The organism is Microbacterium sp. NPDC055903 (assembly GCF_053615555.1).
Genome location: NZ_JBSHCA010000003.1, coordinates 389103 through 504445 on the forward strand (window position 1 = coordinate 389103; position 115343 = coordinate 504445).

Sequence of the window (115343 nt, forward strand, 5' to 3'; positions counted from 1 at the left end):
CGTCCCGGTGCCGTTCGACAGCGCGGATGTGGTGCTCGATCCGTTCACCCGTCCGCAGGGGCATCCGAACACGCTCGCGCTCCGTGCGTACACCGATGCGCGGAGCGCTCCGGTGGCGGAAGACACCTACTTGTCGATCGGCGGCGGGTTCATCCAGCGGGTCGGTGAGGACACCACCGCGACGGACGCGCCCTCCAGCCCCGCCGCGTTCGGGTCGGCGGCCGAACTGCTGGACCTGTGCACCGACGGACGCTCGATCGCGGACGTCGCGTGGGAGGCCGAGACCACCAGGCGTCCGGCTGATGATGTCGTCGCCGGCCTCGACGCGATCTGGCATGCGATGCACGCCTGCGTGGAGTCGGGGCTGACCGCCACGGGGACCCTCCCCGGCGGTCTCGGCGTTCCCCGGCGCGCGAACACGATGCGCGAGAGCATCATCCAGGCCGAACGCAGCGGGCGCCCCGTCGCGGCCGACTGGTTGCAGGCCTTCGCCCTCGCGGTCAACGAGGAGAACGCCGGCGGCGGGCGGGTCGTCACCGCGCCCACCAACGGCGCAGCGGGGATCCTGCCTGCCGTGCTCAGCCACTACTGGCGGTTCGAGCCCGGCGCGCACATCGAGGGCGTCCGAACGTTCCTACTCACCGCGACGGCGATCGGATCTCTGATCAAGGCCAACGCCTCGATCTCCGGCGCCGAAGGCGGATGCCAAGCCGAGGTCGGGTCGGCCTGCGCCATGGCAGCGGCAGGCCTCACCGCAGTCCTCGGCGGAACCCCGGCCCAGGTCGAGAACGCCGCCGAGATCGCCATGGAGCACCACCTCGGCCTGACCTGCGACCCCATCGCCGGTCTCGTGCAGATCCCGTGCATCGAACGCAACGCGATCGCCGCGACCACCGCGGTGACCGCCACCCGCCTCGCACTCCACGGCGACGGCAGCCACATCGTCTCCCTCGACGCCGTCATCGAGACCATGCGTCAGACCGGAGCCGACATGAGCGAGAAGTACAAGGAGACCAGCCGCGGCGGCCTCGCCGTCAACGTCGTCGAATGCTGAGCCGACCCGACGCACACCGCGCTGGCCTGCTCACGCCTCCGCGAGCCTCTGGAAGACCTTGGACGCCGTCCGGATCTCCTCGGCAGACAGGTCTCCGATCGCGCCGCGCACGCGCGCAGCGTTGTCCTGCCGCAGCTCGGCGAGCGCCGCGTGCGCCTTCGGCGTCGCCGTCAGCACACGCAGGCGCCCGTCTCGCTCATCGGGGCGGGATTCCAGCAGTCCGACCTCCTCGAGCATCCGGACCTGCCGGCTGATGACCGACTTGTCCATCTCGAAGCGCTCAGCCAGCAGATGCGCGTTCGCGCTGCCCGCTCGATCGATGAAGGTCAGCAGCTTGTAGCCTGCGACCTGGAGCTCGGGATGGATCCGGGCTGCGGACTCCTTCCAGAGTGCGCGCGCTCGCACGAAGATCAGGTTCATATGACTCTGGAAATCGGCGAGCGCGCTCTCCGCCTCTGCGTCGAGCACCGCCTCTGCGGAGGGCATGTCAGCTCTCCCGCTTCCGATCCTCGCGCTCCAGAACGGCCGTGGAGCCGGTCGTGGGCGATGCGGCGGCATCCGCCTCCGCGATGCGGATCGCGCCCGTCGACGCACCGACCTCGGCCTGCGAGACCTCGATGACCGATTCCTCGGCCTGCTCGCGCAGCTGCTCGGCGGCGTTCTTGGTCGACAGGGGCTTGTTGTTGATGAACGCGATGGCCACGATGGCGATGACGGCGAGCGGGATGGCGATGATGAAGGCATCCGCGATGCCATGGCCGTATGCGCCCTCGACGATCGCGCGGATCGTGTCCGGCAGCTCCGCCACCTTCGGCACGTCGCCGGAGCCCAGCTTCTGCAGCGCGTCGATCTCGCTCTGCGTCGTGGGCGTGAAGCCGTCGAGGCCGTCGGTGATGTAGCTCGCGACGCTCGTGGACAGCATCGACCCCATGATCGTGACGCCGATGGTGCCTGCGATCGTGCGGAAGAAGTTGACATTCGAGGATGCCGCACCGAGCTGCTGCGGGGCGGTGTCGTTCTGCACGATGAGGGTGAGGTTCTGCATGACCATGCCGAGGCCGGCGCCGAGGACGAACATGTAGATCGCCACGAGCGTGAACGGGGTGTCGTACCGCAGCGTCGCCATCAGGCTGACGCCGATGGTCGTGAGGACGGAGCCTGCGAGCATCCAGCCCTTCCACTTGCCGAAGCGGCTGACGAGCTGGCCGATGATGATCGACGCGCCCATCTGGCCGATGATCATCGGGATCGTCATGAGACCCGACTCGGTCGGCGTCGCGCCACGGGCGAGCTGGAAGTACTGCGCGAGGAAGACCGAGGTGGCGAACATCGAGACGCCGATCGCGACGGATGCGATCACGGAGAGGGTGAAGGTGCGGTTGCGGAACAACGACATCGGGACGATCGGCTCAGAGACGAAGAACTCCGCCACGATGAAGGCGATGATCGTCACGGCGGCCACGGCGGCGAGGACGATGCTGGTGACCGAGTCCCACTCGAACTGGCTGCCGCCCATGGACACCCAGATGAGCAGCGTCGAGACGCCCACGGCCAGCAGCACGATGCCGAGGTAGTCGATCGTCACCTTGACGTTCTGGGGCTTGGGCAGGTGCAGCGTGAACTGCAGCAGCACGAGGGCGACGATCGCGAAGGGAACGCCGATGAAGAAGTTCGCGCGCCAGCCCCAGGCATCGGTGATGAGGCCGCCGAGCAGCGGCCCGCCGATCGTGCCGAGCGCCATGATGCCACCGACGACACCCATGTACTTGCCGCGTTCGCGCGGGGAGATGATGAGGGCGACCGCGATCATCACGAGCGACATCAGACCGCCGACGCCGATGCCCTGGATCACCCTGACGGCGATGAGCATGTTGGTGTCGGTCGAGAAGCCGGCGATCACCGTGCCGACGGTGAAGAGGATGAGCGAGACCTGGATGAGGACCTTGCGGTCGACGAGGTCGGCGAGCTTGCCCCAGATCGGCGTGGAGACGGCCGTCGCGAGAAGGCTCGCGGTGATGACCCAGGTGTACTGGGACTGCGTACCGCCGAGGTCGGCGATGATGACGGGCATCGAGGTCGACACCACGGTGCCCGAGAGCACGGCGACGAACATGCCGACGATGAGGCCGGAGATCGCGGTGAAGACCTCGCGTGCCGAGCGTGCCTCGGATGCGGGGGCGGGGGTTCTTGACAAGGTGAATGACTCCTAGAAAGTTGATCTGCGTCAACGATACGCCTTTGGTTGCCTTATTGCAACTATCGACGGGGATCAACAAAAGAAAGACACAAATTAGTGTCGTCAGTTAATTACTTCGTGATACCGTCGCCACACACAAGCCGTGCACTGCCGCACATGCCGCGTTCGAAGGAGAGCCCGTGTCACCGCTCGACAAGCACCGCGAGGCCATCGCCCACCCGCCGATCGAGTACCGCCCCGAACTGCGATGGTGGCTGGCGGAAGGGCTGCACACCGACGCCACCCTCCGGCGCGAGATCGACACCGCCCACCGGCTCGGCTTCGGCGGGATGGAGTTCCTGGCTATGGACGAGGGCGATATCGACCACGCTCGCTACGGCTGGGGATCCGAGGAGTGGGTGCACGACTCGGGGATCGTCGTCGCTGAGACGACCGCGCGGAACATGTCGGTGAGCTTCACCTCCGGCACCAACTGGTCGAACGCCAACCTGCCCACGATCGATCCCGATCACCCCGCAGCCGCGCAGGAGCTGAACGTCGAGGTCGAAGACGTCGCCGAGAGACGCGGCGGAGCGCTCCCCCGCATCGACCTCACCGCCGAGCGCGGCGGAAGCATGGTGCCAGGGCACCGCATCCCGCCGACGCGGCAGCACCTCGTCGCGGTGATCGCAGCGCCGACGAGCGACGGCACGGCCTTCGACGTCGCCGACACCGTCGACCTCACGGCGCAGGTCATCGACGAGGCCCTCGAGTGGACGGCCCCGGATGCTCGCCGCTGGCGCCTGTTCGTCTTCTGGTCGCACGGCACCGGTCAGACGGCATCCCCCTCGGCATCCGTGAACTACACCGTGAACTATCTCGACCGCGCCGGCGTCGACGCGGTCATCGACTACTGGCGGGACGTCGTGCTCACGGCGGAGCTCCGCGCCGAGATCGACAAGAACCCGCGCGCGCAGATGTACATGGACTCTCTCGAGCTGAACACCTGGGGCGCGGGTGGAATGTTCTGGGGACGCAGTGCGGCCGACGAGTTCCGCGCGCGCCGCGGCTACGACATCGCGCCGTGGCTGCCGTTCCTCGTGCGCCGGACCGGGATGTTCGCGGCCACGACGGTGTACACCTACGAGCCGGACGAGGCGCATCGGATCGAGGTGGAAAAGGTGCGCTTCGACTACGTGCGCACGCTGACTGACCTCTACATCGAGAACATGCTGCGCCCCTTCGCGGCATTCCTCCATGAGAACGGCCTGCTCCTGCGCGCGGAGATCAGCTACGGTCTGCCCTTCGAGCTGACCAGGCCGGGGCCCGAGGTCGACGGCATCGAGACGGAATCGCTGGAGTTCGCCTCGCAGATCGACGCGTACCGGATGCTGGCGGGGCCGGCGCATCTGTTCGGCAAGCAGTACTCCTCCGAGACCGGCGCCACCACGCGCAACCACATGCTCGATCACCGCTTCTACGACCAGATCATCAACACGCAGCTGGCCGCCGGCATCACGAAGACCGTGCTGCACGGCTGGGCGAGCCGTGCAGGCGGCGAGCATGTCACCGAGTGGCCCGGCCATGAGGGCATGTGGCCGCTGTTCTCCGAGCGGTTCGACAGCCGCCAGCCGGGGAGCGAGTTCTACCCGCAGTGGAACGAGGCCATCGGCCGCTATCAGTACCTGCTGCGACAGGGCCGTCCGCGCGTCGATGTCGGCATCCTGCGCACCGACCATTTCATCGACAACCTCCTCGGCGTCTCGCCGTTCGACGCCGATGGCGCTCGGATCCCCGATGAGGACGCCTACGGGCGGCTCTGGATGCGCAATCGCGAGAACCAATGGTGGCAGGACCTCGGCATGCAGGATGCCGGCTGGACCTACGAGTTCTTCGACGGCAGCCTGCTCCTGCGTTCGGAGGTGAACTTCGACGGAACCCTCGTGCAGCCGGATGGGCCGGGGTACCAGGCGCTCATCGTCTATCAAGAGGCGCTCGACGCGGATGTCGCAGCGCTCCTGCTGGACTGGGCGAGGAAGGGCCTGAGGCTGCTCATCGTCAACGGCACGCGAGAGCTGAAGGTGCAGCTGGAGGGGTCGACGACGTTCACCGAACGTGCGGCCGTCCGCACACCCGGCCTCGATGGCCGCGACGCCGAGCTCGCTGACACACTCGCGGCGCTGCGCGCCCTGCCGAACGTCGGCGAGGTCGCGGAACCCGCCGGCACGATCGCGGCGCTGCGCGAGCTGGGGGTGATCGGCCGCGCAGAGTTCGGCGCACCCGATCCGAACATCCTCACCCATCTCCGTGAAGACGGCGACCTGCTGCACCTGTACGCGTACCACTTCCTCTACGAGAGCGGTGAGCAGACGACGGTCGAGCTGCGCACCCCCGGGGAAGGCGCCGTGCATCGCATCGATGTGTGGTCGGGGAGCATCCATCCGCACCCCGGCGTCTCGTACGCAGGCGGGCGCACACGGATCGGCGTGACGCTCGCGCCGGGCGAGACGGCGCTCTTCACGATCGACCGCTCTGTCGCGGCGGCGGCGAGCGCACCGGCAGCGCCGGTCGAGATCACCGCCCTCGCCGACTGGGCCGTCACCGTGGAGAGCTGGGACGCCGGCGAGAAGGAGCTCATCGTCGAGGATCGCGGTCTCGGCTACGAGACCCGCGAGGTGCTGCCGCACACGGCGGTGACGAGGATCCCTGTCCCGGGCGGAGACCTGCGCCCGTGGACCGAGCTCGAGGGTGTCGGAGCAGAGATCTCCGGGATCGCCGAGTACGTCACGACGTTCGCAGTGGATGCCGTCGACAACGCCTCGTCGCGCTATCTCCTCGATCTCGGATCGACCAGCGGCGGTCTCGGCTCGGTCGTCGTCAACGGCGGTCCCGCACGGGGATTCGACACGTCGCGCCCGCTCGTCGACATCACCGAGGACATCGTGGTCGGCGAGAACACGGTGAAGGTGCGCGTCTCGAGTTCGCTGAACAACCGGCTCATCGCGCGCGGCTACTATGCACAGCTCCCGGATGTCGCCCTCGATGCGGTCGGCCTGGAGGGATATCAGACCACCAGGGTGCGCGAGCACGGCCTCGTCGGCCCGGTCCGCCTGATCGCCGTGGACCGGTAGAGGCGACCCGGCTGCGGGGCCGGATCGCGCCGGCCCCGCTGCCCTGCGAAGATGAGGTCGGAGGAGAACCGATGGAACAGACGCCCCCACGCGATGTCGACCTCGCGTCACTCCTGCCGCCGGATCCGCTCGATCTGCGCCGTTCGCTCACCTCGCTCGTGCATTGGGCAGACAGTCGCGAGGTCCGAGTGCAGGTCATGCACGCCGTGAGCTTCCCGTTCGAGGACATCCCGATGTTCCTCATCGTCAATCAGCTGGCGTATCGGGGCGCCCTCCGTCCCACCGACCTCGCTTCTGTGCTGGGCACGACGAAGGCGAACATCAGCAAGATCGTCCGCCGGCTCGAGGACGCAGACCTGGTGGCGAGGATCAGCTCTCCCTATGACGAGCGCAGCGTGCTGGTCGCCCTGACCGCCGCCGGCCGAGCGATCGGCGAGCGCATCGTCGAACGCGCTGCCGAGAAGTTCGAGGAGTCCTTCGCGACCTGGGCATCGGAGGACGTGGAGACGTTCCGCCGGCTCCTCGCGCAGTTCTCGCGCAGCGCACTGCTCCAACTGCCGCAGCCCGTCCCGGTGGCCTGGAACGATCTCGAGCGCATAGAGAAGGCATAGCATCCTCAACGATCGTTCCGAACTCCTGTTCGTACGGTCATCTCATGCTCCTCTCGAAGAACACCACCACGACCCTCCGCTCGCACTGGACGCGCAAGACGGCAGCGACAGCCACCGCACTCCTGCTCGCGACCGGCCTCACCCTGGCCGGTTGCGCCGGCACCCAGACGTCCACCGGGTCGACGGGTTCGTCCTCGTCGACGTCCACTGCGGATGCGGCGATCGAGACCGCCACGAGCGGCAGCTCGGACGCCACGACCACATCGCAGACGATCGAGGAGACGAGCGCCGCGATCGAGACGTTCCTCGCCACCCTCTCCGACGAGCAGGTGGATGCGGTGACCTACGACTACGACGACGAGACCAAGACGACGTCCTGGTCCAACTTCCCCGTCACCTTCGTCGAGCGGGCTGGTCTCAATCTCGCCGATCTCACCGCCGAGCAGCAGCAGGCCGCGATGGCCGTTCTCGAGGCGCTGCTGAGCGATGAGGCATACGCGACCGTCGCCGGGATCATGGGCGGCGACCAGTATCTGCTGGAGAACAGCAGCAGCACCGAGACATCCCTCGGGCAGTACTACATCGCCTTCTTCGGCGACGCATCCACGACGAGCGCTTACGCCGTCCAGTTCGGCGGACACCACCTCGGCATTAATGCCGATCTCGATGCCGAAGAGGACGCCATCACGTTCGCCCCGACGCACCTCGGCGTTCAGCCGGCCGTCTACACGACGGAGGACGGTGAGGAAGTGCAGCCGTTCGACGGCATCTACTCCGACGCATTCGCCTTCTTCGACTCCCTGACCGCCGAGCAGCAGGCCACCCTCACCTCGGGCGACGTCACGATGTGCGCCCCTGGCGACACCTGCGACTACGCCTCCGGCGCGGGGCTCACCGGCGCCGATCTCACGGACGACCAGAAGGCCCTTCTGCTCGAGCTGATCGCCAACTGGGCCGGCATGGCGGATGAGCAGACGACGGCCGACGCGCTCGCAGAGATCGAGACCACGCTGGACGACACCGTGATCGCGTGGTCGGGTGAGACGACGTACGACATGAGCACGGGAGACGGCATCTCCTTCTCGATCTCCGGCCCGAACGTCTACATCGGGTTCCAGGCGCAGAACGGCTCGGCCGGGGCGGACGTCGACGGCGTCTCGACCAGTGGCTGGGGGCACGTGCACACGATCTATCGCGACCCGACGAACGACTACGCGGGCAGCGTCGAGCAGCAGGCCGCGTCCGGTGGCATGGGCGGCGCGCCAGAGGGAGGCGCCCCGGCCGACGGCCGCCCCTGAGCGGATACCGCACACCGGCACGGCGATCAACCCCCTCCTGCTTCTCGTCGGCGGCCCGTAACGTCGGGTCTCGGAGTTGAACAGACGCTCCTCTCGGGCGGGAGCACTTTCGGGTCTGAACCTCCGGGCGCCGGTGGCTCATCCTTCGTGACGAAGGGTGGGCCGCCGGTCACGGACGACCCGAGGAACGGAGCAGCGCATGTCCCTCATCGCCCCGGTGGAGATCTCCGCCGAAACGCGTGTCCAGCCGCGAGGGCCGCTCAGCGCAGAAGTGCTGCGGCATCTGACGGGTTCGGGGCACGCCGATCACCGCGTGCTCGCGCGGAACGCCGTCGAGAGAGCTGCGGACGTGGTGCGCGACGACGACATTCAGCTGACACTGTTCCTGCTCTATGCCTCCGCGTACGGCTCGATCCATGGCCTCGCCGCGGATCTCGAGTGGGATCCGACGCTGATCCGCACCCGGCAGATCCTGGAAGCGCGTTTCGAGGAGGACCTTCGGCGATCCGTCAGGATGCCTGAGCTGCCCGCGCCGACAACCGACGCCGTGGCACGGGCCCTGTTCTCCCTGACCGGGGCTGACAGCGGGCCGAGCCTGTCCCGCTTCGTCGCGAAGAAGTCGACCGCGGCACAGATCCGGGAGTTCCTCATCCAGCGATCCGTGTACACGCTGCACGAGGCCGACCCGCACTCCTGGGCGATCCCTCGCCTTCATGGGCGGGCGAAGGCGGCACTCGTCGAGATCCAGACCGACGAGTATGGGGGCGGGAGGGCGGCGAGGATGCATTCCGCGCTGTTCGCGGCGTCCATGCGCGGTGCGGGGCTGCACGATGCGTACGGCACCTATGTCGACATCGTTCCCGCGATCACGCTCGCGTCCTTGAACCAGATGTCGATGTTCGGCCTGAATCGGCGCCTGCTGGGCGCGATCGTTGGTCATCTCGCGGCCTTCGAGATGACCTCATCGATCCCCAACCGGCTCTACGGCGACGGCATGCGCAGAACCGGCTTCGATGAGACCGTCACGGACTACTTCGACGAGCATGTCGAGGCGGATGCCGTGCACGAGCAGATCGCCGGGCGGGATCTCGCCGGAGCCCTGGCGGAGGAGCGCCCCGAGCTGCTGTCGGACATCATGTTCGGTGCGGCGGCCTGCCTGACGGTGGACGGCTGGGCGAGTGCCCACATGCTGGACGCGTGGTCGTCCGGTCGATCGTCTTTGCGCGGGGGCGACGGCGATGCGGGATGAAGAGGTCACCATCACGCCGTATCCCGACGGTCCGCTGCTCGTTCGGGGAGCCGTGGCTCTCGTCCACCCCGACGGACGAGAGATCGCAGCCCATCGACGCACGGTGGCCCTGTGCCGATGCGGGCTCTCGTCGATCAAGCCGTTCTGCGACGGCACGCACAAGGCGGCTGGCTTCCGCACCGACGAGGACTGATCGGTCGAGGCGTCAGGAGACGATCGCCTCTTCGTCCTCGGATGCAGCGCGTGAGCGGACGGCGTCGGCGAAGAACAGGGTGGCGAGCACCGCGGCGAGGACGATCACGATCGCGCCGCGCAGCGTGACGTGCTCTCCCACGAAGCCGAGCAGCGGCGGGCCGACGAGGAAGGCGGCATAGCCGGCGGTCGCGACGAAACTCGCCCGCCGTGCAGCGTGCACGGGATCGTCGCCTGCTGCGGAGAGAGCGACCGGGAAGCCGAGCGAGGCGCCGAGGCCCCAGAGCAGGACGCCGACGGCGGCGAGCCAGAAGGTCGGCGCGAAGGCGACCAGCGCGATTCCGGCCGCGGCGACGACCGCGCACGTCCGCATGACGATGACCCTGCCGACCCGATCGAGCACGTATCCGCCGCCGACCCTCCCGATCGCCATCGCCAGCCCGAAGAAGGCGTAGATGAGCGCGCCGGCCACGGCATCCAATTCGAATCCGTCGACGACGATGAGGGGCAGCCAGTCGCTCGCGGATCCTTCGGCGAGCGCCATGCCGAGGATGATCACTGCGAGCGCGAGCGTGCGGCCGTTCAGCCATGCGGATGCCGTCGACGCCGGGGCCGCCTCGGCGCCGCGCGAGGAGGCGGTTCGCCCGGCGCCCTGGAGGGAGCCGCGATAGATGAACACCATCGAGACGGCGATGAGGAGCGCCATGATCCCCAGGTGGACGACGACGGGGAGGTGGATAGCGTTGGCGAGGATGCCGAGGACGGCGCCGATGACGGTGCCGATGCTGTATCCGCCGTGCAGGAGCGGCACGACACTGCGCCCGAAGGCGATCTCGACTTCGACGCCCTCGACGTTGAGGCCGATCTCCCCGAGCCCCATGCCGAAGCCGAAGAGGGCGAGACCGACGGCGACACCGACGCCGGTGCCTGCCGCGGCGCTCACACCGATGACGGCCACGCCCGTGGCGACGCCGGCCGTGCCGACGAGGATGACGAAGCGCGAGCCGAATCGCGCGACGGAGACGGCGCCGAGCGAGATCCCGATCAGCGAGCCGACCGAGAGCCCGGCGAGGATGAGCCCCATCTCCGCGGTCGAGGCGCCGAGGGCGTCACGGATCGCGGGGGTGCGGGTCACCCAGGTCGCCATGCCGAGGCCGTTGACGAGGAAGGCGATGAGCAGCGCGGCACGACGCGCCTGGACGGAGATGCGCACAGCAGGACTTTCGGATCGGAGGACCGCGGCCCTGGAGAACGACGTCTCCATGCTATCCGTGGCGTGGAGCCGACTGCGGGACTCGAACCCGCGACCGCCTGTTTACAAGACAGGTGCTCTACCAGCTGAGCTAAGTCGGCGGACAGCGCATGCGCGCTGCTGCACGTCAGATTCTAGAGCACGGTCTCCCGCGGCCTAGCACTCAGCCGGCAGGAGTCTCGGTGGGCGCCGGCGTAGCGGTGGACTCGTAGTAGGCGTCGCTGGCGACCGTGAGGACGAACTGCGAGAACTCGGCGGGGTCGTCGAGCGCTCCCACGTAGGCCTGGCCGTTGACGACGACCATCGGCGCCGAGCTCAGCACCAGGTCGTCGGATCCGGGCAGCGGCCCCTCGAGTGCACGGGCCGTGGCGTCCTTCGCCCACGACACGTAGTCCTGATCCTCGATACACGAGCGGACCGTGTCGATCTCCGCGACGCCCACGGCGCCGGCGAGGTCGGCGAGCTGCACATCCGTGCGACCGTCGGTGTCGACGTCCGGCTGGTCGATGAGGAGCTCGTGGTTGAACGCGTAGAACTGCGTCGGTGCGAAGCTGGCGACGCAGGCGGCCGCCGCTGCGGCGCGCAGCGAGTACTTCGTGCCGTTGGAGTTCGCCGTGAGCAGTGAGACGGGGTGGTACGTCACCGTGGCCGCGCCCTCGGTGATCCAGCCGGAGAGCTGACGGGCGTTGGCGCGCTCGAACTCCCCCGCACCGGGCGAGAGGTAGTCGACGTAGATGTGGATGTCGACGGCGCCCGCGGTGGGCTCCGGCGTCGGCGTCGCCTCTTCGCCTGCCTCGGTCGGCTCGGCCGTGGGCGTCGCGGGGATCTCGGCGCTCGATACGGTCGCGCCGGTGATCTCGTTGACGACGATGCCGTCGTCTTCGAGGCCCGCAGGGCTGAGCGTGGGTGCGGAGACGCTGGAGGTCACCGCCCAGGTGACGGCGGTGCCGACCGCACCGACGGCAACGACCGCGACGAGGCCGATGATGACCCTGCGCGCAATCCGAACGCGCGACTGACGCGCCTTGACCTGCTGTGCCTTCTCCCGAACCGCCTCACGGGAATTGCGAGGGGTGGGGACGTTCGGCGTTTCGTCGCTCGACATCGTTCCTCTTGAAAGTCTGGTGGGGACGGGCCTCCCCGCGGGCCGCGGAGAAGCAGCACCGCCTTCGATGTTAACGAGGCATGCTGGGAAATACCCAGATGCGGGCATCCATGGCATACTGATCTCGGCCCAAAGGTGGGCCACGGTGGGTCGTACCCGCCGCTTCCATCACAACGGATCGTCCGGCACGTACCTGCCGGTGAAGGAGAAATGCAATGGCATCTGTAACGTTCGACGACGCCACCCGTCTGTACCCCGGCGGAACCCGCCCGGCCGTTGACAAGCTCAACCTCGAGGTCGGAGACGGCGAGTTCCTCGTCCTGGTCGGCCCCTCGGGTTGCGGTAAGTCCACCTCCCTCCGCATGCTCGCCGGCCTCGAAGAGGTCAACGCCGGCCGCATCCTCATCGGCGACCGCGACGTCACCGACGTGCCGCCGAAGGACCGCGACATCGCGATGGTGTTCCAGAACTACGCGCTCTACCCGCACATGACGGTCGCCGAGAACATGGGCTTCGCGCTCAAGATCGCCGGCGTCGGCAAGGAGGAGCGCGCCGCTCGCGTCCTCGAGGCCGCGAAGCTCCTCGACCTCGAGCAGTACCTGACCCGTAAGCCGAAGGCCCTCTCGGGTGGTCAGCGTCAGCGTGTCGCCATGGGCCGCGCGATCGTCCGTCAGCCCCAGGTGTTCCTCATGGACGAGCCGCTGTCGAACCTCGACGCCAAGCTCCGCGTCCAGACCCGTACGCAGATCGCGTCGCTGCAGCGTCGTCTCGGCGTCACCACCGTCTACGTCACGCACGACCAGACCGAGGCCCTCACCATGGGTGACCGGATCGCCGTGCTGAAGGACGGCCTGCTCCAGCAGGTCGGCTCGCCGCGCGACCTGTACGAGAAGCCGAACAACGTATTCGTCGCCGGCTTCATCGGCTCGCCCGCGATGAACCTGTTCGCCGCAGACCTCGCCGACGGCGGCGTCCAGTTCGGCTCCGAGGTCGTCCCGCTCGACCGCGACACGGTCGGCCGCGCGACGGGCTCGCAGGTCACGGTCGGCGTCCGCCCCGAGGACATCACCGTCGGCCCCGCCGACGGCAAGGGCCTCTCGGTCACGGTCGACCTCGTCGAGGAGCTCGGTGCTGACGGTTACCTCTACGGTCACACCGACATCAACGGCAAGCGCACCGACATCGTCGCGCGCGTCGACGGCCGCAACCACCCGAACGCCGGCGAGACGGTCACCCTGGCCGCCAACCCCGGTCACGTGCACGCCTTCGACCTCGAGTCGGGCGAGCGCCTGAACGACAAGCCGGTCGTCTCGGCCTCGTAAGACCTCTTCACCTCGCGGCGCGGGTCGACCTTCCGGTCAACCCGCGCCGCGTCGTTTTCCGGCCTCCGATCCCCCACGAGGAGCACCATGCAGGACGCCCTGCGCATCACCGCGAGCAGCGTGGACCCCGGCCTGTTCGGCCTTCCGTGGTCCACTCCCCTGGCGAAATGGCCGTCCGAGCACATCGTCTCGCTCCCCAAGGGCCTCTCGCGCCACCTCGTGCGGTTCGCGGACCTCTCCGGCAAGGTGGTCGCGGTCAAGGAGACCACCGGCGAGATGGCGCGCCGTGAGTACGAGATGCTCGGCAACCTCGCACGCCTCGACGTCCCCTGCGTCGACAGGGTCGCCGTCATCGACGGCAGATCGGATGCCGCCGGCGAACCGCTTCCCGCCGTCCTCGTCACCTCGCATCTGCGCTTCTCCATGCCGTACCGAGCCCTGTTCACGCAGGTGCTGCGTCCTGACACCGCCACACGACTGGTCGACGCCCTCGCGCTGCTGCTCGTGCGTCTGCACAACGTCGGCTTCTACTGGGGAGATGTCTCACTCTCGAACACCCTGTTCCGCAGGGACGCCGGCGCCTTCGCCGCGTACCTCGTGGATGCCGAGACCGGCGAGCTCCACGAGGAGGGCCTCACCGACGGTCAGCGCGCCTACGATCTCGACCTGGCGCGCACGAACATCGCGGGCGAGATCATGGATCTCGCCGCAGGCGGGCGGTTGGAGCACGGTGTGGATGCCGTCGCCATCGCCGATGGCATCGTGGAGTCCTACCGTTCGCTCTGGGCCGCCCTGACCGCAGAGGAGTCGTTCGCGGCATCCGAGACCTGGCGCATCACCGAACGAGTAGAACGACTGAACGCACTCGGTTTCGACATCGATGAGATGTCGATGTCGACGACCGCGGACGGCACGATCGTCGAGATCCAGCCGAAGGTTGTGGATGCCGGCCACCACCAGCGCCGCCTCATCCGTCTCACCGGCCTCGACGTCGAGGAGAACCAGGCCAGGCGCCTCCTGAACGATCTCGACGAGTTCCGCGCCCGCTCCAAGAAGCAGTGGGCAGACGAGGAGATGTACGCCCACGAATGGCTCACCCGCGTCTTCGAGCCGGTCGTGCGGGCGATCCCCTACGACCTGCGCGCGAAGCTGGAGCCCGCGGAGGTCTTCCACCAGGTGCTCGAGCACCGCTGGTACCTTTCGCAGGCCCAGGGACGGTCCGTGCCGCTGGCGGAGACGATCACGAGCTACATCAACGAGGTGCTGCGTCACCGCCGGGACGAGGCGACGATCATGGGACCGCCGACCGAGACGGTGAGCCTGCCGATCGTCACCGGCTCCGTCCCGGTCTCGGATGACACCGGCGACATCGACTGGCGCGAGCTGGTCTGATCGTACGAGGCCCTCGCAGGCACACGAAAGGGGCCGGTCTCGAAGCTTCCGCTTCGGGACCGGCCCCTTCGTCTCATCAGCTGAGCGCGTTCTCCTTGCGGCGAGCCCTGACCAGCAGGATGCCGGCGACCAGCGCCAGCGCGCCGAGCGTCACCAGCCCGACCGGCAGGACGGCACCCGTGATGGCCAGCCCACCATCGCCACCGGGAACGGTCGGCGTGGTCGGCTGCTCCTCGACGGTGACCGTCTGCGCAGCATCCTCGATGTCGGTGTGCTCCGCGACTGGCTCGCCCTCGGCGACCGAGCCCTCGAAGATGTACTCGAACGCGACCAGGCTCTCCCCCGCGTATCCGCTGGGAACCGCGAACGCCACGCTCACCGTGCCGTCCGCCTCGGTCGGGGTGAAGGTCACCGTGCCCGTGATGCCCGTGCCGGAGCCGTCCGCCTTGTTCATGAGCTCACCGGTGACGGTGTACTCGGTGCCCGGCGTCAGGTTCTGGTAGGCGATCGTGTCGATGACCGTGCCGCCATCCCAGGCCAGCGTGTGGTCCTGGTCGGCATCGTCGACGAGCGACGTACCGATGGAGGGGACGGTCACGACCGGCTCCTCATCGACGGTCACCGTCTGCGCGGCATCCTCGATGTCGGTGTGCTCGGCCACAGGCTCACCCTCGGCGGACGACCCCTCGTAGAGGTGCTCGTACGCCACGAGAGCATCGCCGGCGAAGCCGGTCGGAACGATGAATGTGACATCCACCGTGCCGTTCGCCTCGGTCGGGGTGAAGGTCGTCGACCCGGTGATGCCGGTCGCAGAGCCGTCCGCCTGCAGCATCAGCTCACCGGAGACGGTGTACTCGGTGCCGGGCGTCAGGTTCTGGTACGCGACCGTGTCGATGACCGTGCCACCGTTCCAGACCAGGTTGTGGTCATCATCGGCGCTGTCGACCAGCGAGGTTCCGATGGACGGAACAACGACAACGGGCTCCTCGTCGACGGTGACCGTCTGCGCGGCATCCTCGATATCGGTGTGCTCGGCCACGGGCTCGCCCTCAGCCGTCGCGCCCTCATAGAGGTACTCGAACGCCACCAGCGCGTCACCCGCGTAACCGGTCGGAACGGTGAACGTCACCTCGACCGTGCCGTCCGCAGCAGTCGGTGTGAACGTCGTCGAGCCCGTGAGGCCGGTCGCGGAGCCGTCCGTCTGCAGCATCAGCTCACCGGTGACGGTGTACTGCTGCCCGGGCGTCAGACCCGTGTACGCGATCGTGTCGATGACCGTGCCACCGTTCCAGACCAGGTTGTGGTCATCATCGGCGCTGTCGACCAGCGTGGTCGCGATCGTCTCGACGGTCGTGACGGGCTGCTCGTTGACCGTGACGGTCTGGGCGGCATCCTCGATGTCCGTGTGCTCCGCGACGGGCTCGCCCTCCGCGGTCGCGCCCTCGTAGAGGTACTCGAACGCCACAAGGATGTCGCCGGCGTGACCGGTCGGGACGATGAACGTCACGTCGACCGTGCCGTTCGCCTCGGTCGGGGTGAACGTCGTCGACCCGGTGATGCCGGTCGCAGAGCCGTCGGCCTGCAGCATGAGCTCACCGGAGACGGTGTACTCGGTGCCGGGCGTCAGGTTCTGGTACGCGACCGTGTCGATGACCGTGCCACCGTTCCAGACCAGGTTGTGGTCATCATCGGCGCTGTCGACCAGCGAGGTTCCGATGGACGGAACAACGACAACGGGCTCCTCGTCGACGGTGACCGTCTGCGCGGCATCCTCGATATCGGTGTGCTCGGCCACGGGCTCGCCCTCAGCCGTCGCGCCCTCATAGAGGTACTCGAACGCCACCAGCGCGTCACCCGCGTAACCGGTCGGAACGGTGAACGTCACCTCGACCGTGCCGTCCGCAGCAGTCGGTGTGAACGTCGTCGAGCCCGTGAGGCCCGTGGCGGAGCCATCCGCCTGCAGCATCAGCTCGCCAGCGACTGTGTACTGCTGACCGACGGTCAGACCCGTGTGCGCGATCGTGTCGATGACGGTGCCACCGTTCCAGACCAGGTTGTGGTCATCGTCGGCACTGTCGACCAGCGTCGTTCCGATCGTCGGAACCACGACAACAGGCTCCTCATCGACGGTCACGGTCTGAGCCTCGTCCTCGATGTCCGTGTGCTCAGCGACAGGCGTACCTGTCGCCGTCGCTCCCTCGTAGAGGTACTCGAACGCGACAAGAGCATCTCCCGCGTAGCCGCTCGGAACAGTGAAGGTGACCTCGACCGAGCCATCGGCGACCGTCGGCGTGAACGTGGTCGAACCTTCGATGCCCGTCGCAGAGCCATCGGACTGCAGCATCAGCTCACCGGCAACGGTGTACTGCTGCCCAGGAGTCAGACCCGTGTACGCGATCGTGTCGATGACGGTGCCACCGTTCCAGACCAGGTTGTGGTCATCGTCGGCGGCGTCGACCAGCGTGGTGCCGATCGTGGGCACAGCAGCGGCGATCCAGTTGCCCTCGGCGGATGCGGTCGTCGTCGCGTCCTCCGCGGCGACGAGGATGAGGGACTGCCGGTGCGACTCCGGCGTCGCTGTCGGGCTGCCGACGACGGGAGTCGAGATGATGAGCCCGGTTCCTGATGCGCCGTTGGCTGTAGCGGCGATCGTGGCCGATCCAGCCGTCGCCTCGCCTGTGAGATCGAGATAGAGTTCCTGCCCATCGATGACGGCATCTGTGTCGACGGGGTCGCCTGCGGCATCCACGATGGCGAAGGCCGGATCAGCCGAGACGCTGACCGTCGGCTGGTTCGTCGTCACGATGAACGGGCCGTAGAGCTCACCGGCGGTGCCGGCGCCGGTCGGTGCCGTGATCGACACCTCAACCTCCGCGGACGTCGGCGGCGCGGTGGCGGTGTCCGCGTTGGCCCCCTCGAGGAGGTGCCAGTAGACATCCTCGGAAGCCTGGGTCTCCCAGTTCCACTCCGCATCCCACGTCAAATCGGTGTAACGCCAGATGGCGTACTGGGTCGCTTCCACCGCGTCGTTGGCGGAGAGGTTCGGCACGCCTGCAGCAGCGCCGAGCTCGGCGAGACTGATCGCCGGATAGGAATGCGTGATGATCCAGTAGACCTTGGCCTGCACAGCCGGGTCCGAGAAGTAGTTGTCACCAAGGTAGCTCGAGTACTCACCGGCCGTTGCACTCGTGTCCTGCCGCATGCTCACATCGTGTTCGATGCAGTAGGCCCAGAGATCAGGAAGACCGGGATTGCCGGTGTCCGCCGGTACCGGTGAATACACCGGCACGACCTTAGTGCCGCCATAGCCGATGTCGTCTCCACCGACCCAGACCGTATCCCCGGCCTCGATCTCATCGGCAGACGCTGCTGTTGCGAATGTCGTAGGAATCACGGCAGCAGCGATGAGCAGCAACGCCGACAGCGCACGCCCCCACTTTCCGCGTCCTCGTTTGATGTCAGTACTCACACAAACTCCCCTTGTGCATACGCCGGCGCGACAGCGCACACGGCAATCCCCTGCAGGGCTCAGGCAACCCTGCGATGTCAGTCTGAGACCAACCCTGCACGCGGGGCAATGACCCCCTCCACCTTGACCCCCGTTCGACGGTCAAGACGCAGGATACACGTAATAGAAAGTCCTGCGCGTCGTCAGTACCCGACGGTGAAGCGCTCCCTGCGGTGATTGCCCTGCTCGATCTCGTCGACGACAGCGACCGCCAGGTCAGCCCCGGAGATGTAGGACTTCCCCTCGGCATCCCGCACGATCACGTCGCCGCCGTCGCGGTAATGCCCCGTGCGCTCACCCTCCGCCCATGGGCCGAAGACCTCAGCGGGATGGATGAAGAACCAGTCGATGGAGGCATCCGAGGACTCCAGCAGCGCGAGGGAGTCGATGCCGACCTGCGCCTCGTGCTTGTACTCCTCCGGGAAGTCGACATCGAACAGGCGCGGCCCTCCCGGCGCGACGAGGCTTCCCCCTGCACCACCGATGACACCGATCCTCGTGGTCGTCCCCGACACCTGCTGCACCATGTTCGCCAGCGCCTCGAGCACCTTGTCGGTCATGTCACCGCGCGGCGAGAGCGCGGAGACGACGGCATCCGCTTCACCGATCAAGCCGGCGAGGGGCGCGAGATCCAGCGCGGACCCCTGCTCGTACAGCGCGCCTTCGACCCGGTTGCTCGGGATCGACCGTGAGACGGCGACCACCGAGTGCCCGCGGCTCACCGCCTCCTGAACGATATGGCGGCCTGCGTAGCCAGTGCCTCCGAAGACGATGATGCGAGCCATGAGGCGTCCTCTCCTACTGTGCGGCGTTGCGGATGGTCGAGACCTGGTAGAGCGCCACCGAGGTCGCGATTCCTGCGTTCAGCGACTCGGTGGCGGCGCTGATCGGGATGGACACGATCTGATCGCACGTCTCTGCGACGAGCCGCGAGAGCCCCTTGCCCTCAGAACCGGTCACGATGACCACCGGACGGTCGGCGAGCTGAAGCGACGGCAGAGAGACATCGCCGTCGCCGTCCAGACCGAGCACGAAGACGCCCTGCTTCTTGAACTCCTTGAGCTGCGTGGTCAGGTTCACGGCGAGCGCCACGGGGATGCGTGCGGCTGCTCCCGCACTCGTCTTCCACGCCGCCGAGTTCACTCCGGCCGAGCGGCGCTGCGGGAGGATGATCCCGTGCCCGCCGAAGGCCGCCGTCGATCGGATGATGGCGCCGAGGTTGCGAGGGTCGGTGATGCCGTCGAGGGCGACGAACAGAGGAACCTCGCCGCGGTCGATGACCTGCTCGAGGACGTCCTGCGGGTGCGCGTACTCATACGGCGGCACCTTGAGCGCAACTCCCTGGTGCACGCCGTCGAAGCCGGCCATCCGATCGAGCTCCTGGCGAGTGACCTCGAGGATCGCGATATCGCGGTTCTTGGCCAGCGACAGCATCTCCTTGACACGGTCGTCCATCTCGACGCGCTGCGCGATGTATAGAGCGGTCGCGGGGATCTTCGTGCGCAGCGCCTCGAGCACCGAGTTGCGCCCGGTCACTGTCTCGGTGTCGCTCGTGTTGTCCTTCGAGCGCGCAGAGCGGTTCGGGTTGCCGCCCGAGGTCTGCCGCTGACCCGGCCGGCCCTTGCCGCCGGCGGCGGCGTAGCGCTCGGCCGCAGCCTTGCGCTTGCCCGCGACGTGCCAGCTGCGGTCCTCCGCCTTCGGGGTCGGACCCTTGCCCTCGAGCGCCTTGCGGCCGAGACCGCCGGTGCCCTTCGTGGCGCCCTTCTTCTTGCTGTTGCCCGCTCCCGGGCGGCCTGGCTTAGCCATCGATGCTCCAATGCGTTCCGTCCGGGCCGTCTTCCAGCGCGATGCCCGCAGACGCGATCGCGTCACGGATGCGGTCGGCTGCCGCCCAGTCCTTGTCTGCGCGCGCCTGAGCGCGCTGGTCGATCATGGTGCGTACGAGCGCGTCCAGAGCGGACGCCTCTGCAGTTCCGCTCTGCGCGGCGGCAGCGGCGCCGTCGAGTCCGAGCACGTCGAGCATCGCCCGAACGGCGGATGCTGCGGCGACGGCCGCTTCCATCTCTCCCGCGTCGAGCGCGGTATTGCCTGCACGCACGGTCTCGTGCAGCACCGCAAGCGCCTGAGGCACTCCGAGGTCGTCGTCCATGGCAGCGGCGAACGCCGCAGGAAGGTCGCGCGCCGCCACGGCATCCGATCCCGTCCGCGCGGCGCGCTGCAGGAACGTGCGGATGCGCGCGAGCGCAGCATCCGCCTCCGCGTACGTGGAATCCGTGAGGTCGAGACTCGAACGATAGTGCGCCGCCGCGAGCGCATAGCGCACGACGAGCGGATCGTTGTCGGTGAGCACGTCGGCTGCGAGAGTGAAGTTGCCCAACGACTTCGACATCTTCTGCCCACCGACGGTGATGAGACCGTTGTGCACCCAGTAGCGCGCGAACGCGTCGCCCGCGGCCGTCGACTGCGCCAGCTCGTTCTCGTGGTGCGGGAACCGAAGATCCAGACCACCGCCGTGGATGTCGAACTCGGCACCGAGGTACCGCTTGGACATCGCAGAGCACTCGATGTGCCAGCCGGGCCGTCCTGCCCCCCACGGCGAATCCCAGGTCGCGTCGGCCGGCTCACCGGGCTTCGCTCCCTTCCAGAGGGCGAAGTCCTGCGGGCTGCGCTTACCGCGCGGCCCTTCGACAAGCTCAGGACGCGTCTCTTCCTGCGCCTCCATCGCGTCGACGGACTGGTTCGTCAGCGCGCCGTACTCGGCCCACGAACGCACGTCGAAATACACATCGCCAGACGCATCGGGGGCCGGATATGCGTGCCCGCGCTCGATGAGTGTCGCGATCAGCTCCTGCATCTGCGGCACCGACGCGGTCGCCCGCGGCTCGTAGGTCGGAGGGAGGATGCCGATCCCGGCGTACGCCGCCGTGAACTCCTGCTCCATCCGGTAAGCCAGCGCCCACCACGGCTCCGCCGCGGTGGCGTTCGAGAGCACCTTGTCGTCGATGTCGGTGACGTTGCGCACGAACGTGACACGACCGAAGCGGTGCGCGAGCCAGCGACGCAGCAGGTCGAAGCTCAATGCGGCGCGGACGTGCCCGATGTGCGGGCCGGACTGCACCGTGGGTCCGCACACGTACATCGTGATGTTCTCGGGATCGAGAGGCACGAAGTCGCGCAGCTGCTGTGCGCGAGTGTCGTAGAGGCGGAGGGTCACCTCCCCAGCGTACCGGGGTCGCCTTCGAGATCGCGCCGGAAGTACACGGATTCCGGGTCATCGGTGTAGTCGCCGAAGGGCGGGCATTCGACGAAGCCCTCCGAGCGGTAGAGCCCGCGCGCCGCGGCGAAAGGCGCACCGGACCCGGTCTCCAGCCAGAGTGTCGTGATCCCCTCCGCCTGCGCTGCGACCACGAGGTGACGAAGAAGCAGCCGCCCGAGGCCCGTTCCGCGCACCGCATCCGTCGTGCGCATGGACTTCAGCTCGGCATCGCCGGCACTCATCCGGCGATACGCACCCATGCCGCCCAGTTCGCCGCCGCGGCGGGCGACGACGAAACGGACGTCGTCCGCGCGCAGCGCGGCGACCCCGACGGCGTGCACGCTCTCCGGCGGCGTCTGGCCGAGCATGTGACTCAGGTGCTCGTCGACGAGGGCCTGAACGTCGGCATCCGTCAGATCGTCATCACGCAGTTCCCACATGAGCCCCATGCTCGCACGTGCGTGTTTCCTGGCTATGACGCAGGCAGGAGCAGCGCGACCGCCGTCACGGCGATCCCCTCACCGCGACCCGTGAACCCGAGCCCGTCGGTGGTCGTGGCGGAGACGGAGACCCGCGCGCCTCCGAGCGCCGCGGACAACGCCGACTCGGCCTCGCGGCGTCGCATGCTGAAGCGCGGCCGGTTGCCCTGGAACTGCACGGACACGTTCCCGATGACGAAGCCCACCTCTGCGACCAGCTCGAGGGTTCGCGCCAGGAAGACCTCGGCGTGGGCGTCTGCGTATTCGGGATGCGCGGTGCCGAAGTGCTCCCCGATGTCGCCGAGGCCCGCAGCGCCCAGCAGAGCATCGACGATCGCATGGGCGACGGCGTCGCCGTCGGAGTGCCCCGACAGCGCGGGTTCCCCCGGCCACTCCAGGCCGGCGAGCCAGAGGTCTCCGGCGCCGCCGAAGGCATGCACATCCGTGCCGACCCCGATCATCGGGACGAGCGACACGGCGGCCTGCAGCGCGGATGCCGTCGTCTCCTCGCCTGTGGCGAGAAGGTGCTTCGCCCGCTCGAGATCTGCCGGGGTCGTGATCTTGAAGGCCAGCTCCGAACCGTCGATGTGGCGGACGGCATGCCCTGCGGCGGCGAAGAGCGCCGCGTCATCCGTGTACTCGGCACCGGACGCGATGGCGGTCGCGTATGCCGCCTCGAGAGGGATGCGCGCGAAGCCCTGCGGCGTCTGGGCGGCGGCGAGCTCGGAGCGGTCGACGGCGGCCACGATCGTCCCGTCAGCCACGCGCTTGAGCGTGTCGATGACGGGAAGCGCCGGGATGACCCCGGCGTCGCCGCTCACCGCATCCGCCACCGCGTCGATCTGCGACGGCGGCGTGAGGGCTCGCGCGGCGTCATGTACGAGGACCGTCGTGACATCGCCCCAGAGGGCCGCCAGACCGGCCGCCACGGAGAGCTGGCGCGTCCGACCGCCGGTGACGACCCTGCCGAGGTCGGCGCGATCGCCGGCAGCGGCGAGGAGCTCGCTCTCGGCCTCGCCCTCGAATCCGGCTGGCGCGACGACGATCACCTGCATCGGCCTCGCAGCGAAGACGCCGTCGAGGGCGAGACGCAGGATCGAACGCGTATCGACGCCCACGAACGCCTTGGGCGCCGTCTCGCCGAGGCGCGTTCCCGCACCTGCCGCCACGACGATCACCGCCGTCGTCGGCACAGGAATCAGAGTCACGCTCTCACCCTAGGCGAGAGCGTGCGACTCATCAGGACGCGAGGACCTCGTCGAGGAGCGAGCCGGCCTTGTCCTCGTCGATCTTCTCGGCGAGGGCGAGCTCGGAGATGAGGATCTGACGGGCCTTGGCGAGCATCCGCTTCTCCCCCGCGGACAGACCGCGGTCCTGATCACGACGCCACAGGTCGCGAACGACCTCGCTGACCTTGATCACATCGCCGGAGGCGAGCTTCTCGAGGTTCGCCTTGTACCGTCGGGACCAGTTCGTCGGCTCCTCCGTGAACGGCGCGCGCAGCACCTCGAACACGTGGTCGAGGCCCTCCTTGCCGATCACATCGCGGACCCCGACGAGGTCGACGTTCTCGGCGGGGACCTCGATGATCAGATCCCCCTGCGTGACGTTGAGCTTCAGATACTTCTTCGTCTCGCCCTTGATGATGCGGTCCTTGACCTCGATGATCGTCGCGGCACCGTGGTGCGGATAGACGACCGTCTCGCCAACCTCAAAAAGCATAAAAGCGTGTCCTTTCGGCAAACTCCAGAATACCACAGGGAACATGCACTAAGGTGTGCCCCGCACTGTCCGTCGGCGCTCCTCGCGTGCGCATAGAATGGATGTGCTCTGCCCGCCGCACTCCTGGAGGACCCGTGAAATCGCGCCTTGCTGCGTCTGTCGTTCTCAGCGCTGTCGTGCTGACTGCAGCGACGGGGTGCACGTTCATCACGCCGCAGGCGAGCACGATCCCCTACTCCGCCTCCGACGGCGTCAACGTCTCCGACGAGGGCGCTCCGCTGGCTGTCCGCAACGTCTTCGTCGTCGCCGACGAGAGCGGCGAGCTGGGCAACTTGATCGCCGGCATCGTCAACCCGACCGATGACGACCAGGTCCTCATCGTCCAGGTCAGCGGACTCGACGCGACGGAGATCGAGGTGCCGGCCGACTCGACCGTCAGCCTCGGCGGCAACGTCGAGCCGCTGCTCATCGAGGGCCTGAACGCCAAGCCGGGCGCCACCGTCGAGATCCACTTCCAGTCCGGAGACGGCAACGGCGTGAAGGCGAACGTCCCCGTGCTCGACGGCGCGCTGCCCTACTACACCGATCTCGTGCCGCAGCCCACCACTCCGGTCATCATCGACGAGGAGACGGCCACGCCCGTCCCGACGGACGCGCCGGACGAGGAGACCACCGAGGAGGAAGAGGGTCACTGACCCTTTCCCCTCGCGAAAGAGGCCGGCACCCGCTCAGGGTGCCGGCCTCTTTCGCGTCAGGCGCTCGGTTCTCGCTCAGCCCTCGAAGCGATAGCCGAGCCCGCGGACCGTGACGAGCATCGCCGGCTCACCGGGGTTCTCCTCGATCCGCGAGCGGATGCGCTTGATGTGCACGTCCAGGGTCTTGGTGTCGCCGAAGTAGTCGCTGCCCCATACCCGATCGATCAGCTGACCACGGGTGAGCACGCGCCCGGCGTTGCGCATGAGCACCTCGAGGAGCTCGAACTCCTTCAGCGGCATGTTGATCTGCTCGCCCGCGACGCTCACCGTGTGGCGATCGATGTCCAGGCTCACCCTGCCGCCGTCGAGCACCCGCTCGTCCAGCTCACTCTCGGCCTGCACCACACGGCGCAGCACGGCACGCATCCGCGCCAGGAGCTCCCTGGACGAGTACGGCTTGGTGATGTAGTCGTCGGCGCCGAGTTCCAGCCCGACGACGATGTCCACTTCGGAGTCCTTCGCGGTGAGCATGATGATCGGCACCGCAGAGGTGGAGCGGATCTGGCGGCAGACCTCCGTGCCCGGCATCCCCGGCAGCATCAGATCCAGCAGCACGATGTCCGCCCCGCGCTCCCTGAACGCCGCGAGCGCGCCTGGGCCGTCCTCGGCGATCTCCACCTCGTACCCCTCCCGACGCAGCAGATAGGCGAGGGGGTCGGCGAGGTCTGGCTCGTCCTCGACGAGAAGGATGCGGGTCATGCGCTCTCTCCAGTCAGGGCGCGGGCGGCCTTCGCCGCCTTCTTCGCGCGCTTCTTCTTGATCTTCGTTGTGGTCGTGTCGGCCTCCGGCGCCGTGCTGCGCGGAAGGCGGATGGTGAAGGTGGAGCCCCTGCCGGGGCGCGACCAGAGTCGGACCTCTCCGCCATGGCGCTGCACCGCGTGCTTGACGATCGACAGCCCGAGCCCGGTTCCTCCCGTGCGGCGCGAACGCGCCTCATCCGCCCGGTAGAAGCGCTCGAAGATGCGCTCGCGGTCGGCCTCCGAGATGCCGATGCCCTGATCGGCCACGGCGACCTCCACGACGTCGTCATCGGCCTTCACGCCGACGCCCACCCTGGAGCCCTTCGGCGAGTAGACGATCGCATTCGCGATGAGGTTGCCGACCGCCTCGATGAGGATCTGCGCGTCGCCGCGCACCCAGATGCCGCGATCGCCGCCCCTGACGAGCTCGACACCGGCGGAATCCGCCTGCACCGCATGGGCCTCGATCGACGCGGTGATCACCTCGTCGATCGCCACGTACGCGACATCCGACAGGCCATCCGCCGCCTGCAGGCGGGACAGGCTCATGATGCGGCCGGTGAGCTGCCCGAGCCGGGATGCCTCAGCGGAGATCCTGGCCGCGAAGACGCGGACCTGCTGCGGGTCGTCGGCTGCCGATTCGATCGCCTCCGCCAACAGGCTCACCGCTCCGACCGGCGTCTTCAGCTCATGACTGGTGTTGGCGACGAAGTCGCGGCGAACCTGATCCAGCCGTTCCTGCTCGGTGACGTCACGGATGATCAACAGCGTGAGCCTGGCGCCGACGATGCTGGCCCGCGCGGAGACCAGACGCGGATCGAGCGTCGATCCGCCACGGCTGATCCGCATCGTCTCGGTGTTCGAGACCCCGCTGGTCCGCACCGACCTCACCAGTTGACGGAGCTCGGAGTTGTCCAGCGTGGCGCCGATCTCGATGCCGAACCACGCAGCGGCGGCCGAATGCGCGAGCACCAGACCTGAGGCGTCGACGATGCAGGCGGCGTCGTCCATGCTCGCCAGAACTTCGGCCGCCCCCTGCGGGACCGTCGTCGACATCTCCTGCTCCGCTTTGGCCCTTGCGCGATACGCGAGCAGCAGGAGCAGCACCAGGCCTGCACCGATCAGCACGCCGAGTGCGAGGGCGAGCAGCGCGATCTGCGGCGTGGTCATAACCTCCAGCGTAGAGTGCGTTCACCGCCGCTTCGGCGGGTTTCCGCGCCGGAATGCGGGGACGAGAACTAGTATTCACGTTCTGGGCACCGTTCGTTAACCTTCAGCGAACACAATCGCTTCGGGCCCGCGCGAAGCGCCGTGCCCGAAGAACGGCACCACCCGCCGACGAGAACCGAAAGGTTGCGCCGCACATGCGCGAAGTCTTCCACCAGTCCCTCGAGGACCTCCAGTCCCGCCTCGTGGAGATCGCCGATCTCGCGACGGTGTCGATCGACAAGGCCACCAGAGCGTTCGCGGAGAGCGACGTGGCCCTGGCCGAGGAGGTCATCGCCGATGACGCCAAGATCGACGAGCTGGCCGTCACCCTCGACGAGCAGGCCATCGAGATCCTCGCCCGTCAGCAGCCGGTCGCGCGCGATCTGCGCATCGTCGTCACGGCGCTGCGGGTCAGCGCGTCGCTCGAGCGCATGGGCGACATGGCCGAGCACATCGCCCAGCTCGCACGCCTGCGCTTCCCCGAGCGCGCGATCCCCAAGGGCCTCAAGAGCACGTTCCGTCGCATGGGCGAGCTGGACGTCGAGATCGCCCGAACCCTGACGGAGCTGCTGCGCACGCAGGATCTGCGCCTGGCGGATGCCATCCGCAACACGGATGACGAGATCGACGAGCTGCACGCCAGCGTCTTCGAGAAGGTGCTCAGCGACAACTGGAAGGGCGAGGCCACCGCGACGGTCGACGCCACGCTCGCCAGCCGGTATCACGAGCGCTTCGCGGACCACGCGGTCGCCGTCGCGAAGAAGGTCGTGTACCTCGCGACCGGCGACTGGCACATCGACGAGGAGGACATCCCCCTCGCGATCGAGGCGCAGGAGGCCGAGCAGGAAGGCTTCGGCCACGCCTGATCGGCGTCTCGAGACCTCTCATTCACGACGAAACCCCGTCGTAGCCGCGTGGCTACGACGGGGTTTCGTCGATGAGGAGAGGTCTCGCGTTACTTCTTGCCCTGGGCGGCGACCGCGGCGGCCCCGGCGGCAGCGGCCTCCGGGTCGAGGTAACGGCCGGGTCCGGTCGGGACGTTGTTCTCGTCGAGCTCGTAGACGAGCGGGATGCCGGTGGGGATGTTCAGCTCGGCGATGTCCTCGTCGCTGATGCCCTCGAGGTGCTTGACGAGGCCGCGCAGCGAGTTGCCGTGCGCCGTGACGAGCACGGTCTTGCCCGCCGCGAGGTCGGGAACGATCGCGCTCTCCCAGTACGGCAGCAGGCGGTCGATGACGAGCTTGAGCGACTCGGTGCGCGGCACCTCGCCGTCGATTCCGGCGTAGCGCGGGTCGTTCACCTGGCTGAACTCGCTGTCGTCGTCGAGCACGGGCGGCGGAACGTCGAAGGAACGGCGCCAGAGCTGGAACTGCTCCGGGCCGAACTGCTCGAGCGTCTGCGCCTTGTCCTTGCCCTGCAGCGCGCCGTAGTGACGCTCGTTGAGGCGCCACGAGCGCGTGACGGGGATCCACAGGCGGTCGGCGGCGTCCAGTGCGATGTTCGCGGTCTGAATGGCACGGCTGAGCAGCGAGGTGTGCAGGACGTCGGGCAGGATGCCTGCCTCGGCGAGCAGCTCACCGCCGCGACGGGCCTCGTTCTTGCCCTGCTCGTTCAGTCGGACGTCCACCCAGCCGGTGAACAGGTTGAGCTCGTTCCATTCGCTCCGGCCGTGGCGGAGCAGGATCAGGGTGCGCGTCGCTGTCATGCCTCCAGTTTATCGAGGGCGGTCGCGGGCACCCAGCGGGACGCGGGAGAATCGACGCATGGCGTCATCTCCCCTCGGTCACCCCACACGGGGCACGACGGGGACGAACCGGCTCCGCCGCAACGACCGGTGGATCGCGGCGAGCACCGCGCTCCGCGCAGCCGAGGATCCCCTCGTCGTCGACCTCGGCTACGGCGCGAGCGGGGTCACGGCCTTCGAGCTCGCCGCCCGACTGAGACGAACGCGGTCGGATGCAGAGGTGCTCGGCCTCGAACTCGACCCTGAGCGCGTGGCGACGGCGCGCACCCAGCTCGAGGACGTCCGCGGAGGGCGCACGCCGTTTCCCTCCGACCTCCGCGTCTCGTTCGCCAGGGGCGGCTTCGAGGTGCCGGTCCAGGGCGGGCGCCGTCCCGCCGTCATCAGGGCGATGAACGTGCTGCGCCAGTACGACGAGGCGGATGTCGCGGATGCCTGGAACAGGGTCGCCTCCCGGCTCGCGCCGGGCGGGCTGTTCGTCGAGGGGACCTGCGACGAGATCGGCCGGATCGCGAGCTGGGTGGATATCGACGAAGATGCGACTCCCCTGCGCTTCACCCTGTCTCTCAGGCTCGCGGAGCTCGAGCATCCCGGCATCGTCGCCGAGCGGCTGCCGAAGGCGCTCATCCATCGGAACGTCCCTGGCGAGCGGATCCACGCGCTGCTCACCGACCTCGACCGGGAGTGGGACCGTGCCGCCGCCCTGTCGACGTTCGGCGCGACCCAGCGCTTCCTCGCCGCCGCGTCCGCGCTCAAGGCGCAGGGATGGCCCGTGCTCGGCGGGAAGGCGCGGTGGCGGCTGGGTGAGCTGACCGTGCCGTGGGAGGCCGTGGCACCCCGCCCGCTTCGACAAGCTCAGCGAGCTTCCACACCCTGAGCCCGAGTTCTCGTTCCCTGAGCTTGTCGAAGGGAACTCCACGGCACGCTTCTACAAGCTCAGCGAGCGGAAGAAACACGCACAACGAACGCACGCTTCGACAAGCTCAGCGAGCTTCCACACCCTGAGCCCGAGTTCTCGTTCCCTGAGCTTGTCGAAGGGAACTCCACGGCACGCTTCTACAGGCTCAGCGAGCGAGAGAATCACGCACAGCGAACGCGAGCTTCGACTAGCTCAGCGAGCTTCCACACCCTGAGCTCGAGTTCTCGTTCCCTGAGCTTGTCGAAGGGAACTCCACGGCACGCTTCTACAGGCTCAGCGAGCGAGAGAATCACGCACAGCGAACGCACGCTTCGACAGGCTCAGCGAGCTTCCACACCTTGAGCCCGAGTTTTCGTTCCCTGAGCTTGTCGAAGGGAACCTCCACGGCACGCTTCGACAGGCTCAGCGAGCTTCCGTTCCCTGAGCTTGTCGCAGGGAACGGCACAGCGGGCGTCGGTCAGCCGTCGCGCGGATCGGGGGCGGATGGGCGCCGCGAGAGGCGGGTCAGCTTCGGGACGTCCGCCGTCGCCCCGGCATCCGCGGGGACGATGACCTGCTGCGACGCGGCGATCTCTGCACCATCGGCGCGGACCACGAGGTCGCCCTCCGGCGCGCGTCGCGACAGGATGGCCAGCGCGATCGGGCCGTCCTCGTGGTGCCTGGCCACCGAAGTGACGTGTCCGATCTCCGCGTCACCGGCGAACACCGGGTCGCCAGGGGCGGGAAGCACGTCATCGCTGCCATCGAGCTGCAGCGCCGCGAGGCGGCGGGGAGGATGACCGAGATTGTGGACCTTGGCGACGGTCTCCTGCCCGCGATAGCACCCCTTGTTCAGGTGCACGGCGGTGCGGATCCAGTCGGCCTCATGCGGGAGCGAGCGCTCGTCCACCTCCGTGGACCAGCGCGGTCGCCATGCCGCGATGCGCAGCGCCTCGGCCGCGAGCGTCCCAGCGGCTTCGACCGCGGCGAGCGCCTGCTCGGCATCCTGGCCAGCGATCGCGACCCTCCAGTCGTAGTCCGCTGCGGGATGCTCGGCCGCCGCCGCGTACTGGTGGCCGCCGGCCTGCACGCGCCGCCATGGGTCGGTCCAGATGAGCGGGACGTCATTCGGCGCAGACACCGCACTCGCGATCGCCGCGTCGGCGGCCCCACCTGAGAAGTATCCGATCAGCTCGGCATCCGGATGCTCGATGATGCGCACGTCGGCGCGGAACACCATGCGCTTCAGCCAGGCGACGAGCGCTTCGGCATCCGCCTCATCGACGATCAGCCATGCCGACGCGCCGTCGTCGACGACTCCCGCGGCATGCTCGACCCTGCCCTGCGGGTCGAGGATCAGCAGCTCGCTGCTGTCGCCGGGGGCGAGCGACGCCGTGGCCTGCGAGGTGAACGAGTCCAGCCAGGTCAGCCGCTGCGGCCCCGCGACCTCGATGACCCGCCGATCGCCCAGCAGGACGACCGCATCGCCGGCGGCCAGCCGGCGCTGCTCGCGCATCGGCTCGCCGTAGTGCTGCACGATCCCGGCGTCTGAGACGGCGCCCGGTCGCTCGGCGAACGAGGTCATACCTTCGCCAGCCGTGCGGATGCGTGCGAGCCGAGCTCGGAGCCGAGCGCTGCGATGTCCCAGGCCCAGAGCAGATGGCCGTCGACGAGACCGTACATGCGCGTGGCTGCGCCGTACTCCTTGCCGCCGGCGCCGCGGACGATCGCATCCGTAGCGATGTCGATGCGCGGTCCCTTGATCTCACCGAGATAGAGCTCGAGCGATCCGTCGGAGTGCGCGAGCGAGACCTCGATCGGGAAGCCGCCGGATTCGGCCCGCAGCAGTTCGACGTCGTCCGCGGTCCTCGCAGGGCCGACCTCGACGGACGGCAGGAGCGCAGGTCCGGGGTCGGTGTCGGTCGCAGGCCGAGCGAGACGCCAGTAGCCGGACTCCGCCACCAGCGGGCGCGCCTCAGGCTGCTCGGTGTCCGTATCGGCGTCCGGATCGACGGGGACGAACCACGCCGTCGCCGAGTAGTTCAGGTACGGGCCGCCGTCATGGCTGAAGCTCACCCGGTGGGTGAACTCGCCGCGATGACGGTGCTCACCGACCGTGTAGTCGATGACGCCGGTTCCCTCCCAGACCCCGATGAGCCAGCTCAGCGGGACGAGGTCTGCAGGCAGATCGGTGGGAAGATCCAGCACGATCAGCGCTGGCCGCGGAACAGGTTCCGCAGCACGACACCGGAGACGAAGACGATCGCCAGGCTCGCGAGTCCGAGCAGACCGATGAAGAAGACCTCGAGCGCGAAGATGTCCATGCTCACACCTTACCCCGCGGGGATGAGCGCGGCGAGGCCGAAGCCGACCGAGACGAGCCCCATGAGCAGCAGAGCGCCCATGATGCTCCCCGAGACGCGGACGATGAAACCGTGCGTGCGGCCATACCCCAGTTGCACGGCGAACGAGAGCAGGACCGCCGCGCCGAAGGCGGCGAGCAGCGCAGGCATCCGCCACGCCTCCGACACGAAGACGCCGATCGCGAGGGCGCCCACGAGGGCCGCGATCCAGACCGCCAGCATGCCGCCGAGCGCGTTGCGCGGGGCCAGTGCGGGTTCCGACATGGCTCCTATTGTTGCGCATCCGTTGCCCCGCATCCCACCCGCGAGCGCAGCCCTGTCGGACGAGTCGGTATCATGGGCGCACGGCGTCGTACCAGATCGCCGTTGAGGGCGCCGGTTCTGACGCCCGGAAGGAAGTCGTGTGGCAATCCTGCTGGTCCTGACATCCGCATCCCCCGCGGAGCCGGTTCTGCCCGCCCTCGAACTGCTCAGCCATCGGGTGCGGCAGATCCCCGCGGAGCCCGCACAGCTGGTGTCGGCACCCGAGAGCGACATCGTGATCGTGGACGGCAGGTACGACCTCGCCGGAGCGAAGTCGCTGTGCAAGCTGCTGCGCACGACAGGACAGGATGCTCCGCTGCTGCTCGTCGTCACCGAGGGCGGCATGAGCGCCGTCTCCGGCGACTGGGGCATCGACGACGTGCTCCTCGCCACGGCCGGCCCCGCCGAGGCCGATGCCCGCATCCGCCTCGCGATCGCGAGGGGCGACGCCACGGCCGAGCCGTCGCGCGTCCAGGCGTCAGGGGTGACGATCGACGAGCAGTCCTACTCGGCCAAGCTGCATGGACGTCCGCTGGATCTCACCTACAAGGAGTTCCAGCTGCTGCACTTCCTCGCCACGCACCCCTCGCGCGTCTTCACCCGCGAGCAGCTGCTCAGCGAGGTGTGGGGCTACGACTACTTCGGCGGGACGAGGACCGTCGACGTGCACGTGCGGCGCCTGCGCGCCAAGCTCGGCGACGCCGAGCAGATCATCGGCACCGTCCGTAACGTCGGCTACCGCTTCAACGTCTACGAGGACGACCAGTACGCCGACGCGCGCTGATCGGCGGCATCCGAGTTCACGCGCTCGTCACCTGGCGGTGCTTAGATGAGACCCATGATCGATTCCGCACTCGCCGACGCCGGTCTCGGCGACGCCGACGACGATGACTTCGACGCGTTCGCGTCCGAGGACTCGCAGCTTCCGGACCACCGGTTCCTCGACAGGGAGCTGAGCTGGCTCGCCTTCAACCAGCGCGTGCTGGAGCTCGCCGAGGATCCGACGCTGCCGGAGCTCGAGCGGGCGAACTTCCTCGCCATCTTCGCCAGCAACCTCGACGAGTTCTTCATGGTCCGCGTCGCCGGCCTCAAGCGCAGAATCCTCACCGGTCTCGCCGTACCGACCAACGTCGGCCGCGCCCCGAGCGACGTGCTGGCGGACATCTCCCGCGAGGCGCACGCCCTGCAGCTGCGGCACGCGGCGGTATGGACGGACGCGGTCAAGCCCGCCCTGGCGGATGCCGGCATCGAGATCTCCGAGTGGAGCGATCTCACCGACGCGGAGCGCGCGGCGCTGGGCGAGTACTTCCAACTCCAGGTCTTCCCCGTGCTCATGCCGCTGGCGGTCGACCCCGCCCACCCTTTCCCCTACATCTCCGGCCTCTCGCTGAATCTCGCCATCCGGATCCGCAACGCGCGCACCGGGCGGCAGGACTTCGCCCGCCTCAAGGTCCCGCCGATGCTGCCCCGCTTCGTCGAGGTTCCAGGGGCGAGCGAGATCAAGCGGTTCCTCCGCCTGGAGGAGCTCATCGCCAACCACCTGGGCGACCTCTTCCCCGGCATGGAGGTGCTCGACCACCACGCCTTCCGCCTCACGCGCAACGAGGACGTGGAGATCGAGGAAGACGAGTCCGAGAACCTCATCCAGGCGCTCGAGGCGGAGCTGCTCCGGCGCCGTTTCGGGCCGCCCATCCGTCTCGAGATCACCGACGACATGGACGATCTCACCCTCGACCTGCTCGTCAAGGAGCTCGACATCACCGATCAGGAGGTCTACCGCCTCCCCGGTCCGCTCGACCTGCGCGGCCTGTTCGACCTCGGCCGTATCGATCGCCCGGACCTGCGGTATCCACCGCACCTGCCGACGACCGCGCTCGCCTTCCAGCCGGGCGACAACAACGAGCGCAGCGACATCTTCGCCGCCATCCGCAAGCGCGATGTCCTCGTGCACCACCCGTACGAATCGTTCGCGACGAGCGTGCAGGCGTTCCTCGAGCAGGCAGCCCGCGACCCGCACGTGCTCGCCATCAAGCAGACGCTGTACCGCACGTCCGGAGACAGCCCCGTCGTGCAGGCGCTCATCGACGCCGCAGAAGCGGGCAAGCAGGTGCTCGCTCTCGTCGAGGTGAAAGCCCGCTTCGACGAGGCGAACAACATCGTCTGGGCGCGCAAGCTCGAGAAGGCCGGCGTCCACGTGGTCTACGGCCTGGTCGGGCTGAAGACACACTGCAAGCTCGCCCTCGTCATCCGCGAGGAGGACGGCCGCCTGCAGCACTACGCCCACGTCGGCACCGGCAACTACAACCCCAAGACGAGCCGTATCTACGAGGACTTCGGGCTCTTCACCGCCGACGCTCAGGTCGGCAAGGACCTCACCCGCCTGTTCAACGAGCTCAGCGGCTACGCGATCGAGAAGAAGTTCAAGCGTCTGCTCGTCGCCCCCCTGCACCTGCGCAAGGGGCTGCTCCGCCAGATCGAGAACGAACGGCGCAACGCCCTCGAGGGCAAGCCGGCGCACGTGCGCATCAAGGTGAACTCGATGGTGGACGAGCAGATCATCGACGGCCTCTACCGCGCCAGCGCTGCAGGAGTGAAGGTCGACGTGTGGGTGCGCGGCATCTGCAGCCTGCGCACCGACCTGCCAGGCGTGAGCGAGAACATCACCGTCCGGAGCATCCTCGGCCGATACCTCGAGCACTCCCGGATCTTCGCCTTCCACAACGACGGCGACCCGCAGGTGCACATCGGCAGCGCCGACATGATGCACCGCAACCTCGACCGCCGTGTCGAGGCGCTCGTCCGCGTCACCGACCCCGCCCATGTGCAGGAGCTGCTCTCGCTGTTCGACCGCGCGATGGACGACGGGACGAACTCCTGGCACCTCGGCGCGGACGGCGTCTGGGAGCGGCACACCGAGGATGCGGACGGCAAGCCGCTCATCGACCTGCAGGACAGGACGATGAGCGAGGTCCGCAAGCGTCGGCGCACCAGGTCGGTGCGATGACCCTGAACGGGGCGCCGCTGGAGGTGGTGAAGGACGACAAGGCCGTGTACGCGGCCGGAGCCGTCGTCTGGCGGCTCGTCGAGGGCAAGCTCCGGATCCTCCTGATCCACCGCACGAAGTACCGCGACGTCACGCTTCCCAAGGGGAAGGTCGACCCCGGCGAGATGCTCGCGGAGACGGCCGTGCGCGAGGTGCGGGAGGAGACCGGCATCCGCGTGAACCTGGGCGCCCCGGTCGGCGTGAGCCGCTACTTCATGCGGCCGAAGCGCCAGAAGGTCGTTCACTACTGGGCCGCCGAGGCGACGGATGCCGCCATCCGGGCCTCGACGTTCGTGCCGAACAGCGAGATCGCCGCCATCGAGTGGGCTGGACTCAAGAAGGCCCGCCGACTGCTCAGCTATCCCGTCGACGAGGAGATCCTCGACGCCTTCGAGACGCTCGTCGACGACGGCGTGCTGCGTACCTTCCCGATCATCGCGCTGCGGCATGCCAAGGCCGTCGGACGTTCCGACTGGGACGGTTCCGACGCCTCGCGACCGCTCACCGAGCGCGGCAGGCAGCAGGCAAAGGCCGTCGTGGCGCCCCTGCGCGCCTTCGGCGTGCGCAGGATCATCACCAGCGACGCCGTGCGCTGCGTGCAGACCGTCGCCCCGCTCGCGAAGGCGCTCGATCGCGTGCCGCGTCAGACGGAGAAGATCAGCCAGGATGCCTGGGAGGACGGTCACTCCGACGTGCGCACCATCGTCGGCAAGCGCGTCCGCGCACGCAAGGCGGCCGTGCTCTGCAGCCACGGCCCCGTGCTGCCGGACGTCCTCGCAGAGATCGCCCTCGCGACAGGTACGCTGCGCGGATCATACGTCTCCAGCGCCTCGGCGCTCGAGGTGGGCGCCTTCTCCGTCGTGCACCTCTCCGTCAGCAACCCCGGTTCGGGGATCATCTCGATCGAGACGCACGTCCCCAAGGTCTGATCGCTTCGACAATCTCAGCGAGGGAGACGCGCTTCGACGGGCTCAGCGAGCGGGAGGGCGCTTCGGCATTGCCCGCTCCCTGAGCTTGTCGAAGGGCGCGGAATCCTGCGGACGCCGCCCCAAGGGGACGCACGCCGTTCACCTTCCGTTTACCTGCGCGGGTGAGTCTCGTAAACCACCACGCCTAGCGTCACTGTGTGCCCTGCACCGGGCCTCAACCAATCCACGATCGAAGGATCCACAGTGAAGATCTCCCGCATCGCACGAATCGGCGCCATCGGCGCCGTCGCCGCCCTCGCCCTCGCCGGCTGCGCCGCGAACGAGGCGCCCGCGGACGGCTCGTCCGAAGCCCCCGTCACTTCCGACCTCGCCGGCCAGATCGAGGCCACCGGCGCCTCCTCGCAGGAGGCCGCCCAGCAGGCCTGGGTCGCCGCCTTCCAGACCGCCAACCCCGAGACCACGGTCAACTACACCGCGACCGGTTCGGGCACGGGCCGCGAGAACTTCCTCGCCGGTTCCTCCAACTTCATCGGCTCCGACCGTGCGTTCAACGCCGACGAGCTCGCCGCCGGCGGCTTCGGCTCCTGCACCACCGACGACATCGTCGAGATCCCGGTCTACATCTCCCCGGTCGCCGTCGCCTTCAACCTCGAGGGCATCGACTCGCTCAACCTCGACGGTGCGACCCTCGCCGGCATCTTCGCCGGCACCATCACCAACTGGAACGACGAGGCCATCGCCTCGCAGAACCCCGATGTCGAGCTGCCCGACCAGGCCATCGTGCCGGTGCACCGCGCAGACGCCTCCGGCACGCAGGAGACCTTCACCTCCTACCTGAGCGCCGTCGCCCCCGACGTGTGGACCTCCGAGCCCAGCGACGAGTGGCCGCTGTCGACCGGTGAGGCCGGAGACGGCACCTCCGGCGTCGTCTCCGCGATCACCGCCGGCGTGGGCTACATCGGCTTCGCCGACGCCTCGCAGGCTTCCGGCCTCGGCCAGGTCGCCGTCGAGGTCGAGGGCGAGTACGTCCCGTACTCCGCCGAGGCCGCCTCCGCGCTCGTCGCCGCGTCCCCGCTCGAGGAGGGCCGTTCGGCTCACGACCTCGCCTTCGCCGTCGACCCGGCTGCGGCTCCGGCCGGCTCTTACCCGATCGCGCTGGTCTCGTACCTCATCGGCTGCGTCGAGTACGACGACGCCGAGACCGCATCGCTCGTCAAGGCGTACTTCGAGTTCGTCGCCTCGGCAGAGGGTCAGGACGCCGCGGCCGAGGCCGCCGGCAGCGCCCCGATCTCGGACGAGCTGCGCGAGCAGGTCAGCGCCGCGATCGACGCCATCGTCACCGAGTGACCCCGGTCTCGGCCAAGGGCTGAGACCTTGCCCCCGCGGCGCTGATCGACCGAATCGGCCGGCGCCGCGGGGGCACCCGCATGAAACAGACCGTCCCACCGAGAACCTGTGGAGCAGCTCAGATGACAACCACCACGACGGAGCAGGGCAACGCGCCGGCGCCCACGTCGACATCGCCTCTGAAGCGCATGGGGGATCGGATCTTCTCCGGCACCGCGCTCGGCGCAGGCATCATCATCCTCGTCACCCTGGCCGCCGTGGCGATCTTCCTGATCGTCCAGTCCATCCCCGCGCTCTCCCCTGACACCTCGGACAATCACATCCTCGAGGGCCAGAACTTCTTCGTGTGGGTATGGCCGTTCGTCTTCGGCACCCTGTGGTCGAGCTTCATCGCGCTCATCATCGCGGCGCCGATCGCGATCGGCATCGCCCTGTTCATCTCGCACTACGCACCCCGCCGCCTCGCCGGCGTGCTCGGCTACGTCATCGACCTACTCGCCGCCGTCCCCTCGGTGGTCTTCGGCCTGTGGGGCGCTCTCACCTTCGCGCCGATGCTCGTGCCGTTCTACAAGTGGCTGAACACCAACCTCGGCTGGATCCCGATCTTCTCCGGCACGCCGTCCGGCAGCGGCAAGACGATCCTCACAGCATCCCTGGTCCTCGCGGTCATGATCCTGCCGATCATGACCGCCATCTGCCGCGAGGTCTTCCTGCAGACGCCCAAGCTGCACGAGGAGGCGGCCCTCGCCCTCGGCGCGACCCGCTGGGAGATGGTGCGCATGGCTGTGCTCCCCTTCGCCCGCAGCGGCATGGTCTCCGGCGCGATGCTGGGTCTCGGTCGAGCGCTCGGCGAGACCATGGCCGTGACCCTCGTGCTCTCGCCGCTGGGAATCGTCACCTTCAACCTGATCAATCCGGAGAACCCGACGACGATCCCCGCGATCATCGCCCTGCGGTTCCCGGAGGCGCACGACGAGGGCGTCAGCACCCTCATCGCGGCCGGCCTCATCCTGTTCATCGTGACCTTCGCGGTCAACTTCGTCGCCCGCTGGATCGTCTCGCGCCGCGCCGAGTTCTCGGGAGCCAACTGACATGACCGCCATCGCCACCGCTCCTGCCACCCGCAGCAACACAGCGGGTCACCTCCCCAAGTGGGCTCCGTGGGCGCTGCTCATCGGATGCTTCGCCATCGCCGCCGTGATCTTCGCCCTGGCGAACACCGGCGGGGACCCGGCCGACTTCAACATCGCGCTGACGCTCGTCGTCGGGATGATCCTCTACATGGTGCTGATCTTCGTGGTCTCCACCGTCGCGGAGAGCCGCCGCCACGCCACCGACCGGCTGATGACGGCACTCGTGTCCACCGCGTTCGTCATCGCCCTGCTGCCGCTGGTCTCCCTGCTCTACACCGTCGTCGTGAACGGCCTCACCCGCTTCGATGCGGAGTTCTTCAGCTCCTCGATGCGCAATGTCGTCGGAGACGGCGGCGGCGCCGTGCACGCCATCTGGGGCACCCTGCTGATCACGCTCGGAGCCACGATCATCTCGGTGCCGATCGGCCTCATGACGTCGATCTACCTCGTCGAGTACGGCCAGGGCAAGAAGCTCGCCCGCGGCATCACGTTCCTCGTGGACGTCATGACCGGCATCCCGTCGATCGTCGCCGGTCTGTTCATCTACTCGGTGTTCGCCCTCATCATCGGCCCCGGAACCCGGATGGGCATCATGGGCTCGCTCGCGCTGTCGGTGCTGATGATCCCGGTCGTCGTCCGAGGCTCCGAGGAGTTGCTGCGCATCGTGCCCAACGAGCTCCGCGAGGCCGCATACGCGCTGGGCGTGCCGAAGTGGCTCACCATCCTCAAGGTCGTGATCCCGACCGCGATCGCCGGCATCACGACGAGCATCATGCTCGCGATCTCCCGCGTCATCGGCGAGACCGCGCCGCTGCTGCTCACGGTCGGCATGGTGCAGGGCATGAACCTCAACATGTTCAGCGGGCAGATGGCGACCTTGCCGGTGTTCTCGTACATGCAGGCCAAGTACCCAGGCATCCCGCCCGAGGCATACATCGATCGCGCCTGGGCATCCGCCCTGACGCTCATCGCCATCGTGATGGTCCTCAACCTCGTGGCGCGCATCGTCGCGAAGGTGTTCGCCCCCAAGACCGCCGGCCGCTGAGCCGATACCCTTTTCCCGACTCACAAAGGAACTCTCAGGTGTCCAAGAGCATCGAAGTCAACGACCTCAACGTCTACTACGGCGACTTCCTCGCCGTCGAGGGCGTGAGCATCGACATCAAGCCGAACACGGTGACCGCCTTCATCGGCCCGTCCGGCTGCGGCAAGTCCACGTTCCTGCGCACGCTGAACCGCATGCACGAGGTGATCCCCGGCGCGCGCGTCGAGGGTGAGGTGCTCATCGACGGGCAGAACCTCTACGGCGCGAACGTCGACCCCGTGCTCGTGCGCCGGCAGGTCGGCATGGTGTTCCAGCGTCCGAACCCGTTCCCCACGATGTCCATCAAGGAGAACGTGCTGGCCGGCGTCAAGCTGAACAACTCCAAGATGCCCAAGAGCGACCAGGACGCGCTCGTCGAGCAGTCGCTGCGCGGCGCGAACCTCTGGAACGAGGTCAAGGACCGCCTCGACAAGCCGGGCTCCGGCCTCTCGGGCGGCCAGCAGCAGCGTCTGTGCATCGCCAGGGCCATCGCGGTCTCCCCCGATGTCATCCTCATGGACGAGCCCTGCTCGGCCCTCGACCCGATCTCGACCTTCGCGATCGAGGAGCTCATCGGCGAGATCAAGAACCAGTACACGGTCGTGATCGTGACGCACAACATGCAGCAGGCCAGCCGCGTCTCCGACCGCACGGCCTTCTTCAACATCGCCGGCACCGGCCAGCCGGGCAAGCTCATCGAGTACGACGACACCTCGACGATCTTCACCACGCCGAACGTGCAGGCCACCGAGGACTACGTCTCCGGCCGCTTCGGGTGAGTCCCGGCCGCCTATTCAGCTGATCCTGGGCCGATTCCCGGGAGCCTCGTCGCGTATGCGGCGTGTCGTTCATCGACACGCCGCATACGCGTTCCTGTTCCGGGTACCCGGTACACCCGCGGATGAGCCGGCTTTCCCTGCACAGCCGCCCATCCCCCTCGGTTCTCCCCAGCATTCGTAGATCGTGCGGCTGCCGCCGCACGGTTGCGAACGGTCTCGAGCATGCTCGATCGATGTCATCCGCCGCGACCGTCCTACGCCGACTCGGCTCCGTCGCCCGCACCAGGCGCCTCCGTGCCTCCGGGGTGTCCCGGCGAGCGATCGCACGTGCCGTCGCCACGGGAGCGATCATCAGGATCCGCCAGGGCGTCTATGCCCTTCCGGATGCTCCCGATGCGCTCGCGCATGCGGCGATGCACGGCGGAACGCCTGCCTGCCTGACCGCAGGACGGCTCCTGGGCCTGTGGATCCTTCCCGGCTCTGATCCGTACCCGCTGCATGTATGGCTCGGAGCGGGCGGAGAGCCGCACGGCTGTCGGCGCTCCGGATGCTCCGACATGCGGATCCACTGGGACGAGGGATGCGCCAATCTCGGCTCTCCCCCACCGGTCAAGAACGTCCTTCTGCAGATCGCGATCTGCGCGGATGAGGACACCTTCTTCGCGGCGCTGGAGTCCGCGCTGCGCATGAACCTTCTCGAACCGGGTGCACTGATCTGGCTGGGGTGGCGTCTGCCTCCGGAGCGGCGCTGGTTGCTGGCGTTCGCCCGGTCGGATGCGGACAGCGGCCTGGAATCACTCATCCGGATCCGGCTGCACCGGCTCGGGCTCGCGGTGCGGTGCCAGGTGGTGATCAACGGCGTCGGCGAGGTCGATCTCGTCCTCGGCGAACGGCTCATCATCGAGGCCGATGGCAAAGAGAACCACGAGGGCGCGGCACAGCGCCACAAAGACCTCCTTCGGGATGCCAGGGCCGCAGCTCTGGGCTACGAGACGCTGCGCTTCGACTACGCCATGATCGTCCACGACTGGGCGACCGTGGAGGCGGCGATCCTGGCGAAGGTCGCCGAGGGCGCTCATCTGCGCCCATAGCCCACCCAGCATCAGCCTCGCAGGCCCCGCATCCGTACACCCGTTGCCGCCGCTCACCCGTGCCGTTTCCCGGGTGAGACGGCGCCGCCGCGGCGAGCCGCCCGGGTGACACGCCGGTGAGAGCGAGAGGCGCCCGGGATCCGGCACGCGCGGGCACGGCGCAGACGCCGGCCGACGCCGGACCGTCGCCCCGCACTCGGGTCGGCCGTACCGACTACCGGGTGCGACGGCCCCGCTGCGGCGAGCCGCCCGGGCGACACGCCGTCCAGAGCGAGAGCCGCCCGGGATCCGGCACGCGCGGGCCGCCGCCGGGCCGGGGCACCCGCCGCGGTCAGTCGCGAGGCGACAGGAGGTATCGGTTCAAGGCCGCGGTGAACGCGGCATCCACCGGCACGGCGACGTCGTCGATCGCGGTGATGGACACGGCGAGGCGCACGCTCGAGACGAGCCACGCGGCGTCCGCCGTCGCCAGATCGGATGCCGGGACCTGCGCGTAGTCCGTCTGGAACCCCTGAGCGGCGAGGTGGTCGTAGACGCTCAGCTGCGTCGTACCGTGCAGGATTCCGCCGCTCGGCGCCGGGGTCACGAAACGGTCGCCGAAGCGGAGGATCAGCGACGCGGTCGGCGCCTCCAGCACGAAGCCGTCGCTGGAGAGGAAGATCGCATCATCCGCGCCCCGCCGCGCGGCCTCGCGCAGCGCCGCCATGTTCACCGCGTAGGAGAGCGTCTTGGCGCCCAGCAGCAGCCAGGGGGCGCGCTCCGCCGCGTCGAGGTCGTATCCGCGGTCCAGCGTGACGACCCGCACGCCCTCGCCACGCACCCAGGAGAAATCGGCGGCCGGTGCCGCGGTCACCCACGCCGTCGGCGTCGGGCCGTGCTCGACACCTCGGCTGAGGATCAGCTTGATGACCCACTCCCCCGATCCGCACTGCGCCGCGGCGACGTCCACAGCCTGCCGCCACTGCTCCACGTTCGGTGCGGGGAGCTCGCACAGCTGCGCGGAATGGGCGAGCCGATGCAGATGAGGGACGAGTTCCTGGGCATGTCCGTCCACGACGCCGATCGACTCGAAGACGCCGTCGCCGCGCTGCGTGCTCAGCTCGCCCACGCTCAGCGCGGGGGCCGCAGCATCCACCTCGGTGAACGTTGCGGAGTAGTCCGCACGCTCCTCGGATGCGGGCACAGGATCGATGATCAGAGCGAAGCGGCGGGTCATGGCTCGACTCTACGACCGATCCCGACCGGGGGAATACCCCGCGTCGCCGGACGTTACACTGGTATGGCCGGGCCGCATAACCCCGGGCTCCAATTTTCGCCGCTGCGAGCGGCCTTCCGCCGAGAGGCGTTCTTGCGGCCCGGTCTTTCTCTGTCCGGATCAGGTCACCGCGCCGAACGCATCAGCGCCCGACACATCAGCGCCGGATCACGTCAGGATGCCGCGCCGCCAGTCGCCTGCTGCGGAGGCCAGATCGTCGGCGTAGCTGCTGAGGCGCAGCGCGCGACCGGTGAGCTCGCTCGCACGCTCGGGCTCGGTCTGCTCGTAGTCGTCGGCCGTGTGCGTCGCCCCCGAGGCCTGGACCCGGCAGTATGCCGCGGCCCTGTCCAGCGCGACGGCGAAGTCGCCCCGGAACGCACCCCGCAGGATCGTGTCGACGAGCGCCACCAGCTCATCGGGGCTGGCGGGCACCGGTGCACCGGCCACGGCAGCATCCACGGTCGGCAGCTCGACGCGCCCGCGCTCGTACAGCAGCGCCGAGGTCGCAGGGTCCGCCCGGACCGCCAGTTGCAGAAGGTACAGCCGCCAGAGCACCCCCGGCAGCGACCGCGCCGGCGACGTGGACCACAGCTCGGCGATCTCGTCGATCCCGTTCTCAGTGGCGAACGCGATCAGCCGCTCCGCGCTCAGTTCGTCCTCGCGCGCGCGAGCGAGGAGCGCGGATGCCGTGGCGTGGGCAACCCTCGTCACCTCGGCGGGATCGAAGGAGCCGACGAGATTGTCGAAGCTGCCGTTCGGGCGCCGGACGGGACGATGGAACTCGGTCATCCCTCCAGGCTAGCGGCGCTCAGGCGGTCGGGATGACGACGATCGGATCCGTCGTCGGTGCCCCGTCCGGCGATCCACCGGCGGCCTCGATCGTGACGGCGATGACGTCGCCGGCATGCATCTCGCCGTCCAGCAGAGCGGTGGTCGTACCGTCCACCGCATCGAAGACGCCCGCAGAGACGGGGGTGTCGCCGCGCACGTACCAGAGCTCGTACGTGCGGTTCTCGTCGAGCACGTCGAGGCCGTCCGTCACGAGCACGGCATCGCCGAGGGATGCCGACCAGTGCGCGGTCGCCGTGGCACCGGAAGCCAGTTCGACCGTCGCCTGCTGGGCGTCGGGAGCGTTCTCGATCTCCTCCAGCGCGACGACGGATGCGGGGCGCTGGAGCTGCCCCACGAGCACGGTCGCTCCCACACCGATGCCGACGAGGAGTGCGAGACAGGCGGCGAGCGCGAAGAGGATGCGCAGCGGGCGCCGCCCGCCTAGCGGAGTCTCGTCGAAGGACGCCTCGACCGATGGCGCCTCCTTCGGAGCATCCGCCGCTGCCGCATGCTGCGGGGTCGTGGCGATGGCGTCCAGCAGCGACGCGCGCAGAGCGGGCGGAGGCGCGACCGTGGGCGCAGCGTCGGCGAGCGCAGCCGCCGTCGCTGCGTCATCCTCGACGATCGCCGTCCACTCGGGGTGCGCACGCAGCGCCTGGGCGAAGCGCGCCTCCTCGGCGGCGCTCAGCGCGTGCAGGGCGTGGCCTGCGGAGAGCTCGTCGAACTCGTCCCTGTTCATGCGATCACCCCCATCTCGCTTCGAAGACGCGAGAGCCCATCTCGCATCCTGGTCTTGACCGTCCCCAACGGCGATCCGATCAGCGCTGCGATCTCGCTCTGACTGTAACCCCCGTAGTACGACAGGACGAGCGCCTCGCGCTGCGGCTCCGGCAGCGTCGCCAGGGCGGCGACGACCCGTTCCGCTTCGAGCCCGAGCTCCGCCTGCTCGGCGACGCTGTCATGTGCGACGTCGAGGTCTCGGAACCCGGCCCGCACGTCGCGGTCGGTGCTCGACTGCGACGCTCGAACCCTGTCGACCGCCCTGCGGTGCGCGATCGTGAGGACCCATGTCCTGCCCTGCCCCTTGTTCGGAGCGAATCGCGCAGCGGATTGCCAGATCTCCAGGAAGACCTCCTGGAGCACCTCCTCGCTCTGCGAGCGGTTCACGAGAACGCGGAGGATGAGGCCGAAGACGCGTGCGGAGAGCATGTCGTACAGCTCGGCGAAAGCGGACTGGTCGCCGTCGGCGACGGCGAGGAGGAGGTCGGCGACGAGATCTCCCGCCGAGCCGTCCTCCGGCACATCCACGCCGTCGATGACCATCTCCCCCAGCATGCCGCATCCTTCCGCCTGCGCCGAATCCCCCGCCGGTGGTCACCCGAACGTGAACGAGTAGACCTGGACGCCCTCCGGCACGTCGACCGAGAGGACGCCCTCGGTGCCGGCATCCTCGTCGATCAGGGCGTACGAGCGGGGCGTGCCGTCGACAGTGATGCGCTCCTCTCTGTCGGCGGTCCGCACGACGATGTCGCCGGCCCCTGCGAGGACCATGCGCACCTCCGAGGCCCGGTACGACAGCTGCACGGTGGCCGTCGGCTCCGCAGGCGTGGCGTACTGGGTCTCGACCTGCCAGCGGCCGTCGAGTGCGAAGGTGTCCGCCGGCTGGTCGTCAGGGATGCGGTAGTCGTCCGTGCCGGAGCCGTATCGACCGGCACCGCCGTAGTTCACGTCCTTCGACGAGCCGAGGAACGTCTCCCTCGTGGTCGCGCCGATCTCGGGCGTCTCGTCCGCGGTTTCCGTCGCGTCGGGGAGGGCGATGTTCGGATCGGCATCCTGCAGGAGCTCCCGGATGAGCTTCTCGGTCGCCGCGTAGTTCCCCTCACCGAAGGAGATGTGCCGGACGACGCCCTGCGCATCGATGAGGTAGTGAGCCGGCCAGTAGCGGTTGCGGTAGTTCGTCCACGTGGACAGCGTGTTGTCGAGGGCGACCGGGTACTCGATGCCGAAGTCGTCGATACCCGCTGCGACGTTCGCCGCCTCCTTCTCGAAGGCGTACTCCGGTGAGTGGATGCCGATCACCTGAAGCCCTGCGTCACGATACGTCTCATCCCATGCGACGACGTGCGGGATGGAGCGCTGGCAGTTGATGCACGAATAGGCCCAGAAATCGATGAGCACGACCTCGCCGCGGAGGTCTTCGAGATCGACCGCCGCGCCGTCCTGCGTGTTCAGCCACCGCTCGATGCCGCGGATGGACGGCGCGGTCCCGCAGGACTCCAGCATCTCGGCCCCGTTGGTGCAGTTGTCCAGATCGCGGTTCTCGTCTGTGACCAGCCCGCCGAGGTCGAGCGCATCGCCCTGCTGCTCGGCGAGGTTCTCCTGGATCCCGGCGGTGTAGTCCGGCAGCAATTGCTGCAGGGCCTGCGGGACATTGAACACGAGCCCGACGGCGAGCGCGATCATCGCGATCCCCGCGGCGATCCTCAGGCCCCGCTCCCTGCGGCGGAAGGCGCGGATGCGTTCGACGAGACCGCGCCCGGCGAGTGCGAAGACCAACAGGGGGATCGCCACGCCGACCGCGAAGGCGACGGTGAGCATCACCGTGCCGACGCCGACGCGGCCCGTCGCGCCCGCCACGATGATCGCGGCGAGCACGGGCCCCGCGCACGGGACGAACACCGTGCCGAGCGCCAGGCCCACGCCGAAGCCGCTTCCCCGGTTCTCGACATTCTTTCGAGGAATCCACTGGAACGGCTTCTCGAGCAGTTGCTCGAACCGGGGGATCAGCAGCCCGATGCCGATGACGAGGAGGACGACGATCCCGACCCACCGGATGATGTCCTGCGGCAGGTTCAGCAGACCGAGGATCAGCGAGCCGACGAGTGTCACCAGGCTGAAGCTCAGGACGAGTCCCGCGATCACGAGGTAGGGACGGCTGCGGCGCGCGGGCACCGTCTCGCCGTCGTAGCGCGCCGATTGCGCGCCGCCGGTGAGGAAGATGACCGGCAGGACCGGCAGGATGCACGGCGAGATGCCGGTGATGAGGCCGCCGAGCAGCCCGATGATGATGAGGTCCATGTCCTCGCCTTCCGTCGCCTCCTCTTCGGCTCCGACGGCGGAATCGGATTGCCCGGAGAAAAAACCTCGCCGAGCTCCCATCCGATCCTCATGGGGCTCCGAAGAGACCTCGACGCCACGGGAGGTCCGTGGTTCCGAATCCCCGGAGGTAGAGATGTTCAGCACCAAGAAGAAGATGACCGCAGCACTGTCGCTCGGATTCGCCAGCGTGCTCGTGCTCGCCGGATGCTCGATGAGCTCCGACACCGCGGACGAGACGTCGGAGGAGCCCACGGCTCCCGAGACCTCGGAGGAGACGCCGATGATGGACCCGGCGGCGAACCTCGTCGGTCCCGGTTGCGAGGCGTACGCCGAGGAGGTTCCTGACGGTGCGGGCTCCATTCAGGGCATGTCGCAGGATCCTGTCGCGGTCGCGGCATCCAACAATCCGCTCCTGACCACCCTCGTGGCGGCCGTGAGCGGTCAGCTCAACCCCGACGTGAACCTCGTCGACACCCTCAACGGCAGCGAGTTCACCGTGTTCGCCCCGGTCGACGACGCCTTCGCGAAGATCGATGCCGCCACCATCGAAGGTCTCAAGACCGACTCCGCGACGCTGTCGTCGATCCTCACCTACCACGTGGTCCCCGGGCAGATCGAGCCCGCCGACATCGCCGGCATGCACACCACGGTGCAGGGCGCCGACCTCGAGGTCACCGGAGAGGGTGACATGTGGATGGTCAACGACGCCAACGTCATCTGCGGCGGCGTCCAGACCGCGAACGCGACCGTGTACCTGATCGACACGGTCCTGATGCCCCCGGCCGAGTGAGGTCGGGCCGTGCCGCTCTCAGGGGAGAGCGGCACGGGAACACTCGGTGACTCGTGGCTTGCCGACCTGGGGAGGATCGGCTCACCGAGACGCGATGGCTCCCGGCGATGCTGTGTCGCCGGGAGCCATCGCTGTGCGTCTAGACTTGGAGCGCGGGCCTCTAGCTCAGTTGGCAGAGCATCGGACTTCAACTAAATAGGAGCGCCTCGAGGGAAACCTCGGGGATGACACCACTCAAAGTCGGGGAACCCTTCCTGGGTAACCAGTTGGCAATCCCGAGCCAAGCCGGACGCGAGTCCGGAAGGTGTAGAGACTGGACGGGTGGCACCTACAGCGCAAGCCAGGGTGAAGGGACAGTCCAGACCACGAACGCCTCTGGGCGGCGGCGAAAGCCGAAGTGGCAGGTTAATCCGCGGGTCGAGGGTTCGAGCCCCTCGGGGCCCACCGCATCATGATGTCGGAGCCTGGCGATACCGTCAGACCCATGAAGGTCTGCGGGAGCTGTCGCCGGGCCAAGGAGCCGTCGGAGTTCAATCGGAAATCGTCGAGTCGCGACGGTAGCTGCGTGATGCTGCGCGATTGCATTCGCGGCAGAGCTCATGCAACTCGTCCGCGACGGCTTCGGCTTCGCCACCATCGCCGCAGAAATCGCGCAGTGCGATATTCGGTGTCGCAACTGCCATGCGATCGTGACGTACGCCTGGATGGGGCCGATCTGGCGGACGACTGCGATGCAGAGTCGAGGTCTGAGCCAAGACTGCGCTTGATCGCCATCATCGACGGCCACGGGATCACGGCAGCGGCGCCGGATGCCGCCCACCGGCCGCACACGGGGGTCACCCCTGCACCGTGTGAAAGGATTTCCTGGGCTCACCGTACGAGGCTTCAGGAGGAACCGTGACCGACCCCGCTCTTGAGAACGCCCTCGGGCCGATGGGCTCCTGGCCCGTCGACAACGCCGCCGCAGCCGTCGTGGCCGCGGATGGGACGATCCTCGCCAGCCGCGGCGACATCGCCCGCCCGTACCGCCTCGCCTCCGTCACGAAGCTGCTCACCGCCTACGCGGCCCTCATCGCCATCGAGGAGGGCGTCTTCGATCTCGATGACCCCGCAGGGCCCGAAGGCTCGACGGTGCGGCATCTGCTCGCGCACGCCTCCGGGCTCGACTTCGCCGATGACCGGGTTCGCGCCGAACCAGGCACGCGGCGGATCTATTCGAACCGTGGATTCGACGTGCTGGCCGCGACGCTGGCGGAGCACGCCGAGATCCCCTTCCCGACCTACCTCGACGAGGCGGTGTTCACCCCTCTGGGCATGACCGCGAGCACGCTCGACGGTTCCGCGGGGGCCGGCGCCGTCTCGACGGTGGCCGATCTGAGCCGCTTCGCCGCGGAGCTCCAGCGACCGACGCTGCTCGCCGCTCAGACCCTCGCCTCGGCGACGACGGTGGCGTTCCCCGGCCTCGACGGCGTGCTTCCCGGCTTCGGTGCTCAGCGCCCCAACGACTGGGGCCTCGGGATCGAGATCCGGGCGCGGAAGAGCCCGCACTGGACGGGTGCGCGAAACGCCGAATCGACCTTCGGGCACTTCGGGCAGAGCGGGACGTTCCTCTGGGTCGACCCGCGCGCAGGCGTCGCATGCGTGGCACTCGCCGACCGCGATTTCGGCCCGTGGGCCATCGAGGCGTGGCCGCCGCTCTCGGATGCCGTCATCGAGGCGCTCGGACACTGAGCCCTACGCGCGGGCGCGGTGCCGCCTGACGGCCGCACGATTCGCGCAGCGCACGGAGCAGAAGCGCTGTCGACCGTTCCGGGTGACGTCCGCGACGACGTTGGTGCACGGGGATGCTTGGCAGCGGCCGAGCCGGCTCATCCCTCGCGTGACGAGGTGGAGCGCCGTACCGAGGTTGATGATCGCCCTGAGCACGAAGGGCAGCGACGGCACATCGTCCCGGTAGTGCAGGTGCCAGCCCTCGCCGTCGTGGTTGGTCAGCCGCGGATAGGCTGCCGCCTCTGCGAGGCGCGTGTTCAGCAGGGCCGCCCTGGCATCGGAGTCGCGTTCGTCGACGATCTCGAGCCATTCGTCGAGCACGGCTCGCACCGCGGCATGGTCGTCGGATGCCGGGGGGAAGACCATCGTCATGCCCATCTCGAGCGTGCGTTCCTCGATGCCCTCCCTGTCTTCTGGCCAGTCGTTGACGAGGGATGCGGCCAGGAGGATCGCGTACTCTCCGTAAGGGTTGAGATGCATAAGGGCATTACATCACGCTGGATGCATGACCGCGCTCCACACCCGCCCCATCCCCCGCCCCGTCCACATCCACGAACACGGCTGGATCGTCGAATCCCGGCATGCGACGAGCGAGGGACGCATCCTCTACGTGCGCTGCGCGGACTGCGGCGCACGTCGCATCGACCTCGAGGCGCATCCGGCAGCCCCGCCCCTTGCCCTCAGCCGACCCCTCGCGCCCTCGGAACGTCCATGAGCCGCTCCACGCCCGTCACGACCGGCACGACACCGCCGGCCGATGCTGCAGCCATCTCCTCCGCCAACGCCGCGAGCGCATCGGGAGGGCTCCATACCTCGAAGACGGCATCTGCCCCGTAGACCGGGACGCCGAACACGGCATCCGCCCCTTCCGCCCAGTCGCGGAGCAGGTTGTCGACGCGTCCGGCATCCGCATGCGCTATCGCGATGGTGACCTGTGCCAGCCGACGACGGTCGACGAGGTCGGCCAGATCGAGCGCCTCAGAGACGGCCGAGGAGTATGCCCGCACGAGGCCACCCGCACCGAGCTTGACGCCGCCGAAGTACCGGGTGACGACGGCGACCACATCGGTGAGACCCCGGCGCCGGAGCACCTCGAGCATCGGCACGCCCGCCGTGCCGGACGGCTCGCCGTCATCGGACGATCGCGCACGATCACCTGTCGCCCCGGTGACCTGGGCCGAGCAGTTGTGCCGCGCATCCCAGAAGCGCTTCCGGATGCCGGCGATGACGGCATCCGCGTCCTCCGGCGAGGCGACCGGCGCGACGTGAGCGATGAACCGCGACTTCTTGATGACCAGCTCGTGCTCGACGGTCGCGGCGATCGTCGCGGGGAAGTCGCCTGTCATGCTGTCAGCTCGGCGAGCGTCCGAACGGTTCGGAGGTTGCGCGCCGTCCCCGCGACGCCGAGTGCGCGATCGAGCACAGCCTTCGTCAGCTTCGTGTTCTGCACGCCGGCGGCGTAGTCGATCCACAGGTCTTGCCCGACGAGGGCGATGCGCTCACCGGGAACGAGCCGGTCCTGCAACGACTCCACGGCGCCGCTCTTCGCTGGTGCCTCCAAGAACATGGCGTGGACGAACTTCTCCTCGCCGTCGGCGAAGGGCCGCGCCGCCATCGACGCCGTCAGCTGCTCGTGCGTGCGGGCGATGACGGGGGTGTCGACATCGAACTCCGTCGCGATCGCCAGACGGACGAAGGCGCACACGGCGGCGAGGTCGGCCGGTGTCTCGCAGATGACGTTCCCGCTCGCGATATAGGTGCGCACCTCGCCGAGTTCCGGCGCGAGGATCTCGCGCAAGCGCGCCATCGGCACACGGTTCCTGCCCGAGACGTTGACCGCCCTCAGCAGCAGCGCGGTACCGGTCACGGGACGAGATCTGCGCCGGAATGCGCGAGCTCGGCGAGCGCCGCTTCGCTGGATTCCGCCCCCACCCCGGCGATGAGCCCCGTGAGGATGCGGACGTGCACGCCGTGCGCGATGGCATCCAGGGCCGATGCCCGCACGCAGTGGTCCGTGGCGATCCCGACGACGTCCGCGGTGAGCACCCCGTGCGCGGAGAGGACATCGGCAACCGTGCGGCCGTCCTCCGTCACGCCCTCGAACATCGAATAGGCGGGGACGCCCTGCCCCTTGCGGATGTGATGCGTGACAGCATCCGTGGCGAGCAGGGGGTCGTAGTCGGCGCCGGACGTTCCGGCGACGCAGTGCACGGGCCAGGTGTCGACGTAGTCCGGCTCGGTGGCGAAATGGCCGCCGTTGTCGCCGTCCGCGTCATGCCAGTCGCGGGATGCGACGATCACGTCGTAGTCCCCCACATGATCGGCGAGATGCGCCGAGATCGCTCTGGCGACGGCATCCCCGCCTTTGACGGCGAGCGCGCCGCCCTCGGTGAAATCGTTCTGCACGTCGACGATGAGAAGCGCCCTGGTCATGTCTTGAGCCTACGCCGGACGACGAAGGCCCCGTGATGTTCTTCGCATCACGGGGCCGGTCCGTTTGGAGCCGCCTGTCAGAATCGAACTGACGACCTTTTCATTACGAGTGAAATGCTCTGCCGACTGAGCTAAGGCGGCGTGCGCTGCGAGAGCGGCACGATCAGCAATACTACCGGTCGAGCGGCTCAACACGAAATCACTCGCAGCGCAGGCCATCCTCCGGCACGATGTCGTCGAGGAAGTAGGCCTCGACCGCGTCGTCGACGCAGCTGTTGCCCTTGTTGTATCCCGTGTGGCCCTCGCCGACACGCGTGATCAGCACGCCCTCTTCGAGCTGATCTGCCAGCGCCTCCGACCACTCGTAGGGCGTCGCGGGGTCGTTCGTCGTCCCCACGACGAGGATCGGCCCCGCCCCCTCGGCGTGGATCTCTCCCCGGGTACCGGTGGGCGGATACGGCCAGACCGCGCACGAGTCGGGCCCCGACCAGTACGGCGCCACGGTCGGCGCGCCCTCGGCGATCTCGGCGTCGGCTGCTGCCTCGGCCTCGGGATCGTTCTCGACGGGGTAGTCCATGCAGTTGTAGGCGCGGAACGCCTCGCTCGAGTTGTCGAGGTACGAGCCGTCGGTGTCTCTGCCGTTGTAGAAGTCGGCGAGGAAGAACATCGTGTACGGATCGCCCTCCAGGATCTCCGCGAGACCCTGGGTGAGGTACGGCCAGCTGTCGACGGAGTAGAGCGCGGAGATGATGCCGGTCATGAGCGAGTCCGCCCCCATCCGCCGCCCGTCGCTGTTGTCGAAGGGCTCGCGGTCGGCGGTCGCGAGGAGAGCTGCCAGATCGGCCATCGCATCATCGACCGTGCCGCTGAACGGGCACTCGCCGCTGTCGAGGCAGTTCTGCATGTAGGCGCGCAGCGCGGACTCGAAGCCGAGCGCCTGCGTGGCACTCACCTCGAAACCGCTCGTCGCAGGGTCGATGGCGCCGTCGAGCACCAGTCGCCCCGCCTTCTCGGGGTACAGCTCGGCATAGGTGGCGCCGAGGAAGGTGCCGTAGGAGTAGCCGAGATAGTTCAGGGAGGTGTCACCGAGCACCGCGCGCAGCAGATCGAGGTCGCGAGCCGCGTTGATGGTCGTGATGTACGGCAGGATGCCTGCGCTGTTCGCCTCGCAGGCGTCGGCGAACTCCTGGTGGGCGTCGAGGAGCTCCTGCTCCCATTCCGCGCTGCCGCGCTCACCCACGGGCACGTCGTAGAGATAGGCGTCCATGCCCGCAGGGTCGAAGCAGGTGACCGCCGTGGACTCGCCGACGCCGCGGGGATCGAACCCGATCACGTCGTAGTTGTCGATGAGGTCCTCCCCCACCGCGAAGTCGAGGCTGTCCCGGATGAGCTCGACCCCGCTCGCGCCGGGGCCGCCGGGGTTGGTCAGCAACGAGCCGAGCGCCTCATCGGTGGCCTGGTGGCGGACGACGGAGAGCTCCATCACCTCGCCGGAGGACGGGTTCTCCCAGTCGAGCGGGGCGGTGACCGTCGTGCAGTCGAAGCCCGTGCCGCAAGCGGTCCAGGAGAGCTCCTGGCCGTAGAACGGCAGCAGCTCCTCGGAGACGCCGGCCGTGTCGGGAGCCTTGGTCGTGGAGGGCCTGGGCGCCGCCTGCTCGGGGATGGCCGCGTACAGGCATCCGGAGAGCATGACGGCCGCGCCGACCGCTGCTGCGGCGGAGACGACGATGCGGCGGAGGCGAGAAGCCTTGCGAGATGTCACGGTTTCCTCCCGCTCGCGATGGTCACGAGCAAACTCTCCAGGGCGAGCAGCGGGGCGACGTTGCGCTCCAGCGCCTCCCTGGTCTCAGCGAGATGATCCAGCACGACCAGGGTACGTGCCACCGGCCAATCGGCGGCGATGGCGTGCAGCTCTGTGCTCAGCTCGCGATTGATCAGATCGGTCTCGCGGCCGAACTGCAGCATGATCACGTCGCGGTACAGCGACTGCAGATCGGTGAGCACGCGGTCGATGCCGTCGCGCAGGCTTCGTGTCGCGCGTTTGCGCTGGTCGTCCTCCAGGGCCGAGACCTGCGCGCGCAGCGCGGGCGGCACGGCCTGCCCTTCGGCCACGCCGACCGTGCGCAGGAGCGCGGACCGCTCCGCGGCATCCCGCTCGGCCGTGAGCGCCTTGGCGTCGTCCGTCGCGGCCTGGATGATGCTCCCCGCCGCCTCGACGGCGCCGTTGACGCCCCGTACGCCCAGCACCGAGCGCAGGGTCTCGTCTCTGCGCCGCCGCGCGGAGTCGTCGGTGGCCAGCCGCTGGGCCATCCCGATGTGCCGCTGGGCGAGGCGTGCGGCCTGCTCGGCGACCGCGCCGTCGACTCCCGTGCGCAGCGTGATCAGCCGTGCGACGTCGTCGACGTCCGGCTCGCGCAGGCGGAGCGAACGCACTCTGGAGCGGATGGTCGGCAGCAGATCGGCCTCGCTCGGCGCGCACAGCACCCACACGGTGCGCTCGGGGGGCTCCTCGAGCGCCTTCAGCAGCACGTTGGAGGTGCGCTCGACCATGCGGTCGGCGTCCTCGACGACGATGACCCGGTAACGGCCGCTGGACGGAGCGAAGTACGACCGCTCGACGAGGGCGCGCGCCTCGGCGATGGTGATGATCACCTTGTCGGTACGCAGGGCCGTGACATCGGGATGCGTGCCGGCGAGCACCTGGCGCATGGCGTGCTCGTCGTCGGGTCCGTCTGCGATGAGCGCGGCGGCGAAGGCGTAGGCGAGCGTGGAGCGGCCAGAACCCGGAGGGCCCGTGATCAGCCAGGCGTGCGACAGGGCCGCCGGATCGGATGCTGCGGCGCGCAGCGTCTCGACGGCGGCATCCTGGCCCCACACGTCCGTCCATGGGAACGACGCGGTGACGGCTGGCATGCCTTCAGCCTAACCGGAGGCGCCGACACCGACTGATCCGCCCGCGTGGGTCCGCGAGGCGGGCGCCATGTCGGTGGAGTCAGCCGAGCAGGGGCTCGACGCGTGCGCGCACGGCGGCGGCGACGTCGGATGCCGGAGCCGATGCGTCGAGCACGAGGAAGCGCTCCGGCTCGGCGGCGGCCAGCGCGAGAAAGGCCTCTCGCACGCGGGTGTGGAACTCTGCCTTCTCGGCCTCCAGCCGGTCGAAGGGCTTGTCGTCGGCATCGAGTCGCGCTCTCGCCACATCGGGGTCGAGGTCGAGCAGCACCGTGAGGTCGGGCAGCGCGCCCTCGGTGGCCCAGAGCGAGAGGTCACGCACCTCGTCGGCGTCGAGCACGCGACCGGCGCCCTGATAGGCGACAGAGGAGTCCAGATAGCGGTCCTGGATGACGACCTCACCGCGGGCCAGCGCCGGACGGACGACCGTGGCGATGTGATGCGCCCGGTCTGCGGCGTACAGCAGCGCCTCGGCGCGAGGGGCGATGTCGCCGCGGTGGTGCAGGACGATATCCCGGATGAGCCTGCCCACCTCGCTCCCCCCTGGCTCCCGCGTGCGGAGCACGGAGCGCCCCGACTTGGCGAGCCAGGACTCGAGGAGGTTCGACTGGGTGGTCTTGCCCGCGCCGTCGCCGCCCTCGAGAGTGATCCAGAGGCCGGGGCCGACGGTCACGCCTTCGCTTTCTTCGCCGCGTTGGCCGCACGCGTCGCGGCGGCCTTCTTCGCCGCCGCCGAGCGGGCGGCGGCCTTCTCCGCATCCGTCTTGGCCGGGGCCTTGGCGGCGCTCTTCTTCGCAGGCGCCTTCTTGGCCGCGGTCTTCGCGGGCGCCTTCTTCGCGGGGGCCTTCTTCGCCGCACCGCGCTTGGGCGCCGGGCCCTTCGCGCGCTTGTCGGCGAGCATCTGCACGGCGATCTCGAAGGTGATGTCGGCGACCTGCTGGCCGCGCGGGATCGTCACGTTCGTCTCGCCGTCGGTGACGTAGGCGCCGAAGCGTCCGTCGCGGATGCGGATCGGCTTCCCGCTCACGGGGTCGGCCTCGAACTCGGCGAGCGCGCTGGATGCCCGTCGCGACCCTGCACCGTACTTCGGCTGCGCGTAGATCGCGAGGGCCTGGTCGAGCGTCACATCGAAGATCTGCGACTCGCTCTCGAGCGAGCGGGAATCGGTGCCCTTCTTCAGATACGGCCCGAACCTGCCGTTCTGCGCCGTGATCTCGTCGCCGCTCTCGGGGTCGGTGCCGACCACCCGCGGAAGGCTGAGCAGCATCAAGGCGGTGTCGAGATCGATCGTGTCGACCGACATCGACCGGAACAGCGACGCGGTGCGGGGCTTGGGCGCCGCCTCCTTCTTCGCGCCGCGCTTCGGCTTGGTCTCGACGACCTCGCCGGTGGCCTCGTCGACGGAATCAGGGTCGACGGGGTCGTTCTCCTGGACGTACGGCCCGAAGCGGCCGTCCTTGACGACGATGACCTTGCCGTTCTCCGGGTTCTCGCCGAGGACGCGATCGCCGGCGACGGGGGCGTCGATGAGCTCCTGCGCCTTGGCGGCGGTGAGCTCGTCGGGGGCGAGGTCCTCCGGCACGTTGACGATGCGCGGCTTCTCGTCCGGGGCATCCGGGTTCGCCACCTCGAGGTAGGGGCCGTACTTGCCGAAGCGCAGCGTCGCCGTGTCGGTGATCCTCGTCGAGTTCAGCGCACGCGCGTCGATCTCGCCGAGATTGTCGACGACCTGACGCAGACCGACCTGCGCCTCGGAGCCGTAGTAGAACTCCTTGAGCCACTCCACGCGGTTCTGCTCGCCTCGCGCGATGGCGTCCAGGTCGTCCTCGAGGGCGGCCGTGAAGTCGTAGTCGATGAGGTCTGCGAAGTGCTCTTCGAGGAGGCGGACCACGCTGAAGGCGAGCCAGGTCGGAACGAGGGCCTGGCCGCGCTTGGTGGCGTAGCCGCGGTCGATGACCGTGCCGATGATGCTGGCGAAGGTGGACGGACGGCCGATGCCGTGCTCCTCGAGGGCTTTCACGAGCGATGCCTCGGTGTAGCGCGGCTTCGGCGAGGTCTTGTGCCCCTTCGCCTCGGACTCGGTCATCGACAGCTCGTCACCGACGGCAACGATCGGAAGCGACTGGGAGGCCTCGGAGTCCTGCGCATTGCGCTTCTCGTCCCTGCCCTCCTCGTAGGCCTCGAGGAAGCCCTTGAAGGTGTAGACGGTTCCGGATGCGGTGAACTCCGCCAGCTGCGATCCCGCTTGGACGGCGATGGTGACCGTGGTGGTCTCGTACTTGGCATCCGCCATCTGGCTGGCGACGGTGCGCTTCCAGATGAGGTCGTAGAGCCGCTGCTCCTCGCGGTCGAGCTCGGCCGACACGGATGCCGGCGTGCGGAAGGTCTCACCGGATGGGCGGATGGCCTCGTGAGCCTCCTGCGCGTTCTTGCTCTTGGACTTGTAGACGCGCGGCTTCAGCGGCACGGCGCTGTCGCCGTAGAGGGACACCGCCTGGCTCCTGGCCGCCTGCACCGCCTGGGTGCTGAGCGCCGTGGAGTCGGTGCGCATATAGGTGATGAAACCCTTCTCGTACAGACGCTGCGCGACGCTCATCGCCTGCTTCGCGCTCATCGAGAGCTTGCGCCCAGCCTCCTGCTGCAGCGTGGAGGTGGTGAAGGGCGCATAGGGGCTGCGGGTGCCCGGCTTGGCCTCGACCTTGGTGACCGAGCCGGTTCCGGCCGCATCGACCGCCTGCGCGAGAGCGTGCGCTGCGGCCTCGTCGAGCACGACGACGGCCTTCTTCAGCTTTCCGGTGTCGTCGAAGTCGGTGCCCCGGGCGAGCTGCCCGCCGTCGACGCGGGCGAGCCGGACCCGGAAGGCGCTCGCGGACGACGCCGTGGCCTCGACGTCCCAGTAGTCCGCGGACACGAAGGCCATGCGCTCGCGCTCACGGTCGACGATCATGCGAGTGGCAGCCGACTGCACGCGCCCGGCGGAGAGGCCGGTCTTGACTTTGTACCAGAGCACGGGCGAGACATCCCAGCCGTACAGACGGTCGAGGATGCGGCGCGTCTCCTGGGCGTCGACGAGCGCGAGGTCGAGCTCACGCGTGTTGCCGACGGCGGCCTGGATGGCGTCCTTGGTGATCTCGTGGAAGACCATCCGCTTGACGGGGACCTTCGGCTTGAGCGTCTCCAGCAGGTGCCAGGCGATCGCCTCGCCCTCGCGGTCCTCATCAGTGGCGAGCAGGAGCTCGTCCGCCGACTTCAGCGCCCGCTTGAGCTCTGCGACCGTCTTCGTCTTGCGGTCGGAGACGACGTAGTACGGATCGAAGCCGTTCTCGACGTCGATGGAGTACTTCCCGTAGGCCTGCTTGTCGGCAGCGGGGATGTCCTTCTTGTCCGCAAGGTCGCGGATGTGGCCGACCGAGCTGAGCACCTCGTATCCATCGCCGAGGTACCCCTGGATCGACCGCATCTTCGTCGGAGACTCGACGATGACGAGCTTCTTGCCTTCAGCCAAGGGTGCATCCTTTCTTCGAAGCACACCATACACACCGCTGTCTTGGAGTGGGTTGCAGCGGTGCCGTACGCGCCGCCGTCACGATCCCTCGGGTTGCCCTGCACGGGCGCGGGAGACAGCAGCCATCCCAGCGTACTTCGCCTGCACCTCGACGGTCGCTGTCAGCCCGCTCAGCTCGCAGCGGACCAGACTCGCTCCCGCGGCTGCGGCCACCCGCGCCGCCACCGCACAGGGTTCCTCCACGGAAGGCACGGCTCCGGATGAGACATCCGCCGCGGCGAGGGCTGCCGCATCCGCAGCGCCCGCCGCGCGCTGCGCCGTGACGGCCGCGCCTCCTACTCCCGCCAGCCCTGCGGTCAGCGTCGCCGCGACGAGCAGGACGCCGCAGGCCAGCGATGTGCCGGCCATCAGAGCCCTCCGGCAAGTGCGCAACTCGCCGCCCGCAGCGGGATGCGCAGGACGCCGCCGACCGGCATGCTCGCGCTCGCTGTGACGCAGACGAGGTCGCCGCGTTGCGCCGTATCGATCCCCGCGCCGGCGACCGCCTCGGCGACGACGGATGCGGCCGCCGCCGAGGGCTCGCCACGGCCGATCAGCCGCGCGGCATCGGCTGCGGCATCCTGCAGCGCCACTTGCGTGGCCGCCGCCCCGAGCGCGGAGACGCCCAGCAGCAGGGCGAGGAGCACGGCCGGCGTCGCGATGGCGAGCTCGGCAGCCGCCGAGCCCTCGTCTCCGCGACACCGGCCGCGGTAGCGGTGCAGCGGCATCACGACACCGTCAGCGCCCTGCGGACGAGATCGGTCAGGATGCCGCGAACCTCGTCGGAGCGCATGATGACGACGAGCAGCCCGGCGAACGCCACGGCCGCCATCGTCGTGATCGCATACTCCGCCGTGGCGGCGCCGGATTCATCGGCGAAGAGCCTCGCCGCCCGAGACCGTGTCAGCGCCGGCAGCGCCTCGTGTCCGTTCATGATGTTCCTTTCTCTCTGTGCATCCGCGCCGCGGTCGCGAGCGGAGGTCTGCGTGCGCGTTCATCCGAACGGCAGCGGCGTCGTGGCGAGCACGCTGAGCAGAAGCGGCGCGACGCCCAGCAGGAGGAATGCGGGCAGCGTGCACACTCCGAGCGGAATGAGCAGCCGGGAGGACAGCCGCGCCGCACGCAGCCGTCCCGCGACCCGCGCGGAGTGCCTCTCCCTGGCGGCCTCCGCGCGGAGCAGCTCCACCGCGGGCACGCCGGCCGCCCGCGAGAGATCGAGCACCTCCGCTGTGCGAGCGCTGCCGTCTTCACCGGCGACGGCGCTGTCGGCGACGAGCCCCAGCGCCCGATCGACGGATACGCCGCCAGACAGCGCGACCGCCACGAGTTCCGTGTGCATGCCCGGCGTCCGCTCGTCCGGCTGCGCGCCGCGCACGAGCCGCCCCGTCCAGAATCGGGCCACGAGGACGAGGGCGAGGCCCGCCGCTACACAGAGCATCCCGATGGGCTGCGTGGTCACGACGGAGAGCGTGTCGAAGCCCAGGGCGAAGCCGAGGAGGAGGCCCGCCAACGGCATCCACAGCAGAAGCTTCGCTGTGCCTGCCGGCTCCGCGAGCGCGACTCGGACGTCGTCGACGGCGGTCGCCGCATCCTGCATGGCCTCGGCGACCGCGCGCAGCACCTCGGCGAGAGGTGCTCCGACGGCCGTGGCCACCTGCCACGCCGCGGCGACATCCGTCCAGGCCCCGCCCTCGACCTCGATGGCCTCGGCGATTCCCCCACCGCGCTCGTGCCTCTCGATGACGCGCGCTGCGACGTCGTCACCGATGCCCGCGAGGTGCCGCCACGCCGAGTCGGGGCGCGCCCCTGCCTGGAGCAGCACGGCGAGAGTGCGAACGGTCGCCGAGGCCTGCTCGGTCGAGGGACCTGCCGCGGCGGCGTCGCGCCGCGCGGAACGCCGCAGAAAGCGTGCACCCCGGGAGGCACGAAGCATCCTCACCACGGTGTCACCTCCTCGATCGACAACCGGTCACCGGCCAGGACGAAACGCCCTGCGCGCTCGATGCGTCGGATGCCATCCGCTCCCCTGCCCAGGTGCAGGACGATGGTGAAGGCACTGACCGCCTGCCTCGCCAGGGCGACCGCATCCATGCCCGCAAGCGCGCCGAGCGCCTCCATCCGGGCCGGGACATCGGCGAGGCTGCTGGCATGCAGCGTTCCCGCGCCTCCGTCATGACCGGTGTTCAGAGCGGTCAGCAGTTCGCGCACTTCTTCACCGCGGCATTCGCCGACGACGAGGCGATCTGGACGCATCCGCAGGGACTCCCGCACCAGTCGGGCGAGCGTGATCGCCCCCGCGCCCTCGAGATTGGCCTGCCTGGCCTCGAGGGCGACGTGATGCGGATGGGCGGGGCGCAGCTCGGCGACGTCCTCGATCGTGACGATCCTGTCCTTATCGGGCGCGGCGGTCAGCAGGGCGCTAAGCAGCGTGGTCTTGCCTGAACCTGTGCCACCGGTGATGAGGATGTTCTCCCTCGCTGTGACGAGGCCCTCGAGCCAGGCGCGCCCGGCGGGCGGGAAGCAGCCGCGTGCGGACAGCGCATCCAGGTCTCCGACGTCGCCTCGGGGGATGCGGATCGACAGCGCCGTGCCGCCGGTCGAGACGGGGGCGAGCACCGCATGCACGCGGATGCCCCGCGCAAGACGGACGTCGACGCACGGCGACTGGTCGTCGAGGTGCCGACCGCCGAGGCCGACGAGGGCGACCGCGAGGTCGCGCACTTCTCGTTCGGAGGCGCTCCACTCCTGGATCTCCTCAGCGCCGTCTCCGCGGTCGACGAACAGCCCGCCGGAGCCGTTCACGAAGACATCCGTCACAGCGGGATCGGCGCAGTGCAGCGCCAGCGGGCCGAAGGCGGGATCCAGGGCCTGCGCCGATCCCGGATCGGAGGAGCCGACCTGGGGTGCGATGACGAACGGGGTGACCATGCCCCGACGCTAGGTCGCGCGGTGTGCCGGTGGAGGCCCACCACCCGCCGACGGTGCATAACGCGTGGAGGTGCAGAACGAGTGCGGGAGCGGCCTCGACGCGTGTCGGAACGGAAATGGGCGGCACCTCATGGGGGGAATGAGATGCCGCCCACCACGCGGCCGCTTCGGGGGATTGCGGGCGCGCGAAGGCCGGAATGAGAATTCGGCTGACGTCGAGTGTACGCACCGCAACCGTCCTGACAAAACCAGGAACCATACCGACTTTCGGCAGTATGGGATGTCCGAGCCCCCGACTAGATTCACGATGTCACCGCCGCGCGCCCGCGCGACACGTCACGCCGCAAAGGAGCGCGCCATGAGCAGCCAGATCGACCACCTCCTCGACGAGACCCGCCGTTTCTCTCCCTCTGCCGAGTTCGCGGCGAACGCGGTGGCAACCCCCGCCCTCTACGATCGCGCTGCCGAGGACCGCGAGGCGTTCTGGGGCGAGCAGGCCGAGAATCTGCTTCACTGGCAGACCCCCTTCACCCAGGTGCTCGACTGGTCGACGCCGCCGTTCGCGAAGTGGTTCGCCGACGGCGCGCTCAACGTCGCCTACAACTGCCTCGACCGCCACGTCGAGGCAGGCGCGGGTGACCGCGTGGCCATCCTCTGGGAGGGCGAGCCAGGTGATTCCCGGCGCATCACCTATGCAGAGCTGACCGACGAGGTCAAGCGCACGGCGAACGTGCTGGCAGGTCTCGGCATCGGACAGGGCGACCGAGTCGCGATCTACCTGCCGATGATCCCCGAGGCCGTCGTCTCGATGCTGGCCGTCGCCCGCCTCGGCGCGATCCACTCCGTCGTCTTCGGAGGCTTCAGCGCCGACAGCCTCCGCTCACGCATCGACGACGCCGGCGCGAAGCTCGTCATCACCGCCGACGGCGGATACCGCAAGGGCCGGGTCTCCGCCCTGAAGCCCGCCGTCGACCAGGCGCTCGGCGACCGTGGCGAGGGCGAGCAGCAGACCGTCGAGCACGTGCTCGTCGTCCGCCGCGGCGAGAACGAGGTCGACTGGGTCGAGGGCCGGGACCTCTGGTGGCACGACGTCGTTCCCGCGGCCTCCGCCGAGCACGCCGCAGAGGCGTTCCCCGCGGAGAACCCGCTGTTCATCCTCTACACCTCCGGAACCACCGGGAAGCCGAAGGGCATCCTGCACACCTCCGGCGGATACCTCACGCAGGCCGCATACACGCACCGCAACGTGTTCGATCTGAAGCCCGAGACCGACGTCTACTGGTGCACGGCCGATGTCGGCTGGATCACTGGCCACACCTACGTCGCCTACGGCCCGCTCGCGAACGGCGCCACGCAGGTGCTCTACGAGGGAACGCCGGATGCCCCGCATCCCGGCCGCTGGTGGGAGATCATCGAGAAGTACGGCGTGACCATCTTCTACACCGCGCCGACGGCGATCCGCTCCTTCATGAAGATCGGTCGCAAGACTCCGGCGCAGTTCGACCTGTCGAGCCTGCGTCTGCTCGGCTCGGTGGGAGAGCCGATCAACCCCGAGGCGTGGATCTGGTACCGCGATGTGATCGGTGCGGGTTCCGCCCCGATCGTCGACACCTGGTGGCAGACCGAGACCGGCGCGATCATGGTCTCCGCGCTCCCCGGCATCACCGCGACCAAGCCCGGCTCCGCACAGGTGCCCCTTCCCGGCGTCTCGATCGATGTGGTCGATGAGACGGGCGCCGAAGTCGGCAACGGCAACGGCGGGCTGCTCGTGATCACCGAGCCATGGCCCAGCATGCTCCGCGGGATCTGGGGCGACCCTGAGCGCTATGTGGAGACGTACTGGGAGAAGTTCGCCGACCAGGGCTACTACTTCGCCGGCGATGGCGCGCGCCTTGATGAGGACGGCGATCTGTGGCTCCTCGGCCGGGTCGACGACGTGATGAACGTCTCAGGGCACCGGCTCTCGACGGCCGAGATCGAATCGTCCCTCGTCGCCCACGAGGCCACCGCCGAGGCGGCTGTCGTCGGGGCGTCCGACGAGACGACCGGCCAGGCCGTCGTGGCCTTCGTCATCATCAAGGAGAGCTACCTCTCCGGGCACGACGCCGCAGGGCTCGCGACGCAGCTGCGGCAGTGGGTGGGCGAGCAGATCGGCCCGATCGCGCGTCCGCGCGACGTCTACATCGTGGGCGAGCTGCCGAAGACGCGCTCCGGCAAGATCATGCGCCGACTGCTCCGCGACGTCGCCGAGGGGCGCGAGGTCGGCGACACGACGACGCTGGCGGACACGGCCGTGATGAGCATCATCTCGGCGCAGGTGAAGTAGGACGCGCAGGGTTCGCGCGCTTCGACAGGCTCAGCGAGCCAGGGCTGCGAACCCGCTCCTCGGCCGCCCGCTTCGACAGGCTCAGCGAGCTAGAAGTGACGAACCCGCTCCTTGACCGCGCAGTCCCCGCTCCCTGAGCTTGTCGAAGGGGGCGGGGACTGCGCAGGCTTCGACACGCTCAGCGAGCGAAGCACGCGAATCAGCGGGCGAGGATGAACGTGACCTCGACCTCGACGGGGCTGTCCAGCGGCAGCACCGGCACGCCGACGGCGGCGCGCGCGTGGCGTCCTGCGTCTCCGAAGATCTCGCCCAGCACCTCGCTGGCTCCGTTGATCACTCCCGGCTGGCCGGTGAACGACGGATCGGATGCTACGAACCCGCCGACCCTCAGCACGCCGGAGATGCGGTCGAGGCCTCCCGCGGCATCCGCGGCGGCAGCCAACGCGTTCAGCGCGCAGGTGCGCGCGTAGGCCTTCGCGTCCTCGGCATCCACCCCGGCGCCGACCTTGCCGGTGGCGGGCAGAGCGCCGGCCGTGAACGGAAGCTGACCGGAGGTGTACACGAGACCGTTGTGGACGACGGCGGGGACGTATGCCGCGACAGGTGCTGCCACGGCGGGCAGCTCGATGCCGAGCTCGGCAAGGCGCTGCGCGACGCTCATGCCTGGCCTCCCTCGAACTGACGGGCGGCCTGCTCAGCGGCGGCAAGGCCCGCGCTGTTCGAGCCGTCCTGCGCGGCGGGGCGCTTGAAGTACGCCACGAGCCCGCCTTCGGGGCCCTGGACGACCTGCACCAGCTCCCAGCCCTGCTTGCCCCAGTTGTTGAGGATGGCCGCGGTGTTGTGGATCAGCAGCGGCGTGGTGAGGTACTCCCACGTGGTCATGGCACTCCTGCGCGTCGGCGACGGCGAAGCGGCTCCCCCGTCGAAGTGGTTTTTCAGGGAACTCCCCTACGATCAAGCGTATGCCCCAGAACAAGCGCACGCTGAAGGGCGTGCTCGGCGGTCTCGTCGGGCTCGTCGCTCTCAGCGCCGTCGCCGGCGTCCTCGTGACCGCGACAGTGACCCCGGCGATCGCGATGACCGGCCTTGCAGGCTCCCAGGCGATCTCCCTCTTCGACTCGCTCCCCGACGACCTCGACGTGACGGCTCCTATGGAGCCCACGACGATCTGGGCGACGCGTGCGGACGGATCGAACGTCAAACTGGCCTCCTTCTACCAGCAGAACCGCGTGCCCGTCACCTACGACCAGGTCGCCCCTGTGCTGTACGACGCCGTTCTCTCCAGTGAGGACAAGTCCTTCTACGACCACGGCGGCGTCAACATCGCCGCCACCGCGAGCGCGCTGCTCGACTACGCCCGCGGCACCTCCAGCCGAGGCGCGTCGACGATCAGCCAGCAGTACGTGAAGAACGTGCTCGTGCAGCGCTGCGAGCAGGACGTCCCCACCAGCAGCGAGACGTACTCCGAAGACCTCGAGGCGTGCTGGACCGACGCGACCAACGCCCAGGGCGTCGACGGCATGGAGCGCAAGCTGCAGGAGATGCGCTACGCGATCCAGATCGAGAAGGAGTACTCGAAGAACGACATCCTGCTCGGCTATCTGAACCTCGCCAACTTCGGCGGGACGACCTACGGCATCGAGGCCGCAGCTCAGCGCTACTACGGCGTCTCCGCGGCGAAGCTGAACCTCAACCAGGCCGCGACGCTCGCCGGCATGGTGCAGAACCCGAACCGCTTCCGCATCGACCGCCCCGAGGGCTCGTACACGAACAACGCGGGCGAGAAGGTCAACAGCGCTGAGGACGGCTACTCCGCCACCCTGGTGCGCCGCAACTATGTGCTGAACCGCCTCCTCGAAGACGGCAAGATCACGCAAGAGCAGTACGACACGACCTACGCCGAGCCGATCACGCCGAACATCGTCGAGGCGAAGCAGGGCTGCGTCACCGCGGGCAAGAACGCCTACTTCTGCCAGTACGTGAAGTCGATCATCGAATCGGACCCCGCCTTCGGCGACACGGCCGAGGAGCGCGCGCTCACCCTGAAGCGCGGCGGGCTCGACATCTACACCACGCTGAACCTGGACATCCAGCAGACCGCCATCGACACCATGAGCGACACCGTTCCCGCGTCGATGGAGGGCATCAACGTGGGTGCCGCCGGCGTCTCGATCGAGGCGGGCACCGGGCGCATCGTCTCGATGGTGCAGAACACGAACTTCAACGAGACGTCCACCAGCACCGCCGGCTCGACCTCGCTCGTCTACGCCTCGGACAAGGCGCACGGCGGCTCGAGCGGCTTCAACGTCGGATCGACGTACAAGCTGTTCACCCTGCTGGCCTGGCTCGAGGCGGGTCACTCCGTCAACGAGGTGCTCAACGGCACCCTGCAGACCTTCTCGCCGTTCACGATCTGCGGCGACACAGTGCCGAACCCCACGCGCATCGGCAACTCCGGCGGCGGCGGCGGCATGGTCGGCACGGTGATGCAGTTCACCGCGCGCTCGACCAACACCGGCTATCTGGCGATGGCCCAGCAGCTCGATCTCTGCGACATCAACGGGATGGCGGAGCGACTGGGTGTGAACGTGGGAGACGGCACCAGCGTCACCGCCACGAACTACCCTGGCGACGTCATCGGGTCGAAGAACATCTCTCCGCTCGACATGGCCGGCGCCTACGCGACCGTCGCCAACAAGGGCGTCTACTGCACGCCCAAGGCGATCGACAAGATCCTCGACCAGTCTGGCGAGGAGCAGCCGCTCCCCGAATCGTCGTGTGAGCAGAAGATCTCCCCCGAGGTCGCCGCCACGGCAGCCTACGCTCTCGCCGGTGTCATGAACGGCGGAACCGGCGGTCAGGCGCGACCCAACGACGGTGTCCCCGTCATCGGCAAGACCGGCACCCACGAGGCCACCCAGACGATGATGATCGAGTCCAGCACGAAGATCACCACCGCCATCTGGGTCGGCAACGCGGAAGGCAACGCTTCGCTCCGCGCTCACGGGCTGAACAACAAGCGCTTCACCCTCGCGAGGAACATCCAGCGCGCGGCCAACGACATCTACGGGGGCGACAGCTTCCCCTCCCCCGACAAGAACCTCACCCGTCGCGTGCTCAGCGACCTGCCGAGCGTCATCGGCATGACCGTCGATGAGGCGACCTCGACGCTCCGCGAAGCGGGCTTCTCGGTCACCGTCGGCGGCGCCGTCGACAGCACGGAGAAGGCCGGGCTCATCGGTGCGCAGTCGCCGGGCGCCGGCAAGGTCGCGAGCGGAACCACGGTCACCATCCAGCCGAGCACCGGCAACGCCCCGGCGACGGCGGTGCCGAGCGTGGTCGGGAAGAACTTCGGCCAAGGCTCTCAGGAGATCACCAAGGCAGGGTTCCTCGTGCAAGGCGACGGCTGCGAGACGGGCGGCGATCCGATCACCTCTCAGAGCCATGCCTCCGCCGCGCCGGGAGCGACGATCACGCTCACCTGCAGCGGTGACGGCGACGACGACTGATGACGCGATCGTCCGTCTCTCCGGCCCTCATCGCGCTCGGCGCGGTGGGGGCCGTCGGCGTCGCGGCCGCGACCTGGGGCATCGGAATCGAGCGATACCTGTTCACGGTGCGGGAGGCATCCGTCGCGGCGCTCCCTGAAGGCTCCGCTCCGTTGCGCATCCTGCACGTCTCCGACGCGCACATGGCTCCGTGGCAGCACCGCAAGCAGGACTGGCTGGCCTCGCTCGCCTCTCTCGAGCCCGATCTCGTCATCAACACCGGCGACAATCTGGGCCACCGCGACGGCCTCGACGGCATCCGGCGGGCGTTCGACGTCTTCGCCGGCATCCCCGGCGTGTACGTCCACGGCTCGAACGATGTGCACGCGCCGTCGCCCCGCAATCCGCTGCGGTACTTCACGGGGCCTTCCGCCACGCACCGGGAGCCGGAACTCCTCGACACGGCAGCGATGAACGCATACTTCGAGGACGAGCTCGGCTGGGCAGGCCTCAACAACACCGCGGCCCGGCTGCACGTCGCCGGGCGCGATCTCGACCTCTTCGGCGTCAGCGACGCGCATCGCGACTGGGACCGTCTCGATGTGCTCCCCGACGCGATCGCGGCGCTCGGCCCGCGGGATGCGAGCACACCCCTGCTGGGCGTCACGCACGCGCCCTACCAGCGGGTGCTGAGAGACTTCGTCGATCTGGGTGCGGATGCCGTCTTCGGCGGCCACACGCATGGCGGCCAGGTGTGCCTCCCCGGCTTCGGTGCGCTCGTCGCCAACTGCGACATCCCGCTGAAGCAGGCCAAGGGACTGAGCACCTGGACGCATAACGGTCGCACCGTGCCCCTGAACGTCAGCGCGGGGTGCGGACACTCGATCTACGCCCCTGTGCGCTTCGCCTGTCGGCCCGAGGCGACGCTCCTCACGCTGACGGCGCGCGGCTGACCCGTCGATTCGGCGCCGGCCGAGTTTCGTTGTAGACTCGAACGGTTGTCAACGGGGTGTGGCGCAGCTTGGTAGCGCGCTTCGTTCGGGACGAAGAGGCCGCAGGTTCAAATCCTGTCACCCCGACAGCGAGAGGGTCCACCTGAGGGTGGGCCCTCTGTCGTATCACCGGAGAACGCACCACCGGAGCACGAACACATCGCAGGAGCACAGAGGGGAAACGGCATGCCGCTCGACCTGCCCTCCCCGCGCCGCTCGACCAGGCGCACAGCGCTGATCATCAGCATCCCGCTGCTCGCCGCTCTCGCGTACCTGACGCTGTGGCCGACGCGCGTCGAAGACCGCATGCCGACCGTCCTCGACCTGGTACTCGGATTCTTCCGCGATCGGCTGGCGTGGACGTGGATGGGCTTCGATCAGCTCGAGCTCCTCGCGAACGTCCTCGTGTTCGTGCCCGTCGGCATCCTCGCCTTCATGGTCATCCCGCGCCGTGCATGGCCGGCGGCCTACGCGGTCGGCCCTGCCCTCTCGATCGCCATCGAGACCTGGCAGGCCGTCGCCCTGCCGGAACGTGCCGCGACGACCGCCGACATCCTCGCGAACAGCGCAGGCGCAACGATCGGCGTCAGCCTGAGCGTGCTCGCAGCTCTGCTCATCCCCCGTCGCCCTACCCTGGAGACATCATGACGAACCCCCGCCTGGTCGCCTTCGACCTCGACGACACGCTCGCCCCGTCGAAGGGTGCGATCTCGCCGCGCATCGCCGATCAGCTGACGGCTCTGCTGTCGCACGTCCAGGTCGCGATCATCTCCGGAGGCAACGAGCAGCAGTTCCGCAGCCAGGTCATCGCCCAGCTCACGGACGTCGACGCCACCGCCCTCGGCGGGCTGCACCTGCTCCCGACCTGCGGAACCCGATATCTCCGCCACGACGGTGCGGGCTTCAGCACGGTGTACTCGCACGATCTCTCGGATGCCGAGAAGAACGCCGCCCTCACCGCTCTCCGCGAGGAGGCGGAGCGCCTCGGCCTCTGGGAGCCGGAGCCCTGGGGCGAGATCCTCGAAGACCGCGGCTCGCAGATCACCTTCTCCGCCCTCGGTCAGCAGGCACCCCGCGATGCGAAGCACGACTGGGATCCCGATGCCTCCAAGCGCTCAGCGCTGCGGGATGCGGTCGCCGCCCGCCTGCCGGGGCTCGAGGTGCGCTCCGGCGGATCGACGTCGATCGACATCACCCGCGCCGGTATCGACAAGGCGCACGGGATGCGGGCGCTCACCGAGCACACCGGCATCGCGCTGGCGGACATGCTGTTCTACGGCGACCGGCTCGACGAGGGCGGCAACGACTATCCGGTGCTCGCCCTCGGCGTGCGCTCCATCGCCGTGGACGGCTGGGAGGACACCGCCGACCAGCTCGACGAGCTGCTGCGGGAGCTCGTGCGCTGAGCTTGTCGAAGCGACGCGGCGCAGATACGCTTCGACAGCGCTCAGCGAGCGAGAACGCCCCTCCCGCGCGCTTCGACAGGCTCAGCGAGCGGGAGAGACGACAGCGTCAGCGGACGAGCGCCTGCGCGCCGACGCCGGGAACCGGCACCAGACGCTGCAGCTGCGTGACGTGCGCCGGCTCCAGCTCGGCCAGCGTCGAGACGCCCAGCAGACGCATCGTGCGCTCGATCTCGGTGCGCAGGATCGCGATCGTGCGGTCGACGCCCGCGCGTCCACCGGCCATCAGGCCGTAGAGGTACGCCCGGCCGATGAGGGTGAAGTCCGCGCCGAGTGCGACGGAGGCGACGATGTCGGCGCCGTTCATGATGCCGGTGTCGATCATGACCGTGAAGTCCTCGCCCACGGCCTCGCGGACCTTCGGCAGCAGGTGGAACGGGATCGGCGCGCGGTCGAGCTGGCGCCCGCCGTGGTTCGACAGCACGATGCCGTCGACGCCGGCATCCTTCAGCCGCACCGAGTCCTCGACGTTCTGCACGCCCTTGATGACGATCTTGCCGGGCCAGATGTCACGGATCACCGCGAGGTCCTCGTAGCTGATGGTCGGGTCCATCGCAGCATCCAGCAGCTCGCCGACCGTGCCGCCCGTCGTGCTCAGCGACGCGAACTCCAGCTTCGGCGTCGTGAGGAAGTCGAACCACCACCACGGCCGAGGGATCGCGTTGATGATCGTGCCGAGCGTGAGCTGCGGCGGGATGGAGAAGCCGTTGCGCTTGTCGCGCAGACGCGCACCGGCGACGGGGGTGTCGACCGTGAACTGCAGCGTGTCGAAGCCGGCTGCCGCCGCACGGCGGGCGAGCTCGTAGGAGATCTCCCTGTCGCGCATGACGTACAGCTGGAACCAGTTGCGCCCGTGGGGGTTGGCCTCCTTCACGCCCTCGATCGAGGTCGTGCCGAGCGTGGAGAGCGTGAACGGGATGCCGGCCGCAGCCGCAGCCCCGGCGCCGGCCACCTCGCCCTCGGTCTGCATGAGACGCGTGAACCCGGTGGGGGCGATGCCGAACGGCAGGGCGCTCGGCCCGCCGAGGATCTCGACGGAAGTGTCGACCGTCGGCGCCGGCTTGAGGATGCCGGGGTGGAATTCGACGTCCTCGAACGCCTGGCGCGCCCGCGACAGCGAGAGCTCGCCCTCCGCCGCGCCGTCGGTGTAGTCGAAGGCCGCTTTGGGCGTGCGGCGCTTGGCGATCGTACGCAGATCATTGATCGTGAGCGCAGCGTCCAGGCGGCGCTTCTTGCCGTCGAACTCGGGCTTCTTGAACTTCATCAGCTCGAGGAGTTCGACCGGGTTGGGGAACTGTCGGGTGACCATCGTGGTCCTCTCTGGTCGGCCGCCGGCATGCGCCAGGCGGATGCAGGGTCAGTCTCGGGAGACGGGGATACGGGTGAGTCCGGCCGCCGTGTAGTAGCCGGAGATGTGGTCGGCGATGAGGGAGCGGGCGCGCGGAGCATCCCCCTCGTCGATCGCCGTGATGATCGCGCGATGCTCGGCCCGCAGACGGTCGGCCATGCCCGGCCAGTCCTGGATGCCGGCCGCGCCCGCGCGGACGTAGGACTCGATCGAAGTGCGGAGCCCCGCCATCATGGCGGCGATGACCGCATTCCCCGATGCCTCGGCGAGAGCGAGATGCAGCTGGGCATCGAGCGCGAGGAACTCATCCGCACTGAGCGCGGAGCCGTCCATGGCATCCAGGATGCGATGCGCCTCGACGGTGTCCCTGTCGCGGTCTGCGGCGAGGGCGGCGGCGACGGCATCCTCCAGCACGAGACGTGTGTCGACGACGTCGGCGAGCGGGAAGCCCCGGGCGGCGACCTGCAGACGCAGGAGCGCGGACATGCCGCCGGTCGGGGTGGCGATGACGATCGCGCCCGCCTGCGGCCCCGATCCGGTCGACGTGCGGATGAGCCCCATCACCTCGAGGACGCGCAGCGCCTCGCGCACGCTCGATCGACCGACGCCGAGGTCGGCCGCGAGATCGCGCTCCGAGGGCAGCCGATCGCCGGGGCCGAGGCGACCGTCGAGCAGATCGCGCTCGATGTGCTCGAGCACGGTGCTCCAGGCACGCCGCGTCATCCGGACTCCTCTGTGGTCTGACCACAGGTTAGCGCGTGTGGTCAGACCACGCAAGCGACGCGAGCGGCCCGCTCCGGCATGGCCCGGCCGGTCGACTGCGAACCGAATCCCGGGTGCTCCCCCGCATCCTCGGCGCGTCGCCCACTCGACACGCGGGCAGGTGACGAAACCAACCGGAACCCGGTACATCCGTGCCACTCGACCCGGCCACGGGAACCGGCCCCTCAGCCCAGCCGGCCGCCCGACTCCTCGAGGTAGCAGTGGCCGCACAGCGACTCATACGTCACCACATCCGCCGGGGCGGAACCGCCGGCCCCCTCGTCGATCGCCACCTGATCGCCGTCGAAGACGAACCTCCCGCCGATGACCCGGCCGTTGAAGACCGCCTTGCGCCCGCAGCGGCAGATCGTCTTCAGCTCCTCCAGCGAGTGCGCGATCGCGAGCAGCCGGGCGGATCCGGGGAACGCGTGCGTGAGGAAGTCGTTGCGGATGCCGTATGCCATCACCGGGATGCCGTCCAGCACCGCGATGCGGAACAGATCGTCGATCTGCTCGGACGTCAGGAACTGCGCCTCATCGACGAGGAGGCACGCCACGTCGGCGGGATGCTCGGCGGGGATCAGTCCCTCGTCGTCTCGCCGCCGCATCCGCTCCCGTTCCCGAAGGAAAAGGTCGCGCGCGCCGTCGGCCGCACCGATCAGGAAGTCGACCTCGCGGGTCACCCCCAGCCGGCTCTCGATCTGCGAGGCGCCCTTGGTGTCGATCGCGGGCTTCGCGAGCAGGACGTGCTGGCCGCGCTCCTCGTAGTTGTACGCCGCCTGCAGGAGAGCGGTCGACTTCCCCGAGTTCATCGCGCCGTAGCGGAAGTAGAGCTTCGCCACGGTCGCCGGTTATCGCGAGATGCCGAGCGTCGACGCGGTCGCCACCATCGAGGCATCCGCCACGGCAGCATCCTCGTTGAGCTGCTCGCCCAGCGTCGGGATGAGCTCGCGCAGCGTCGGCTCCCAGCCCGCGTACTCCTCGGGGAAGCAGGTCTTCAGCAGGCCGAGCATGATCGGAACGGCCGTGGATGCTCCAGGGGATGCGCCGAGGAGGCCGGCGATCGAGCCGTCCGCCGCCGAGACGACCTCCGTGCCGAACTGCAGGACACCGCCCTTCTTCGCATCCTTCTTCATGACCTGCGCGCGTTGACCGGCCTGGATCAGCGTCCAGTCCTCGTCCCGCGCGGTCGGCATGAACACCCGCAGGCTGTCGACCTTCTTGCGGTGCGTCTTCATGAGCTCGCCGAGGAGGTAGGTGATGAGGTCGGGGTTCGCGAACGCGACCCTCAGCATCGGCCACAGGTTGTGCGCGCGCACCTGGCCGACGATGTCGAACCACGACCCCGTCTTCAGGAACTTCGGGCTGAACGTCGCGAACGGGCCGAACAGCAGCGAGGACTCGCCGTCGACGACGCGCGTGTCCAGGTGCGGCACCGACATGGGCGGCGCCCCGACGGATGCCTGCGAGTAGACCTTCGCCTTGTGCTGGGCGACGACCGCGGGATTCGTCGTCTTGAGGAACTGGCCGCCGATCGGGAAGACGCCGTAGCCCTTGATCTCGGGGATGCCGGAGCGCTGCAGGAGCTTGAGGGCCCATCCACCGGCGCCGACGAAGACGAAGCGCGCCTTCACCTGGTTCGGCGTGCGTCCGAGCTGGGTGCGGTACTTGACGAGCCAGGCGCCGTCCGACTGCTTCTTGAGGCCGGTCACCTCGTGGTTGGTGCGCAGCTGCACGCCGCCTGCGGTCAGGTGGTCGAAGAGCTGGTGGGTGAGCGCGCCGAAGTCGACGTCGGTGCCCGCGGGCACCCGGGTGGCGGCGAACGGCTCGCCCTTGCGTCGGCGCTGCATGAGCAGCGGCGCCCACTGGTTGATGACGCGCGAATCCTCGCTGTACTCGATCCCCTCGAACAGCGGCTGGTCCTTGAGGACCTCGTAGCGCTCCTTGAGGTAGGCCACGTCCTTCTCGCCGCGCACGAAGGTCATGTGCGGGGTCGCGTTGATGAAGGTGTTCGGCGCGTCCAGCACCCCGCGGTCGACGAGCGACGACCAGAACTGGCGGCTCTGCTGGAACTGCTCGTTGATGCTCACCGCCTTGGCGGGGTCCAGCGGGCCATTCGGATTCTTCGGCATGTAGTTGAGCTCGCAGAGGGCCGCATGGCCCGTTCCCGCGTTGTTCCAGGGGTTGGAGCTCTCCTGCGCCACGTCGTTCAGCCGCTCGAAGGCGACGATCTTCCAATCCGGCTGCAGCTCGTGCAGCAGGGTACCGAGGGTGGCGCTCATGATGCCGCCACCGATGAGGACGACGTCGACGGTTTCAGTCACCCGACCAGTCTAGTTCTCCCCGGAGCGGCGCTTCGTCCCCCCGAGACTGCGACACCACGCCGAGACAGCAGCGCTTCGCGTGCTTCTCGGCGTGGTGTCGCAGTTTCGAGATCAGGCGGAGAGGCGCTCGGCGACGATCTCCGCGATCTGGACGGCGTTGAGCGCGGCGCCCTTGCGGAGGTTGTCATTGCTGATGAACAGCACGAGGCCCTTGCCCTCCGGCGCGGACTGGTCGGCGCGGATGCGTCCGACGTAGCTCGGGTCCTTGCCCGCGGCGTACAGCGGCGTCGGGACCTCTTCGAGCACGACGCCCGGCGCCGCGGAGAGCACCTCTGCGGCGCGCTGCGGGGTGATGTCGTTCGCGAACTCGACGTTGATCGACAGCGAGTGACCGGTGAACACCGGGACGCGCACGCACGTGCCCGCGACGCGAAGGCCGGGCAGCTCGAGGATCTTGCGGCTCTCGTTGCGGAGCTTCTTCTCCTCGTCGGTCTCGTTCTGCCCGTCGTCGACGAGGTTGCCGGCGAACGGGATCACGTCGAACGCGATCGGAGCGACGTACTTCTCCGGCTGCGGGAAGTCGAGGCTGGACCCGTCGTGCACGAGGCGCAGGGTGTCGCCCTGCGCGAGAACGCCCTCGACCTGGCCGAGCAGCTCCTGAGCACCGGCGAGACCGGAGCCGGAGACGGCCTGGTAGGTGGAGACGATGAGGCGCTCGAGCCCCGCCTCGGCGTCCAGCGCCTTCAGCGCAGGCATCGCCGCCATCGTGGTGCAGTTCGGGTTCGCGATGATGCCCTTGGGGCGCTCGTCGATGGCGTGCGGATTCACCTCGCTGACGACGAGCGGAACCTCCGGGTCGTTGCGCCAGGCGCTGGAGTTGTCGATGACCACGGCACCGGCCTCGGCGAAGCGCGGAGCGTAGGCCCGGCTGGCGGTGGCACCGGCGGAGAACAGCGCGATCTCGATGCCGGAGGCATCCGCGGTCTCCACGTCCTCGACGACGACCGTCGTGCCCGCGAACTCGATGGCCGTGCCGGCCGAGCGGGCCGAGGAGAACAGGCGCAGCTCGCGGATCGGGAATGCCCGCTCGGCGAGAATCTCGCGCATCACGGTGCCCACCTGGCCGGTGGCGCCGACGATGGCGACGGAGAATCCTGAGTCGGAGATGCGGGTCATGAGCTTTCCTCGGGGCGTCGTGCAGTACTGCGAACGAAGCGCACGGCGCGGCGTCGGAGTGCGGATGCCGCGCCTGGCGCCGATGTCAGGGTTTGGGCGAGTCTACCGCGCCCGGAGGGGTGCGGATGCCCGCGGCGAGCCGTCAGCGACCGGTGCCAGCGTGGACCGTCGCCTCGATCTCGTTGTCCAGGCCGTAAGCCGTGTGGACGGCGCGAGCGGCCGTGGCGAGGTCGTCCCCGCGGAGGACGACCGAGATCCGGATCTCGGAGGTCGAGATCATCTCGATGTTCACGCCCGTCGTCGACAGTGCTTCGAAGAGCTTCGCCGAGACGCCGGAGTGCGTGCGCATTCCCGCGCCGACGACCGAGAGCTTGCCGATCTGGTCATCGTGCACGAGGCTCTCGAACTCGATGTCGGTCTGCTCGGCGGCGAGCGCCTTGAGCGCGGCAGCGGCATCGGCCTTGGGCAGCGTGAAGGAGATGTCCGTGCGACCGGTGGAGGCCGCGGACACGTTCTGCACGATCATGTCGACGTTGGCACCGGACTTCGCGACGATCGTGAAGATCTCCGCGGCCTTGCCAGGCACGTCCGGCACGCCGATGATCGTGATCTTCGCCTGGGTGAGGTCGGTCGCGACGCCGGCGACGATCGGTTCTTCCATGGCTTCTCCCTCGGATTCGCGGGGGTTGGTCATCCCCCGACCAAGAACGTAGGTGCCCTCCGCCGACGAGAACGACGAGCGGGCGTGGATCAGGACGCCGTGACGGCGGGCGTACTCGACGGCGCGGATGTACAGCACCTTGGCGCCGTTGGCCGCCATCTCCAGCATCTCCTCGCTGGAGATGTGATCGAGCTTGCGCGCCAGCGGCACCACGCGCGGGTCGGAGGTGAAGATGCCGTCGACGTCGCTGTAGATCTCGCAGACATCGGCCTTCAGCGCCGCAGCGAGGGCGACCGCCGTGGTGTCGGAGCCGCCTCGGCCGAGGGTCGTGATGTCCTGGGTGTCATCGTTGAGCCCCTGGAAGCCGGCGACGATGACGATCGCGCCCTCGTCCAGCGCCTCGCGCACGCGCGTGGGGTTGACCTCGACGATGCGTGCCGCGCCGTACTGATCGTTGGTGCGCATACCGGCCTGCGGCCCGGTGTACGAACGCGCCTCGAAGCCCATCGAGTGGATCGCCATCGCGAGCAGCGCCATCGAGATCCGCTCACCGCTGGAGAGGAGCATGTCCATCTCCCGCGGTGCGGGGATCGGGGCGACCTCGGCCGCGAGGTCGAGCAGCTCGTCGGTGGTGTCGCCCATGGCGCTGACGGCCACGACGACGTCATGACCGGCACGACGGGTGTCGACGATGCGCTTGGCGACGCGCTTGATGCTCTCTGCGTCGGCGACAGACGAGCCGCCGTACTTCTGCACGATGAGGGCCACGGAACTCTCCCAGGGATGTCGGGCGGATCCGCCCACGCACATTCTACTTTCGCGCCATATGCCGCGATGCGCATGTGACGGCGGTCGCCGTCAGGGCTGCGGTGCGGGCGGCAGCGGCTCGGCGGGCTTGAGCCGCCCTCCGGTCGCGGCGAACCAGCATCCGACGATCACGAGCGGGAAGCCGATGAGCAGGCCGGGCGTGATCGGCTCGGACAGCACGATCGCCCCGAGGATGATCGCGACGACCGGGTTGACGTAGGTGAACAGCGGTGCGCGCACGGGACCGACCTCGCGGATCAACGCGAAGAAGGCAAGGAAGGCGACCGCGGTGCACAGCACCGCGAGGATGATCAGGGCGATCGTCGCCTCCGTCGTCGGCACCTCGTGCTGGGTCGCGAGGCCGATGGGGAGGTAGACGATCCCGATCGCCAGGAGGGCGAGCGTGATGCTGCCCAGCGACGGCACGTCGGCGAGCTTGCGGGCGACGATGAACGGCGCGATCGCATACAGCACAGCCACCAGCAGCACCTCGCCTGCAGCGAGCAGATCACCGGATGCCAGACCGGGGCCGGCCACGACGATGGCGACGCCGACGAAGCCGACCGCGAGCCCGCCGAGCCGCAGCGGGCGAAGCACCGAGCGGTCTCCCCCACCGAGGGCGATGAGAGCGGCGAACAGGGGAACGGTCGCCACGAGCAGGCCCGTCGGACCGGAGTGCAGCGTCTGCTCGGCGTGCCCCAGGAGGAGAAATGGCCCGCCCATCTCGATGAGTCCGAAGGCGAGCACCCACGGCCACTTCTTGAGAGCGGGGCGCAGCGCTCCGCTGCGGATGGCGAAGGGCAGGAGCAGGAGGGCGGCGATGAGCGTGCGCCCCGCGACGATCGCCGGGGGCGAGTACGACTCGACCGCAATGCGGATGAACAGGTACGGCACGCCCCAGATGAGCGCCATCGCGCCGAAGAGCAGCCAGCCGCGCCGGCTGACGACGGTCATGACGCGATCCGGCCCGCACCGCTGAGGGAGCGGATCACAGCGTGCGCCGCCCCTCGAAGGCGCGCCCGAGCGTCACCTCGTCCGCGTACTCCAGGTCGCCCCCGACGGGAAGCCCTGAGGCCAGGCGCGACACGGTGATCTGCATGGTCGTGAGGAGCCTGCTGAGGTAGCTCGCGGTGGCCTCGCCCTCGAGATTGGGGTTCGTGGCGAGGATCACCTCCTGCACCGTGCCGTCGGCGAGGCGGGTCATGAGCTGCGCGATGCGCAGATCGTCTGGACCGACGCCCCCGATCGGGCTGATCGCGCCGCCGAGCACGTGATAGAGCCCGCGGAACTCGCGCGTCCGTTCGATCGCCGCGACGTCCTTGGCGTCCTCGACCACGCAGATCAGCGCCTGATTGCGGCGCGGGTCGCGACAGATCGCGCAGCGGTCCTGCTCGGACACGTTGCCGCAGACCTCGCAGAATCGCACCCGCTCGCGCACCTCGGTGAGCAGTTCGGAGAGGCGCGCGACGTCGAACGACGGCGTCTGCAGGATGTGGAACGCGATGCGCTGGGCCGACTTCGGACCGATCCCGGGGAGCCGGCCGAACTCGTCGATGAGCTCTTGGACGATGCCGTCGTACATCAGCTGAACCTCGCAGCCGTCGGGGGCTCGAAGGGCTCTTCGCGCACGAACGTCGCCCCGAGCACCTGGCGGATCACGGCTTCGCCGTAGCGCTGAATGCCCTCGGGTGCGGCGGATCGCGCCGTGACGACGGGAGCCTGCGCCTGGCGGGCGGCGGCTCCATGCGGCGTCGCGGAACCGGACGGCGCAGAACCAGACGTCACAGCCGCACCGGACGATGCAGCAGCAGATGGGGCAGGCGGACCGGATGGCCGAGGAGCAGGATGCTCGTACGCCGGCGGCTCGTACGGGGGCTCGTCCTCGTCCGGCGCCTCGTCGTCACCGGGAAGCGGCGGCTCGTCGTCGGAGACCCGTCCATCGACGGGCGGGCGCGGCGCCGAGGCGGCCGACTCGACCTCCGACGGCTCGTCGTCCACGGGCAGTGGCGTCTGCGGTGCCTCGCTCGACCGCGGGATCGGCGCGACGGCCCATTCGGTCACGGGCGCCGATGACAGCGCGCTGGTGCGCGGAGGCTCGGGAGCCTGCCGTGCGGGCGCGGCAGGTGCCGCTGCCCCGGCGGGAGGCAGCGGCGCCGGCTTGTACTTCACCTTCACGCCGAGCTCCTGCTCGATCGCGGTGCGCAGGTGATCGGAGGTGCCGGTGCCCGGCGTCGATCCCTTGAACCGGGCGACGTCCTGCTGGCTGGTGAAGCCGAGGGTGAGCACCTCGGATGCGGTGTCGAAGTCGAGCGGCTGGATCGCGGTGACCATGAGCCAGGCCGTGCGGCTGATCCCCTCGAGCCGGGTGAGGATGCTCGGCCACGCCGCCTTGACCCGGTCGAAGTCGACCGGGCCCGCGGGAGCCGCGACGGCGATCTCGGGCTCGGGGGTGGGAGCCGCGGCGACGGGACCGGCAACGTGCGGAGCCGCGGGAGCGTGCGGAGCAGACTCCTCGACCGGCGCCGGAACGGGCGCCTCCTGCGCGTCCGCCTCCGTGCCGGAGGCGGGCACCGCAGCAGCGGGGGCCGCAGGGGCAGGCACCGAAGCAGCAGGGGTCGCGGGAGCAGGATCTGCGGGGGCGGGCGCCGCAGGGGCGGGCGCTGCAGGCCCCGAAGCAGCCACAGGGGCCGCAGACGCAGGCATCGCGGCAGAAGCAGGGGCCGCCGTCGACGCCGGCGCCGCTGTCGGAGCGCCCACCGCGCCGGCGAGCACCCGCGCGACCATCAGCTCGAGATGCAGGCGCGGCGAGGTGGCGCCGCTCATGTCGTCGAGCGCCGCGCTGACCGTGTCGGCGGTGTGGGAGAGGCGGGAGGCGCCGAAGGCGGCGGCCTGCGCCTGCATCCGCTCCAGCTCATCGGACGCGATGCCGCGCAGCACCGCTGTCGCCCCCTCACCGACAGCGGCGATCACGATGAGATCGCGCAGGCGCTCGAGAAGATCGTCGACGAAGCGCCGCGGATCCTGACCGGTCTGCACGATGCGGTCGACGGCCGGGAACACCGCAGCGGCGTCGCCTGCGGCGAGCGCGTCGACGATCTCGTCCAGCAGCGCCGCGTGCGTGTAGCCGAGCAGCGAGACGGCCCGTTCGTAGGCGACGAGGTCTCCGTCTGACCCGGCGATGAGCTGGTCGAGGAGCGACAGCGTGTCACGCGGCGAGCCGCCGCCGGCGCGGACGACCAGCGGGAGAACGCCCTGCTCGACGCGCACGCCCTCTTCGGCGCACAGCTTCTCGACGTATTCGAGCATCGCGGCAGGGGGGACGAGGCGGAACGGATAGTGGTGCGTGCGCGAGCGGATGGTGCCGAGCACCTTCTCCGGCTCGGTGGTCGCGAAGATGAACTTGACGTGCGCCGGCGGCTCCTCGACGAGCTTGAGGAGGGCATTGAAGCCCTGCGGCGTGACCATGTGCGCCTCGTCGAGGATGAAGATCTTGAACCGGTCGCGGCTGGGCGCGAAGGTCGCGCGCTCGCGCAGGTCGCGGGCGTCGTCGACGCCGTTGTGGCTCGCCGCGTCGATCTCGACGACATCGAGCGAGCCGCCGCCGGCCCTGGACAGCTCGACGCAGCTCGGGCAGGTGCCACACGGGGTGTCGGTGGGCCCCTCAGCGCAGTTCAGGCAGCGCGCGAGGATGCGCGCCGAGGTGGTCTTGCCGCAGCCGCGCGGGCCGGAGAAGAGATAGGCGTGCCCGACCCTGTCACCGCGCAGCGCCGTCATGAGCGGCTCGGTCACCTGCGACTGCCCGATCATCTCCGCGAAGGTCTCAGGCCGATAGCGGCGGTACAGGGCTGTGGTCACCCGTCCAGCCTACGGCGTGCGACGGACATCGAGACAGGCGGCTACCGGTCCCGGCCATAGCGGATCTTTACGAATCCGGCTCGGCACCGTAACATCTTCGAAACCATCCAAAGTTTCACTATGTTGTGAAACCACGTTCCGCCACGGACCAGGTCACCCACCCGGTCCGTGCCGACCGCGAGGCCCTCACGATGGTGCGCCGCGATCGGGTACTTCGTCACTCCCCTTGCCCCCGCGGCATCCGCCGCATCTCGGAGGATCACCATGAAGCACCACCGCCTTGCCCTCCCCGCCCTCGTGGCGACAGCAGCACTCGCCCTCACCGCCTGCAGCGGTTCACCCGACGATTCCTCGGGCGGCGGCGACGCCCCGGCCGAGATCAGCGTCGGCATCACCGATCCGTCGCTGATCATCCCCGGCCGCCAGACCGTCGCCTACGACATCAACATGGCGGTGTGGGCTCCGCTCACCTTCGTCGACGCCGCCGGCGAGATCTCCTACATCGCCGCCGAGTCGATCGAGACGGACGACTCGCAGACGTACACGATCACCCTCCGCGACGGCTGGACCTTCCAGGACGGCACCCCGGTGACCGCCCAGGACTACGTCGACTCCTGGAACGCCGTGGCCTACGGACCGAACGCGTTCGAGAACTCCGGCCAGCTGGCGAAGATCCAGGGGTACGCCGACGTCACGGCCGAGGAGCCGGCCACCGAGATGTCCGGTCTCGCCGTCGTCGATGAGACGACCTTCACGGTCACCCTCGTCGGGCCGGACAGCCAGTTCCCGATGCAGGTGTCGCAGGCCCAGACCGCGATGTATCCGATGCCCGCCAGCGCACTGGAGGACTTCGACGCCTACAACACGCACCCCATCGGCAACGGGGCGTTCGCCTTCACCGAGGACTACGAGGAGGGCGAGCCGATCGTCGTGGAGGCCTACGAGGGCTACCAGGGCGAGAAGCCGACGGTCGACCAGATCACCTTCGTCCCGTACACCGACACCGCGACGGCGTACAACGACGTCCTGGCCGGCAACCTGGACGTCGCGGGGCTCCCGGCATCCAAGATGACCCAGGCCGCGGACGACTTCGGCGACGACCACGTCTACGCCTTCGAGGCGCCGGGCATCTCCTACCTCGGCATCCCGCTGAGCGACCCGCGCTACCAGGACATCCGCGTGCGTCAGGCGATCTCGATGGCCATCGACCGCGAGACCATCAACGAGGTCATCTACGGCGGCCTGTACGCACCGGCCACCGCCTTCACCCCCGACATCGAGCCAGGCACCCCGACCGGCCTGTGCGGCGAGTACTGCGAGTACGACCCTGACGCGGCGAAGGCGCTCCTGGACGAGGCTGGCGGCTTCGAGGGCAGCATCGAGATCTACTACCCGGGCGGCGTCGGACTCGACGACTTCTACACGGCGATCGCGAACTCCATCCGCCAGGCTCTGGAGATCGAGACCGTCGCGACCCCCAGCGCCGACTGGGCGGAGTTCTACGAGACGCGCCTGAACGGCGAGACCCCAGGGCCGTACTTCTCGCGCTGGGGCGCCCTCTACCCGAGCCAGCAGGCCACACTGCGGGCCATGTTCATCGAGAACGGCGGGTGCGCTGGCTGCGTCGGCGAGTACGACGCAGAGGTCGCGAGCCTCATGGATGCCGCGGACGCCGCGGTCACCGATGAGGACGTCGCCGCCGCGTACACCGCGGTGCAGGAGCGCCTGCTCGAGACGTTCCCCGTCCCGCCGCTGTTCAACGAGTCGTACGCCTACGTCACCTCGGAGCGCGTCGCGGAGCTGGAGACCTCGGCCGCCGGCAACCCGAACTTCGCGATGACGGTGCTGGCCGAGTGATGACGCATTCCCCCGCCCCCGGATCGCTCGAGGACATCCTCGAGCGATCCGGGGGGATCCCCTCCCTCCACGACTTCCCCGGGGTCGACGAGCTCCTCGCCTCCTTCGAGGCGCTGACCGCCGAGCATCCCGACCTCATCTCCTCCCGCCGCATCGGCACCTCGCGCCTCGACGAGCCGATCCCGATGTACTCCATCGGCTCCGGCCCGCGCTCCTACCTCCTCTTCGCCGGCGTGCACCCCAACGAGCCGATCGGCTTCCGGATGCTCCAGCACCTGGCGATGGTCCTCGTCGAGGACGCCGGTCTGCGCGCCGCGTTCGACGCGACCTGGCACATCATCCCGTGCATCGATCCGGACGGCACGCGCCTGAACGAGCAGTGGTATGCGGCGCCGTCGGATCGCACCTTCTATGCCAGGCACTTCTACCGCCCTGCGCCGGACGAACAGGTGGAATGGACCTTCCCCTTCTCCTACAAGGAGGCCTGGTTCGACAGGGTGCTCCCCGAGACGCAGGCCCTCATGCGGGTCATCGACGAGGTGCAGCCGCACTTCATGGTCTCGCTGCACAACGCCGAGCTGGGCGGGGTGTACTTCTACCTCAACGAGGACGTCGCGGGAGCCGTCGAGGCGCTGCAGTCGGTGCCTGCGGCGCTCGGCCTGCCCCTGGACACCGGAGAGCCGGAGACCCCGACCGTCCGGCCGTTCGGCACGGCGGTGTACAGCATGATCTCGATGCGCGAGGAGTACGACTTCCTCGCCGAGCTCGGAGCGGATCCCGCATCCCTCATCACGAGCGGCGAGTCCTCCTCGTCGTACGCCGCCCGCTACGGCACCGTCTCGCTCGTGGCCGAGCTGCCCTACTGGTCGCACCCGGATGCCGACGACGAGTCGCCGAGCGACGAGACCTACGCCGCCGTGCTGCGCCGCAAGGCGGACGCGCTCACCGAGACCGGCACGGCGATCCAGGAGATCCTCTCCGCGGCGGATCTCACCCTCGACACCCCGTTCCGCAGGGCGACCGAGGCGTTCGTGCCCTATCTCGTCGTGAACGGCGACAACGAGCGCCGACGCGCCGACCGCGAGGACCAGGGCCGCATCGCGACGAGGGCGGAGGTGTTCAGCAACGAGGACGTCGTGCGCTGCTTCCGTCTGCGCTACGGGGGCATGGCCCTGCGGATGCTGGATGCCGAGGTCGCCGCCGGCCTCGCCACCGCGCGCACCCGGCGAGCACAGGCCCGTCTCTCTGCACTGTTCGAGACGTGGTGCGCGGAGTCGGCCGCCCAGGCCGATCTGACCGCCCTCCCCATCGCCGACCTCGTCGGCGTGCAGTTCGGCGCCACTCTCGCCGTGGCGCGCATGCTCATCGAGGCGGAGTCCGATCGATGAAGGCGACCTGGTACATCCTGCGCCGCCTCGGCGAGCTCGCGATCGTGTTCTTCGGCGTGACGTTCATCATCTACGCGATGGTGTTCGCGCTGCCGGGCGACCCGATCGCGAGCCTCGGCGGCGACCGGCCGCTGCCGGAGAGCGTCGTCGCGCAGCTGCGCGCCGAGTACCACCTCGACGACCCGCTCTGGCTGCAGTACCTCACCTATATCGGCAACCTCTTCCAGGGCGACCTCGGCACCAACTTCTCCGGCCAGGCCGTCTCCGACAAGCTCGCCGACCGCTGGCCGGTCACGATCGCCCTGGCGCTCACGGCGTGGGCCATCGAGGTCGTCCTCGGCGTCGCGCTCGGGCTCTGGGCCGGCATCCGCAACGGCCGCTGGGACGACAAGCTCGTCCTCACCGGCACCATCCTCGCCAGTTCCATCCCGGTCTTCGTGCTGGCGGTGTCCGCCCAGCTGATCTTCGGCGTGCAGCTGGGTTGGTTCCCTGTCGCGGGCGACGCGGCCGGCTGGCCGGTCGCCTTCCTCCTTCCGGCGCTCTGCGTGGCGGTGTTCGGCCTGGCCTCCGTCGCCAGGCTCATGCGCGGCTCCGTCGTCGACTCCCTGAACTCCGACTACGTGCGGACCCTTTGGGCCAAGGGCATGCGCCCCCGCGACGTCATCGGCGTGCACGTGATGCGCAACTCCGCGCTGCCCGTGCTCACCTTCCTCGCCATCGACCTCGGCTACCTCCTGGGCGGCACGGTCGTCATCGAGGGCGTCTTCAATCTTCCCGGCGTCGGGCAGCTGCTGTTCCAGTCGATCAGGGCGCACGAGGGGCCGACCATCATCGGCATCTCGGTCGCGCTCATCCTGATCTTCCTGGTCGCGAACCTGATCGTCGATCTGCTGCACACCGTGCTCGACCCGAGGATCCGTCATGAGTGAGGTCACCGCGACCATGGAGTCGCACTTCAGCCGCATGCCGCGCCGCGGCGTGTGGCGCACGCTGCGGCGGCGCGTCCTGTTCTGGGTGTGCAGCGCCGTGCTCGGCATCCTGACCCTCGTCGCCCTGTTCCCGCAGCTGTTCGCGCAGCTCAGCCCCACCGCCGACCCGCGGGCCTGCGTGCTGGCCGATTCGGCGAAGGCTCCCAGCGCCGCGCATCCCTTCGGGACCGATCTGCAGGGATGCGACATCCTGGCGAACGTCGTCTACGGCACACGCGCGTCGCTGAGCGTCGGCCTGCTGTGCACCCTGCTCGCGCTCGTCGTCGCCCTCGTGCTCGGCGTCATCGCCGGATACTGGGGAGGCTGGGCCGATCGGCTGATCTCGCGCCTCACCGACGTCTTCCTCGGCTTCCCGTTCCTCCTCGGCGCGGTCGTCGTGCTGACCACGCTCCAGGAGCGCACCGTCCTCTCCGTCGCCGTCGTGCTCGCGCTGTTCTCGTGGCCGACGATGGCAAGGCTCGTGCGGGGTTCGGTGCGCACGATCCGCGGAGCGGACTACGTGGATGCCGCGCGGGCCATGGGGCTGTCGACGCCGCGCATCCTCGGCCGTTACGTGCTGCCGAACGCGATCGGTCCGGTGCTCGCCATCGCGACGATCATGGTCGGGTCCGTCATCGTCGCCGAGGCGACGCTGACCTTCCTCGGACTCGGTCTGCGCGCGCCGTCGATCTCCTGGGGCCTGCAGCTCGCCAGCGCCCAGGAGCGCTTCCAGACGGCACCGCACATGCTGCTGTTCCCGTCGCTCGTGCTGACGATCACGGTGCTCGCGATCATCACTCTCGGCGACATCCTCCGAGACACCCTCGACCCCAAGAGCCGCTGAGCACCGAGAAGGAGCCCCTCATGACCGACCTCTCATCCGCCGCCGCGTATCTCCCCGCCCTCGTCGAGGCGCAGGTGCGCCACTACCGAGCCACCGGAGCCCAGGTCGCCGTGCGCACCGCCGACGGTCTGATCGCCTCCTTCGCCGTCGGCGTCGCGAACGTCTGGACCGGCGAGCCGCTGCGCACCGATCACCTCTTCCGCATCGCCTCGCACTCCAAGACGTTCACGGGCACCGCGGTCATGCAGCTCGTCGAGGCAGGACGCATCCGGCTGGACGACCCGATCGATGCGCACGTCCCTGAACTGGCCGGCACGGAGATCGGGACGGCGACGATCCGCGAGCTGCTCGAGCACCAGTCCGGCATCCAGCGCGACGGCACCGCCGCCGACTTCTGGCAGCTCGAGTACGCCTTCCCCGACCGGGAGGCGCTGATCTCGGAGATCCTCGCGCACGGCACCATCGCGCACCGCAACGAGTACTTCCGGTACTCGAACGTCGGGTACTCGCTGCTGGGGCTCGCGATCGAGAGCGCCTCGGGCACGAGCTACGCGGAGTACTGCCGCGAGCACATCATCGAACCGCTGGGCCTGACCCGCACGGGCGCCGAGTACGACCCTGCCCGCGAGGCGGAGTACGCCGCCGGGCACACCGGCCTGCTCCTCGGCGAGACCGACCGGCTCGTCATCGAGCACGTGGACACGAGGGCGATGGCCGCGGCCACCGGCTTCTACTCCACCGCGGAGGATCTCACCGTGTACGGGGCTGCGCACTGGCTGGGCGCGGACGCCCTGCTCACCGACGACTCCCGACGGATCATGCAGCGCACGGCATCCGTCGTCGAGCACTACGGATCGGAGATCGGCCGCTACGGCACCGGCATCGAGGTGTCCACGATCCGCGAGCGCGCGGTCGTCGGCCACTCCGGCGGATATCCGGGGCACATCACCCGCACCTACATCGATCCCGTCGGCAAGCTCGTGGTGAGCGTGCTCACCAACTCGGTCGACGGCATCGCGGAGCAGATCGCCCAGGCCGTGTTCGCCGTGATCGACGCCGCCGAGAAGCCCCTGCCCGGCGCGGAGAAGAAGCCCCTCCCCCAGGACGGCCCCGCCCCGGAGAGCTTCACCGGGCGCTACGCCTCGCTCTGGGGTCTCACCGACGTCGTCGAGCTCGGCGGAAGGCTCGTCCTCGTCTCCCCGGGAGCGCGCGACGTCTGGCCGACGATCGATGAGCTCGAGGTCGTCGACCCCGACACCCTCCGCACGTTCCTGCAGCCGAGCTTCGGCGCGTCCGGCGAGCCGGTATCGTTCACTCGCAAGGCCGACGGCACGGTCGCATCGATCCGCGTCAACGGCATGACCCAGTGGCCGATCGACGACTTCCTGGCGCGCCGGGAGTCGATGACCCGCATCCTCAAGGAGCCCGTGACGTGACCGAGCTGGAACTGACCCCCGGGCAGCGCGCCTTCGTCGAGCAGTTCGCCCTGGCCTGGCAGGCCACGACGAGCAACCGCATGGAGGCGAGGATCATCGCCCTGCTGATGATCGTGGACCGTCCGCAGCTCTCCAGCAGCGAGATCGCGGCCCTGCTCACCGCGAGCGCCGGTGCCGTGTCGACGGCGACCAGGCACCTCACGGAGGTCGGTTTCATCCACCGCGTCGCGATCCCCGGCGACCGCAGCTACTACTTCGCCGTGGAGGAGGACGTCTGGGGAGGCTTCCTCGGCTCCGAACGGCACTACCTGCGCATGCTGTCCGCCGCGATCGAGAGCGGCATGGACGAGATCGACGCGGGCGGGCTGCCGCAGCGCCGCCTGCGCAACGCCCGCAATTACATGACCTGGCTGAGCGGCTATCACTCCAAGATGCTCGCCGACTGGCAGGCCTATCGAGACGCCCAGGAGGACGCCGATGACCACTGATGCCCCCGTGCTGAGCGTGCAGGGCCTCACCGTCCGCTTCCAGGTCGACGGCGGACGGCAGCCCGATGTCGAAGCCGTGACGGATCTCAGCTACGAGGTCGCACCCGGCGAGATCGTCGCGATCGTCGGCGAGTCCGGTTCAGGCAAGTCGGTCAGCTCGATGGCGATCATGGGCCTGCTGCCCGAGACCGCCACGGTGTCCGGCAGCGCACGGCTCGGAGACACCGAGCTGCTCGGCCTGAGCAGGACGGCGCTCTCCGGCATCCGCGGCAAGCGCGTCTCGATGGTGTTCCAGGATGCCATCGGCGCGCTCGACCCGGTGTTCACGATCGGCCAGCAGCTGCGCGAGGTGCTCGCCCGGCACCGCCCAGAGCTGGACCGCGCCGCGCGCGAGGCGAGGGCCATCGAGCTGCTGCGCATGGTGGATCTCCCCGACCCCGAGGCGCGGATGCGCTTCTACCCGCACCAGTTCTCCGGCGGCCAGTGCCAGCGCATCATGATCGCCATGGCGCTGGCCTGCGACCCCGAGCTGCTCATCGCCGACGAGCCGACCACGGCGCTCGACGTCACGGTGCAGGCCGAGGTGCTGGACGTGCTCCGCCGCCTGCGCGAGCGCACGAGCGCCGCGATCGTCCTCATCACCCACGATATGGGCGTGGTCGCCGACCTCGCCGACCGGGTCGTGGTGATGCGCCACGGCAGGGCGGTCGAGAGCGCGGAGGTGCACCGGCTGTTCGCCGCACCGGAGGCGCCGTACACGCAGCAGCTGCTTTCGGCCGTGCCCCGCATCGGTGCACCGGCGCGCGAGTCCGCCGCGCAGCCCGGCGCCGTGCTCGAGGTGGACGACCTGGTCGTGGAGTACTCGTCTCGGCGCCGCGCCGTGCGCGCCGTCGACGGTGTGAGCCTTCGGATTGCCCCCGGCGAACTGCTGGCTCTCGTGGGAGAGTCCGGCTCCGGCAAGTCGACGCTCGGCCGCGCGGCGCTCGGGCTCGCGCCGATCACGTCGGGGTCGATCCGCGTCGGCGGTGTGGACGTCGCGTCCGGGTCGAGGGCAGCCCAGCGCGCGATGCGCGCTCGGGTGGGCGTGGTCTTCCAGAACCCGCTCGGCTCGATGAATCCGCGGTACACCGTCGCCCAGTCGGTCGGCGAGCCGCTCGCCGTGCACGCAGGGCTGCGCGGCGACGCGCTGGAAAGCAGGATCACGGAGCTGCTCGAATCGGTCGAGCTCCCCGGCGCCTGGTCGGAGCGCTATCCGCACGAGCTCTCCGGCGGCCAGCGCCAGCGCGTCGCGATCGCCCGCGCCATCGCCCTCCAGCCCGACCTCCTCATCGCCGACGAGCCGACGTCGGCCCTGGACGTCTCGGTGCAGGCGACCGTGCTGGAGCTGTTCCGCCGCCTGCAGCAGGAGTTCCGCTTCGCCTGCCTGTTCGTCAGTCACGACCTCGCGGTGGTCGACGAGCTCGCCGACCGCGTGGCCGTGATGCACCGAGGGCGTCTCGCCGAGCTCGGCGACCGGGTGCAGGTGCTGCAGAACCCGCAGGACGAGTACACCCGTACGCTGCTCGCGGCCGCTCCCCTGCCGGACCCCGCCCTCCAGCGCGCCCGCAGGGCGTCCTGACGCGTTCCTCGCCCCGCTGCACGGCGGAGCGAGGAACGATCAGTCGTCCAGCGCGGAGACGACAGGGATCGCGTTCGTCACGACGGGCACGGATGCCGACATCAGCGTCCCGTCGTCCCGTCGCGCATCCGCGAAGGTCTGCAGCGTGGGTCGCCCTGGGATGATCGGCCCCTGGTCGGCGAGCGCGACGACGGCATCCTGCCCTTCCGCCGCCGTATGCTCGGCGCCGCGGACCGTGAACGACACCGGCTCCCCGACCCGCACGCTCACGCGCAGCTCGTCACGGGTGAGCGTGACCTGCAGGGCCGTGCCCTGCCACTGCAGCGGGTACGACAGGCTCGGCCAGTCGGCGGGCAGGCGCGGGTCGAAGCTCAGCTCGCCCGCGTGGTCGCGCATGCCGCCGAAGCCGGAGACGAGCGCCGTCCACACGCCGCCGGCCGAGGCGACGTGCACGCCGTCGGCGGCGTTGTGATGCAGATCTCCGAGGTCGACGAAGATCGACTGGCGGAAGTAGTCCATGGCGAGGTCCTGGTAGCCCACTTCGGCCGCGAGGATCGACTGCACGACGGCGGAAAGGGTCGAGTCGCCGGTGGTGAGCGGGTCGTAGTACCGGAAGTCGGCCAGCTTCTCCTCGGGGGTGAAGTGGTTGCCCTGCAGGAACAGGGCGAGCACCACATCGGCCTGCTTGAGCACCTGGAAGCGGTAGATAACGAGCGGGTGGAAGTGCAGCAGCAGCGGACGCTGGTCGTTCGGGGTGTTCTCGAGGTCCCAGACTTCGCGCTCCAGGAACAGCGAGTCCTGGGGGTGGATGCCCAGGCTCTCGCTGAACGGGATGAACATCGCGTTCGCTGCGAGCTCCCACCCCTCGGCCTCCCCCGCTTCGAGGCCGGTGCGTGCGACGAGCGCGTCGTAGGCCGCGGGGTCGGCCGCCGCGAGCTCGCGGACGACCCTGGACGCATAGCGCAGGTTGTAGCGCGCCATGACGTTGGTGAAGAGGTTGTCGTTGACGACGGTGGTGTACTCGTCGGGCCCCGTCACCCCGTGGATGTGGAACGTGGCGTCGCCGTTCGTCCCCCGCCAGAAGCCGAGCGTGTCCCACAGGCGTGCGGTCTCGACGGCGACGTCGACACCCTCGCGGTGCAGGAACTCCACGTCCCCGGTCGCCCTGACGTACTTGCCGAGGGCGAAGCTCACGTCGGCGTTGATGTGGTACTGCGCGGTGCCGGCGGCGTAGTAGGCCGATGCCTCCTCGCCGTTGATGGTGCGCCAGGGGAAGAGCGCGCCGGCCTCGTTGAGCTGAGCGGCCCTGCGGCGGGCCGCAGGCAGCATGAGCACGCGCGCCCGCAGCGCATTGCGCGCCCACTGCGGCGAGGTGTACGTGAGGAACGGCAGGACGTAGATCTCGGTGTCCCAGAAGTAGTGCCCGCTGTAGCCGGAGCCGGAGACGCCCTTGGCCGGCACGCCTGCTCCGTCGGCACGAGCGGATGCCTGCGCGAGCTGGAACAGGCACCAGCGGGTCGCCTGCTGGAGGTCGTCGTGCCCCTCGATGACGACGTCGCTGCGCCCCCAGAACGCGTCGAGCCAGTCGGCCTGATGCTGGAACTGCGCATCGACTCCCTCGACCGCGACCCTGTCGAGCGAGCGGCGGCAGCGGTCGACGAGCTCCCTCGCCGGGACTCCGCGGGAGGTGTGATAGCTGACGAGCTTGGTGATGCGGATGGGGACGCCCGCCTTCGCCTGCACCCGGAAGACGTTCTTGGCGATATCCGGCTCGATGAGCTGTCTGGCGTCGTAGGCGTTCTCGGTCTCCAGGATGTGGTCGGCGACAACGGCCACCGTCATCCCCGATTCGCTCACCCGGTACGACAGCGCGGAGCGCAGCCCGTCCTGCCAGAACTCGACGGGCTGCAGCACCCGCTCCGCGATCCGCTCGCTCTTGCGCGGATCGAAGCCGGCCTTGGCCTTCTTGGCGGGCACGGGTGTGCCCGCGTAGACGGTCCCGCCGTCCTGGCGGTTGAGGATCTGGCAGCTGATGGTGACGGGCGCATCCGCGTTCTCCACGGTGACCTCGAGGCGCAGGATCGCGAGGTGGCGCTCCTCGAAGCTGACCAAGCGCTCGTCGTGCATGCGCACGCGCTTGCCGGACGGTGTTTCCCAGACCAGCTCGCGGGTCAGCACGCCCGTCTTCATGTCCAGCGAGCGAGAGTACTCGCGGACGTCCGCCTCATCGAAGGAGATCGGCTCGTCGTCGACGTAGACGCGCATGATCTTCGCGTCGGGGGCGTTGACGATGGTCTGTCCCACCTCGGCGAAGCCGTACGCCTGCTCTGCGTGCCGGATCGGCCAGGTCTCGTGCAGGCCGTTCAGGAACGTGCCGTGCTCGTGGGCGCCGCGCCCCTCGATGTGGTTGCCTCTGAGCCCCAGATACCCGTTGCCGACGGCGAACAGCGTCTCCGAGACACCGTCCTCGCTGTAGCGGGTCTCGACGAGACGCCACGGGTCTACGGGAAAGCGGTCGCGATCGATCATGCGGTCTCCGGGGTGTCGTGGAGGAGGCGGGCGAGGTCATCGACGATACAGGTCGCGCCCTGTGCGCGGAGGACATCCGCACCCGCGCCGCGATCGACGCCGACGACGATCGCGAAACCGGCGGCGGAGGCGGAGGCGACGCCCGCCACAGCATCCTCGACCGCCGCACTCGTGGCGGCATCCACGCCGAGTGCGACAGCACCGGCGGCGAACATGTCAGCGGCGGGCTTCGAGGCGAGATGGTCCTGCTCTGCGACCACGCCGTCGACGACGATCTCGAAGAAGTCGCGGATGCCTGCCGAGGCGAGCACCTCCTCGGCGTTCTTGGAGCTCGAGACGACGCCCATGCGGATCCCGGCATCCCTCAGCTCTCGGATGAGCGCGAGCGAGCCGGGGTAGGGTGCGATCCCGTCCCGGCGCAGGGACGCGGCGAAGGCGTCGTTCTTGCGGTTGCCGATGCCGCAGACGGTCTCGGCCTCGGGGGCGTCGTCCGTCTCGCCCCAGGGGATCTCGACGTTGCGGCTGTGCAGCAGGCTCGCGACCCCGTCGTAGCGCTTCTTGCCATCCAGATAGGCGAAGTAGTCGTCGTCCGTGTACGCGGGCGAGATGCCCCACTGCGCGAAGACGTCCTCGAAGACGTCCTTCCATGCGCGCATGTGCACTTCGGCGGTCGGCGTGAGCACGCCGTCGAGATCGAACAGGACCCCTGAGGTCTCTCGGAGATCGGGCAGGGCATCGGACACGCGGGCCTCCAGCGGACGAGGGAGAACGGGGCCGGCACCTCTGTGTGCCACTGTCAGCGTAATGCGCCCTGCACGCCGGATGCTACGCCCGGCCGTGGCAGACTGGCATGACCATCGAAGGGGGTCCCGTGCTCGCTGCCGAACGTCGTTCGCGCATCCTCTCCGAGGTGCGTCGCGCCGGTGCCGCCGTCGTCGGCGAACTCGCCGAGACGCTGGGTGTGAGCGAGATGACCGTGCGGCGCGACATCGACGTCCTCGCCGATCAGGGGCTCGTCGATCGCGTCCGAGGGGGCGCGACGACGCCGCGCCTGCCCGACCGCAGCGAGGTCGACTTCCGCTCGCAGGCGCGCAGGATGCTGGCGCAGAAGCGCGCCATCGCGCGAGCCGCCGCGCGCCTCGTCGAGCCCGGTATGGCCGTCGGCCTCTCCGGCGGGAGCACCGCGTGGGCGCTCGCTCAGGAGCTGCGCGGCATCCCCGATCTCACGATCGTCACGAACTCCCTGCCCGTCGGCGACGTCTTCGCCCGCCCCGATCGCGCGGACGAGCCGTACACGCAGACCGTCGTGCTCACCGGCGGGGTCCGCACACCGGCGGATGCCCTCGTCGGCCCGGTCGCCGTCCGCGCCCTCGAGGTGCTGCACTGCGACCTCGTCTTCCTCGGCGTGCGAGGCGTCGACCTGCAGGCCGGCCTCACGACGTCGAACCTCCTCGAGGCCGAGACCGACCGCGCCCTCATCGCGACGGGCGGTGTGTCCGTCGTGCTCGCCGATCACACGAAGTGGAACGCGGTGGGTCTCACGACCATCGCGGACATCGGCGACGTCGACCGTCTCATCACCGACGACGGCCTGCCCTCGGATGCCGTCGAGCAGCTCGACGCGCTCGTCGGCGTGACCCTCGCGGAGGTCGAGGAGCCGGCGGCATCCTGACCGGGGCGGGATCTGCGGCCCGTTCGGCCGTCGCTCCCCGGCATCCACCTGGCGCATCACGCCGCAACCCCGGCCGGATTCCGACACCTGATGCCCACCGAGGCACCCGCCGCCGCTCCACGCACGCTCCCCGCACCAGCACCAGCCACCTCAGCGGAGCGTCGAGCCCCTGACCTCGATGCGGGCATCGACGACGATGTGGCGCACGGGCATGTCCATGCCGGGCGGCGTGTTCATCTGACGCTCCAGCTCATCGAGCGCCGCGTCGACGAGCGCACCATCGTCGGGCGAGATCGAGGTCAGCGCCGGTGTCGAGAACCGAGCCGCGTGCACGTCGTCGAAACCGATGACGGCGACCTCCTCCGGCACCCGCTTGCCCGCGTCGTGCAGGGCAGACAGCACGCCGAAGGCGAGCGAGTCGTTCGAGCACGCCACCCCGTCGAACGTCACCCCGGCCGCGAGCAGCGCCGACATGGCGCGTCTGCCCTCCTCGGGGGTGAACGCCTCGACCGTCGCGACGAGCTCGGCGTCTTCGGCGAGGCCCAGCCGCGCGACCGCCTGGCGATATCCGGCGAGGCGCTGATCCGCGGCATCCGACGGCCGGGCCGCACGGCTTCCCACGAAGGCGATCCTGCGGCAGCCGGCCTCGGCGAGGTGGGTCGTGGCGGCATCCGTCGCAGCCTTGTTGTCGATGGTGACGTGGGTGAAAGGGCTCACCTGGATGTGCTCGCCCAGCAGCACGATCGGGCCTGGCGCCGTGCGCCTGGTGAGGTCTCCGACCGTCAGCGAGCGCGGGATGTGGATCAGCCCGTCGATGGGCGGCAGCCCGACGCCGTTGGCGATGTCGACCTCGCGCTCGTGGCTGCCCGCGGTCTGCTGGATGAGGATGGACAGCCCGCGCGCATGCGCGCGGGTGACGAAGAGCGAGGTGAGCTCGGCGAAGTACGGCTCATCGAGGTCGGGCACGGCGAGAGCCACGATCCCGGTGCGCTGACGGCGGGTCACCGGTGCGCCGCGTCGTGCCGCTTCATTCACGGGCCTGCTCCTCGCCGAGATGCTCCTGGCCCTCACGCTACCGGTCACCGGGCCTCCGTCTTGGCATCCGCACGCCCGCGCTGCACGCGGAACGCGATCACGCGCGCCTCGGACACCCCGTTGGTGGCCGAGATGACGAGCCGCGCGGCCGAGAACGCCCCGAGATCGGCGGGGAGCGGGTGGACGCGGTGGCGATGCCGATTGCCCTCCACCTCGGCGGCGACGCGCCAGCCGTCCACGCCGAGGACCTCGACCCGGTAGTCGCGCACGAGCTGCGGCAGCACGCGGTCGGGGCTGCGGTGGTGATGCAGCGTGTTCAGCTCGAGGTCGACGTCGTCGTCGAACACCAGGCGCACCTCGCCGGCGGTGACGGGCTCGGCCCAGTCCAGCCGCAGCCACTCCTCCCGACCGGATTCCATCGGTGCGGATGCCCACATGTTCGGCCCGTCGAAGGGACGGTTGTATCCGCCGACCGCGCGCTCCGGCGCGAGCACCTCCGACGCGGGGAACGCGCGGAAGACGACGGAGCGCCCCCGCAGCGGCTTGGTCGGCCATTGCACGATGAGCTCGTCCGTGCTGATCTGCACGTTCTGATCGTCGTTGTCGACGCGGTGCACGAGCGAGAGGACGCCGGGAGGGAGCGCCGCGGTCGTGTACACGGTCGCGTCGGCATTGCGCCGGATCACGACGATCACGTTGCGCGGTTTGTCCGTCGTGTGGGGCAGCTCGATGTCGACCCACTGCGCGTCGCCCGCCGCGAGCGGCACGGATGCTGCGGCGACGCGATGCACAGGGATGACGTTCTGCGGCAGATCCGAGACGTAGGCCTCGACGACGAGCGTCGTGTCTCGCGCCGCGGCGACCCGCAGGGAGATCCCGCCCAGGACGTCGTGCACGGGGACGACGATGCCGAGGTCGTCGTCGAGCGGATGCGGATCGCCGACGGCCGCAGCACCCGTGCCGACGACGGTCGTGGAGCTCGATGCGGTGACCGAGGCGCTGCGCGCGAGATCGTCCTGGTCCTCGTTGGCGACGCCGATCAGCGGCGCATCCGCGCGCAGCAGGGTCTGCCGGAGCTCCGCGAGGTACTCGTCGTGGATGCCGCGCGGCGTCGTGCCGAGCGCGACGCTGAGCGCCGCGGCCGTGCCGGCGGCCTCCCCCATCGCCGCGCACGTCGCCATCACGCGGGCGGCTCCGAAGGCGATGTGGGTGGCCGAGACGAGCCGGCCGGCCATGAGGAGGTTGCCGACGTTCTGCGAGTAGAGCGAGCGGTACGGGATCTCGAAGACGCCGTTGGAGAAGCGCTGCAGCGCACCGGCGCCGGTGGCGTACATGCCGCCGGCGGGATGCAGGTCGATCGACCATCCGCCGAACGCGACCCCGTCGTCGAAGGCGGTCTGGTCGATGATGTCGCCCTGGTGCAGCGTGTAGTCGCCGATGAAGCGCCGGTACTCGCGCTTGCCGGGGATGTTGCCGATCCACTCGAGATCGAGGGTGTCGGCATCGAACTTCCCCGAGTTCTTGATGTGATCCCAGATGCCGAGGATCACACCGCGCAGCTCGTCGCGGATGCGCTCGTTGTCATCCACGATGTCGAGCTCGCCGCCCCACTCGACCCACCAGTACGCCGCGCCGCTGTCACCGGAGCGGATGATGCGCGATTCCGGGATGGGGGTCGTCGTGATGTCGATGGCGGAGTCCGGCGCGACGAAGTCGACCGGACGCCCGAGGTCCTTGGAGTAGAACAGCAGGGTGGAGCCGAGGAACTCGCGCTTCGGCTCCTCCGGAGCCCAGTCCTCACCGAACTCGGCGCGTCCTTCCTTGCCGAGACGGTAGCGCGCACCGGCGAGATGGCCGACGAGCCCGTCGCCCGTGCAGTCGAGGAAGATCGGCGCGCGGAACTCCGTGGTGATCTCCGATCCCATGGTCCAGCCGGTCACGGCGTCGATGACGCGGGCGTCGTCCGGCCCGTGGGCGGCGACCTCCCGCACATCGGTGTTGAGGAAGAGCGTGATGTTCTTCTCGCGGCGGACGAGGTCGAGCACGACGTCGTCCCAGTGGATCGGGTTGCCCTCGGGGTTGCGGTACTGGTTCTCCAGGTACAGCTCGCCGATGACGCCCGTCTCACGCGCCCAGCGCTGGTTGCCGTGGGCGGTCGCCCCGCACACCCACACCCGCACCTCGGAGGACGAGTTTCCTCCGAGGACGGGACGGTTGCCGATCAGCGCGACCCTGCTGCCGAGCCGGGCGGCGGCGATCGCCGCCCCGACTCCGGCGAGGCCTCCTCCGACGACGACGACGTCGGTCTCGATCCTCTGGCTGCGCATGCGGGGTTCCTTCCGTGGGGTGTGGGTGTGCGGGGCGGCGGGGTCAGCCGTCCGCGGCGATCGCTTCGATCTCGAAGACGCGGGCGACGTCGGTCGCCGAAGCGGACGGGTCGGAGATCTCCAGGCGGATGCCGTCGGCGACGACGTCCGCGGTGTCGACCCTGACGAGACGCTCGGTGTTCGCCGCGTACGTCCCGACCTCGGTCCAGCCGTCGGCGGTGTGCACGAGCACGGTGAAGCCGCGCAGGACGGCCGCGGTGCTCGGGTCGACGCTGTAGCCGCTGCGCACGCGCACCTCGGCGAGCGCCGCCGGCTCCGCGAGGGTGATCTCGATGCTCGGCGTTGGGTCGTTCGCGGCGGAGATCCACCGGCTGGCGTCGGTGCAGACGCCGTCGACCGCGAGCTCCGGACCCGTGTCCGCCCTCAACTGCGAGGATGCGGTGACGGTGGCGCCGATGGCGAGGTTCGTCCCGCCGAGGTCGCCGCGCAGCTCGGCGACGATGTCCGAGAGCTCCTCACCGCTCGCCTTCGGGCCCGATCGGGGCACTTCGGCGTACGAGAGCACGGCGGGGTTCGCGTTGGGGGCGCTGAGGTAGAGCAGATCGGTGCCGGCATCCGTGGTCGCCGCCCGCAGCCGCTGCTGACCGCTGCGCGCCTCGCCGACCGTCTCGTACGACCAGCCGGCCCGGCCCTTCGCCTGCTCGATCTTGACCACCTGGCTTCGCAGCTCGCCGCAGACCTGGGCCGTGACGGCCGCATAGACGCGGACCTTCGAGCCGTGCACGGTGGTGTCGATGGTCGCGCTCGTCGCGGTGCCCGCGCCGAGCTCCGAGGTGTCGACGAGCATCTCGCTCGACCAGCCGGAGCGGTTCCAGGATGCGTAGAGCACGTCGTACGCCGTGGCATCCTTCTCCACGAACCGGTAGGTGATGCCGACGAGCCGGTCGCCGCGCAGCGCCATCTTCGCGGTCTGCAGGGCGGGGGTGTAACTGGAGATGTCCTCGTCCGCACCGAAGTCCCGCCAGATCACCGCTCCGCCGCTGTCGGGGGTGACGGGCCCCTCCACCGCGGTGCCCGCGACGTCCTCGATGCCGCCGGTCGCGGGGTCGTAGACGACGTAGGAGCCCAGGTGCCGCGCAGGATCCGCCGGCCAGGGGCCCCACTCCCACAGCACGTGGACGCGCCCGTCGCCGTCGACCTCGAGGTCGTCGGGATAGAACGAGTAGCCGACCGCCGCGGCGATCGTGGTCTCCTTCTCCCAGACGCCGACCGCTGGATCGTAGTGGTACAGCACTCCGTCGCGCCGGCGCTGGGTGTCTGCGCCGCTGCGCACGAGCAGCCAGGCGTCGCCATCCGCACCGTGGGCGGTGATCGGATACGTGATCGTCGCCGCCTGGTCGGGCATCTCGGCCGTGACGTCGACGAGGCTCGTGACGTCGCCTGGCGTCTCGGTGCGGAAGTAGTTCCACTGCTCGTGGTGCATCGAGACGAAGGCGTGGATCATGCCCTCGCCGTCCACGACGATCGACGGCTGGTTGTGGCCGTTGTCATCCACGAAGCTCACGCAGGATCCGGAGCCGTCATGCAGGCAGCCGTCCGTCCACGTGCCGTCCGCCGCGCGTGCGGCCAGGTGCACCTCGTGGGTCGCCGACGTCGGACCGGGCGCGTTGTACGCGAAGTACGCGACGCCGTCGACCTCGTCGATCGGGTTCCACCAGCCGGCCTGATTGGAGGCGTCGACCCGGAACGGGAGATCCTCGACGCTCGTCTGCGCAGGGGCGGCGAGCGCTGCGGGAACGAGCCCCGCGACGACCAGGGCCGCGCCCGCGACCGCACCGGTTGCGATACGGAGACGCACGGCTCAGCCGATCAGCTTCTGCGCGGCTTCGCCGGCCGCCTTCATGGCGTCGGCGGGCGTGGCCGAGCCGACGAGCACGGCCTGCACCTGCTCGGCGATCTCCGTCTCGATCTGCGAGTACGAGGTGAACGCCCAGAACGGGTTGCTCGTCGCCGTCGCCGTGATCCGCTCGCTGAACAGCGCCCCGAAGGTGTCTGCCGCGACGACGTCGGATGCCTGCGCCTCCTCCGTGACCGGCGGGAGACCGCGGATGGCGTAGTCGGCGAGCACGGTGTCGAGGTCGCTGGTGGCGAACTGGGCGAAGTCGCCGGCGGTAGCCGCTCCCTCACCGTCGATGACGGCGATCGCGCCGCCCCAGACGAGGGCACGCGGGGTGTCGCCGTCCTTGAGCACGGGCCGGGCGACCGGGGCGAGCTTGCTCGCGAGATCCGCATCGGGCGACTCGCCGACGACGGCGTTGCGACCGACCGGCGCGTCGTCGTAGATCGCGGTGCGCCCCTGGGCGAAGAGCGAACGGGCATCGAAGCGGTCGACGTCTGCGGCGATGAGCCCCTGGTCGTAGAGGCTCTTGTACCAGGTGACCGCCTCGATCGAGGCGTCGTCGCCGATGGTCACGGTCTCCCCGTCGATGAGCGGGCTGCCGAAGGTCTGCATCCAGATGAGGATGTCCTTGAGCTGCGCGGCCTTCGTCGAGGCGGCATACGGGATGAGCCCGCCGCCGAGCGCCTTGAGGTCCTTCAGCGTCTTCTCGTAGGCGTCGATGGTGGTCGGGAACTCCTCGGGGGTGACGCCGACCTTCGCGAGGATCTCGGAGTTGGTGACGAGACCGATCGCGCCGATCGTCCACGGCAGCGCGTACTGGATGCCGTCGAACTGCGCGGCCTTGAGCGCGGCATCCGTGTAGCCGCGGCCCTCGGTGAGGGATCCGAGGTCCTGCAGCTTGCCCATCGCGGCGAGCGATCCGAGCCAGGCGACGTCGACGTGCGCCGCACCGGCGAACTGACCGCCGCGCACCTGCAGGGTGAGCTGGTTGAAGTACTCGTTGTACGGGAAGGAGACGTCCTTCACCGAGATGGACTGCTTGCCCTCGTACGCCGCGACGATCGCTTCGAGCGCAGGGGCTGCCGCCTCCTCGGTGAACGACCAGGAGGCGAACGAGAAGTCCGTCGGGTCTGCGCCGTTGAGGCCGGCGGCGGTGCCTGAACCGCCGCCGGGCTTGGGGGCGGTGCCGGTGGGCGCACAGGCGGCGAGGGCTGCGGCTGCGGCACCGATGCCGAACAGCTGGAGCGCCCTGCGTCGCGTCAAGGCGATGTTCGTGAGCGGGGATGCGGACATGGTCGTCCTCCTTGTCGAGATGTCGTGCATGGTGGATACGGGATCAGCCCTTGACGGCGCCGGCGGTCATGCCGCCGACGAGGAAGCGCTGGAGCAGGATGAAGGCGATGGCGACGGGCAGCGAGACGACGAGGGATGCCGCCATGAGCTCGGGCCAGGCGGTGGACGCCTCGCCGACGTAGGTGTTCACGAGGCCAGGAGGCAGCGTCTGCTTCTCAGGGCCCGCGAGCGTGAGCGCGAAGATGAAGTCGTTCCAGCCGCGCACGAACGCGAACAGCCCTGCGGCGACGAGCCCGGGAGCCGACAGGGGCAGCACGATCGAGTGGATGATGCGCAGGCGCGAGGCGCCGTCCACGCGGGCGGCTTCGATGAGCTCGTCGGGGATGGTGTCGAAGAACCCCTTCAGCATCCACACGCACAGCGGCAGCGTGAAGGTCGTGAACGACAGCACGAGCGCCGTGTAGGTGTTGAGCAGGTTGTAGGCGGCGAACACCGTGTACAGGGTGACGAGCAGCAGCGCCTGCGGGAACATCTGCGAGGCGAGGACGAAGTACATCAGCGCGCGACGACCGGTGTAGCGGAACTTCGAGAACGAGTAGCCCATGTAGGCCGACACGATCACGGAGAGGATCGCCGTGATCACCGAGACGATGATGCTGTTCTGCAGGTACGTGAACAGCTGGGGGTTGGAGAACAGCGACGCGTAGGCCTCGAAGGAGATCTCGGAGGGGAACAGGCGCGGCGGGTACGAGAACACCTGCGTCTTCGGGGTGAGCGAGGTGGCGAGCAGCCAGTAGACCGGCAGCAGCGCGAAGCCGCCGAACACGATCACGGTGAGCCAGGCGGCGATCTTGACGCCCGGGCGTTCGCGGCGCTCCGCGGATGCCGGGCGGGGCTTGCGGGCCTTGCGCGGCGGGAGGACGTGGGCCCTGGTCGCGTCGATCACGGCATCCGAATCCTGGGGCTGGGGAAGCAGGGTGGCGGTCATTTCTTCTCTCCCTTCTCCGAGAAGCGGACGTACACGACGACGAGCACCATGAGCAGCAGGAGCCAGAGGAGGCCGAGGGCGCCCGCCTTGCCCAGGTCGAAGCCGTGGAAGGCCGTCTCGTACACGGCGGTGGCGAAGGTCTGGGTGCTGCCGGCCGGGCCGCCGCCGGTGAGGACGTAGATGATGTCGAAGTGCTGGAAGTTCCAGATGAACTCCAGCAGCAGGACGAGCCCGATGATGCCGTTCATCTGCGGGACCGTGATGGAGAAGAAGCGGCGGATGGTGCCCGCTCCGTCGATCTCGGCGGCCTCGTGGAGCTCGCGCGGCACCGTCTGCAGACCGGCGAGGAGCATGACCATCATCCAGGGGAAGGACTGCCAGGTCTTCGCGACGATGACCGCGACCATGGCGGTGCCGGGCTGGGCGAGCCATGCCTGCGGGTCGTCGATGAGTCCGATCGACTGCAGCAGGGAGTTCATCACGCCGTAGTTGGCGTTGAAGATCCACATCCACAGGAACGAGACGACGACGCCGGGCACGAGCCACGGGATGAGCATGAGCCCGCGGAACACCTTCGACCCGGCGATGCGGGTGTTCAGTGCGAGCGCGAGCCCGAATCCGATGATGAACGGGATCGCCGTGGTGCCGAGCGTGAACACCATGGTCTGCCCGAACAGGGTGAGGAACTCGCCCTGCAGCACGTCGATGATGTTCTGGAATCCCACGAACTCGCGGCCGGGGTAGAGCAGGCTCTGCTCGAAGAAGGCGGTGACGAGGCTCGTGATGAGCGGGTAGACCACGACGGCGACCAGGAGCGCGAGCCCGGGCACGACGAGGAGGAAGGCGAACATCCGATCCGAGATGCGTTTCGGAGTGTTTGCTTTTGTTGCTAGTTGTGAAGTCATTGTTCCCACGTCTCTGTGCGCTTCTGTCGCCATTGAGCAGCAAGACCCCGGAGGGTGCGGGTCAAGTCTCACGGAGCCGCGGGATCGCGTCAATTCGGAACGGTAACGCTTGGGTAACGGAGAGTGCGTAACTGTTCTTGCTTGTTATCTAGCACTGTTGCTTATGGCATCGCTTCGACAAGCTCAGCGAGCTACACCACCCGACACCCCGTACGCTTCGACAAGCTCAGCGAGCTACACGAGCCACCCCCGCACGCTTCGACAAGCTCAGCGAGCTACACCGGACGCTCCCTGGGCCACCTTCACCGCTCCCTGAGCCTGTCGAAGGGAGCACACCCCCGCACGCTTCGACAAGCTCAGCGAGCTACACCACCCGACACCCCGCACGCTTCGACAGGCTCGGCGAGCTAGCCGACGCTGAGGGCCTGGCGGGCGATCTCGAGCTCCTCGTTCGTGGGCACGACCAGGACGTCGATCGCCGAGGCATCCGTGGAGATCCGACGGATGCCTGGCACGCGCGCACCATTCCGCTCGGCGTCGATCTCCACCCCGAGGAAGCCGAGGGTCGCGAGAGCATCCGCGCGGACACCGCTGGAGTTCTCTCCCACACCGGCGGTGAACGAGATGACATCCACCCCGCCCAGCTGTGCGATGTACGCGCCGGCGTAGGCGCGTAGGCGGTGGATGTAGACCTCGTAGGCGAGCGTCGCCGCCTCCTCCCCTGCCTCCACGCCGGCCACGATGTCGCGCATGTCGCTGCGCCCTGCGAGGCCGAGGAGGCCGCTGCGCTTGTTGAGCAGTGCATCGATCTCGGCGATGCCCAGGTCGGCACGGCGCGCGAGGTGCACGAGCACGGCGGGGTCGATGTCACCGGAGCGCGTGCCCATGACGAGCCCTTCGAGCGGAGTCATCCCCATGGACGTCTCGACGGAGCGCCCTCCGTCGATCGCCGTCACCGACGCCCCGTTGCCGAGGTGGAACACGAGCTGACGAAGCTCGGAGAGCGGACGCCCGAGGAAGAGCGCGGCCTGCTCGGAGACGAACTTGTGACTCGTGCCGTGGAATCCGTAGCGGCGGATGCGGTGACGCTCCGCGAGCTCGCGGTCGATCGCGTAGGTATAGGCGGCCGGTGGCAGCGTCTGGTGGAACGCGGTGTCGAACACCGCCACGTGCGGCACATCGGGGAACGCCCTGCGCCCCGCGCGGATGCCGGACACGGCACCGGGGTTGTGCAGCGGCGCGAGGGCCGAGAGGTCCTCGATGTTGATCTCCACGAGGTCGTCGATCAGCGTCGGCGCGAAGAAGCGCGCTCCGCCGTGCACGACGCGGTGGCCGACCGCGGCGGGCGGATGCTCGGCGAGCTGCGGCCCGTGCGCGGCGAACTGCTCGAGCATGATCGCGATGGCGGCGTCGTGGTCGGGAACGGCCGCTTCGCTGCGGTGCTTCTCGTCGAGCACGCCGGGCGTCGCGGGGCCGTCGGCGAGGCGCCGCACCGTGTGCGTCACGGCTCCGGCATCCTGGCCGATGCGCTCGATGAGGCCGTCGGCGAGCGGGAGCTCGCGCTCCATGTCCATCAGGCTGTACTTCAGCGACGAGGATCCGCTGTTGATGACGAGGACGACGCTCACGCTCACTCCCCCTGCGCCTGGATCGCCGTGATGGCGACCGTGTTGACGATGTCCTCGACGAGCGCTCCGCGACTCAGGTCGTTGATGGGCTTGTTGAGCCCCTGCAGCACCGGTCCGATCGCCACGGCGCCGGCCGAGCGCTGCACGGCCTTGTACGTGTTGTTGCCGGTGTTGAGGTCGGGGAAGACGAACACAGTCGCCCGGCCAGCCACCGCCGAGTCGGGCAGCTTGGCCTTCGCCACGGCGGCATCGGCCGCGGCGTCGTACTGGATGGGCCCCTCGACGAGCAGCTCGGGGGCGCGCTCGCGCACGAGCGCCGTGGCCTCGCGCACCTTGTCGACATCGGCGCCCGATCCGGATTCGCCCGTCGAGTAGGAGAGCATCGCGACGCGGGGGTCGATCCCGAACTGGCGGGCCGTCGCGGCCGAGGAGATGGCGATGTCCGCGAGCTGGATGCTGGTGGGATCGGGGATCACCGCGCAGTCGCCGTAGACGAGCACCCGGTCGGCGAGCGCCATGAGGAAGACGCTGGAGACGACGTTCACCCCCGGCCTCGTCTTGATGATCTCGAACGACGGCCGGATCGTGTGCGCCGTGGTGTGCGCGGCGCCCGAGACCATGCCGTCGGCGAGGCCGAGGTGCACCATCATCGTCCCGAAGTACGAGACGTCGGTGACGGTGTCGGCGGCCCGGTCGAGCGTGACGCCCTTGTGCGCGCGCAGCCGCGCGTATTCGGCGGCGAAGCGCTCGACGTACTCGGGGTCGGTGGGGCTGATGATCTGGGCGGCGGCGATGTCGACGCCGAGCTCGGTCGCGCGGGCGCGGATCGCGGTCTCGTCGCCGAGGATCGTGAGGTCGGCGACATCGCGGGCGATCAGGGTGGATGCTGCGCGGAGGATGCGGTCGTCGCCGCCCTCGGGCAGCACGATGCGCTTGCGGTCGGCGCGGGCTCGCTCGATGAGCCCGTACTCGAACATGAGCGGGGTGACCACCGTCGACTCCGCGAGGCCGAGCAGGCGCACGAGCTCGGAGATGTCGACGTGGGTCTGGAACAGCCCGAGGGCGGTGTCGTAGCGGCGGCCGGAGTCGGCGGCGAGCCTTCCGCGGGCGCCCATGACGCGCACCGCGGTCTCGTAGGTGCCGAGGTCGGTGGCGATGATCGGCACCCTGGATGCGAGCCCGTCGAGCAGCTGCTCGATCGCCTCCGGCAGCGGGAACGGGCCGTTGAGCACGATGCCGGAGATCGAGGGGAAGGTGCCGGCGGAGTCTGCGAGCAGGGCGGCCAGCAGCACTTCGGTGCGGTCGGCGGGGATGACCACGACGGCATCCGGCGTCAGCCGCGGGAGCACGTTCACCATCGACATTCCGGCAACGACGACGCTGAGCACCTCGCGGGTGAGGAGGGCGTCGTCGCCCTTCACGAGGCGCCCTTCGACGGCATCCAGGATGCCGCGGATGCTGGGGGCGACGAGCCTGCGATCCTCGGGGATCGCCCACACGGGGGTGGCGTCGGACTGCACCGCGTGCACGGCGTCGACGGTCTCGGCGAGCGCGTCCGGGTCTGCGCGGTTGACGACGGCGGCGAAGAGCTCTGCGCGTTCGGCGGCGAGCTCGGCCACGGCGAGGGCTGCGACCTGGCCCACCTCGGCGGCCGTGCGTGCGGTCGTGGTGCCGAGCTGCTCTGCCTGGCGCTGCTGGTCGCGGCCTGAGAGCACGAGCAGCACGGGTGCGCCGAGGTTCGCGGCGATGCGGGCGTTGTAGCCGAGCTCGGCGGGGCTGCCGACGTCGGTGTAGTCGCTGCCGATGACCACCACGGAGTCGCACTGCGCCTCGACGGCCTTGAACCGGGCGACGATCGTCGAGAGCGCCTTGTCCGGGTCGGCGCGGACGTCGTCGTAGGTGACGCCGACGCAGTCGTCGTAGTCGAGGTGCACGCCGTCGTGGGCGAGGAGCAGCTCGAGCACGTCGTCGCGTTCATCCGCAGAGCGGGTGATGGGCCGGAACACCCCCACGCGCGGCGTCACGCGCATGAGCGCGTCGAGCACGCCCAGGGCGATGGTGGACTTGCCGGTGTGTCCCTCTGCCGAGGTGATGTAGATGCTCCGCGCCACGCCCCCAGCCTATGCCGGGTGCTGCGCGGACGGGCCCTCAACCGGCCGGGCATTCTCCCGCCATGGCGTCGACGATGGCCACGGCATCCGACTCGAAGCGCGCGTAGTGCCCTGGATCGGAGTTCACCTGCACGCGGTTGATCGCGTGGCTGGGCTCCATCTCCTGCCACCCGTTCAGGCGGGCGAGGCGGGCGTAGAAGAGGCCTGCGGCGGATGCCGGGTCCATCCGCGCCTCGGGACTCCCCCACCAGTCCTGCTGCTGGAACAGGCCGATGCTGCTCGTCGGGGTCCCGTCGGGGTTGCGGACGCCCGCGGTCTCCCAGTCGCCGTAGTCGATGTTGATGAGAGAGCTCTCCCCCATGGCGGTCATGACGCCGATGACCTGCCCTTCGCGGTCGAAGCCGAGCCCGCGGGCGGTGCGGATGATCGTGGCGGCGTTGTCGAGCTGCTCGCCGTCCCAGCCTTCGATCCCTGATGCCGGGAACGTGGTCGGGTCGTCAAGGCAGACCGGGGCCTGGGCTGTGGTCAGCGGGACGAGCACGGCGATCGCGGCGACTCCGGCGACGATGCCGGTTCCGATCGCGATGCGCTTCAGCATCCGGATCCGCTGGGCGCGCAGCGCCGCTCGCCTCCGTGCGCCGGGGCGGCGGCGTCTGCGTCTCGCCGTCGTCCTGCGGCGAGCGCTCACGCCGACCTGGCCCTGCCGCGCCCGCGTCCGACGAAGACGGCGAGCCCGCCGCCGATCGCTCCGAACAGGTGCGCCTGCCAGGAGACGCCGTCGGCGGCGCCGAAGACGCCGATGAGCATGGCGCTGCCGTAGAGCGCGATGACCAGCAGGGCGATCAGCGCGTAGCCGATGCGGTGGGCGGTGCGCGCCGGCGCGAAGATGCGCAGCACGACGTAGCCGAAGTATCCGAAGACGAGCACGGAGGCCCCGACCGTGAGGGTGCCCGGCGCGTTCACGAACCAGGTGCCGGCGCCGCCCACGACGACGATGACGGCGGTGACGAGCCAGAACCGGCGGGCGCCCTCCACGGCGACGAGGCAGCCGAGCACGAGGAACGGCACGGAGTTGCCGATCAGGTGCGCCCAGTTCGCGTGCAAAAGAGGGCCGAGCAGGAACCCGCCGAGGCTGGTGAGGTCCCACGAGCGCAACCCGAACCCGGTGAAGGAGCCGGGCAGGATCGCGTCGGCGAGCTGGATGGCCCACATCAGGGCGAGGAGCGCGACGGGCGACGTGAAGCGGCCGAGGGCGCTGCGTCTGCGCGGGGCGTCGACGGAGGAGGTCACGCTCCGATCCTCGCAGGAGGGACCCTGAGGATGCTGAGTGCGCGGCCGTCGGCTCACTAGGCTCGGGGCAGCGGTGCGCGGCTCTGCGGCGCACGGGAACGGGAGACGACGGACATGCGCGCAGTGGTGATCGATCGGATCGGGGCGGAGCCCGAGGTGCGGGAGGTGCCGGAGCCGATCGCGCCGGAGGGCGGCGTGGTGGTGCGCGTGCACGCCACGGGCCTGTGCCGCAGCGACTGGCACGCCTGGGCGGGGCACGACGACGTCGTCTTCCCGCATGTGCCCGGTCATGAGCTGGCCGGCGTCATCGCCGCGGTCGGCGAGGGAGTCACGCGCTGGCGCGTGGGCGATCGGGTCACTTCGCCGTTCGTGTGCGGATGCGGGTCGTGCGAGTGGTGCCTGCGCGGCGACGCGCAGGTCTGCCCGCAGCAGCGCCAGCCCGGCTTCACCGACTGGGGCTCGTTCGCCGAGTTCGTGCCGCTGCACGCGGCGGACGTCAATCTCGTGGCGGTCGACGAGGCGATCTCGTTCGAGGCGGCTGCGAGTCTCGGATGCCGGTTCGCGACCGCCTATCGAGGGCTCGTCGGCCGTGCGCGCGTGCAGCCCGGTGAATGGGTCGCCGTGGTGGGTGCGGGCGGTGTGGGGCTGAGCGCGGTGATGATCGCTCATGCGCTGGGGGCGCGTGTGGTCGCGGTGGATCGCAATCCGGAGGCGCTCCGGCTCGCCGCCGAGCTCGGCGCCGAGCACGGCGTGCTCTCGAGCGGAGTGGACGTCCCTGCCGCGGTCGCAGAGCTCACGGGTGGCGGAGCGCACGTCTCGGTGGACGCGGTGGGGCTGGAGGCGACGGCGTCTGACGGCATCCGGAGCCTGCGCCGCCGAGGGCGGCACGTGCAGATCGGGCTGCTGCCGGCGAGTGAGGGGCATCCGCGGCTGCCGATGGACCGGGTGATCGGCTGGGAGCTCGATCTCCTCGGCAGTCACGGCATGGCGGCCGTCGACTACCCGGGCATGCTCGCATTGATCGCCTCAGGGGCGCTGCAGCCGCAGCGGCTGATCGAGCGGGTCGTCGGGCTGGAGGATGCGGCCCTGCTGCTGCCGGGGATGGATCGCTCGACGCAGGCGGGGATCACCATGATCGACCCGACCCGCTGAGCGGCGTCGCACGCCCGCGCGGGGACGAAAAGACCCTCCGCGCACCCAGCAGAGCCCGGTTACCCTTGCTACGTTTCCGTCCTGGGGGAATTGGCCTGGATGCCGTCACGCGGAGGGCTTGGAACAGTCTACCCGGCTGCGGGGCGTGCCACGAACCGGGCGGAGCGCTCAGCTCTCGATCGGTCGCTTGGGCCTTGCCCAGCGGGCAGGGAGGTCGGCGCCGTCCCAGACCTGGATGACGCCCCAGAGGGCGGCGGCGATGGGCACGGCGAGCACGGCGCCGACGATGCCGCCGAGGACGGTGCCGACGGTCAGGGCGACGAGGATGACGAAGGCGTGCAGCTTCATCGAGCGCCCCATGAGGAACGGCTGGAGGAAGTTGCCCTCGAGCTGGTTGACGAGCACGACGACGCCGACGACGAAGAGGGCGTTGACCCATCCGTTCGCGACGAGGGCGACGAGGGCGGCGAGGATGCCGGCGACGGTCGCTCCGACGATGGGGATGAACGCGAGGAGGAAGACGAGCACGGCGAGCGGGATGTACAGCGGCACCTGCAGGATCATGAGGCCGATGAGGATGCCGATGGCATCCACCGCCGCGACGGTGGCCGTGCCGCGCACGTACGACCCGAGCGTGCTGACGGTCTTGTCGCCGATGCGGCGGGCGCGCTCGTAGTTCTCGCCGCGGAACGGGCGCAGGAGGAACTCCCACATCTGCGGGCCGTCCTTGAGGAAGAAGAAGAGGATCGTCACCATGAGCACGAAGCCGGTGACGAAGTTCGCGACCGCGCCGACGCCCGCGAGCGCGCCGGAACTGAACTGCGTGCTCGTGACGACGCCGGCGAGCGTGTCGATCCATTCGTCGATCTGATCCTGGTCGAGGAAGTCGAAGGGCAGGGTCTGAGCCCAGGCGATGACGTGCTGCACGCCGACCTCGGCCTGGCTGTAGAGCTCGTCCCACTGGTCGCGCACAGCCCAGACGATCAGCCAGCCGAGCAGGGTCAGGATCACGACGATCCCGAGGAGCGTGAGGAAGGTGGCGAGCACGGAGGGGACGCCGCGTCGGCGCATCCAGCTCATCACCGGGTGGAACGCGCACGCGAGGATGAGCGCGATGACCAGCGGGATCGTCACGAGGGTGAGCTGCTGGATAGCGAGGACGATGCCCGCGGTCAGCAGCACCACGACGATGATCTGGATCGCCCTGATCGCGAGCACGCCGAAGCCGTCAGCCCACAGGCTCCACGGCGCACGGCTCGCCCTCAGCTCGACGTCCTTCGACTCGAGGCGCACGGTCTGCGGGTTGCTCCAGAACAGTCCCATGCGGTCGAGGGTAGCCGGGGTCTGTGGGCGCAGGCCTGAGAATCATGGGAGAGTCGCCGCCGGCGCGTCCCCCTTTGCGCCCTACGCTTCAGCCCGACGCTCCGAGAACGCCGTGAGGTCCGTCGCCAGCACATGGAGCTTCGACGACGATAGCGCTGTGAGGCCGTTGCCGGAGGGCGGCGCGACTTCAACGCTCAGGGCCACACCCTCGAGAACGCGAACACCTCAACACTCGTCGACGACACGCGCAGCCAACCCTTGGAAAGGACCGCAGGCGCCTGCCTCGGCCGCGTGATGATTCCTTGGTTGAATGCAATGCTCCGAGCCTGTTGCACCAAGGCTGCGCTCTCTGCAGCCCGTTTCGCCAGGCGAACGTTCCTGGTCAGTGCGAACACCTCCGCGCCGACCAGCCCACAGTGAGCTCGCGGAAGAACGGATCAAAGCGCCATGTGTACGCAAAGAATCGTGAAGCATCTGCGCCTTCGTCCTGTTGGCGTGGAATCATCCAAACCGTGATCATTCTTCCAGAATTGAGAAAGAGAACGTCACGCCGACGACGGTTCAGTAATCTCACATCTCAGAAAGTATGACGACGGCTCCCAGGAGCAGCGAAAAACAGCCGACGAAAACACACACCCATGGATCGATCCGAGGATTGCTGAAAAGCTCAGCGCGCTCCTAACCGTACATCACGACGAGAAGCGCATAGATGATCTTCGGAATCGAATTTCTGAACACGATCTGAAGCACACCGAAGACGGCCACCAGGACACCAACAAGAATGGTCATGGCATGCCTCCTCGAGCGGCGGACGTACGCCCACTGTACTCCAGCAGAGCCAATGATCCAGCACCGCAGAAGCACCATCGTCCTGCGATAAAGTCGTATCCCCCGGAACAAACCCGCACCCGTCGTACTGCTAACCGAGAGCAACAGCCGTCAGCTATCTCCCGGTACGGATTCCTCACCGATGTCCTGCGAGACGCACCAAGCCGCACGGAAGGAACGACACTCAGAACGAATCAAGAATCATCTTCACGCCGAGCGAAATCGCCACGCCTCCAACCATGAGACACAACCAAGGATCAACTCGCGGGTTAGAGAATAGTTCCGCGTTGTCTTCCTTAAAGAAGAGCACGAGCAACGCACGTATGAATTTAGGGAAGACTCGAAAGAAGACTATTAGCAGAATGCCGGTAACCATTAACAACCCACCGAAAAAGAATCTCACAACTTTCCCCTCACTCCTGCTCTTACCAGGACCGGTACCACATGGTCCCGAGGTCACCGCACGTCGGGACGCCGAACCTGTCCCACACAAGTTCCTGACTCCGCGCCGGTCGATAAGGCCCGAGCAGCACCTCCCCCGCAGCCGTGAGAACTGTGATCATCGATCGATCGTCGATCGCCCAGGTAGCGTCACCCGTGTAGACGGATTGCTGATCCCATTCGACGCAGCGTGTTCCGCTTTGATCTACTACTTCGCCAATGGGAAAGCCATTGAGCACAGCCCGAGCGTCCTTCTTCAACTCAATCGTTCCCGTTGACATGGACTCGGAATGCACTTCAGGCACGAGAAGAATCGGAAGCGCGGCATTGAACTCAGCCTCGCTGCTGCGCCCGCTACTCAGCGCACTCCACGAGTAGAATCCTATTCCGACGACAAGGGCGAGGACGAGGATCACGAACACGGCGATTCTCGATCTGTCTACCATGTAGATTCACCCAATTCATAGCGGCTGGCGCGGACAGTACACCCGGATAGCACGATCAGCATTAATGCCAGACAGAGAATTGCTAAGCGTGAACGCTTTAGCGAGAGTCCGGCCATACGCCAATCAGTAGCCCTTACCCCGAGCGGTACCACATCGTCTCCAGATGGTCACAGAAGGGCGTGCCAAACCTGGTCCACACCAGATCACCCAGCGCTGGGTTGTACGGACCCAGCAAAGCCTCTCCATCTGCCGCGGTCATCGTGATCATGTAGTGATCGTCGGCAGTCCATGTGGCTTCGCCCGTGAATGTCGTCGCACCATCCCAATCGAGGCACGTTGACCCAGCGAAGTCGCGAATCTCTCCCACGGGAAACTGGATGAGAAACGCCTCGCCGTTCAAGTCGAGCTCCGCCTCTCCCATGGCAGCAGGCTCGGAATGCGCTTCCGTCGAGAGAGTGATCGGCAAGTCGGCTTCGGACGCAACCCTCGAGACCCAGTTCGTCTGCGAGCACCCCGAACACAAAGCGACCACGATTGGAAGCGCGAGTGCTCCGTGCACGGCGCGCGTTCTCGCTGAACGAGTCGATGCCAACTCTTTCCCCCCTTGGTCACCCTCCCCAGGATTACCAACTGGCCTGATTCTGGCATACCAACGCACCCGTGCAGCCCCCGGGTTACGATCGGTTCACCACCCGACGCAGGGCGAGAGGGAACGAATGCACGAGACGGCACCCGGCCTCACGGCTGAGCGGTTCGCTGAGCAGACCTCGGCGATCCTGGACACCATCGGCAGGGTCATCGACGGCAAGGAGGATGCCGTCCGCAGCGCCCTCGTCTGTCTGCTGGCCGAGGGGCATCTCCTCATCGAAGACGTGCCGGGCGTGGGCAAGACGATGCTCGCCCGCGCGCTGGCCGCGAGCATCGACGCCACGGTGCGGCGCATCCAGTTCACGCCAGACCTGCTGCCGGGCGATGTCACCGGCGTCAGCGTCTACAACCCCGTCGAGCGCGAGTTCGAGTTCAAGCAGGGCGCCGTCTTCGCCCACATCGTCATCGCCGACGAGATCAACCGCTCCTCCCCCAAGACGCAGTCGGCCCTCCTCGAGGCGATGGAGGAGAAGCAGGTCACGGTCGACGGCAGAACCCACGCCCTGCCCGACCCCTTCCTCGTCGTCGCCACCCAGAACCCCCTCGAGATGGAGGGCACCTACGCCCTCCCCGAGGCCCAGCGCGACCGCTTCATGATGCGGATCTCGATGGGCTATCCGGATGCCGCGGCCGAGGCGCTCATGCTCCGCCAGCGCGACACGGTGAACCCGCTCTCGACGATCCGGCCCGTGCTCGGCGCCGACGACGTCCGCACGCTGATCGCGTGGGCTCGGGCCGTGCACGTCGCCCCCAGCGTCGAGCAGTACGCCGTGGCTCTCGCGCAGGCCACCCGCACCGACCCCAGCCTCCACCTCGGCGCGAGCCCTCGCTCCACCCTGCAGCTCGTGCGCGCGGCGAAGGTCTGGGCCGCCCTCGACGGGCGCGAATTCGTCATCCCCGACGATCTCGCCGACCTGCTCGTGCCCGTCTTCGCCCACCGGCTGCTCCCCGCGCGCGGCGTGCACCGAGCCGGCGCCCAGCCCGTGGAGGTCGCGCTCGCCCAGATCCTCGAGCGCGTCCGCGTACCCGTCGCCACCCGCTCCTGAACCGCCCGCCCATGAGCACCCGACGCCGCCCACCGCTCACCGCCCGAGGGTTCGGTGCGCTCCTCATCGGCGTCCTGCTCGTCATCGCGGCGAACGCCGTGGCGGCACCCATCCTGCTGTACGTGGCGATGCTGCTCTTCCTCCTCACCGCGCTCTCCGCCCTCGTCGTTCACGCACCGCGCCGCAGCGGCACCGTCGCCAGGCAGATCTCCACCGATCTGCTCACCGTCGGAGAGCAGTCCCAGGTCGTCCTCCGATTCACACTGCGCTCGCTGCGTGCGCCGCACGGCGTCTGGCGCGATGCGCTCCCGGATGCCGTCACCGGCGACGCCACCGGTGAGTACACGCCGGAGAGCGACCTGATCCGCTACCCCATCACCGGGGTGCGCCGCGGCGTCTGGCCACTCGGCCCCCTGGTGCTGCGCACCACCGACCCCTTCGGCCTCGCCCAGCGCGAGCAGACCTTCGGCGAGGTCCGCACGGTCACCGTCGCCCCGCAGCTCGTCGCGCTCGCGCCGCTCGCCGCGCGACTCGGCGCCTCCGGCGGCACCGCCCAGCTCACCTCCAGCAGGCTCGGGCCCGGCAGCGACAACCTCTCCCCTCGGCCCTACGTCACCGGGGACTCGATGCGACGCATCCACTGGCGGGCCACCGCCCACCGCGGCGAGCTCATGGTGCGCCAGGAGGAGGAAGAGGCCAGCCCCGACGCGATCGTCGTGATCGACCGCGCGGACGGACGCTTCGCAAGGCCGGGAGACGCCGCCGACCCGCTCTTCGAGACCGCCGTCTCGGCCTGCGCGTCAGCCGCTCTGCACCTGGCCGGCGAGGGCTACGGCGTCGACGTCGTCGACAGCGCAGGAAACGTCATCGGCGCCCTCCGCGGGCACGAAGACGAACGCGACGAGCTCCTCGTCGCCCTCGCCAGGCTTCAACCGCAGGGCCACGCGGACGATCTCGCCGCTGCGCTGCGCGGAGCATCCCCCGGTCCGCTCGTCGTCATCACCGGCAGGGTCGACGAGGAACGGGCACGGATGCTGAGCACGAGCGGAGCATCCGTGCCCGTGCTCCTCAGCACCTCGCCCGAGGGCGCGGCACTCGCGGCTGCTTCCTCCCGCGGATGGTCCGCCGCGCGGCTGACGGAGGACGTCGCCGCGTCCTGGGCGGATGCCCTCGCCGACCGCCTGGTCGCAGGAGGCGGCGATGTCCCGCACTGAAACTCCGACGGGTGCCTGGGCGCTCGACCTCCAGCCGCGCACCGCCCCACTGTTCGGCCCAGCGGTCCTGGCCTTCGCCGCCATCCTCGTCGCCCTGTGGCCGTACACTTCGGTGGTCGCCGCCGGCGCATGGACTCTCATCGTCACGATCGTGGTCATCTCCGTGCTGCTCGTCGGCATCGTGATGCGACGACTGATGAGAGGTCGGGGGCGCACTCTCACCTCGCTGATCACGACGGTCGTGCAGCTCGTGATCGCGGTGATGGCGCTGACGCTCTTGCTCGTGCCTCAGACCGCCCTGCTCTGGGTGCTCCCCTCCCCCTCGTCCTTCGCGCTCTTCGAACGGTTCGCCGCCCAAGCGGCGGAGGAGGTGTACACCGGCGTCGCCCCGCTGGACGACTCCGCCGCTCTCACCGCCGTCCTCGCGATGGCCTTCGCCGCGATCGCGATCATCGTCGACCAGCTCGTCGCGGAGCGCGCCGCCCTCGTGACCGCAGCGCTGATCACCGTCGTCGGCGCCGTCCCGATGATCGCCACACTCGGCGAGCCGGACGTCGTCTGGTTCATCGCCCTCGCCATCCTCATCCTCGTGCTGCTGCGCCACACCGCCCGCCGCGACCGCAGAGGCCCTCGCACCGCATCCGTCCTCACCGCGGTGGGCACCGGCACCGTGGCGGTGCTCGTCGCCGTGATCATCGCGCCGACCCTCCCCGTCGCAGCCACCTGGACGACGTCGACCGGAGGCGTCGCCATCGACGCATCCCTCCGCCTCGGCGACGATCTTCGCCGCCCGGATGCCGTGCAGGTGATGACGATCGCGACGGATGAGACCACCGCGCCCTACCTGCGCGTCGCCACCCTCTCCCGCTTCGACGGCGAGATCTGGGGCCCCGACCGCGGCGACACAACCGAGCTCTCCGAGGGGTTCGGCGACCCGGAGTGGGCGGAGGACGTCACGGGCGACGCCAGGCAGACCTCGATCCGCGTGCTCGGCCTGTCGAGCGCCCGCCTTCCCGTGCCCTATCCCGCAGAGCGCGTCGTCGGCATCGGCGACGACTGGGAGATCATGCCCGGCAACCGCACGGTGGTCTCGGAACAGGCCAACGCCTCCGGTGCGGACTACACCGTGACCTCGGCGACGATCCGGCCCACGCTCGAACAGATCACCGCGACATCCGCCTCGGACCCCTCGATGGCCCCAGGGCTCCCCGACGACCTCCCCGAGATCATCGGGGAGACCGCACGGGACGTCACCCAGGACGCGGTGACCGACTACGAGAAGCTCATCGCCCTGCAGGACTGGTTCCGCCGCGAGTTCGACTACTCCATCGACACCCCCGTCGAGGAGGGCTTCGACGGCTCCGGCGCTGAGGCGATCGCCACCTTCCTCGACGTGCGCTCCGGCTACTGCATCCACTTCGCCGGCGCGTTCGCGTTGATGGCACGCACCCTCGACATGCCCGTCCGCATCGTCGTCGGCTATCTGCCGGGGCGTGCGACCGAGCAGACCCGCGGCGACGAGGTCGTCTACGCCGTGATGAGCGATCAGCTGCACGCCTGGCCGGAGGTGCACTTCGAGGGCATCGGCTGGGTGCCTTTCGAACCCACCGCGACGCTGGGCGTGCCGACGGCGTTCGTCCCGGCCGAGACGGACGGCGGCGCCTCCGGCGACCCGAACGCCCCGGAGGTCCCTCGCGCGACGCAGACCCCCGCCCCGACCAGCACGTCCTCGCTCGCCCCCGGCGAGCAGGCGGCAGGCCAAGGCGGCGGCGATTCGCTGCGGCGGCTCGACCCGATGCCCATCATGCTCGTCACCATCGGCGTCCTCGTCGCGCTGCTCCTGCCGGCACTGATCCGCGCCGTGATCGCGGCGCGGCGTCGGCATCGAGCGGCGGCCGGCGATGCGGCGAGCGCCTGGGCGGAGCTCGGCGACACCATGACGGATCTCGGTATGCCGGCATCCGACGCCCTCACGCCGAGGGCCCTCGCCGTCGAGCTTGCCCGCA

General features: G+C 69.0%; 99 protein-coding genes, 3 tRNA genes and 1 other RNA gene (2 of these 103 cut by a window edge). 40 read left to right on the forward strand and 63 right to left on the reverse strand.

The window, feature by feature from the left end; translation table 11 throughout:
- Nucleotides 1-1054: the 3' portion of an L-serine ammonia-lyase gene (locus ACWGJP_RS15660; RefSeq protein WP_452330727.1), read on the forward strand. It extends 341 nt beyond the left edge of the window; only the last 1054 of its 1395 coding nucleotides appear in the window; its start codon lies off the left edge, out of view; the stop codon is at nt 1052-1054.
- A gap of 30 nt (nt 1055-1084) precedes the next feature.
- Here the strand turns inward: ACWGJP_RS15660 and ACWGJP_RS15665 are convergent, their stop codons facing one another.
- Entirely contained in the window at nt 1085-1540 is a 456-nt protein-coding gene (locus tag ACWGJP_RS15665; RefSeq protein ID WP_452330728.1) for a MarR family winged helix-turn-helix transcriptional regulator, read from the reverse strand.
- Between the two features lies 1 nt (nt 1541).
- On the reverse strand, nt 1542-3248 hold the full coding sequence (locus ACWGJP_RS15670; protein WP_452330729.1) for an MDR family MFS transporter: 1707 nt from the start codon (nt 3246-3248) through the stop codon (nt 1542-1544).
- Nucleotides 3249-3430: 182 nt separating this feature from the next.
- Between ACWGJP_RS15670 and ACWGJP_RS15675 the strand changes: the two genes are divergently transcribed.
- The 5 genes from ACWGJP_RS15675 to ACWGJP_RS15695 all read left to right on the forward strand — a co-directional run bounded on the left by ACWGJP_RS15675 (nt 3431) and on the right by ACWGJP_RS15695 (nt 9712).
- On the forward strand, nt 3431-6361 hold the full coding sequence (locus tag ACWGJP_RS15675) for a glycosyl hydrolase (protein WP_452330730.1): 2931 nt from the start codon (nt 3431-3433) through the stop codon (nt 6359-6361).
- Nucleotides 6362-6432: 71 nt separating this feature from the next.
- The gene (locus ACWGJP_RS15680; protein ID WP_452330731.1) at nt 6433-6972 is read left to right on the forward strand and encodes a MarR family winged helix-turn-helix transcriptional regulator; all 540 of its coding nucleotides are present in this window, start codon (nt 6433-6435) and stop codon (nt 6970-6972) included.
- A 44-nt stretch (nt 6973-7016) separates the two neighbouring features.
- Nucleotides 7017-8270 (forward strand): DUF3500 domain-containing protein, encoded by a 1254-nt coding sequence (locus ACWGJP_RS15685; protein WP_452330732.1) that lies wholly within the window; start codon nt 7017-7019, stop codon nt 8268-8270.
- A gap of 199 nt (nt 8271-8469) precedes the next feature.
- Nucleotides 8470-9519: an iron-containing redox enzyme family protein gene (locus ACWGJP_RS15690; protein ID WP_452330733.1), complete on the forward strand. Its 1050-nt coding sequence runs from the start codon at nt 8470-8472 to the stop codon at nt 9517-9519.
- Nucleotides 9509-9712 carry a CDGSH iron-sulfur domain-containing protein gene (locus ACWGJP_RS15695; RefSeq protein WP_452330734.1) on the forward strand — a complete coding sequence of 68 codons (204 nt, stop codon included), beginning with the start codon at nt 9509-9511 and terminating at the stop codon, nt 9710-9712. Before ACWGJP_RS15690 ends, ACWGJP_RS15695 begins: the two co-directional genes overlap by 11 nt.
- A gap of 12 nt (nt 9713-9724) precedes the next feature.
- Here the strand turns inward: ACWGJP_RS15695 and ACWGJP_RS15700 are convergent, their stop codons facing one another.
- The 3 genes from ACWGJP_RS15700 to ACWGJP_RS15710 form a co-directional block, all read right to left on the reverse strand.
- Nucleotides 9725-10924, reverse strand: a complete 1200-nt coding sequence (locus tag ACWGJP_RS15700) for an MFS transporter (RefSeq protein WP_452330735.1) — start codon at nt 10922-10924, stop codon at nt 9725-9727.
- Between the two features lie 64 nt (nt 10925-10988).
- A tRNA-Thr gene (locus ACWGJP_RS15705) sits at nt 10989-11064 on the reverse strand.
- Nucleotides 11065-11126: 62 nt separating this feature from the next.
- The gene (locus ACWGJP_RS15710) at nt 11127-12068 is read right to left on the reverse strand and encodes a DsbA family protein (protein ID WP_452330736.1); all 942 of its coding nucleotides are present in this window, start codon (nt 12066-12068) and stop codon (nt 11127-11129) included.
- Nucleotides 12069-12283: 215 nt separating this feature from the next.
- Here ACWGJP_RS15710 and ACWGJP_RS15715 point away from each other — a divergent pair, with 215 nt between their 5' ends.
- Nucleotides 12284-13390, forward strand: a complete 1107-nt coding sequence (locus tag ACWGJP_RS15715; protein WP_452330737.1) for an ABC transporter ATP-binding protein — start codon at nt 12284-12286, stop codon at nt 13388-13390.
- An 87-nt stretch (nt 13391-13477) separates the two neighbouring features.
- On the forward strand, nt 13478-14782 hold the full coding sequence (locus ACWGJP_RS15720; RefSeq protein ID WP_452330738.1) for a DUF4032 domain-containing protein: 1305 nt from the start codon (nt 13478-13480) through the stop codon (nt 14780-14782).
- Nucleotides 14783-14858: 76 nt separating this feature from the next.
- Here the strand turns inward: ACWGJP_RS15720 and ACWGJP_RS15725 are convergent, their stop codons facing one another.
- The 7 genes from ACWGJP_RS15725 to ACWGJP_RS15755 form a co-directional block, all read right to left on the reverse strand.
- Nucleotides 14859-18251: a VaFE repeat-containing surface-anchored protein gene (locus ACWGJP_RS15725; protein ID WP_452330739.1), complete on the reverse strand. Its 3393-nt coding sequence runs from the start codon at nt 18249-18251 to the stop codon at nt 14859-14861.
- Nucleotides 18252-18433: 182 nt separating this feature from the next.
- On the reverse strand, nt 18434-19075 hold the full coding sequence (locus tag ACWGJP_RS15730) for an NAD(P)-dependent oxidoreductase (protein WP_452330740.1): 642 nt from the start codon (nt 19073-19075) through the stop codon (nt 18434-18436).
- A gap of 13 nt (nt 19076-19088) precedes the next feature.
- Nucleotides 19089-20096 carry a 23S rRNA (guanosine(2251)-2'-O)-methyltransferase RlmB gene (gene rlmB, locus ACWGJP_RS15735; RefSeq protein WP_452330741.1) on the reverse strand — a complete coding sequence of 336 codons (1008 nt, stop codon included), beginning with the start codon at nt 20094-20096 and terminating at the stop codon, nt 19089-19091.
- Nucleotides 20089-21504, reverse strand: coding sequence for a cysteine--tRNA ligase (gene cysS / locus ACWGJP_RS15740; protein ID WP_452330742.1), 1416 nt, complete (start codon nt 21502-21504; stop codon nt 20089-20091). The genes rlmB and cysS overlap by 8 nt, the downstream gene beginning before the upstream one ends.
- On the reverse strand, nt 21501-21986 hold the full coding sequence (locus ACWGJP_RS15745; RefSeq protein WP_452330743.1) for a GNAT family N-acetyltransferase: 486 nt from the start codon (nt 21984-21986) through the stop codon (nt 21501-21503). The genes cysS and ACWGJP_RS15745 overlap by 4 nt, the downstream gene beginning before the upstream one ends.
- A 32-nt stretch (nt 21987-22018) precedes the next feature.
- Nucleotides 22019-23233 carry a 2-C-methyl-D-erythritol 4-phosphate cytidylyltransferase gene (gene ispD, locus ACWGJP_RS15750; RefSeq protein WP_452330744.1) on the reverse strand — a complete coding sequence of 405 codons (1215 nt, stop codon included), beginning with the start codon at nt 23231-23233 and terminating at the stop codon, nt 22019-22021.
- A 31-nt stretch (nt 23234-23264) separates the two neighbouring features.
- Nucleotides 23265-23747: a CarD family transcriptional regulator gene (locus tag ACWGJP_RS15755; RefSeq protein WP_120229576.1), complete on the reverse strand. Its 483-nt coding sequence runs from the start codon at nt 23745-23747 to the stop codon at nt 23265-23267.
- A 176-nt stretch (nt 23748-23923) separates the two neighbouring features.
- On the opposite strand from ACWGJP_RS15755, the gene ACWGJP_RS15760 reads away from it, so the two are divergent.
- Nucleotides 23924-24442, forward strand: coding sequence for a DNA modification methylase (locus tag ACWGJP_RS15760; protein ID WP_452330745.1), 519 nt, complete (start codon nt 23924-23926; stop codon nt 24440-24442).
- A 75-nt stretch (nt 24443-24517) separates the two neighbouring features.
- On the opposite strand, the gene ACWGJP_RS15765 is transcribed toward ACWGJP_RS15760, so the two are convergent.
- Both ACWGJP_RS15765 and ACWGJP_RS15770 read right to left on the reverse strand, forming a co-directional pair.
- Nucleotides 24518-25201, reverse strand: coding sequence for a response regulator (locus ACWGJP_RS15765; RefSeq protein WP_452330746.1), 684 nt, complete (start codon nt 25199-25201; stop codon nt 24518-24520).
- Nucleotides 25198-26412, reverse strand: a complete 1215-nt coding sequence (locus ACWGJP_RS15770; RefSeq protein ID WP_452330747.1) for a sensor histidine kinase — start codon at nt 26410-26412, stop codon at nt 25198-25200. The genes ACWGJP_RS15765 and ACWGJP_RS15770 overlap by 4 nt, the downstream gene beginning before the upstream one ends.
- Before the next feature lie 194 nt (nt 26413-26606).
- Here ACWGJP_RS15770 and phoU point away from each other — a divergent pair, with 194 nt between their 5' ends.
- Entirely contained in the window at nt 26607-27317 is a 711-nt protein-coding gene (gene phoU, locus ACWGJP_RS15775) for a phosphate signaling complex protein PhoU (protein ID WP_452330748.1), read from the forward strand.
- 89 nt (nt 27318-27406) lie between these two features.
- Here the strand turns inward: phoU and ACWGJP_RS15780 are convergent, their stop codons facing one another.
- The gene (locus ACWGJP_RS15780; protein ID WP_452330749.1) at nt 27407-28156 is read right to left on the reverse strand and encodes a phosphoglyceromutase; all 750 of its coding nucleotides are present in this window, start codon (nt 28154-28156) and stop codon (nt 27407-27409) included.
- Between the two features lie 58 nt (nt 28157-28214).
- Here ACWGJP_RS15780 and ACWGJP_RS15785 point away from each other — a divergent pair, with 58 nt between their 5' ends.
- Nucleotides 28215-29069: a class I SAM-dependent methyltransferase gene (locus ACWGJP_RS15785; RefSeq protein ID WP_452330750.1), complete on the forward strand. Its 855-nt coding sequence runs from the start codon at nt 28215-28217 to the stop codon at nt 29067-29069.
- A gap of 499 nt (nt 29070-29568) precedes the next feature.
- On the opposite strand, the gene ygfZ is transcribed toward ACWGJP_RS15785, so the two are convergent.
- The 3 genes from ygfZ to ACWGJP_RS15800 all read right to left on the reverse strand — a co-directional run bounded on the left by ygfZ (nt 29569) and on the right by ACWGJP_RS15800 (nt 31717).
- Nucleotides 29569-30675 (reverse strand): CAF17-like 4Fe-4S cluster assembly/insertion protein YgfZ, encoded by a 1107-nt coding sequence (gene ygfZ / locus ACWGJP_RS15790; RefSeq protein ID WP_452330751.1) that lies wholly within the window; start codon nt 30673-30675, stop codon nt 29569-29571.
- The gene (locus tag ACWGJP_RS15795; protein WP_452330752.1) at nt 30672-31298 is read right to left on the reverse strand and encodes an FABP family protein; all 627 of its coding nucleotides are present in this window, start codon (nt 31296-31298) and stop codon (nt 30672-30674) included. The genes ygfZ and ACWGJP_RS15795 overlap by 4 nt, the downstream gene beginning before the upstream one ends.
- Nucleotides 31299-31423: 125 nt before the next feature.
- Entirely contained in the window at nt 31424-31717 is a 294-nt protein-coding gene (locus ACWGJP_RS15800; protein WP_452330753.1) for a hypothetical protein, read from the reverse strand.
- Between the two features lie 139 nt (nt 31718-31856).
- On the opposite strand from ACWGJP_RS15800, the gene ACWGJP_RS15805 reads away from it, so the two are divergent.
- The 8 genes from ACWGJP_RS15805 (at nt 31857) to ACWGJP_RS15840 (ending at nt 41162) form a co-directional block, all read left to right on the forward strand.
- A complete protein-coding gene (locus ACWGJP_RS15805; protein ID WP_452330754.1) occupies nt 31857-32540 on the forward strand; it encodes a winged helix-turn-helix transcriptional regulator in 684 nt (227 codons plus the stop codon).
- Nucleotides 32541-32594: 54 nt separating this feature from the next.
- Nucleotides 32595-34760 (forward strand): RNA degradosome polyphosphate kinase, encoded by a 2166-nt coding sequence (locus tag ACWGJP_RS15810; RefSeq protein WP_452330755.1) that lies wholly within the window; start codon nt 32595-32597, stop codon nt 34758-34760.
- Nucleotides 34757-35728, forward strand: coding sequence for an NUDIX hydrolase (locus ACWGJP_RS15815; RefSeq protein WP_452330756.1), 972 nt, complete (start codon nt 34757-34759; stop codon nt 35726-35728). Before ACWGJP_RS15810 ends, ACWGJP_RS15815 begins: the two co-directional genes overlap by 4 nt.
- 243 nt (nt 35729-35971) lie before the next feature.
- Complete coding sequence (pstS, locus tag ACWGJP_RS15820) at nt 35972-37075, forward strand: phosphate ABC transporter substrate-binding protein PstS (protein WP_452330757.1); 1104 nt, start codon at nt 35972-35974, stop codon at nt 37073-37075.
- Nucleotides 37076-37197: 122 nt separating this feature from the next.
- Nucleotides 37198-38166, forward strand: coding sequence for a phosphate ABC transporter permease subunit PstC (pstC, locus tag ACWGJP_RS15825; RefSeq protein ID WP_452330758.1), 969 nt, complete (start codon nt 37198-37200; stop codon nt 38164-38166).
- 1 nt (nt 38167) lies between these two features.
- Complete coding sequence (gene pstA, locus ACWGJP_RS15830; protein WP_452330759.1) at nt 38168-39253, forward strand: phosphate ABC transporter permease PstA; 1086 nt, start codon at nt 38168-38170, stop codon at nt 39251-39253.
- A gap of 38 nt (nt 39254-39291) precedes the next feature.
- A complete protein-coding gene (gene pstB, locus ACWGJP_RS15835) occupies nt 39292-40071 on the forward strand; it encodes a phosphate ABC transporter ATP-binding protein PstB (RefSeq protein WP_452330760.1) in 780 nt (259 codons plus the stop codon).
- A gap of 233 nt (nt 40072-40304) precedes the next feature.
- Nucleotides 40305-41162: a type IV toxin-antitoxin system AbiEi family antitoxin domain-containing protein gene (locus ACWGJP_RS15840; RefSeq protein WP_452330761.1), complete on the forward strand. Its 858-nt coding sequence runs from the start codon at nt 40305-40307 to the stop codon at nt 41160-41162.
- Nucleotides 41163-41493: 331 nt separating this feature from the next.
- Here the strand turns inward: ACWGJP_RS15840 and ACWGJP_RS15845 are convergent, their stop codons facing one another.
- The 5 genes from ACWGJP_RS15845 to ACWGJP_RS15865 form a co-directional block, all read right to left on the reverse strand.
- Nucleotides 41494-42378, reverse strand: coding sequence for an aminodeoxychorismate lyase (locus ACWGJP_RS15845; RefSeq protein ID WP_452330762.1), 885 nt, complete (start codon nt 42376-42378; stop codon nt 41494-41496).
- 207 nt (nt 42379-42585) lie between these two features.
- The gene (locus tag ACWGJP_RS15850; protein ID WP_452330763.1) at nt 42586-43206 is read right to left on the reverse strand and encodes a DNA-directed RNA polymerase subunit beta; all 621 of its coding nucleotides are present in this window, start codon (nt 43204-43206) and stop codon (nt 42586-42588) included.
- A 19-nt stretch (nt 43207-43225) separates the two neighbouring features.
- Nucleotides 43226-43987: an anti-sigma factor gene (locus tag ACWGJP_RS15855; RefSeq protein ID WP_452330764.1), complete on the reverse strand. Its 762-nt coding sequence runs from the start codon at nt 43985-43987 to the stop codon at nt 43226-43228.
- The gene (sigK, locus tag ACWGJP_RS15860; RefSeq protein WP_452330765.1) at nt 43984-44583 is read right to left on the reverse strand and encodes an ECF RNA polymerase sigma factor SigK; all 600 of its coding nucleotides are present in this window, start codon (nt 44581-44583) and stop codon (nt 43984-43986) included. The genes ACWGJP_RS15855 and sigK overlap by 4 nt, the downstream gene beginning before the upstream one ends.
- Before the next feature lie 39 nt (nt 44584-44622).
- Nucleotides 44623-46326, reverse strand: a complete 1704-nt coding sequence (locus ACWGJP_RS15865; protein ID WP_452330766.1) for a cytochrome c biogenesis protein DipZ — start codon at nt 46324-46326, stop codon at nt 44623-44625.
- Between the two features lie 154 nt (nt 46327-46480).
- Here ACWGJP_RS15865 and ACWGJP_RS15870 point away from each other — a divergent pair, with 154 nt between their 5' ends.
- Together ACWGJP_RS15870 and ACWGJP_RS15875 are read left to right on the forward strand one after the other, a co-directional pair.
- On the forward strand, nt 46481-47137 hold the full coding sequence (locus tag ACWGJP_RS15870) for a fasciclin domain-containing protein (RefSeq protein ID WP_452330767.1): 657 nt from the start codon (nt 46481-46483) through the stop codon (nt 47135-47137).
- Between the two features lie 897 nt (nt 47138-48034).
- On the forward strand, nt 48035-48868 hold the full coding sequence (locus tag ACWGJP_RS15875; protein ID WP_452330768.1) for a serine hydrolase domain-containing protein: 834 nt from the start codon (nt 48035-48037) through the stop codon (nt 48866-48868).
- Between the two features lie 3 nt (nt 48869-48871).
- On the opposite strand, the gene ACWGJP_RS15880 is transcribed toward ACWGJP_RS15875, so the two are convergent.
- Nucleotides 48872-49387, reverse strand: a complete 516-nt coding sequence (locus ACWGJP_RS15880) for a CGNR zinc finger domain-containing protein (RefSeq protein WP_452330769.1) — start codon at nt 49385-49387, stop codon at nt 48872-48874.
- Nucleotides 49388-49412: 25 nt separating this feature from the next.
- Here ACWGJP_RS15880 and ACWGJP_RS15885 point away from each other — a divergent pair, with 25 nt between their 5' ends.
- The gene (locus ACWGJP_RS15885) at nt 49413-49622 is read left to right on the forward strand and encodes a hypothetical protein (protein WP_452330770.1); all 210 of its coding nucleotides are present in this window, start codon (nt 49413-49415) and stop codon (nt 49620-49622) included.
- Here ACWGJP_RS15885 and ACWGJP_RS15890 read toward each other — a convergent pair.
- From ACWGJP_RS15890 to ACWGJP_RS15950, 13 genes are all read right to left on the reverse strand, one after another.
- Nucleotides 49588-50253 (reverse strand): IMPACT family protein, encoded by a 666-nt coding sequence (locus ACWGJP_RS15890; RefSeq protein WP_452330771.1) that lies wholly within the window; start codon nt 50251-50253, stop codon nt 49588-49590. The genes ACWGJP_RS15885 and ACWGJP_RS15890 overlap by 35 nt on opposite strands.
- Complete coding sequence (locus ACWGJP_RS15895; protein WP_452330772.1) at nt 50250-50774, reverse strand: DUF1697 domain-containing protein; 525 nt, start codon at nt 50772-50774, stop codon at nt 50250-50252. The genes ACWGJP_RS15890 and ACWGJP_RS15895 overlap by 4 nt, the downstream gene beginning before the upstream one ends.
- Nucleotides 50771-51340 carry an isochorismatase family protein gene (locus ACWGJP_RS15900; RefSeq protein WP_452330773.1) on the reverse strand — a complete coding sequence of 190 codons (570 nt, stop codon included), beginning with the start codon at nt 51338-51340 and terminating at the stop codon, nt 50771-50773. The genes ACWGJP_RS15895 and ACWGJP_RS15900 overlap by 4 nt, the downstream gene beginning before the upstream one ends.
- A gap of 65 nt (nt 51341-51405) precedes the next feature.
- Nucleotides 51406-51481: transfer RNA gene (locus tag ACWGJP_RS15905), tRNA-Thr, on the reverse strand.
- Between the two features lie 58 nt (nt 51482-51539).
- Nucleotides 51540-53030, reverse strand: coding sequence for an alpha/beta hydrolase (locus ACWGJP_RS15910; RefSeq protein ID WP_452330853.1), 1491 nt, complete (start codon nt 53028-53030; stop codon nt 51540-51542).
- 68 nt (nt 53031-53098) lie between these two features.
- Complete coding sequence (locus ACWGJP_RS15915; RefSeq protein WP_452330774.1) at nt 53099-54253, reverse strand: DNA polymerase III subunit delta'; 1155 nt, start codon at nt 54251-54253, stop codon at nt 53099-53101.
- Between the two features lie 79 nt (nt 54254-54332).
- A complete protein-coding gene (tmk, locus tag ACWGJP_RS15920) occupies nt 54333-54962 on the reverse strand; it encodes a dTMP kinase (protein ID WP_452330775.1) in 630 nt (209 codons plus the stop codon).
- A complete protein-coding gene (gene topA, locus ACWGJP_RS15925; RefSeq protein WP_452330776.1) occupies nt 54959-57793 on the reverse strand; it encodes a type I DNA topoisomerase in 2835 nt (944 codons plus the stop codon). The genes tmk and topA overlap by 4 nt, the downstream gene beginning before the upstream one ends.
- 78 nt (nt 57794-57871) lie before the next feature.
- The gene (locus ACWGJP_RS15930; RefSeq protein WP_452330777.1) at nt 57872-58201 is read right to left on the reverse strand and encodes an Rv3654c family TadE-like protein; all 330 of its coding nucleotides are present in this window, start codon (nt 58199-58201) and stop codon (nt 57872-57874) included.
- Entirely contained in the window at nt 58201-58560 is a 360-nt protein-coding gene (locus ACWGJP_RS15935; RefSeq protein ID WP_452330778.1) for a TadE family type IV pilus minor pilin, read from the reverse strand. Before ACWGJP_RS15935 ends, ACWGJP_RS15930 begins: the two co-directional genes overlap by 1 nt.
- A complete protein-coding gene (locus ACWGJP_RS15940; protein ID WP_452330779.1) occupies nt 58560-58766 on the reverse strand; it encodes a DUF4244 domain-containing protein in 207 nt (68 codons plus the stop codon). The genes ACWGJP_RS15935 and ACWGJP_RS15940 overlap by 1 nt, the downstream gene beginning before the upstream one ends.
- Before the next feature lie 60 nt (nt 58767-58826).
- Nucleotides 58827-59765 (reverse strand): type II secretion system F family protein, encoded by a 939-nt coding sequence (locus ACWGJP_RS15945; RefSeq protein ID WP_452330780.1) that lies wholly within the window; start codon nt 59763-59765, stop codon nt 58827-58829.
- 2 nt (nt 59766-59767) lie between these two features.
- Nucleotides 59768-60760, reverse strand: coding sequence for a TadA family conjugal transfer-associated ATPase (locus ACWGJP_RS15950; protein WP_452330781.1), 993 nt, complete (start codon nt 60758-60760; stop codon nt 59768-59770).
- A 358-nt stretch (nt 60761-61118) separates the two neighbouring features.
- Here ACWGJP_RS15950 and acs point away from each other — a divergent pair, with 358 nt between their 5' ends.
- Entirely contained in the window at nt 61119-63086 is a 1968-nt protein-coding gene (gene acs / locus ACWGJP_RS15955) for an acetate--CoA ligase (RefSeq protein WP_452330782.1), read from the forward strand.
- Between the two features lie 199 nt (nt 63087-63285).
- Here acs and ACWGJP_RS15960 read toward each other — a convergent pair whose 3' ends face one another.
- Together ACWGJP_RS15960 and ACWGJP_RS15965 are read right to left on the reverse strand one after the other, a co-directional pair.
- Nucleotides 63286-63747: a RidA family protein gene (locus ACWGJP_RS15960; RefSeq protein ID WP_452330783.1), complete on the reverse strand. Its 462-nt coding sequence runs from the start codon at nt 63745-63747 to the stop codon at nt 63286-63288.
- Nucleotides 63744-63968 (reverse strand): hypothetical protein, encoded by a 225-nt coding sequence (locus ACWGJP_RS15965; protein ID WP_452330784.1) that lies wholly within the window; start codon nt 63966-63968, stop codon nt 63744-63746. The genes ACWGJP_RS15960 and ACWGJP_RS15965 overlap by 4 nt, the downstream gene beginning before the upstream one ends.
- Nucleotides 63969-64048: 80 nt before the next feature.
- Between ACWGJP_RS15965 and ACWGJP_RS15970 the strand changes: the two genes are divergently transcribed.
- The 5 genes from ACWGJP_RS15970 to ACWGJP_RS15990 all read left to right on the forward strand — a co-directional run bounded on the left by ACWGJP_RS15970 (nt 64049) and on the right by ACWGJP_RS15990 (nt 68972).
- The gene (locus tag ACWGJP_RS15970; protein ID WP_452330785.1) at nt 64049-66595 is read left to right on the forward strand and encodes a transglycosylase domain-containing protein; all 2547 of its coding nucleotides are present in this window, start codon (nt 64049-64051) and stop codon (nt 66593-66595) included.
- A complete protein-coding gene (locus tag ACWGJP_RS15975; RefSeq protein ID WP_452330786.1) occupies nt 66595-67527 on the forward strand; it encodes a metallophosphoesterase in 933 nt (310 codons plus the stop codon). Before ACWGJP_RS15970 ends, ACWGJP_RS15975 begins: the two co-directional genes overlap by 1 nt.
- A gap of 52 nt (nt 67528-67579) precedes the next feature.
- A tRNA-Pro gene (locus tag ACWGJP_RS15980) sits at nt 67580-67653 on the forward strand.
- Between the two features lie 99 nt (nt 67654-67752).
- The gene (locus ACWGJP_RS15985; RefSeq protein WP_452330787.1) at nt 67753-68214 is read left to right on the forward strand and encodes a VanZ family protein; all 462 of its coding nucleotides are present in this window, start codon (nt 67753-67755) and stop codon (nt 68212-68214) included.
- Nucleotides 68211-68972 carry an HAD-IIB family hydrolase gene (locus ACWGJP_RS15990; protein WP_452330788.1) on the forward strand — a complete coding sequence of 254 codons (762 nt, stop codon included), beginning with the start codon at nt 68211-68213 and terminating at the stop codon, nt 68970-68972. Before ACWGJP_RS15985 ends, ACWGJP_RS15990 begins: the two co-directional genes overlap by 4 nt.
- 106 nt (nt 68973-69078) lie before the next feature.
- Here ACWGJP_RS15990 and ACWGJP_RS15995 read toward each other — a convergent pair whose 3' ends face one another.
- From ACWGJP_RS15995 to ACWGJP_RS16035, 9 genes are all read right to left on the reverse strand, one after another.
- A complete protein-coding gene (locus tag ACWGJP_RS15995; RefSeq protein ID WP_452330789.1) occupies nt 69079-70338 on the reverse strand; it encodes an alpha-hydroxy acid oxidase in 1260 nt (419 codons plus the stop codon).
- 48 nt (nt 70339-70386) lie between these two features.
- Nucleotides 70387-71100, reverse strand: a complete 714-nt coding sequence (locus ACWGJP_RS16000; RefSeq protein WP_452330790.1) for a FadR/GntR family transcriptional regulator — start codon at nt 71098-71100, stop codon at nt 70387-70389.
- A gap of 224 nt (nt 71101-71324) precedes the next feature.
- The gene (locus tag ACWGJP_RS16005; RefSeq protein ID WP_452330791.1) at nt 71325-71981 is read right to left on the reverse strand and encodes a thymidine kinase; all 657 of its coding nucleotides are present in this window, start codon (nt 71979-71981) and stop codon (nt 71325-71327) included.
- A gap of 9 nt (nt 71982-71990) precedes the next feature.
- A complete protein-coding gene (locus tag ACWGJP_RS16010; RefSeq protein ID WP_452330792.1) occupies nt 71991-73463 on the reverse strand; it encodes a malate:quinone oxidoreductase in 1473 nt (490 codons plus the stop codon).
- Nucleotides 73464-73574: 111 nt separating this feature from the next.
- Nucleotides 73575-74639: an aspartate-semialdehyde dehydrogenase gene (locus ACWGJP_RS16015; RefSeq protein ID WP_452330793.1), complete on the reverse strand. Its 1065-nt coding sequence runs from the start codon at nt 74637-74639 to the stop codon at nt 73575-73577.
- A gap of 142 nt (nt 74640-74781) precedes the next feature.
- Nucleotides 74782-76068: an aspartate kinase gene (locus ACWGJP_RS16020; RefSeq protein WP_452330794.1), complete on the reverse strand. Its 1287-nt coding sequence runs from the start codon at nt 76066-76068 to the stop codon at nt 74782-74784.
- Between the two features lie 90 nt (nt 76069-76158).
- Nucleotides 76159-77061 carry a DMT family transporter gene (locus ACWGJP_RS16025; protein WP_452330795.1) on the reverse strand — a complete coding sequence of 301 codons (903 nt, stop codon included), beginning with the start codon at nt 77059-77061 and terminating at the stop codon, nt 76159-76161.
- 34 nt (nt 77062-77095) lie between these two features.
- Nucleotides 77096-77689 (reverse strand): recombination mediator RecR, encoded by a 594-nt coding sequence (gene recR, locus ACWGJP_RS16030; protein ID WP_452330796.1) that lies wholly within the window; start codon nt 77687-77689, stop codon nt 77096-77098.
- A complete protein-coding gene (locus ACWGJP_RS16035; protein WP_452330797.1) occupies nt 77689-79962 on the reverse strand; it encodes a DNA polymerase III subunit gamma and tau in 2274 nt (757 codons plus the stop codon). Before ACWGJP_RS16035 ends, recR begins: the two co-directional genes overlap by 1 nt.
- 264 nt (nt 79963-80226) lie before the next feature.
- Between ACWGJP_RS16035 and ACWGJP_RS16040 the strand changes: the two genes are divergently transcribed.
- From ACWGJP_RS16040 to ACWGJP_RS16070, 7 genes are read left to right on the forward strand one after another with little or no spacing between them, the layout of a single operon-like run.
- Entirely contained in the window at nt 80227-81819 is a 1593-nt protein-coding gene (locus ACWGJP_RS16040) for a peptide ABC transporter substrate-binding protein (RefSeq protein ID WP_452330798.1), read from the forward strand.
- The gene (locus ACWGJP_RS16045) at nt 81819-83207 is read left to right on the forward strand and encodes a M14 family zinc carboxypeptidase (RefSeq protein WP_452330799.1); all 1389 of its coding nucleotides are present in this window, start codon (nt 81819-81821) and stop codon (nt 83205-83207) included. Before ACWGJP_RS16040 ends, ACWGJP_RS16045 begins: the two co-directional genes overlap by 1 nt.
- Complete coding sequence (locus ACWGJP_RS16050; protein ID WP_452330800.1) at nt 83204-84136, forward strand: ABC transporter permease; 933 nt, start codon at nt 83204-83206, stop codon at nt 84134-84136. The genes ACWGJP_RS16045 and ACWGJP_RS16050 overlap by 4 nt, the downstream gene beginning before the upstream one ends.
- Nucleotides 84129-85019: an ABC transporter permease gene (locus tag ACWGJP_RS16055; protein WP_452330801.1), complete on the forward strand. Its 891-nt coding sequence runs from the start codon at nt 84129-84131 to the stop codon at nt 85017-85019. The genes ACWGJP_RS16050 and ACWGJP_RS16055 overlap by 8 nt, the downstream gene beginning before the upstream one ends.
- 20 nt (nt 85020-85039) lie before the next feature.
- Complete coding sequence (locus tag ACWGJP_RS16060) at nt 85040-86455, forward strand: serine hydrolase domain-containing protein (protein ID WP_452330802.1); 1416 nt, start codon at nt 85040-85042, stop codon at nt 86453-86455.
- Nucleotides 86452-86943 carry a GbsR/MarR family transcriptional regulator gene (locus ACWGJP_RS16065; protein WP_452330803.1) on the forward strand — a complete coding sequence of 164 codons (492 nt, stop codon included), beginning with the start codon at nt 86452-86454 and terminating at the stop codon, nt 86941-86943. The genes ACWGJP_RS16060 and ACWGJP_RS16065 overlap by 4 nt, the downstream gene beginning before the upstream one ends.
- Nucleotides 86933-88561 (forward strand): dipeptide ABC transporter ATP-binding protein, encoded by a 1629-nt coding sequence (locus ACWGJP_RS16070; RefSeq protein WP_452330804.1) that lies wholly within the window; start codon nt 86933-86935, stop codon nt 88559-88561. The genes ACWGJP_RS16065 and ACWGJP_RS16070 overlap by 11 nt, the downstream gene beginning before the upstream one ends.
- Nucleotides 88562-88600: 39 nt before the next feature.
- Here ACWGJP_RS16070 and ACWGJP_RS16075 read toward each other — a convergent pair whose 3' ends face one another.
- Together ACWGJP_RS16075 and ACWGJP_RS16080 are read right to left on the reverse strand one after the other, a co-directional pair.
- Complete coding sequence (locus ACWGJP_RS16075) at nt 88601-91090, reverse strand: glycoside hydrolase family 65 protein (protein WP_452330805.1); 2490 nt, start codon at nt 91088-91090, stop codon at nt 88601-88603.
- Entirely contained in the window at nt 91087-91833 is a 747-nt protein-coding gene (locus ACWGJP_RS16080; RefSeq protein WP_452330806.1) for an HAD-IA family hydrolase, read from the reverse strand. Before ACWGJP_RS16080 ends, ACWGJP_RS16075 begins: the two co-directional genes overlap by 4 nt.
- Nucleotides 91834-91940: 107 nt before the next feature.
- Here ACWGJP_RS16080 and ACWGJP_RS16085 point away from each other — a divergent pair, with 107 nt between their 5' ends.
- Nucleotides 91941-92762 (forward strand): DeoR/GlpR family DNA-binding transcription regulator, encoded by an 822-nt coding sequence (locus ACWGJP_RS16085; protein WP_452330807.1) that lies wholly within the window; start codon nt 91941-91943, stop codon nt 92760-92762.
- Nucleotides 92763-92912: 150 nt separating this feature from the next.
- Here the strand turns inward: ACWGJP_RS16085 and ACWGJP_RS16090 are convergent, their stop codons facing one another.
- The 10 genes from ACWGJP_RS16090 to ACWGJP_RS16135 form a co-directional block, all read right to left on the reverse strand.
- Entirely contained in the window at nt 92913-93797 is an 885-nt protein-coding gene (locus ACWGJP_RS16090) for a LacI family DNA-binding transcriptional regulator (RefSeq protein ID WP_452330808.1), read from the reverse strand.
- 44 nt (nt 93798-93841) lie between these two features.
- The gene (locus tag ACWGJP_RS16095) at nt 93842-96124 is read right to left on the reverse strand and encodes an FAD-dependent oxidoreductase (RefSeq protein ID WP_452330809.1); all 2283 of its coding nucleotides are present in this window, start codon (nt 96122-96124) and stop codon (nt 93842-93844) included.
- A gap of 43 nt (nt 96125-96167) precedes the next feature.
- Nucleotides 96168-97982, reverse strand: a complete 1815-nt coding sequence (locus tag ACWGJP_RS16100; RefSeq protein WP_452330810.1) for a BNR-4 repeat-containing protein — start codon at nt 97980-97982, stop codon at nt 96168-96170.
- 3 nt (nt 97983-97985) lie between these two features.
- Complete coding sequence (locus tag ACWGJP_RS16105) at nt 97986-99317, reverse strand: extracellular solute-binding protein (protein ID WP_452330811.1); 1332 nt, start codon at nt 99315-99317, stop codon at nt 97986-97988.
- Between the two features lie 43 nt (nt 99318-99360).
- Complete coding sequence (locus ACWGJP_RS16110; protein WP_452330812.1) at nt 99361-100305, reverse strand: carbohydrate ABC transporter permease; 945 nt, start codon at nt 100303-100305, stop codon at nt 99361-99363.
- On the reverse strand, nt 100302-101156 hold the full coding sequence (locus ACWGJP_RS16115; RefSeq protein WP_452330813.1) for a carbohydrate ABC transporter permease: 855 nt from the start codon (nt 101154-101156) through the stop codon (nt 100302-100304). The genes ACWGJP_RS16110 and ACWGJP_RS16115 overlap by 4 nt, the downstream gene beginning before the upstream one ends.
- A 461-nt stretch (nt 101157-101617) precedes the next feature.
- Nucleotides 101618-102838 carry an acetate/propionate family kinase gene (locus ACWGJP_RS16120; protein ID WP_452330814.1) on the reverse strand — a complete coding sequence of 407 codons (1221 nt, stop codon included), beginning with the start codon at nt 102836-102838 and terminating at the stop codon, nt 101618-101620.
- Nucleotides 102839-102840: 2 nt separating this feature from the next.
- Nucleotides 102841-104949: a phosphate acetyltransferase gene (pta, locus tag ACWGJP_RS16125; protein WP_452330815.1), complete on the reverse strand. Its 2109-nt coding sequence runs from the start codon at nt 104947-104949 to the stop codon at nt 102841-102843.
- 37 nt (nt 104950-104986) lie between these two features.
- Nucleotides 104987-105547, reverse strand: coding sequence for a hypothetical protein (locus ACWGJP_RS16130; protein WP_452330816.1), 561 nt, complete (start codon nt 105545-105547; stop codon nt 104987-104989).
- 86 nt (nt 105548-105633) lie between these two features.
- A complete protein-coding gene (locus ACWGJP_RS16135) occupies nt 105634-106239 on the reverse strand; it encodes a rhomboid family intramembrane serine protease (protein ID WP_452330817.1) in 606 nt (201 codons plus the stop codon).
- A 114-nt stretch (nt 106240-106353) separates the two neighbouring features.
- Between ACWGJP_RS16135 and ACWGJP_RS16140 the strand changes: the two genes are divergently transcribed.
- Nucleotides 106354-107391, forward strand: a complete 1038-nt coding sequence (locus ACWGJP_RS16140) for a zinc-dependent alcohol dehydrogenase family protein (RefSeq protein ID WP_452330818.1) — start codon at nt 106354-106356, stop codon at nt 107389-107391.
- A 23-nt stretch (nt 107392-107414) separates the two neighbouring features.
- On the opposite strand, the gene ffs is transcribed toward ACWGJP_RS16140, so the two are convergent.
- The 3 genes from ffs to ACWGJP_RS16155 form a co-directional block, all read right to left on the reverse strand.
- An RNA gene (gene ffs, locus ACWGJP_RS16145) (signal recognition particle sRNA small type) lies at nt 107415-107514 on the reverse strand.
- Nucleotides 107515-107559: 45 nt separating this feature from the next.
- Nucleotides 107560-108714 (reverse strand): AI-2E family transporter, encoded by a 1155-nt coding sequence (locus ACWGJP_RS16150; RefSeq protein WP_452330819.1) that lies wholly within the window; start codon nt 108712-108714, stop codon nt 107560-107562.
- A 1848-nt stretch (nt 108715-110562) separates the two neighbouring features.
- Entirely contained in the window at nt 110563-110850 is a 288-nt protein-coding gene (locus ACWGJP_RS16155) for a hypothetical protein (protein WP_452330820.1), read from the reverse strand.
- A gap of 295 nt (nt 110851-111145) precedes the next feature.
- On the opposite strand from ACWGJP_RS16155, the gene ACWGJP_RS16160 reads away from it, so the two are divergent.
- The 3 genes in view from ACWGJP_RS16160 to ACWGJP_RS16170 are tightly spaced (at most 11 nt apart) and all read left to right on the forward strand, a layout consistent with a single transcriptional unit that may run on beyond the window.
- Nucleotides 111146-112123, forward strand: a complete 978-nt coding sequence (locus ACWGJP_RS16160) for an AAA family ATPase (RefSeq protein WP_452330821.1) — start codon at nt 111146-111148, stop codon at nt 112121-112123.
- An 11-nt stretch (nt 112124-112134) separates the two neighbouring features.
- The gene (locus tag ACWGJP_RS16165; RefSeq protein ID WP_452330822.1) at nt 112135-113337 is read left to right on the forward strand and encodes a DUF58 domain-containing protein; all 1203 of its coding nucleotides are present in this window, start codon (nt 112135-112137) and stop codon (nt 113335-113337) included.
- A protein-coding gene (locus ACWGJP_RS16170; protein WP_452330823.1) for a transglutaminase family protein crosses the window boundary here: on the forward strand, nt 113324-115343 show its 5' portion. It continues 218 nt past the right edge of the window; the window shows 2020 of its 2238 coding nt (coding positions 1-2020); its start codon is at nt 113324-113326; its stop codon lies off the right edge, out of view. The genes ACWGJP_RS16165 and ACWGJP_RS16170 overlap by 14 nt, the downstream gene beginning before the upstream one ends.

Bases quoted from the DNA above. Each gene is read 5' to 3' on its own strand.
- ACWGJP_RS15665 (WP_452330728.1), bottom strand. From the start codon at position 1,540: ATGCCCTCCGCAGAGGCGGTGCTCGACGCAGAGGCGGAGAGCGCGCTC.
- ACWGJP_RS15680 (WP_452330731.1), top strand. From the start codon at position 6,433: ATGGAACAGACGCCCCCACGCGATGTCGACCTCGCGTCACTCCTGCCG.
- ACWGJP_RS15685 (WP_452330732.1), top strand. From the start codon at position 7,017: ATGCTCCTCTCGAAGAACACCACCACGACCCTCCGCTCGCACTGGACG.
- ACWGJP_RS15690 (WP_452330733.1), top strand. From the start codon at position 8,470: ATGTCCCTCATCGCCCCGGTGGAGATCTCCGCCGAAACGCGTGTCCAG.
- ACWGJP_RS15695 (WP_452330734.1), top strand. From the start codon at position 9,509: ATGCGGGATGAAGAGGTCACCATCACGCCGTATCCCGACGGTCCGCTG.
- ACWGJP_RS15710 (WP_452330736.1), bottom strand. From the start codon at position 12,068: ATGTCGAGCGACGAAACGCCGAACGTCCCCACCCCTCGCAATTCCCGT.
- ACWGJP_RS15715 (WP_452330737.1), top strand. From the start codon at position 12,284: ATGGCATCTGTAACGTTCGACGACGCCACCCGTCTGTACCCCGGCGGA.
- ACWGJP_RS15720 (WP_452330738.1), top strand. From the start codon at position 13,478: ATGCAGGACGCCCTGCGCATCACCGCGAGCAGCGTGGACCCCGGCCTG.
- ACWGJP_RS15730 (WP_452330740.1), bottom strand. From the start codon at position 19,075: ATGGCTCGCATCATCGTCTTCGGAGGCACTGGCTACGCAGGCCGCCAT.
- rlmB (WP_452330741.1), bottom strand. From the start codon at position 20,096: ATGGCTAAGCCAGGCCGCCCGGGAGCGGGCAACAGCAAGAAGAAGGGC.
- ACWGJP_RS15745 (WP_452330743.1), bottom strand. From the start codon at position 21,986: ATGTGGGAACTGCGTGATGACGATCTGACGGATGCCGACGTTCAGGCC.
- ACWGJP_RS15755 (WP_120229576.1), bottom strand. From the start codon at position 23,747: ATGCTTTTTGAGGTTGGCGAGACGGTCGTCTATCCGCACCACGGTGCC.
- ACWGJP_RS15765 (WP_452330746.1), bottom strand. From the start codon at position 25,201: ATGACCCGCATCCTTCTCGTCGAGGACGAGCCAGACCTCGCCGACCCC.
- ACWGJP_RS15770 (WP_452330747.1), bottom strand. From the start codon at position 26,412: ATGACCACGCCGCAGATCGCGCTGCTCGCCCTCGCACTCGGCGTGCTG.
- phoU (WP_452330748.1), top strand. From the start codon at position 26,607: ATGCGCGAAGTCTTCCACCAGTCCCTCGAGGACCTCCAGTCCCGCCTC.
- ACWGJP_RS15780 (WP_452330749.1), bottom strand. From the start codon at position 28,156: ATGACAGCGACGCGCACCCTGATCCTGCTCCGCCACGGCCGGAGCGAA.
- ACWGJP_RS15785 (WP_452330750.1), top strand. From the start codon at position 28,215: ATGGCGTCATCTCCCCTCGGTCACCCCACACGGGGCACGACGGGGACG.
- ygfZ (WP_452330751.1), bottom strand. From the start codon at position 30,675: ATGACCTCGTTCGCCGAGCGACCGGGCGCCGTCTCAGACGCCGGGATC.
- ACWGJP_RS15800 (WP_452330753.1), bottom strand. From the start codon at position 31,717: ATGTCGGAACCCGCACTGGCCCCGCGCAACGCGCTCGGCGGCATGCTG.
- ACWGJP_RS15810 (WP_452330755.1), top strand. From the start codon at position 32,595: ATGATCGATTCCGCACTCGCCGACGCCGGTCTCGGCGACGCCGACGAC.
- ACWGJP_RS15815 (WP_452330756.1), top strand. From the start codon at position 34,757: ATGACCCTGAACGGGGCGCCGCTGGAGGTGGTGAAGGACGACAAGGCC.
- pstC (WP_452330758.1), top strand. From the start codon at position 37,198: ATGACAACCACCACGACGGAGCAGGGCAACGCGCCGGCGCCCACGTCG.
- pstA (WP_452330759.1), top strand. From the start codon at position 38,168: ATGACCGCCATCGCCACCGCTCCTGCCACCCGCAGCAACACAGCGGGT.
- ACWGJP_RS15840 (WP_452330761.1), top strand. From the start codon at position 40,305: ATGTCATCCGCCGCGACCGTCCTACGCCGACTCGGCTCCGTCGCCCGC.
- ACWGJP_RS15845 (WP_452330762.1), bottom strand. From the start codon at position 42,378: ATGACCCGCCGCTTCGCTCTGATCATCGATCCTGTGCCCGCATCCGAG.
- ACWGJP_RS15850 (WP_452330763.1), bottom strand. From the start codon at position 43,206: ATGACCGAGTTCCATCGTCCCGTCCGGCGCCCGAACGGCAGCTTCGAC.
- ACWGJP_RS15855 (WP_452330764.1), bottom strand. From the start codon at position 43,987: ATGAACAGGGACGAGTTCGACGAGCTCTCCGCAGGCCACGCCCTGCAC.
- sigK (WP_452330765.1), bottom strand. From the start codon at position 44,583: ATGCTGGGGGAGATGGTCATCGACGGCGTGGATGTGCCGGAGGACGGC.
- ACWGJP_RS15865 (WP_452330766.1), bottom strand. From the start codon at position 46,326: ATGGACCTCATCATCATCGGGCTGCTCGGCGGCCTCATCACCGGCATC.
- ACWGJP_RS15870 (WP_452330767.1), top strand. From the start codon at position 46,481: ATGTTCAGCACCAAGAAGAAGATGACCGCAGCACTGTCGCTCGGATTC.
- ACWGJP_RS15880 (WP_452330769.1), bottom strand. From the start codon at position 49,387: ATGCATCTCAACCCTTACGGAGAGTACGCGATCCTCCTGGCCGCATCC.
- ACWGJP_RS15885 (WP_452330770.1), top strand. From the start codon at position 49,413: ATGACCGCGCTCCACACCCGCCCCATCCCCCGCCCCGTCCACATCCAC.
- ACWGJP_RS15890 (WP_452330771.1), bottom strand. From the start codon at position 50,253: ATGACAGGCGACTTCCCCGCGACGATCGCCGCGACCGTCGAGCACGAG.
- ACWGJP_RS15900 (WP_452330773.1), bottom strand. From the start codon at position 51,340: ATGACCAGGGCGCTTCTCATCGTCGACGTGCAGAACGATTTCACCGAG.
- ACWGJP_RS15910 (WP_452330853.1), bottom strand. From the start codon at position 53,030: ATGCTCTCCGGATGCCTGTACGCGGCCATCCCCGAGCAGGCGGCGCCC.
- ACWGJP_RS15915 (WP_452330774.1), bottom strand. From the start codon at position 54,253: ATGCCAGCCGTCACCGCGTCGTTCCCATGGACGGACGTGTGGGGCCAG.
- ACWGJP_RS15930 (WP_452330777.1), bottom strand. From the start codon at position 58,201: ATGGCCGGCACATCGCTGGCCTGCGGCGTCCTGCTCGTCGCGGCGACG.
- ACWGJP_RS15935 (WP_452330778.1), bottom strand. From the start codon at position 58,560: ATGCCGCTGCACCGCTACCGCGGCCGGTGTCGCGGAGACGAGGGCTCG.
- ACWGJP_RS15940 (WP_452330779.1), bottom strand. From the start codon at position 58,766: ATGAACGGACACGAGGCGCTGCCGGCGCTGACACGGTCTCGGGCGGCG.
- ACWGJP_RS15945 (WP_452330780.1), bottom strand. From the start codon at position 59,765: ATGCTTCGTGCCTCCCGGGGTGCACGCTTTCTGCGGCGTTCCGCGCGG.
- ACWGJP_RS15950 (WP_452330781.1), bottom strand. From the start codon at position 60,760: ATGGTCACCCCGTTCGTCATCGCACCCCAGGTCGGCTCCTCCGATCCG.
- acs (WP_452330782.1), top strand. From the start codon at position 61,119: ATGAGCAGCCAGATCGACCACCTCCTCGACGAGACCCGCCGTTTCTCT.
- ACWGJP_RS15960 (WP_452330783.1), bottom strand. From the start codon at position 63,747: ATGAGCGTCGCGCAGCGCCTTGCCGAGCTCGGCATCGAGCTGCCCGCC.
- ACWGJP_RS15965 (WP_452330784.1), bottom strand. From the start codon at position 63,968: ATGACCACGTGGGAGTACCTCACCACGCCGCTGCTGATCCACAACACC.
- ACWGJP_RS15970 (WP_452330785.1), top strand. From the start codon at position 64,049: ATGCCCCAGAACAAGCGCACGCTGAAGGGCGTGCTCGGCGGTCTCGTC.
- ACWGJP_RS15975 (WP_452330786.1), top strand. From the start codon at position 66,595: ATGACGCGATCGTCCGTCTCTCCGGCCCTCATCGCGCTCGGCGCGGTG.
- ACWGJP_RS15985 (WP_452330787.1), top strand. From the start codon at position 67,753: ATGCCGCTCGACCTGCCCTCCCCGCGCCGCTCGACCAGGCGCACAGCG.
- ACWGJP_RS15990 (WP_452330788.1), top strand. From the start codon at position 68,211: ATGACGAACCCCCGCCTGGTCGCCTTCGACCTCGACGACACGCTCGCC.
- ACWGJP_RS15995 (WP_452330789.1), bottom strand. From the start codon at position 70,338: ATGGTCACCCGACAGTTCCCCAACCCGGTCGAACTCCTCGAGCTGATG.
- ACWGJP_RS16000 (WP_452330790.1), bottom strand. From the start codon at position 71,100: ATGACGCGGCGTGCCTGGAGCACCGTGCTCGAGCACATCGAGCGCGAT.
- ACWGJP_RS16015 (WP_452330793.1), bottom strand. From the start codon at position 74,639: ATGACCCGCATCTCCGACTCAGGATTCTCCGTCGCCATCGTCGGCGCC.
- ACWGJP_RS16025 (WP_452330795.1), bottom strand. From the start codon at position 77,061: ATGACCGTCGTCAGCCGGCGCGGCTGGCTGCTCTTCGGCGCGATGGCG.
- recR (WP_452330796.1), bottom strand. From the start codon at position 77,689: ATGTACGACGGCATCGTCCAAGAGCTCATCGACGAGTTCGGCCGGCTC.
- ACWGJP_RS16040 (WP_452330798.1), top strand. From the start codon at position 80,227: ATGAAGCACCACCGCCTTGCCCTCCCCGCCCTCGTGGCGACAGCAGCA.
- ACWGJP_RS16045 (WP_452330799.1), top strand. From the start codon at position 81,819: ATGACGCATTCCCCCGCCCCCGGATCGCTCGAGGACATCCTCGAGCGA.
- ACWGJP_RS16050 (WP_452330800.1), top strand. From the start codon at position 83,204: ATGAAGGCGACCTGGTACATCCTGCGCCGCCTCGGCGAGCTCGCGATC.
- ACWGJP_RS16055 (WP_452330801.1), top strand. From the start codon at position 84,129: ATGAGTGAGGTCACCGCGACCATGGAGTCGCACTTCAGCCGCATGCCG.
- ACWGJP_RS16060 (WP_452330802.1), top strand. From the start codon at position 85,040: ATGACCGACCTCTCATCCGCCGCCGCGTATCTCCCCGCCCTCGTCGAG.
- ACWGJP_RS16070 (WP_452330804.1), top strand. From the start codon at position 86,933: ATGACCACTGATGCCCCCGTGCTGAGCGTGCAGGGCCTCACCGTCCGC.
- ACWGJP_RS16075 (WP_452330805.1), bottom strand. From the start codon at position 91,090: ATGATCGATCGCGACCGCTTTCCCGTAGACCCGTGGCGTCTCGTCGAG.
- ACWGJP_RS16085 (WP_452330807.1), top strand. From the start codon at position 91,941: ATGACCATCGAAGGGGGTCCCGTGCTCGCTGCCGAACGTCGTTCGCGC.
- ACWGJP_RS16095 (WP_452330809.1), bottom strand. From the start codon at position 96,124: ATGCGCAGCCAGAGGATCGAGACCGACGTCGTCGTCGTCGGAGGAGGC.
- ACWGJP_RS16105 (WP_452330811.1), bottom strand. From the start codon at position 99,317: ATGTCCGCATCCCCGCTCACGAACATCGCCTTGACGCGACGCAGGGCG.
- ACWGJP_RS16110 (WP_452330812.1), bottom strand. From the start codon at position 100,305: ATGACCGCCACCCTGCTTCCCCAGCCCCAGGATTCGGATGCCGTGATC.
- ACWGJP_RS16115 (WP_452330813.1), bottom strand. From the start codon at position 101,156: ATGTTCGCCTTCCTCCTCGTCGTGCCCGGGCTCGCGCTCCTGGTCGCC.
- ACWGJP_RS16130 (WP_452330816.1), bottom strand. From the start codon at position 105,547: ATGCTGAAGCGCATCGCGATCGGAACCGGCATCGTCGCCGGAGTCGCC.
- ACWGJP_RS16140 (WP_452330818.1), top strand. From the start codon at position 106,354: ATGCGCGCAGTGGTGATCGATCGGATCGGGGCGGAGCCCGAGGTGCGG.
- ACWGJP_RS16150 (WP_452330819.1), bottom strand. From the start codon at position 108,714: ATGGGACTGTTCTGGAGCAACCCGCAGACCGTGCGCCTCGAGTCGAAG.
- ACWGJP_RS16155 (WP_452330820.1), bottom strand. From the start codon at position 110,850: ATGGGAGAGGCGGAGCTCGACTTGAACGGCGAGGCGTTTCTCATCCAG.
- ACWGJP_RS16160 (WP_452330821.1), top strand. From the start codon at position 111,146: ATGCACGAGACGGCACCCGGCCTCACGGCTGAGCGGTTCGCTGAGCAG.
- ACWGJP_RS16165 (WP_452330822.1), top strand. From the start codon at position 112,135: ATGAGCACCCGACGCCGCCCACCGCTCACCGCCCGAGGGTTCGGTGCG.